The organism is Exiguobacterium sp. SL-9 (assembly GCF_004336985.1).
GTDB lineage: Bacteria > Bacillota > Bacilli > Exiguobacteriales > Exiguobacteriaceae > Exiguobacterium.
Genome location: NZ_SJUO01000003.1, coordinates 1 through 112,438 on the forward strand (window position 1 = coordinate 1; position 112,438 = coordinate 112,438).

General features: G+C 51.1%; 126 protein-coding genes, 8 tRNA genes and 2 riboswitches (1 of these 136 cut by a window edge). Of the genes, 91 read left to right on the plus strand and 43 right to left on the minus strand.

The window, feature by feature from the left end:
- Positions 1–52: 52 nt before the first annotated feature.
- The 26 genes from EVJ34_RS08530 (at position 53) to EVJ34_RS08655 (ending at position 18,793) form a co-directional block, all read left to right on the plus strand.
- Positions 53–127, plus strand: a tRNA-Asn gene (locus EVJ34_RS08530).
- A gap of 5 nt (positions 128–132) precedes the next feature.
- Positions 133–207 (plus strand) — tRNA-Glu (locus EVJ34_RS08535).
- 3 nt (positions 208–210) lie between these two features.
- Positions 211–286, plus strand: a tRNA-Val gene (locus EVJ34_RS08540).
- Positions 287–314: 28 nt separating this feature from the next.
- Positions 315–387, plus strand: a tRNA-Thr gene (locus tag EVJ34_RS08545).
- A gap of 6 nt (positions 388–393) precedes the next feature.
- Positions 394–477, plus strand: a tRNA-Tyr gene (locus tag EVJ34_RS08550).
- A 5-nt stretch (positions 478–482) separates the two neighbouring features.
- Positions 483–555 (plus strand) — tRNA-Lys (locus EVJ34_RS08555).
- Positions 556–563: 8 nt separating this feature from the next.
- Positions 564–638: transfer RNA gene (locus EVJ34_RS08560), tRNA-Gly, on the plus strand.
- 16 nt (positions 639–654) lie between these two features.
- Positions 655–730 (plus strand) — tRNA-Ala (locus EVJ34_RS08565).
- A 199-nt stretch (positions 731–929) separates the two neighbouring features.
- Positions 930–1,832, plus strand: coding sequence for an arginase (gene rocF, locus EVJ34_RS08570; RefSeq protein ID WP_131436168.1), 903 nt, complete (start codon positions 930–932; stop codon positions 1,830–1,832).
- Positions 1,833–1,969: 137 nt separating this feature from the next.
- On the plus strand, positions 1,970–2,545 hold the full coding sequence (gene sigW / locus EVJ34_RS08575) for an RNA polymerase sigma factor SigW (protein WP_034779769.1): 576 nt from the start codon (positions 1,970–1,972) through the stop codon (positions 2,543–2,545).
- Positions 2,542–3,177 carry a bactofilin family protein gene (locus tag EVJ34_RS08580; RefSeq protein WP_131436165.1) on the plus strand — a complete coding sequence of 212 codons (636 nt, stop codon included), beginning with the start codon at positions 2,542–2,544 and terminating at the stop codon, positions 3,175–3,177. Before sigW ends, EVJ34_RS08580 begins: the two co-directional genes overlap by 4 nt.
- A gap of 135 nt (positions 3,178–3,312) precedes the next feature.
- Entirely contained in the window at positions 3,313–4,173 is an 861-nt protein-coding gene (cdaA, locus tag EVJ34_RS08585) for a diadenylate cyclase CdaA (protein ID WP_024372448.1), read from the plus strand.
- Complete coding sequence (locus tag EVJ34_RS08590; protein WP_131436163.1) at positions 4,174–5,454, plus strand: CdaR family protein; 1,281 nt, start codon at positions 4,174–4,176, stop codon at positions 5,452–5,454.
- A gap of 35 nt (positions 5,455–5,489) precedes the next feature.
- Positions 5,490–6,848, plus strand: coding sequence for a phosphoglucosamine mutase (gene glmM, locus EVJ34_RS08595; RefSeq protein ID WP_131436161.1), 1,359 nt, complete (start codon positions 5,490–5,492; stop codon positions 6,846–6,848).
- 359 nt (positions 6,849–7,207) lie between these two features.
- Positions 7,208–9,004: a glutamine--fructose-6-phosphate transaminase (isomerizing) gene (gene glmS / locus EVJ34_RS08600; protein WP_131485309.1), complete on the plus strand. Its 1,797-nt coding sequence runs from the start codon at positions 7,208–7,210 to the stop codon at positions 9,002–9,004.
- 186 nt (positions 9,005–9,190) lie between these two features.
- The gene (locus EVJ34_RS08605; RefSeq protein WP_131436157.1) at positions 9,191–9,670 is read left to right on the plus strand and encodes a DUF2975 domain-containing protein; all 480 of its coding nucleotides are present in this window, start codon (positions 9,191–9,193) and stop codon (positions 9,668–9,670) included.
- Between the two features lie 10 nt (positions 9,671–9,680).
- Positions 9,681–9,887: a helix-turn-helix domain-containing protein gene (locus EVJ34_RS08610; RefSeq protein ID WP_029594441.1), complete on the plus strand. Its 207-nt coding sequence runs from the start codon at positions 9,681–9,683 to the stop codon at positions 9,885–9,887.
- A gap of 96 nt (positions 9,888–9,983) precedes the next feature.
- The gene (locus EVJ34_RS08615) at positions 9,984–10,670 is read left to right on the plus strand and encodes a DUF975 family protein (protein ID WP_131485310.1); all 687 of its coding nucleotides are present in this window, start codon (positions 9,984–9,986) and stop codon (positions 10,668–10,670) included.
- Positions 10,671–10,737: 67 nt separating this feature from the next.
- Positions 10,738–11,667: an NAD(P)/FAD-dependent oxidoreductase gene (locus EVJ34_RS08620; protein WP_236636678.1), complete on the plus strand. Its 930-nt coding sequence runs from the start codon at positions 10,738–10,740 to the stop codon at positions 11,665–11,667.
- Between the two features lie 72 nt (positions 11,668–11,739).
- On the plus strand, positions 11,740–12,213 hold the full coding sequence (locus EVJ34_RS08625; RefSeq protein WP_161568898.1) for a YfbM family protein: 474 nt from the start codon (positions 11,740–11,742) through the stop codon (positions 12,211–12,213).
- A complete protein-coding gene (locus EVJ34_RS08630; RefSeq protein WP_131485312.1) occupies positions 12,201–12,704 on the plus strand; it encodes a GNAT family N-acetyltransferase in 504 nt (167 codons plus the stop codon). The genes EVJ34_RS08625 and EVJ34_RS08630 overlap by 13 nt, the downstream gene beginning before the upstream one ends.
- An 86-nt stretch (positions 12,705–12,790) precedes the next feature.
- Positions 12,791–13,234 (plus strand): MarR family winged helix-turn-helix transcriptional regulator, encoded by a 444-nt coding sequence (locus EVJ34_RS08635; RefSeq protein WP_131485313.1) that lies wholly within the window; start codon positions 12,791–12,793, stop codon positions 13,232–13,234.
- 3 nt (positions 13,235–13,237) lie between these two features.
- The gene (locus EVJ34_RS08640; RefSeq protein WP_131485314.1) at positions 13,238–15,898 is read left to right on the plus strand and encodes an MMPL family transporter; all 2,661 of its coding nucleotides are present in this window, start codon (positions 13,238–13,240) and stop codon (positions 15,896–15,898) included.
- A gap of 151 nt (positions 15,899–16,049) precedes the next feature.
- Complete coding sequence (locus EVJ34_RS08645; protein ID WP_131485315.1) at positions 16,050–17,507, plus strand: methyl-accepting chemotaxis protein; 1,458 nt, start codon at positions 16,050–16,052, stop codon at positions 17,505–17,507.
- Positions 17,508–17,609: 102 nt separating this feature from the next.
- Entirely contained in the window at positions 17,610–17,894 is a 285-nt protein-coding gene (locus tag EVJ34_RS08650) for a putative quinol monooxygenase (RefSeq protein ID WP_131485316.1), read from the plus strand.
- A gap of 14 nt (positions 17,895–17,908) precedes the next feature.
- Positions 17,909–18,793, plus strand: coding sequence for a VOC family protein (locus EVJ34_RS08655; protein ID WP_131485317.1), 885 nt, complete (start codon positions 17,909–17,911; stop codon positions 18,791–18,793).
- Between the two features lie 20 nt (positions 18,794–18,813).
- Here the strand turns inward: EVJ34_RS08655 and EVJ34_RS08660 are convergent, their stop codons facing one another.
- The 7 genes from EVJ34_RS08660 to EVJ34_RS08690 all read right to left on the minus strand — a co-directional run bounded on the left by EVJ34_RS08660 (position 18,814) and on the right by EVJ34_RS08690 (position 24,513).
- The gene (locus EVJ34_RS08660) at positions 18,814–20,643 is read right to left on the minus strand and encodes an LTA synthase family protein (protein ID WP_131485318.1); all 1,830 of its coding nucleotides are present in this window, start codon (positions 20,641–20,643) and stop codon (positions 18,814–18,816) included.
- A 112-nt stretch (positions 20,644–20,755) separates the two neighbouring features.
- Complete coding sequence (locus EVJ34_RS08665) at positions 20,756–21,154, minus strand: VOC family protein (protein ID WP_131436138.1); 399 nt, start codon at positions 21,152–21,154, stop codon at positions 20,756–20,758.
- A gap of 412 nt (positions 21,155–21,566) precedes the next feature.
- Complete coding sequence (locus tag EVJ34_RS08670) at positions 21,567–21,833, minus strand: hypothetical protein (protein ID WP_131485319.1); 267 nt, start codon at positions 21,831–21,833, stop codon at positions 21,567–21,569.
- Between the two features lie 64 nt (positions 21,834–21,897).
- A complete protein-coding gene (gene thiW, locus EVJ34_RS08675) occupies positions 21,898–22,386 on the minus strand; it encodes an energy coupling factor transporter S component ThiW (RefSeq protein ID WP_131485320.1) in 489 nt (162 codons plus the stop codon).
- Between the two features lie 64 nt (positions 22,387–22,450).
- A riboswitch (TPP riboswitch) is annotated at positions 22,451–22,549 on the minus strand.
- Between the two features lie 24 nt (positions 22,550–22,573).
- Positions 22,574–22,894, minus strand: coding sequence for a hypothetical protein (locus EVJ34_RS08680; protein ID WP_131436132.1), 321 nt, complete (start codon positions 22,892–22,894; stop codon positions 22,574–22,576).
- Between the two features lie 87 nt (positions 22,895–22,981).
- Positions 22,982–23,728, minus strand: a complete 747-nt coding sequence (locus EVJ34_RS08685) for a hypothetical protein (RefSeq protein WP_131485321.1) — start codon at positions 23,726–23,728, stop codon at positions 22,982–22,984.
- 92 nt (positions 23,729–23,820) lie between these two features.
- Positions 23,821–24,513: a hypothetical protein gene (locus EVJ34_RS08690; protein ID WP_131436128.1), complete on the minus strand. Its 693-nt coding sequence runs from the start codon at positions 24,511–24,513 to the stop codon at positions 23,821–23,823.
- A gap of 97 nt (positions 24,514–24,610) precedes the next feature.
- Here EVJ34_RS08690 and EVJ34_RS08695 point away from each other — a divergent pair, with 97 nt between their 5' ends.
- The 10 genes from EVJ34_RS08695 to EVJ34_RS08740 all read left to right on the plus strand — a co-directional run bounded on the left by EVJ34_RS08695 (position 24,611) and on the right by EVJ34_RS08740 (position 33,133).
- Positions 24,611–25,531, plus strand: a complete 921-nt coding sequence (locus tag EVJ34_RS08695; protein ID WP_131485322.1) for an AAA family ATPase — start codon at positions 24,611–24,613, stop codon at positions 25,529–25,531.
- A gap of 2 nt (positions 25,532–25,533) precedes the next feature.
- Positions 25,534–26,586, plus strand: coding sequence for a DUF58 domain-containing protein (locus EVJ34_RS08700; RefSeq protein ID WP_131485323.1), 1,053 nt, complete (start codon positions 25,534–25,536; stop codon positions 26,584–26,586).
- Positions 26,587–26,654: 68 nt separating this feature from the next.
- Positions 26,655–27,194: a ribonuclease FAU-1 family protein gene (locus EVJ34_RS08705; RefSeq protein WP_131485324.1), complete on the plus strand. Its 540-nt coding sequence runs from the start codon at positions 26,655–26,657 to the stop codon at positions 27,192–27,194.
- A 49-nt stretch (positions 27,195–27,243) separates the two neighbouring features.
- Positions 27,244–28,371 carry a tetratricopeptide repeat protein gene (locus EVJ34_RS08710; RefSeq protein WP_131485325.1) on the plus strand — a complete coding sequence of 376 codons (1,128 nt, stop codon included), beginning with the start codon at positions 27,244–27,246 and terminating at the stop codon, positions 28,369–28,371.
- A gap of 135 nt (positions 28,372–28,506) precedes the next feature.
- Entirely contained in the window at positions 28,507–28,938 is a 432-nt protein-coding gene (locus tag EVJ34_RS08715; protein WP_131485326.1) for a MarR family winged helix-turn-helix transcriptional regulator, read from the plus strand.
- 40 nt (positions 28,939–28,978) lie between these two features.
- On the plus strand, positions 28,979–29,971 hold the full coding sequence (locus EVJ34_RS08720; protein WP_131485327.1) for a ring-cleaving dioxygenase: 993 nt from the start codon (positions 28,979–28,981) through the stop codon (positions 29,969–29,971).
- A complete protein-coding gene (locus tag EVJ34_RS08725; RefSeq protein WP_131485328.1) occupies positions 29,968–30,597 on the plus strand; it encodes an NADPH-dependent FMN reductase in 630 nt (209 codons plus the stop codon). Before EVJ34_RS08720 ends, EVJ34_RS08725 begins: the two co-directional genes overlap by 4 nt.
- A gap of 88 nt (positions 30,598–30,685) precedes the next feature.
- Positions 30,686–31,132, plus strand: coding sequence for a hypothetical protein (locus tag EVJ34_RS08730; protein WP_131485329.1), 447 nt, complete (start codon positions 30,686–30,688; stop codon positions 31,130–31,132).
- A 69-nt stretch (positions 31,133–31,201) separates the two neighbouring features.
- Positions 31,202–32,269 (plus strand): saccharopine dehydrogenase family protein, encoded by a 1,068-nt coding sequence (locus tag EVJ34_RS08735; protein ID WP_201739933.1) that lies wholly within the window; start codon positions 31,202–31,204, stop codon positions 32,267–32,269.
- A 66-nt stretch (positions 32,270–32,335) separates the two neighbouring features.
- Positions 32,336–33,133 (plus strand): GNAT family N-acetyltransferase, encoded by a 798-nt coding sequence (locus EVJ34_RS08740; protein ID WP_131485331.1) that lies wholly within the window; start codon positions 32,336–32,338, stop codon positions 33,131–33,133.
- Positions 33,134–33,164: 31 nt separating this feature from the next.
- Here the strand turns inward: EVJ34_RS08740 and EVJ34_RS08745 are convergent, their stop codons facing one another.
- Positions 33,165–33,950 (minus strand): SDR family oxidoreductase, encoded by a 786-nt coding sequence (locus EVJ34_RS08745; RefSeq protein WP_131436107.1) that lies wholly within the window; start codon positions 33,948–33,950, stop codon positions 33,165–33,167.
- A gap of 85 nt (positions 33,951–34,035) precedes the next feature.
- Complete coding sequence (locus EVJ34_RS08750; protein WP_131436105.1) at positions 34,036–34,350, minus strand: hypothetical protein; 315 nt, start codon at positions 34,348–34,350, stop codon at positions 34,036–34,038.
- A gap of 147 nt (positions 34,351–34,497) precedes the next feature.
- Between EVJ34_RS08750 and EVJ34_RS08755 the strand changes: the two genes are divergently transcribed.
- The 3 genes from EVJ34_RS08755 to EVJ34_RS08765 all read left to right on the plus strand — a co-directional run bounded on the left by EVJ34_RS08755 (position 34,498) and on the right by EVJ34_RS08765 (position 36,599).
- On the plus strand, positions 34,498–34,803 hold the full coding sequence (locus tag EVJ34_RS08755; RefSeq protein WP_131485332.1) for a hypothetical protein: 306 nt from the start codon (positions 34,498–34,500) through the stop codon (positions 34,801–34,803).
- A gap of 66 nt (positions 34,804–34,869) precedes the next feature.
- On the plus strand, positions 34,870–35,883 hold the full coding sequence (locus EVJ34_RS08760; RefSeq protein WP_236636679.1) for a S66 family peptidase: 1,014 nt from the start codon (positions 34,870–34,872) through the stop codon (positions 35,881–35,883).
- 128 nt (positions 35,884–36,011) lie between these two features.
- Positions 36,012–36,599: a GNAT family N-acetyltransferase gene (locus tag EVJ34_RS08765; RefSeq protein WP_131485334.1), complete on the plus strand. Its 588-nt coding sequence runs from the start codon at positions 36,012–36,014 to the stop codon at positions 36,597–36,599.
- Here EVJ34_RS08765 and EVJ34_RS08770 read toward each other — a convergent pair.
- Complete coding sequence (locus tag EVJ34_RS08770; RefSeq protein WP_131485335.1) at positions 36,580–37,044, minus strand: GNAT family N-acetyltransferase; 465 nt, start codon at positions 37,042–37,044, stop codon at positions 36,580–36,582. The two genes, EVJ34_RS08765 and EVJ34_RS08770, sit on opposite strands and share 20 nt — an antisense overlap.
- A 70-nt stretch (positions 37,045–37,114) precedes the next feature.
- Between EVJ34_RS08770 and EVJ34_RS08775 the strand changes: the two genes are divergently transcribed.
- The 3 genes from EVJ34_RS08775 to EVJ34_RS08785 all read left to right on the plus strand — a co-directional run bounded on the left by EVJ34_RS08775 (position 37,115) and on the right by EVJ34_RS08785 (position 39,267).
- Positions 37,115–37,915, plus strand: a complete 801-nt coding sequence (locus EVJ34_RS08775) for a GNAT family N-acetyltransferase (protein ID WP_131485336.1) — start codon at positions 37,115–37,117, stop codon at positions 37,913–37,915.
- Positions 37,915–38,094 carry a hypothetical protein gene (locus tag EVJ34_RS08780; protein WP_131436091.1) on the plus strand — a complete coding sequence of 60 codons (180 nt, stop codon included), beginning with the start codon at positions 37,915–37,917 and terminating at the stop codon, positions 38,092–38,094. The genes EVJ34_RS08775 and EVJ34_RS08780 overlap by 1 nt, the downstream gene beginning before the upstream one ends.
- 180 nt (positions 38,095–38,274) lie before the next feature.
- Positions 38,275–39,267: a peptidoglycan DD-metalloendopeptidase family protein gene (locus EVJ34_RS08785; protein WP_131485337.1), complete on the plus strand. Its 993-nt coding sequence runs from the start codon at positions 38,275–38,277 to the stop codon at positions 39,265–39,267.
- A gap of 39 nt (positions 39,268–39,306) precedes the next feature.
- Here EVJ34_RS08785 and EVJ34_RS08790 read toward each other — a convergent pair whose 3' ends face one another.
- Both EVJ34_RS08790 and EVJ34_RS08795 read right to left on the minus strand, forming a co-directional pair.
- Positions 39,307–39,774 (minus strand): helix-turn-helix transcriptional regulator, encoded by a 468-nt coding sequence (locus tag EVJ34_RS08790; protein ID WP_131436086.1) that lies wholly within the window; start codon positions 39,772–39,774, stop codon positions 39,307–39,309.
- Between the two features lie 138 nt (positions 39,775–39,912).
- Positions 39,913–40,455: a TraR/DksA C4-type zinc finger protein gene (locus tag EVJ34_RS08795; RefSeq protein ID WP_131436085.1), complete on the minus strand. Its 543-nt coding sequence runs from the start codon at positions 40,453–40,455 to the stop codon at positions 39,913–39,915.
- Positions 40,456–40,609: 154 nt separating this feature from the next.
- On the opposite strand from EVJ34_RS08795, the gene EVJ34_RS08800 reads away from it, so the two are divergent.
- The 4 genes from EVJ34_RS08800 (at position 40,610) to EVJ34_RS08815 (ending at position 42,343) form a co-directional block, all read left to right on the plus strand.
- The gene (locus tag EVJ34_RS08800; RefSeq protein WP_131485338.1) at positions 40,610–41,125 is read left to right on the plus strand and encodes a GrpB family protein; all 516 of its coding nucleotides are present in this window, start codon (positions 40,610–40,612) and stop codon (positions 41,123–41,125) included.
- A gap of 65 nt (positions 41,126–41,190) precedes the next feature.
- The gene (locus tag EVJ34_RS08805; protein WP_131485339.1) at positions 41,191–41,511 is read left to right on the plus strand and encodes a hypothetical protein; all 321 of its coding nucleotides are present in this window, start codon (positions 41,191–41,193) and stop codon (positions 41,509–41,511) included.
- Complete coding sequence (locus EVJ34_RS08810; protein ID WP_131485340.1) at positions 41,508–41,972, plus strand: GNAT family N-acetyltransferase; 465 nt, start codon at positions 41,508–41,510, stop codon at positions 41,970–41,972. Before EVJ34_RS08805 ends, EVJ34_RS08810 begins: the two co-directional genes overlap by 4 nt.
- Positions 41,973–42,040: 68 nt before the next feature.
- On the plus strand, positions 42,041–42,343 hold the full coding sequence (locus tag EVJ34_RS08815; protein ID WP_131436077.1) for a hypothetical protein: 303 nt from the start codon (positions 42,041–42,043) through the stop codon (positions 42,341–42,343).
- A gap of 24 nt (positions 42,344–42,367) precedes the next feature.
- On the opposite strand, the gene EVJ34_RS08820 is transcribed toward EVJ34_RS08815, so the two are convergent.
- The 3 genes from EVJ34_RS08820 to EVJ34_RS08830 all read right to left on the minus strand — a co-directional run bounded on the left by EVJ34_RS08820 (position 42,368) and on the right by EVJ34_RS08830 (position 45,806).
- Entirely contained in the window at positions 42,368–43,225 is an 858-nt protein-coding gene (locus EVJ34_RS08820) for a pirin family protein (protein WP_131485341.1), read from the minus strand.
- Between the two features lie 134 nt (positions 43,226–43,359).
- Positions 43,360–44,622 (minus strand): hypothetical protein, encoded by a 1,263-nt coding sequence (locus EVJ34_RS08825; protein ID WP_236636680.1) that lies wholly within the window; start codon positions 44,620–44,622, stop codon positions 43,360–43,362.
- A gap of 287 nt (positions 44,623–44,909) precedes the next feature.
- Positions 44,910–45,806 (minus strand): aldo/keto reductase, encoded by an 897-nt coding sequence (locus tag EVJ34_RS08830; RefSeq protein ID WP_131436073.1) that lies wholly within the window; start codon positions 45,804–45,806, stop codon positions 44,910–44,912.
- A 153-nt stretch (positions 45,807–45,959) separates the two neighbouring features.
- On the opposite strand from EVJ34_RS08830, the gene EVJ34_RS08835 reads away from it, so the two are divergent.
- From EVJ34_RS08835 to EVJ34_RS08850, 4 genes are all read left to right on the plus strand, one after another.
- The gene (locus EVJ34_RS08835) at positions 45,960–46,571 is read left to right on the plus strand and encodes a protein kinase family protein (RefSeq protein ID WP_131485342.1); all 612 of its coding nucleotides are present in this window, start codon (positions 45,960–45,962) and stop codon (positions 46,569–46,571) included.
- Between the two features lie 83 nt (positions 46,572–46,654).
- Entirely contained in the window at positions 46,655–46,984 is a 330-nt protein-coding gene (locus EVJ34_RS08840) for a four-helix bundle copper-binding protein (RefSeq protein ID WP_131485343.1), read from the plus strand.
- A gap of 115 nt (positions 46,985–47,099) precedes the next feature.
- Entirely contained in the window at positions 47,100–47,612 is a 513-nt protein-coding gene (locus EVJ34_RS08845) for a GNAT family N-acetyltransferase (RefSeq protein WP_131485344.1), read from the plus strand.
- A 66-nt stretch (positions 47,613–47,678) separates the two neighbouring features.
- The gene (locus EVJ34_RS08850; protein WP_131485345.1) at positions 47,679–48,017 is read left to right on the plus strand and encodes a zinc ribbon domain-containing protein YjdM; all 339 of its coding nucleotides are present in this window, start codon (positions 47,679–47,681) and stop codon (positions 48,015–48,017) included.
- A 41-nt stretch (positions 48,018–48,058) separates the two neighbouring features.
- On the opposite strand, the gene EVJ34_RS08855 is transcribed toward EVJ34_RS08850, so the two are convergent.
- Positions 48,059–49,516, minus strand: a complete 1,458-nt coding sequence (locus EVJ34_RS08855; protein WP_131485346.1) for an aldehyde dehydrogenase family protein — start codon at positions 49,514–49,516, stop codon at positions 48,059–48,061.
- A 168-nt stretch (positions 49,517–49,684) separates the two neighbouring features.
- On the opposite strand from EVJ34_RS08855, the gene EVJ34_RS08860 reads away from it, so the two are divergent.
- The 4 genes from EVJ34_RS08860 to EVJ34_RS08875 all read left to right on the plus strand — a co-directional run bounded on the left by EVJ34_RS08860 (position 49,685) and on the right by EVJ34_RS08875 (position 52,722).
- Positions 49,685–50,038 carry a PadR family transcriptional regulator gene (locus EVJ34_RS08860; protein WP_131485347.1) on the plus strand — a complete coding sequence of 118 codons (354 nt, stop codon included), beginning with the start codon at positions 49,685–49,687 and terminating at the stop codon, positions 50,036–50,038.
- On the plus strand, positions 50,013–50,768 hold the full coding sequence (locus EVJ34_RS08865; protein ID WP_131485348.1) for an HAAS domain-containing protein: 756 nt from the start codon (positions 50,013–50,015) through the stop codon (positions 50,766–50,768). The genes EVJ34_RS08860 and EVJ34_RS08865 overlap by 26 nt, the downstream gene beginning before the upstream one ends.
- Positions 50,769–50,940: 172 nt before the next feature.
- Entirely contained in the window at positions 50,941–51,885 is a 945-nt protein-coding gene (locus EVJ34_RS08870; RefSeq protein ID WP_131485349.1) for an alpha/beta hydrolase, read from the plus strand.
- Positions 51,886–52,011: 126 nt separating this feature from the next.
- A complete protein-coding gene (locus tag EVJ34_RS08875) occupies positions 52,012–52,722 on the plus strand; it encodes a YjjG family noncanonical pyrimidine nucleotidase (protein ID WP_131485350.1) in 711 nt (236 codons plus the stop codon).
- Here EVJ34_RS08875 and EVJ34_RS08880 read toward each other — a convergent pair.
- Positions 52,693–53,139, minus strand: a complete 447-nt coding sequence (locus EVJ34_RS08880) for an NUDIX hydrolase (protein ID WP_131485351.1) — start codon at positions 53,137–53,139, stop codon at positions 52,693–52,695. The genes EVJ34_RS08875 and EVJ34_RS08880 overlap by 30 nt on opposite strands.
- A gap of 53 nt (positions 53,140–53,192) precedes the next feature.
- On the opposite strand from EVJ34_RS08880, the gene EVJ34_RS08885 reads away from it, so the two are divergent.
- Genes EVJ34_RS08885 through EVJ34_RS15805 form a run of 3 tightly spaced genes read left to right on the plus strand, consistent with a single transcriptional unit; the run spans position 53,193 to position 54,832 of the window.
- Positions 53,193–53,795: a pentapeptide repeat-containing protein gene (locus EVJ34_RS08885; protein WP_131436049.1), complete on the plus strand. Its 603-nt coding sequence runs from the start codon at positions 53,193–53,195 to the stop codon at positions 53,793–53,795.
- Entirely contained in the window at positions 53,792–54,631 is an 840-nt protein-coding gene (locus tag EVJ34_RS08890; RefSeq protein WP_131485352.1) for an aminoglycoside 6-adenylyltransferase, read from the plus strand. The genes EVJ34_RS08885 and EVJ34_RS08890 overlap by 4 nt, the downstream gene beginning before the upstream one ends.
- Before the next feature lie 48 nt (positions 54,632–54,679).
- Complete coding sequence (locus EVJ34_RS15805) at positions 54,680–54,832, plus strand: hypothetical protein (protein WP_201739680.1); 153 nt, start codon at positions 54,680–54,682, stop codon at positions 54,830–54,832.
- A gap of 14 nt (positions 54,833–54,846) precedes the next feature.
- Here the strand turns inward: EVJ34_RS15805 and EVJ34_RS08895 are convergent, their stop codons facing one another.
- A complete protein-coding gene (locus tag EVJ34_RS08895; RefSeq protein ID WP_131436045.1) occupies positions 54,847–55,248 on the minus strand; it encodes an ion channel in 402 nt (133 codons plus the stop codon).
- A gap of 104 nt (positions 55,249–55,352) precedes the next feature.
- Between EVJ34_RS08895 and EVJ34_RS08900 the strand changes: the two genes are divergently transcribed.
- The 14 genes from EVJ34_RS08900 to EVJ34_RS08965 all read left to right on the plus strand — a co-directional run bounded on the left by EVJ34_RS08900 (position 55,353) and on the right by EVJ34_RS08965 (position 69,663).
- A complete protein-coding gene (locus tag EVJ34_RS08900) occupies positions 55,353–56,180 on the plus strand; it encodes a glycoside hydrolase family 191 protein (RefSeq protein ID WP_131485353.1) in 828 nt (275 codons plus the stop codon).
- A gap of 114 nt (positions 56,181–56,294) precedes the next feature.
- A complete protein-coding gene (locus tag EVJ34_RS08905; protein ID WP_131436041.1) occupies positions 56,295–57,515 on the plus strand; it encodes a GAF domain-containing protein in 1,221 nt (406 codons plus the stop codon).
- Positions 57,516–57,519: 4 nt separating this feature from the next.
- Positions 57,520–58,458 carry a tetratricopeptide repeat protein gene (locus tag EVJ34_RS08910; protein WP_131485354.1) on the plus strand — a complete coding sequence of 313 codons (939 nt, stop codon included), beginning with the start codon at positions 57,520–57,522 and terminating at the stop codon, positions 58,456–58,458.
- Positions 58,440–60,287: a DUF2194 domain-containing protein gene (locus EVJ34_RS08915; protein WP_131485355.1), complete on the plus strand. Its 1,848-nt coding sequence runs from the start codon at positions 58,440–58,442 to the stop codon at positions 60,285–60,287. Before EVJ34_RS08910 ends, EVJ34_RS08915 begins: the two co-directional genes overlap by 19 nt.
- Positions 60,284–61,702 (plus strand): GT4 family glycosyltransferase PelF, encoded by a 1,419-nt coding sequence (gene pelF, locus EVJ34_RS08920; RefSeq protein ID WP_131485356.1) that lies wholly within the window; start codon positions 60,284–60,286, stop codon positions 61,700–61,702. The genes EVJ34_RS08915 and pelF overlap by 4 nt, the downstream gene beginning before the upstream one ends.
- Positions 61,683–63,131, plus strand: a complete 1,449-nt coding sequence (gene pelG / locus EVJ34_RS08925; RefSeq protein WP_131485357.1) for an exopolysaccharide Pel transporter PelG — start codon at positions 61,683–61,685, stop codon at positions 63,129–63,131. The genes pelF and pelG overlap by 20 nt, the downstream gene beginning before the upstream one ends.
- A gap of 61 nt (positions 63,132–63,192) precedes the next feature.
- Positions 63,193–63,297: riboswitch (TPP riboswitch) on the plus strand.
- Between the two features lie 82 nt (positions 63,298–63,379).
- A complete protein-coding gene (gene tenA, locus EVJ34_RS08930; protein ID WP_131436031.1) occupies positions 63,380–64,054 on the plus strand; it encodes a thiaminase II in 675 nt (224 codons plus the stop codon).
- On the plus strand, positions 64,051–64,839 hold the full coding sequence (gene thiM, locus EVJ34_RS08935) for a hydroxyethylthiazole kinase (RefSeq protein WP_131485358.1): 789 nt from the start codon (positions 64,051–64,053) through the stop codon (positions 64,837–64,839). Before tenA ends, thiM begins: the two co-directional genes overlap by 4 nt.
- On the plus strand, positions 64,839–65,675 hold the full coding sequence (gene thiD, locus EVJ34_RS08940) for a bifunctional hydroxymethylpyrimidine kinase/phosphomethylpyrimidine kinase (RefSeq protein ID WP_131485631.1): 837 nt from the start codon (positions 64,839–64,841) through the stop codon (positions 65,673–65,675). Before thiM ends, thiD begins: the two co-directional genes overlap by 1 nt.
- The gene (gene thiE, locus EVJ34_RS08945; protein ID WP_131485359.1) at positions 65,647–66,285 is read left to right on the plus strand and encodes a thiamine phosphate synthase; all 639 of its coding nucleotides are present in this window, start codon (positions 65,647–65,649) and stop codon (positions 66,283–66,285) included. Before thiD ends, thiE begins: the two co-directional genes overlap by 29 nt.
- 23 nt (positions 66,286–66,308) lie before the next feature.
- On the plus strand, positions 66,309–66,944 hold the full coding sequence (locus tag EVJ34_RS08950; RefSeq protein WP_131436025.1) for an SDR family oxidoreductase: 636 nt from the start codon (positions 66,309–66,311) through the stop codon (positions 66,942–66,944).
- Between the two features lie 133 nt (positions 66,945–67,077).
- The gene (locus EVJ34_RS08955; RefSeq protein WP_131485360.1) at positions 67,078–68,643 is read left to right on the plus strand and encodes a GGDEF domain-containing protein; all 1,566 of its coding nucleotides are present in this window, start codon (positions 67,078–67,080) and stop codon (positions 68,641–68,643) included.
- A 45-nt stretch (positions 68,644–68,688) separates the two neighbouring features.
- Positions 68,689–69,138 (plus strand): OsmC family protein, encoded by a 450-nt coding sequence (locus EVJ34_RS08960; protein WP_131485361.1) that lies wholly within the window; start codon positions 68,689–68,691, stop codon positions 69,136–69,138.
- Positions 69,139–69,225: 87 nt separating this feature from the next.
- Positions 69,226–69,663: a GNAT family N-acetyltransferase gene (locus EVJ34_RS08965; RefSeq protein ID WP_131485362.1), complete on the plus strand. Its 438-nt coding sequence runs from the start codon at positions 69,226–69,228 to the stop codon at positions 69,661–69,663.
- On the opposite strand, the gene EVJ34_RS08970 is transcribed toward EVJ34_RS08965, so the two are convergent.
- Complete coding sequence (locus tag EVJ34_RS08970) at positions 69,664–70,110, minus strand: DUF4385 domain-containing protein (RefSeq protein ID WP_131485363.1); 447 nt, start codon at positions 70,108–70,110, stop codon at positions 69,664–69,666. It lies immediately after the preceding gene.
- Between the two features lie 67 nt (positions 70,111–70,177).
- Between EVJ34_RS08970 and EVJ34_RS08975 the strand changes: the two genes are divergently transcribed.
- The 8 genes from EVJ34_RS08975 to EVJ34_RS09010 all read left to right on the plus strand — a co-directional run bounded on the left by EVJ34_RS08975 (position 70,178) and on the right by EVJ34_RS09010 (position 77,702).
- Positions 70,178–70,732 carry a GNAT family N-acetyltransferase gene (locus EVJ34_RS08975; protein ID WP_131485364.1) on the plus strand — a complete coding sequence of 185 codons (555 nt, stop codon included), beginning with the start codon at positions 70,178–70,180 and terminating at the stop codon, positions 70,730–70,732.
- Between the two features lie 97 nt (positions 70,733–70,829).
- Complete coding sequence (locus tag EVJ34_RS08980; RefSeq protein ID WP_131436013.1) at positions 70,830–71,813, plus strand: LacI family DNA-binding transcriptional regulator; 984 nt, start codon at positions 70,830–70,832, stop codon at positions 71,811–71,813.
- On the plus strand, positions 71,810–72,694 hold the full coding sequence (gene rbsK / locus EVJ34_RS08985; RefSeq protein ID WP_131485365.1) for a ribokinase: 885 nt from the start codon (positions 71,810–71,812) through the stop codon (positions 72,692–72,694). Before EVJ34_RS08980 ends, rbsK begins: the two co-directional genes overlap by 4 nt.
- Positions 72,694–73,083 (plus strand): D-ribose pyranase, encoded by a 390-nt coding sequence (gene rbsD, locus EVJ34_RS08990; RefSeq protein ID WP_131436009.1) that lies wholly within the window; start codon positions 72,694–72,696, stop codon positions 73,081–73,083. The genes rbsK and rbsD overlap by 1 nt, the downstream gene beginning before the upstream one ends.
- 11 nt (positions 73,084–73,094) lie before the next feature.
- Positions 73,095–74,573: a sugar ABC transporter ATP-binding protein gene (locus tag EVJ34_RS08995; protein WP_131485366.1), complete on the plus strand. Its 1,479-nt coding sequence runs from the start codon at positions 73,095–73,097 to the stop codon at positions 74,571–74,573.
- Between the two features lies 1 nt (position 74,574).
- The gene (locus tag EVJ34_RS09000; RefSeq protein ID WP_131436005.1) at positions 74,575–75,540 is read left to right on the plus strand and encodes an ABC transporter permease subunit; all 966 of its coding nucleotides are present in this window, start codon (positions 74,575–74,577) and stop codon (positions 75,538–75,540) included.
- A gap of 22 nt (positions 75,541–75,562) precedes the next feature.
- Entirely contained in the window at positions 75,563–76,474 is a 912-nt protein-coding gene (gene rbsB / locus EVJ34_RS09005) for a ribose ABC transporter substrate-binding protein RbsB (RefSeq protein ID WP_131485367.1), read from the plus strand.
- A 187-nt stretch (positions 76,475–76,661) separates the two neighbouring features.
- Positions 76,662–77,702, plus strand: a complete 1,041-nt coding sequence (locus EVJ34_RS09010) for a type I phosphomannose isomerase catalytic subunit (protein WP_131485368.1) — start codon at positions 76,662–76,664, stop codon at positions 77,700–77,702.
- On the opposite strand, the gene EVJ34_RS09015 is transcribed toward EVJ34_RS09010, so the two are convergent.
- On the minus strand, positions 77,623–78,960 hold the full coding sequence (locus EVJ34_RS09015) for a sugar phosphate nucleotidyltransferase (protein ID WP_161566914.1): 1,338 nt from the start codon (positions 78,958–78,960) through the stop codon (positions 77,623–77,625). The genes EVJ34_RS09010 and EVJ34_RS09015 overlap by 80 nt on opposite strands.
- Before the next feature lie 44 nt (positions 78,961–79,004).
- Here EVJ34_RS09015 and EVJ34_RS09020 point away from each other — a divergent pair, with 44 nt between their 5' ends.
- On the plus strand, positions 79,005–79,607 hold the full coding sequence (locus EVJ34_RS09020) for a response regulator (RefSeq protein ID WP_161568899.1): 603 nt from the start codon (positions 79,005–79,007) through the stop codon (positions 79,605–79,607).
- On the opposite strand, the gene EVJ34_RS09025 is transcribed toward EVJ34_RS09020, so the two are convergent.
- The 3 genes from EVJ34_RS09025 to EVJ34_RS09035 are packed head-to-tail and all read right to left on the minus strand — an operon-like array spanning position 79,561 to position 82,765.
- Entirely contained in the window at positions 79,561–80,454 is an 894-nt protein-coding gene (locus EVJ34_RS09025; protein ID WP_131435995.1) for a glycosyltransferase family 2 protein, read from the minus strand. The two genes, EVJ34_RS09020 and EVJ34_RS09025, sit on opposite strands and share 47 nt — an antisense overlap.
- Complete coding sequence (locus EVJ34_RS09030) at positions 80,451–81,590, minus strand: glycosyltransferase family 4 protein (protein ID WP_131435994.1); 1,140 nt, start codon at positions 81,588–81,590, stop codon at positions 80,451–80,453. The genes EVJ34_RS09025 and EVJ34_RS09030 overlap by 4 nt, the downstream gene beginning before the upstream one ends.
- Positions 81,587–82,765 carry a lipopolysaccharide biosynthesis protein gene (locus tag EVJ34_RS09035; RefSeq protein ID WP_330857567.1) on the minus strand — a complete coding sequence of 393 codons (1,179 nt, stop codon included), beginning with the start codon at positions 82,763–82,765 and terminating at the stop codon, positions 81,587–81,589. The genes EVJ34_RS09030 and EVJ34_RS09035 overlap by 4 nt, the downstream gene beginning before the upstream one ends.
- A gap of 57 nt (positions 82,766–82,822) precedes the next feature.
- Between EVJ34_RS09035 and EVJ34_RS09040 the strand changes: the two genes are divergently transcribed.
- Complete coding sequence (locus tag EVJ34_RS09040; protein ID WP_131435990.1) at positions 82,823–83,980, plus strand: glycosyltransferase; 1,158 nt, start codon at positions 82,823–82,825, stop codon at positions 83,978–83,980.
- 115 nt (positions 83,981–84,095) lie between these two features.
- Here EVJ34_RS09040 and EVJ34_RS09045 read toward each other — a convergent pair whose 3' ends face one another.
- From EVJ34_RS09045 to EVJ34_RS09065, 5 genes are all read right to left on the minus strand, one after another.
- On the minus strand, positions 84,096–88,532 hold the full coding sequence (locus EVJ34_RS09045) for a hypothetical protein (RefSeq protein WP_131485370.1): 4,437 nt from the start codon (positions 88,530–88,532) through the stop codon (positions 84,096–84,098).
- A 99-nt stretch (positions 88,533–88,631) separates the two neighbouring features.
- Positions 88,632–89,255 (minus strand): arylformamidase, encoded by a 624-nt coding sequence (gene kynB / locus EVJ34_RS09050; RefSeq protein ID WP_131485371.1) that lies wholly within the window; start codon positions 89,253–89,255, stop codon positions 88,632–88,634.
- A 14-nt stretch (positions 89,256–89,269) separates the two neighbouring features.
- Positions 89,270–90,109 (minus strand): tryptophan 2,3-dioxygenase, encoded by an 840-nt coding sequence (kynA, locus tag EVJ34_RS09055; RefSeq protein ID WP_131435984.1) that lies wholly within the window; start codon positions 90,107–90,109, stop codon positions 89,270–89,272.
- Between the two features lie 11 nt (positions 90,110–90,120).
- Complete coding sequence (kynU, locus tag EVJ34_RS09060; RefSeq protein ID WP_131435982.1) at positions 90,121–91,398, minus strand: kynureninase; 1,278 nt, start codon at positions 91,396–91,398, stop codon at positions 90,121–90,123.
- 121 nt (positions 91,399–91,519) lie between these two features.
- Positions 91,520–93,034, minus strand: a complete 1,515-nt coding sequence (locus tag EVJ34_RS09065; RefSeq protein ID WP_131485372.1) for a glycine betaine uptake BCCT transporter — start codon at positions 93,032–93,034, stop codon at positions 91,520–91,522.
- Positions 93,035–93,196: 162 nt separating this feature from the next.
- Here EVJ34_RS09065 and EVJ34_RS09070 point away from each other — a divergent pair, with 162 nt between their 5' ends.
- Complete coding sequence (locus EVJ34_RS09070) at positions 93,197–94,054, plus strand: HAD family hydrolase (RefSeq protein WP_236634567.1); 858 nt, start codon at positions 93,197–93,199, stop codon at positions 94,052–94,054.
- 553 nt (positions 94,055–94,607) lie between these two features.
- Here the strand turns inward: EVJ34_RS09070 and EVJ34_RS09075 are convergent.
- On the minus strand, positions 94,608–94,940 hold the full coding sequence (locus EVJ34_RS09075) for a hypothetical protein (protein WP_131485373.1): 333 nt from the start codon (positions 94,938–94,940) through the stop codon (positions 94,608–94,610).
- Positions 94,941–95,035: 95 nt separating this feature from the next.
- Between EVJ34_RS09075 and EVJ34_RS15810 the strand changes: the two genes are divergently transcribed.
- On the plus strand, positions 95,036–95,197 hold the full coding sequence (locus tag EVJ34_RS15810) for a hypothetical protein (RefSeq protein WP_201739934.1): 162 nt from the start codon (positions 95,036–95,038) through the stop codon (positions 95,195–95,197).
- An 18-nt stretch (positions 95,198–95,215) separates the two neighbouring features.
- Here the strand turns inward: EVJ34_RS15810 and abc-f are convergent, their stop codons facing one another.
- Positions 95,216–97,063: a ribosomal protection-like ABC-F family protein gene (gene abc-f / locus EVJ34_RS09080; RefSeq protein WP_131485374.1), complete on the minus strand. Its 1,848-nt coding sequence runs from the start codon at positions 97,061–97,063 to the stop codon at positions 95,216–95,218.
- 332 nt (positions 97,064–97,395) lie between these two features.
- On the opposite strand from abc-f, the gene EVJ34_RS09085 reads away from it, so the two are divergent.
- The gene (locus EVJ34_RS09085) at positions 97,396–98,313 is read left to right on the plus strand and encodes a DMT family transporter (RefSeq protein WP_131485375.1); all 918 of its coding nucleotides are present in this window, start codon (positions 97,396–97,398) and stop codon (positions 98,311–98,313) included.
- 37 nt (positions 98,314–98,350) lie between these two features.
- On the opposite strand, the gene EVJ34_RS09090 is transcribed toward EVJ34_RS09085, so the two are convergent.
- The 5 genes from EVJ34_RS09090 to EVJ34_RS15725 all read right to left on the minus strand — a co-directional run bounded on the left by EVJ34_RS09090 (position 98,351) and on the right by EVJ34_RS15725 (position 101,183).
- Entirely contained in the window at positions 98,351–98,536 is a 186-nt protein-coding gene (locus tag EVJ34_RS09090; protein ID WP_131485376.1) for a hypothetical protein, read from the minus strand.
- 15 nt (positions 98,537–98,551) lie between these two features.
- On the minus strand, positions 98,552–99,463 hold the full coding sequence (locus EVJ34_RS09095) for a Gfo/Idh/MocA family protein (protein ID WP_131485377.1): 912 nt from the start codon (positions 99,461–99,463) through the stop codon (positions 98,552–98,554).
- Positions 99,464–99,546: 83 nt separating this feature from the next.
- Positions 99,547–100,260 carry an anti-sigma factor gene (locus EVJ34_RS09100; protein WP_131485378.1) on the minus strand — a complete coding sequence of 238 codons (714 nt, stop codon included), beginning with the start codon at positions 100,258–100,260 and terminating at the stop codon, positions 99,547–99,549.
- Positions 100,257–100,817, minus strand: a complete 561-nt coding sequence (locus EVJ34_RS09105; RefSeq protein WP_131435965.1) for an RNA polymerase sigma factor — start codon at positions 100,815–100,817, stop codon at positions 100,257–100,259. The genes EVJ34_RS09100 and EVJ34_RS09105 overlap by 4 nt, the downstream gene beginning before the upstream one ends.
- A gap of 114 nt (positions 100,818–100,931) precedes the next feature.
- Positions 100,932–101,183: a hypothetical protein gene (locus EVJ34_RS15725; protein WP_161566912.1), complete on the minus strand. Its 252-nt coding sequence runs from the start codon at positions 101,181–101,183 to the stop codon at positions 100,932–100,934.
- A gap of 62 nt (positions 101,184–101,245) precedes the next feature.
- Here EVJ34_RS15725 and EVJ34_RS09110 point away from each other — a divergent pair, with 62 nt between their 5' ends.
- Positions 101,246–102,034, plus strand: a complete 789-nt coding sequence (locus tag EVJ34_RS09110) for an HAD family hydrolase (RefSeq protein WP_161568900.1) — start codon at positions 101,246–101,248, stop codon at positions 102,032–102,034.
- Positions 102,035–102,040: 6 nt separating this feature from the next.
- Here EVJ34_RS09110 and EVJ34_RS09115 read toward each other — a convergent pair whose 3' ends face one another.
- Positions 102,041–102,313, minus strand: coding sequence for an RNA polymerase sigma factor (locus EVJ34_RS09115; protein WP_161568901.1), 273 nt, complete (start codon positions 102,311–102,313; stop codon positions 102,041–102,043).
- Between the two features lie 165 nt (positions 102,314–102,478).
- Positions 102,479–102,694, minus strand: a complete 216-nt coding sequence (locus tag EVJ34_RS09120; RefSeq protein WP_021065960.1) for a hypothetical protein — start codon at positions 102,692–102,694, stop codon at positions 102,479–102,481.
- Positions 102,695–102,823: 129 nt separating this feature from the next.
- Here EVJ34_RS09120 and EVJ34_RS09125 point away from each other — a divergent pair, with 129 nt between their 5' ends.
- The 4 genes from EVJ34_RS09125 to EVJ34_RS09140 all read left to right on the plus strand — a co-directional run bounded on the left by EVJ34_RS09125 (position 102,824) and on the right by EVJ34_RS09140 (position 105,313).
- Complete coding sequence (locus EVJ34_RS09125) at positions 102,824–103,057, plus strand: hypothetical protein (protein WP_131485381.1); 234 nt, start codon at positions 102,824–102,826, stop codon at positions 103,055–103,057.
- Positions 103,054–103,254, plus strand: a complete 201-nt coding sequence (locus tag EVJ34_RS09130; protein ID WP_131485382.1) for a helix-hairpin-helix domain-containing protein — start codon at positions 103,054–103,056, stop codon at positions 103,252–103,254. Before EVJ34_RS09125 ends, EVJ34_RS09130 begins: the two co-directional genes overlap by 4 nt.
- Positions 103,255–103,409: 155 nt before the next feature.
- Positions 103,410–104,870, plus strand: a complete 1,461-nt coding sequence (locus tag EVJ34_RS09135; protein WP_131485383.1) for a UDP-N-acetylmuramoyl-L-alanyl-D-glutamate--2,6-diaminopimelate ligase — start codon at positions 103,410–103,412, stop codon at positions 104,868–104,870.
- Positions 104,871–104,968: 98 nt separating this feature from the next.
- Positions 104,969–105,313 (plus strand): YflT domain-containing protein, encoded by a 345-nt coding sequence (locus EVJ34_RS09140; protein ID WP_131435955.1) that lies wholly within the window; start codon positions 104,969–104,971, stop codon positions 105,311–105,313.
- Between the two features lie 58 nt (positions 105,314–105,371).
- Here EVJ34_RS09140 and EVJ34_RS09145 read toward each other — a convergent pair whose 3' ends face one another.
- Positions 105,372–106,373 (minus strand): MDR family oxidoreductase, encoded by a 1,002-nt coding sequence (locus tag EVJ34_RS09145; RefSeq protein WP_131485384.1) that lies wholly within the window; start codon positions 106,371–106,373, stop codon positions 105,372–105,374.
- 145 nt (positions 106,374–106,518) lie between these two features.
- Between EVJ34_RS09145 and EVJ34_RS09150 the strand changes: the two genes are divergently transcribed.
- Positions 106,519–106,950: a hypothetical protein gene (locus EVJ34_RS09150; RefSeq protein ID WP_034779522.1), complete on the plus strand. Its 432-nt coding sequence runs from the start codon at positions 106,519–106,521 to the stop codon at positions 106,948–106,950.
- A gap of 19 nt (positions 106,951–106,969) precedes the next feature.
- Here EVJ34_RS09150 and EVJ34_RS09155 read toward each other — a convergent pair whose 3' ends face one another.
- The 3 genes from EVJ34_RS09155 to EVJ34_RS09165 all read right to left on the minus strand — a co-directional run bounded on the left by EVJ34_RS09155 (position 106,970) and on the right by EVJ34_RS09165 (position 108,367).
- The gene (locus tag EVJ34_RS09155) at positions 106,970–107,176 is read right to left on the minus strand and encodes a hypothetical protein (RefSeq protein WP_131435951.1); all 207 of its coding nucleotides are present in this window, start codon (positions 107,174–107,176) and stop codon (positions 106,970–106,972) included.
- Between the two features lie 88 nt (positions 107,177–107,264).
- Positions 107,265–107,969, minus strand: coding sequence for an SDR family NAD(P)-dependent oxidoreductase (locus EVJ34_RS09160; RefSeq protein WP_131485385.1), 705 nt, complete (start codon positions 107,967–107,969; stop codon positions 107,265–107,267).
- Between the two features lie 11 nt (positions 107,970–107,980).
- A complete protein-coding gene (locus EVJ34_RS09165) occupies positions 107,981–108,367 on the minus strand; it encodes a GNAT family N-acetyltransferase (protein ID WP_131435948.1) in 387 nt (128 codons plus the stop codon).
- Positions 108,368–108,689: 322 nt separating this feature from the next.
- On the opposite strand from EVJ34_RS09165, the gene EVJ34_RS09170 reads away from it, so the two are divergent.
- On the plus strand, positions 108,690–109,592 hold the full coding sequence (locus EVJ34_RS09170; protein ID WP_131435946.1) for a GGDEF domain-containing protein: 903 nt from the start codon (positions 108,690–108,692) through the stop codon (positions 109,590–109,592).
- Between the two features lie 37 nt (positions 109,593–109,629).
- Here EVJ34_RS09170 and EVJ34_RS09175 read toward each other — a convergent pair whose 3' ends face one another.
- Complete coding sequence (locus tag EVJ34_RS09175; protein ID WP_131485386.1) at positions 109,630–111,411, minus strand: solute:sodium symporter family transporter; 1,782 nt, start codon at positions 111,409–111,411, stop codon at positions 109,630–109,632.
- 143 nt (positions 111,412–111,554) lie between these two features.
- Positions 111,555–112,438, minus strand: partial view of a magnesium transporter gene (mgtE, locus tag EVJ34_RS09180; RefSeq protein WP_131435943.1) — the 3' portion only. 475 nt of this gene lie beyond the right edge of the window; only the last 884 of its 1,359 coding nucleotides appear in the window; its start codon lies beyond the right edge, outside the window — the gene reads right to left on this strand; it ends in the stop codon at positions 111,555–111,557.

The following is a 112,438-nucleotide window of genomic DNA, read 5'->3' on the forward strand; positions in this document are numbered from 1 at the left end:
AGTAGTTGGGGGTCTCCCCCTGTGAGGATAGGACGTTGCCAGGCAAGATCGTTCCGCAATAGCTCAGTGGTAGAGCAACCGGCTGTTAACCGGTAGGTCGTAGGTTCAAATCCTACTTGCGGAGCCAATTAAGGCCCGTTGGTCAAGCGGTTAAGACACCGCCCTTTCACGGCGGTAACACGGGTTCGAATCCCGTACGGGTCACCATTTGGAGGATTAGCTCAGCTGGGAGAGCACCTGCCTTACAAGCAGGGGGTCGGCGGTTCGATCCCGTCATCCTCCACCATTTTATTTTAATTCATCAAACCATATATGCCGGTGTAGCTCAGTTGGTAGAGCATCTGACTTGTAATCAGAGGGTCGAGGGTTCGAATCCTTTCGCCGGCACTCCTTGGGGGGGTAGCGAAGTGGCTAAACGCGGCGGACTGTAAATCCGCTCCCTCGGGTTCGGCGGTTCGAATCCGCCCCCCCCCACCAGGTTTGAGCCATTAGCTCAGTTGGTAGAGCATCTGACTTTTAATCAGAGGGTCGCAGGTTCGAGCCCTGCATGGCTCATTTTTTATGCGGAAGTAGTTCAGTGGTAGAATACGACCTTGCCAAGGTCGGGGTCGCGGGTTCGAATCCCGTCTTCCGCTCCATATTATTCCCTTTAATGGGGCCTTAGCTCAGCTGGGAGAGCGCCTGCCTTGCACGCAGGAGGTCAGCGGTTCGATCCCGCTAGGCTCCACCATTTGTTTTTTTCTTAAGTTACTTACGACTTAAGTTTTTTTTTGCCTAAATCCATGAACCATTCACTTGAGAGTACAGAGAAAGGCAGCCTGCCACCATTCAGGCTGCCTTTTTGTATGTTTATTCATCATTGTGTGAAGTTGAACCACGAGTTTGGTAGCGTTTACAATGAAAGTATAAACGTTCAAGGGGGAATGGGGATGAATTGGTCATATATTGAAGTGCCGCTACGCTATGGACAGGGGAAACATGGTGTAGAGCAAGGTCCATCAAAATTACGGACACTCGGATTGGAAACACTATTGCCAACGGAAACGAAGCAACAGACGATTCGTGTTTTACCTGAATCTGAAATGATTAACAGCGAAGAGCACTTGAAACGGGTGGATGGAGTCTTATACACGGTTCAAGAACTCGCTGAGGTCGTCGATGCAGAAATTCAAGCGAAGCGATTCCCGTTGATTGTTGGGGGCGATCACAGCATGGCGATTGGGACGCTCGCCGGTCTTGCCAAAACAGGTCCATACGGCGTGATTTGGGTCGATGCGCATGCTGATTTAAATACAGGTGAAACATCTCCATCGGGCAATATTCACGGTATGCCGCTTGCCGCCGCTATGGGGATGGGGGATATCCGTTTGACGGAGGTCGGCGGACGTGAACCGAAACTTACGCCTGAGCACTTGGTCTATATGGCACTTCGAGACATCGATGAAGGTGAGATTCGAGAGATCAATCGACTCGGCATTAAAGTGATCACGGTCGAAGAAATTCGAACGCGGGGCGTCGATGTCATGATGAAAGAGGCACTCGCTTATTTGCGCGCACGTGTCGATCGTTTCTACCTCAGCTTCGATATGGACAGTTTGGACGCGCAACTCGTCCCAGGTACCGGCACGCCGGTCGAGCAAGGTCTTACGGCCGCGGAAGGGAAAGCGATTTTGGCCGAAGCGATGAAGGCAGACGATTTGATAGCGATTGAGCTAGTTGAATTGAACCCAGCGCTTGACCATGATGATACGACGGCCCAGTTGGCGTTCGAGTTGTGCGAGACAATTTTGAAATCCAAAGAAAACCTGTTATTGGAAAGTGAAACTGTCTGATGACCTTACAGTTTCCAAGTCCCTTTGTTACAATGGACTTGGAAACTTTTTTTGTTGTCATATTTTTTGAAACCTACATAGAAATTGATTCGTATAGAAAGATGACCGCATAGGTTGCGGAGAGGGGAAGTGGATTGATGGAACGGCTGACCACCCGTTTAGTAGACGAATTGAGGTCGGGGAATCATGATTCGTTTGCTGAGCTGGTAGAACTGTACAAGGATGGTGTCTTTGCTGTCGCTTATAAGATATTGTATGATCGTGGCGAAGCAGAAGATGCTGCCCAGGAGACGTTCATTCGGGCGTATACCAGAATTGATACGTACGATCCGCAGTACAAGTTCAAGACGTGGCTCTATCGCATTGCGACGAACGTCGCAATCGATCGTCTCAGAAAGCGAAAGCCGGAATATTCGATGGATGCCGAGATTGCGGGCACCGACGGCTTGACCTATCAGGACCATTTGGCTGATGAAGCACCCCAACCCGATGCCCAAGTCGTTCATCGCGAAATTCGAGGCGAGATGCATGAAGCGATTAAGCAGTTGCCCGATAAGTATCGGATTCCGCTTCTGCTGAAATACGTGGATGATTTATCGCTGAAAGAAATCAGTGTCATGATCGATATGCCGGTCGCTACGGTTAAAACAAGGATCTTCCGGGGAAGAGAAATGTTAAAGACAATCTTTCAAAACAGGGAGGGGTTCAATTGACTCCTGAAGAAAAAGTACAACAATATTTGGAAGATGGCATCCTGCCCGAAGAATCTGACGAACTACGTCATTTGTTGGAGGACGACGACTTATATGAAGCGTACCTTCAATACGAACGAATAGATGCCGAACTGAAGGCTTTACCACGGCCGAAATTATCCGATGATTTTACAGCCCGTGTGATGGCGTCCTTACCGGAAGCGAAAGCACGGGTAGAGGTCACACCGGTGACTCGATTTGAAGACAAAGTCCGGACGAAACAGAGACCACAATCCAAATGGATGACATGGTTCCGTAAGCATCCAGGACTGATGGCAGCGGCCTTATTCTTCAGTTTGATGTCGAGTGCGACACTCGGCCTATGGAATGAGTCGACAGAGACGATGACGTACACGAAAGTGCCGGGCATCGTTGTCACGTCAAACGAGGTCGTTATCCCAGAAGGCGTTACCGTCGATCGAGATATCACGGTCCAAGGCGGTGACCTTCGAATTGAAGGGACGGTCAATGGAAACGCGACGGCTGTAAATGGCCGGGCTTATCTAGCTAGCGCTGGAGAAGTAACGGGAGAACTCGAGCAGATCGATCGGATGTTTGAGTGGATGTGGTATTCGTTCAAACAAATCTTCTAACGGAGACGCCGGAGACGGCGTCTTTTTGTGTTCGTTTCAATCTGGTTTCGTTTTATCGTCTAGCGATGCGTGGTTTCGGAAATGTGATATAATGTAATTTGCACGAATTGGCTAGGTAGTTGAGGAGGGGAGCATTTGCCGCTACTTGAACAAGTATCATTCTTATCATTTTTTAGTCTTTCAGAGAACGTACATTGGTACGATTATTTGAATGACGTTTTAGATATTGTCGTCGTCACGTATGTCATCTATAAATTGATGATGATTGTACGTGGGACAAAAGCGGTCCAATTGATTAAAGGGATTTCCATTATTCTTGTCAGCTGGTTCCTCAGCGGGTTCTTTGGGTTGAAGACATTACAGTTCTTATTGAATCAAGTCATCACATATGGACTACTCGGAATCATTATCATCTTCCAACCAGAACTTCGACGAGGACTCGAGCATTTAGGACGAACGAGCAATTTATTTGGCCGGACAAGCACGAGCGATGAGGATAAGCAACGTCAAATGATTGAAGCGATCGTCAGTTCAGCGCAATATATGTCAAAACGTCGCATCGGCGCATTAATTGCGATTGAACGCGATACAGGCTTGAATGAGTATGTCGAGACCGGTATTCGCATGGATTCACATATTACATCACAACTGATCATCAACCTGTTCATTCCGAACACCCCCCTGCACGATGGGGCGATGATTATTCAAGATGGGAAAATTGCGGCAGCGGCTTGTTATTTGCCGTTGTCCGAGAGCCCGCACATCGATAAAGCGTTAGGAACACGACACAGGGCTGCGATTGGCGTCAGTGAAGTGACCGATAGCGTGACCCTCACCGTCTCTGAAGAAACAGGTGCCGTGTCGCTCGCGATCGCGGGTCGTCTGTATCGAGAGTTGGATGAGGAGGCACTTCGCAATAAATTGATCCAAGAACTCGTTATTGAAGAAAAAGAGACGACGCTCTCGTTCTTTAATAAAAAAGGGGGGGACAAGTAAGTGATTGATCAGTGGTTACAACATAAATGGTTTCTCCGCATCATCGCACTTGCTTTAGCCATCCTGCTTTATTTCATGGTCGCCGAGACGAGCTCGTCGACGAACTCCACGAATGCCCTCCCGATTGTCGGACAAAGTTCGATGTCGCTCGACGTACCGGTCGAAGTGTTCTTCGATGAGGTGCAGTACGTGGCTTATAACGTTCCGGAAGAAATGAACGTTGAACTTCAAGGACCATCTAGCAGTTTAACGATGACGAAGTTGGTGAAAGATTATCAAGTCTTCGTCGATTTGACGAATCTAGGGACCGGATTCCATCGCGTTCCGGTCGAGGCGCGCGGCTTTGGCGGCGACGTCAACGTCAAGCTTGAGCGGGATACGGTAGAAATCTACATCGACCGCAAACAAACAATTGAAGTGCCGGTATCCGTCAACCTATTGAACAAAGACCAGTTGCCGGACGGGAAAGTTGTCGGTGACGCCGAAATCGAACCGGCGACGGTGAAAGTCTCGGGCGGTGCGAGTCGGATTCAAAACGTCAAAGAGATCACGTTGAACGTCGATGTCACCAATCAAAGTCAAACGTTCACGCGAGAATTGACGCCGACGATTTTAGATGCGAACGGCAATCCGCTCAACGTGACCGTCGAACCGAATATCATCAGTGTGACGGTTCCTGTCTACGAACAGAGCGCGGTCTTCCCGATTGAAGCGGTCACGTCCGGGGATGTGGCTGAAGATTATAGGCTTGTCGATACGTTGCTGGACGAGATGGAAGTCCGTGTCTTTGCGCCACAAGACGTGCTCGATACGATTGAAACCGTTGAGACAGAACCAATCGATGTGGACGGCATCGACAAGACCGGAAAAGTGACCGCCACTCTCGTTTTGCCGGAAGGCGCCTCGTCGCTTGAGACGAAGCAAGTGGAAGTCCAATTGCTCGTCCGGGCTGCAGATGAGTCGAGAGACGATACGAGCGAGTTGACGGAACGGGTTCGTTTGACAATACCTGTGACCGTGCGAGGATATGACCGGACGAACTTTACGCTCCAAGCACCCGAAGTGATTGGAGTGACGCTGTCCGGGAAACGGTCACTCTTAGAGAACATCACGTCGAACAGCGTGAGTGTGACCTTAGATTTGACTGGGCTCCCGAGCGGATTGCATGGGGTCGACGTCGATTATGAAGTACCTAAAGGTGTGACCGTCGTCTCACCGAAGACAATCGACATCGAGTTAACGAGTGTCGATGAACAAACCGAAACGTCCTCGATTCAATGAGGCGTTCAATCATACAAAAGTGAGGAATTGAATTTATGGGTAAATATTTTGGAACTGATGGAGTCCGCGGTGTCGCGAACTCAGAATTGACAGCAGAATTAGCATATCGTTTAGGTCGTGCGGGCGGCTACGTGTTATCGAAACACTTGCCAGCCGGCGAACAGCCGAAAGTCTTGATTGGCCGTGATACACGCATTTCAGGTCATATGCTTGAAGGTGCGCTCATCGCAGGTCTCCTATCAATCGGAGCCGAAGTGATGCGTCTCGGTGTCATTTCAACCCCAGGTGTCGCTTATTTGACGAAGTCGCTCGATGCGACGGCTGGTGTCATGATCTCGGCGTCGCACAACCCGGTCGCAGATAACGGCATCAAGTTCTTCGGTAGCGACGGCTTCAAACTCGACGACGCGACCGAAGCGGAAATCGAAGCGATTTTGGATGCGGCAGAAGACACGTTGCCACGCCCAGTCGGAAAAGACCTCGGCTTCGTCTCGGATTACTATGAAGGTGCTCAAAAATACCTTCAATTATTAAAACAGACGGTCGACGAAGATTTCGATGGTCTCCATATCGCCCTCGACTGCGCACACGGTGCGACGAGTGGATTGGCAGCCCGTTTATTTGCGGACCTCGAAGCGAACGTCTCGACGATCGGAAACTCGCCGAACGGCTTGAACATTAACGAAGGTGTCGGTTCGACTCACCCTGAGCACTTGGCACAATTCGTTCGTGAAAAAGGAGCGGACATGGGTCTCGCCTTTGACGGCGACGGCGACCGCTTGATTGCGATCGATGAGAACGGCGATATCGTCGACGGCGATAAAATCATGTACATCTGCGGGAAGTACTTGAGCGAGAAAGGCCGTCTCAAAGACAACACGATCGTCGCGACGGTCATGAGTAACCTCGGCTTCCATAAAGCGGTTGAAGATGCAGGCATGACGGCGCTTCAGACGGCGGTCGGTGACCGTTATGTCGTCGAAGAGATGAAGAAACACAACTACACACTCGGTGGCGAGCAGTCGGGTCACCTCATCTTCCTCGACCACTCGACGACAGGAGACGGCATGCTATCTGGCGTCCAACTCGCTCAAATCGTGAAGACGACAGGCCGCAAGTTGTCAGAACTCGCAGCTGAGATGCCGGTCTACCCACAAAAACTCGTCAACATCCGTGTCACGGACAAAAACGAGGCGATGAACGGCGACCGTGTCCTCGCGACGATTCAAGAAGCGGAAGCCGAAATGAACGGCAACGGCCGTATCCTCGTCCGCGCTTCTGGTACGGAGCCGCTCGTGCGTGTCATGGCTGAAGCACCGACATCGGAAGAATGTGACCGTTATGTTGAACGAATCGCACAAGTTGTCCGCGAAGATTACGGCGTAGAAGGATAATTCTGTCGAAATAGGGAATAAAACAAGGGAATCCGTCCTCGGGTTCCCTTTTTGTTTCCGTTTTGTCACTGTGAAATTATGTGATTTTCTTGACGAATGGAGGTGTGATTTGTACTATTAAGAGCGTGCCCTTAGAAACGGAAGGACACCCAGTACGAACCAAGCGCCAGAACTCTTCGGAGTTGACGAGGTTGGAGGTTATCGAGTTTTCGGCGGATGCCTCCTAGTCGCCTGTCACGACTACAAGCAAACCCTCAAAACGCCCGGGCGACCGGACGGCCAAAGGGGAGCGCGTTGACAGATCTTAGAAAAAGCCCGTTTCCTTTTTCGAGAAATCGAAGATAAAGGGAGAATTTTGTATGTGTGGAATTGTAGGAATGATTGGGAACACCGGAGCGAAGGAAATCCTTCTCAAAGGTCTTGAAAAACTTGAGTACCGTGGTTATGATTCGGCAGGTCTTGCTTTGATGCACGATAACGTGAACGTGCATAAAGAAGTCGGTCGGATTGCCGCGCTACGCGAAGTCGTCCCGGCAGAAGTAGACGGATTGATTGGAATCGGTCACACACGATGGGCCACACACGGTGTGCCGAGCGTCCCGAACGCCCACCCGCACCAGAGCACGACGGGCCGCTTCACGCTCGTCCACAACGGTGTCATCGAGAACGACGAGCAGATCAAGGCGACGCTAGACGTCCCGTTCCTCTCGGAGACGGACACGGAAGTCATCGTCCAGTTGATGGAGAAGAACTTCGTCGAACTCGGCGACGTCGAGGCGGCGTTCCGCAAGACGTTGTCTGAGCTCCACGGTTCGTATGCGATCGCGATGATCGACTCAGAGGACCAAGAGCGCCTCTATATCGGTAAGAACAAGTCACCACTCCTCGTCGGACTCGGCGATGGCACGTTCAACGTCGTGGCGTCTGACGCGATGGCGATGCTCCAAGTGACGGACCAGTACCTCGAACTCCACGACGGCGAGATCGTCATCTTGACGCGCGAATCGGCGACGATCAAGACACTCGACGGCGAAGTCCTCGAACGTGCACCGTACACGGCCGAGATCGATGCGTCAGACATCGAGAAGGGCACGTACGCGCACTACATGTTGAAGGAGATGGACGAGCAACCGGCCGTCATCCGTAACATCATCCAACATTACCAGAACGAAGCCGGTGACATCGAGCTCACAGAAGGCGTGCGCTCGCTCGTCTCGGAAGCCGACCGCATCTATATCGTCGCTTGCGGTACGAGCTACCACGCCGGTCTCGTCGGCAAGCAATTGATTGAGCGCGTCGCAGGTGTGCCGACAGAAGTGCACGTCGCGTCAGAATTCGGTTACAACATGCCGCTCCTCACTGAGAAGCCGTTGTTCCTCTTCATCTCACAATCAGGTGAGACAGCGGACAGCCGTGCCGTCCTCGTCGAAGTGAAGAAGCGCGGTTACAAGGCGCTCACACTCACGAACGTTGCCGGTTCGACACTCTCGCGTGAAGCGAACGAGACGATGCTCCTCCACGCCGGCCCAGAAATCGCGGTCGCGTCGACGAAAGCATACACGGCCCAAATCGCCGTGCTCGCGATCCTCGCGTATGATATCGCCCGCGCGAACGGCAAAAAGCTTCCGTTTGACCTTATGACAGAACTCGCGCGTATCGCGACGATCATGGATTCGGTCATGGCTCAAAAAGAAATCTTTGAGCAATTGGCAGACAAGTTCTTGAAAGAGTCACGCAACGCGTTCTTCCTCGGTCGTGGAATGGATTCATACGTTGGTCTCGAAGGTGCCCTCAAGCTCAAAGAGATTTCGTATATCCAAGCAGAAGGCTACCCAGGTGGAGAACTCAAGCACGGACCGATCGCCTTGATTGAAGACGGCACACCGGTCATCACGCTCGTCTCGCAACCGAACACGCACCTCAACATCCGCGGAAACATCAAGGAAGTTGTCGCCCGTGGCGCTGTTGCCTGCACGATCTCGATGGAAGGGATGGAACACGAGAGTGATGCATTCGTCTTGCCACGTGTCGAGCCACTCCTCACACCGCTCGTGACGGTATTACCACTTCAACTCATCTCGTATTACGCGGCACTTGCGCGTGATTGCGATGTCGACAAGCCACGTAATTTGGCGAAGTCAGTCACAGTAGAATAAATAATGGGCCAAGATCTTTCGGGATCTTGGCTTTTTGTATCAAACGGATAACAAATCATCGCAGGGATTTCAAGGATAAACCTCAGAATATCCTGAGGTTTTTATTTATTAACGATGATTATTTATTGATAAACAATAAAAAGAGGATTATGATGAAGGCATCAAACGAGGTGAGGTGTCTGCATCATGAAACGAGAGACGGTTTTTTTACGGTTGGCCGTATTCGTTCTGGCTGTTCCGATTGTGGCAGCCTGCTTGTTTTTGCTTCCGTACATTTGGCGCGAGGCGGTCGAGAGTGGGAGTTGGATTGAAGACTCGATTCGTCCAATCGTGATCGGCATGTATGGATCGGCCATCCCGTTCTTTATCGCCCTGTTCCAAACGTTCAGGCTGCTCCGGTTGATTGACCGCGACGAAGGGTTCTCCTATCGGGCTGTTCAATCACTCCGCGCGATCAAGTTTTGTGCGTTGGCGATCACCGCCGTCTACATTGGGACGCTCCCGTTTTTCTACTGGTTCGCCGAACGAGATGACGCGCCGGGGTTCCTCCTGATCGGGCTCGTCCTCGTGTTTGCCGCGTTTGTCGTCGCCGTGTTTGCGGAGCTGTTACAGAAGCTATTGAAGCGAGCCATCGATTTGAAGCAAGAAAATGATTTGACGGTCTGAGGTGAGATAGATGGCGATTATCGTAAATCTTGATGTGATGTTGGCAAAACGAAAAATGAGTGTGACCGAGCTGTCTGAAAAAGTGGGCATTACGATGGCGAACTTATCGATTTTGAAGACCGGCAAAGCGAAAGCAATCCGCTTCTCAACGCTTGAAGCAATCTGTCAGGCGCTAGACTGTCAGCCAGGCGACATTTTAGAATATCGGGAAGACTGATGGACAGGGCGCTTGCCCTGTTTTTTCATTGGACTTGAAACATTTTCCATCGTGTTGCGTATAAGACAAGAAAGACGAATGAAAAGAGGAAGCGATATGGTGCATACATGGAATGAACGGGCGCATGAAGCGTTAAAAGGAAAGACAGGATTGTTACTCATTTGGTCGTTTGCCTGCTCCGTGATGTTAGAGCTGGGGTTGATGGTAGACCCGACTTATTACGGTTTGACGGTGGAGTCAGTGCCGTTGGCTATCCTCAGCCTAGGTGGGATCTTATTTTATATCGCCCTCTATCCAATTAATGTCGGATACAACTGGCTCATCTTAAAAACGGTACGAGAGCAACCGGTTCGCTGGAGTGATGTGTTGGATCCGTTTCGTCACCGCTATGGAAAGCATTTGCTCGCGACAATTCTCATCTTATTTTTCCAAGTGTTGTGGACATTGTTGCTCGTCATACCAGGAATCATGAAGTATTTCTCGTATGCGTTCACATACTTCATCTTACGCGACGAACCAGAACTGTCTGCTACAGAGGCGATCACAAAATCGAGAACGATGATGCGTGGACAAAAGTGGGATGCGTTCAAACTCATTTTGCCATTCGTCCCGATGTATCTAGTCGGTTTGATTTTTTATATGCAACTTGATTTAGTCATCCTCGGGTCATGGATTTTCCTCGTCGCACTAGCACTCATCCGCCCGTTCATCGTCAGTCGTTTCGCTGTCATGTATGAAGATGCGCGCCACGAATATGACGAGCAGTGGAATCGCTCGGCTTGAAGCGCATCGGTTCCGGCGACGAGTGCTCGGTCATGATACAATCTTCCTGACAGAAGGGGGAATGAACATGAACATCGGCATTATCGGAGCGGGATTGAGTGGGATTGTCGCAGCACGCGACCTTGCCCGTCACGGTCATACGGTTGAACTGATTGAAAAGAGTCGGAGCGTCGGGGGACGCTTGGCGACGAGACGGATCGGTGACGGCAAAGCCGATCACGGGGCGGTCTATTTCACCGTACGCGGGGAAGCGCTCAAACAAGATGTCGCCGACTGGCAGACGAAAGGGTGGGTTAACGTGTGGTACACCGACCCGTATCCACGCTACGTCGCCGTCGACGGGATGAACGCCTTGGCCAAACGATTGGCCGACGGCTTGACTGTCCAGTTGAACGAGCGGGCCGAGACAATCACAATAGGAGATGACCAGGTCCGCGTCCAGACGGATGTGACGACGCGGCAGTATGACCGTCTCCTCATCACATCACCATTGCCGCAGACGCTCGACTTACTCGCAGATTTGCCGGTCGATACGGCGTTGCATGGATTGACCTACGCCCCGACGTTCGTCGGCTTGTTCGAGTTCGCTAACGAGGCTTCCATCGGTCCGGACGGGATACGCGATACGGACTTGGTGCCGGGACTGCTGAAAGTCATCAACAACCGCCAAAAAGGCATCTCAGCGACCGAACTCGTCAGCATCTATATGGACGAGTCGTGGAGCGAGGAGTGGTATGACCGAACGGACGAGGACACGCTTCGTGAGATTGAGCGGCTGTTACAAACGGTGACAGGGTCGGCCGTGATTCAATCGAGACAGTTGAAACGGTGGCGTTATGCTCAGGCGACCGACGTCTGGCACGAGCCGTTCTATCAAGTGAACGACCACATCTACTTGGCCGGTGACGTCTTTCTCGAACCGGACGACGCCTCAGGTCGAACGCGGTTCGAGAGCGCGTACGTCTCAGGACTCCGCGTTGCGGAAGCGATGCGCTAAACCTTCTTCGGAAGGTTTTTTTCATGACCGTGCCGAATAGTCAGACATATGAATTGGAGAGGGGAATCAGGTATGGGGATGATTGGCGCATATATGCGAATATCGGCCGAAGAGTTGACAGGACTGCTCCAAGAGCCGGACCGCTTCGAGCAACTGTTGGAAGATGAGGAACGACAGACTGATATCGATAAGTCGTGGCACGGCCTTTACTTTCTATTGACCGGGGCGACCGATTTGGACGAGATTGACCGCCATTCGCTCGGCAAGGCTGTTTTTGGAGGCGATGTCATCGACAAGGAGACGGGCATCGCCTATTTGACGCCGGGAGAAGTGGAAGACTTGTCGACGCGGCTTCAATACATTGAGTTGGACGCGCTCGAAGCGCGGTACGACGTCACGACGATGAACGAGCAGGAACTGTATCCGTTTGAACGTGAGTGGGGACTTGAGGAGAAACAGTACTTATTTGACCAGTTCGATGAATTGAAACGGGTCTTCGCCCAGGCGGCGCGAGAGCGGGAGGCGCTCATCACATGGATCGGGTAAGCGTAAAGGCGATCCGTCTTCAAGATGAGGCGTTGTTGTACGCGTTCGAATGCGCGAACCGAACATATTTCGAGCGTTCCGTGCCGAGCCGAGGCGACGCCTACTATGAGCCGGAATCGTTTCATCAGGCGTTACAGCAACTCTTGAGCGAACAGGCGAACGGGGACGGATGCTACTACTTGATTTGGCGCGACGACACAATCGTCGGGCGTCTGAACGTGCATCATACCGATACCGACACCGGTTCGGTCGGGTACCGGGTCGGGGCGGAGCATGGGGGACGCGGGTATGCCACGGCGGCCCTGCGACAATTGTTGACGTTCGAGTTGCCTGGCTTCAATCGATTGAGGGCCGAGACGACGAGCGACAATGTGGCATCGCAGCACGTATTATTGCGTGCCGGCTTTAAACGTGACGGCGAGGCACGACAGATGGAATGGGCAGGACGAACGCTGACGTTTTATACATATGTGTATCAAAACGACCGATGAAGGAGCAACTTCATCGGTCGTTTTAGTTGACGTCTATTAGTTTAGGGCATAAACTATCCTTATCTAGTTTAGGGGGTAAACCAATTATGAAAGAATTGATGCGGGAAGCCGTCCAACTGTTCGAGGAAGTCATGTTCCAAGGTGCAGAGCATGTCATCGAGGCGATGGAAGGTGACGTCTGGCATGACTATTCGCGAGAACAACTGCAGCTGCTCAAGTTACTTGAACAGTTCGGACCAATCCCGGCTGGACAGCTGGCACAGAAACAAGGTGTGCATAAGAGCGCCGTTTCGAACCGCTTAAAAAAACTCGTCGACAAAGACCTTGTCGTCAGTCGGCGTGGTCAAGACCAACGCGAGCGATTGATTGAATTGACGGAGGCCGGACATCGCGTTGTCAAAGAAGCGGATGCTGCCGTCTACCGTTACGTCGAGTCGCTACTCGACGGGAAAATAGATGAGACAGAAATCGAACAGTTCGTCCGGACGTTCCGGAAAATTAAACAACTGCTTCGAATTGGGGAGGAATAACACGTGCAGAAAATCATTCAATGGCGATGGGGAATCTTAATCGGTCTCATCGTCTTGACGGCCGCCTTATTTGTGGCGGCACCGAATTTGACGAAGCAGGCCGAGCAAGCCGGCAGCTTCCAATTATCCGAGGACATGGACTCGCAGCGGGCGCAGGACATCTTGAACGCCGCTGGAAAGAGCGACAAGACGATTTCGCTCGTCTATGAGTTCGAAACGCTCGGTGACGCCGAACGGGATGATATTTCCCGGGTCATCGATGAGATGAAGCAGGCGAGTCCAATCGTCAAAGATGTGCTCAATCCGTTTGAAAACGAAGAAACGGAAGCGCAACTCGTATCTGAGGACGGACGGATCGTGCTCGTTCCGATCACGGTCGAGGGATCAATGGAAGACATCAATGCTTTCGCGGATGACGTGCGAGCAGACATTCTCCCGGAAGATGAGACAGTTTACATCACCGGTGAAGAAATCATCAACAACGATGTGAACTTGAGTGCACAGGAAGGCTTGAAAAAGACGGAGATCATCACGGTCGTGCTCATTTTTGGCCTGCTTCTACTCGTGTTCCGCTCAATCGTGACGCCGTTCATCCCGCTCATTGCGGTCGGATTCACGTATCTCTTAAGCCAATCATTCGTTGCATTCTTCGTCGATTGGTTCGGCTTCCCGGTCTCGAACTACACGCAAATCTTCCTCGTGGCCATCTTGTTCGGAATCGGGACCGACTATTGTATTCTTCTTCTCAGCCGCTATAAAGAAGAACTCAGTGCCGGTCACGCGATTGAAGATGCCATTGTCAACACGTACAAGACGGCAGGGCGGACGGTTTTGATCAGCGGTCTCGCCGTGTTCGTCGGTTTCGCGGCCATCGGTTTTGCCGATTTCCCAATCTTCAAATCGGCCGTCGCCGTCGCGGTCGGGATTGCCGTCCTTTTGCTCATCTTGTTCACGGTTGTGCCGTTCTTTATGGCGACGCTCAAGCATCGCTTGTTCTGGCCATCGAAGAAGGCGGGCGAGCACCACGACAGCCGCCTTTGGGCCGGATTCAGCCGCATCTCGGTCAATCGACCGTTCGTCTCAATCCTCGTCGTCGCATTGATTACCGTACCGGTGCTGTTCACATATGATGACGCCCGTTCGTTCAATACGGTCGATGAGATTGGTGACGATTACGATTCAGTGCGCGGCCTCAACTTGATTTCGGAAGGGTTCGGACAAGGCGAGTCACTTCCGGTCCAAGTCATTTTGAAACAAGAGAGTGCGCTGTCTGAAGCCGATATTCCGTACATCGAGAAGTTCTCGAATGAACTTGAACAGATCGATGGGGTGAGCGGTGTTCGTTCCGTGACGCGTCCGACCGGTGACGTCATCGATGACTTTTACGTCGATACACAGCTCGAACAGGTGAGTGCTGGGCTGACAGAGGCTGAGACTGGTCTCGGTGACGTCCAGGACGGACTCGCGCAAGTCGAATCTGGGCTTGAGGCGGTCGTCGGACAATTGCCGGCCGGTTCAACAAACGCCGGCGCCCCGCTCGCGGAAGCGGCAGCAGGACTCGGCCAGTTGAACGCGCAACTCGGGTTGATTAGTCAAGGTCTCACGTCTTCGCAAAACATCCCTGCGGCCGTGGCGGGACTCGGACAAGTGTCTGCCGGTCTCGGTCAAATCGAGGCGGGCATCAATGAAGCTGCTGCGGCGTTGACGGCACAAGGCGCCCAAGCCGGAGAACTCGGGACAGGACTCGGACAACTCGCTGCGGGTGTCGGAGAAGCAAACGCGGGGCTCGCTCAAATTGAGGCGGGTATCAATGACGCGGCGGCATTCCTATCAGACTTGAGTAGTTCTGATAGTCTGCGCGACACAGGCGTTTACCTACCGGAAGGGACGCTTACGTCAGAGGAGTTCGCCCCGGCGGTCGAGCGCTACGTGTTTGCCGACGGGACGGCGACACAGCTCGAGGTGATCCTCGAGATGGACCCTTACTCACCGGAAGCAATCGATACGGTCGAGACCGTGAAAGCGACGATGGACCGGGTCGTCACAGATACGCCGTTCGCGGATGCGACGATTGGATATGCCGGCATCTCGAGTATTAACAGCGACTTGAACGAGACGTCGACGAACGACTTTAATCGGACGGTCGCCATCATGCTCGTGACGCTGTTCATAGTGTTGACGGTATTGTTCCGCTCGATGATCATGCCGCTCTATATGATTGGTTCGCTCTTACTGACGTATTACACGTCAGCAGCCATCACGGAGCTCATCTTCGTGGAAGGACTCGGTTACGACGGTATCAGTTGGGCCGTTCCGTTCTTCGGGTTCGTCATGCTGATTGCCCTCGGCATCGACTATTCAATCTTCTTGCTTGATCGATTCCGCGAAGAATCGATCAATGGGATGACGGTACGTGATGCGCTCGTCCATTCGATGACGAAGATGGGCACAGTCATCATGACCGCCGCCGTCATCCTCGCCGGGACGTTCGGAGCGATGATCCCGTCGGGCGTGCTCAGTCTCGTCCAAATCGCGACGATCGTCATCACTGGACTGTTGCTGTACGGATTGATCGTGTTGCCGTTGCTCATCCCAGCGATCACCGTATCGTTCGGCGACGGTGTCTGGTGGCCGTTCAAACGAAAAGTTAAAGATAGGGAATAGGGTTTAGGATGCACGGACAGCACAACGACGGTTGTGCTGTTTTTTTACGTTTAGTCAATGTCAACAAAACGGAGAAGAGCGAGCTTAAGATTTTAAAAAATGGACCGAAATATAAGATAGACCTTAATTTTATTGAAAGTAGGCAACAAGTATGGTGAATCATTTTGAAAAAATGAGCTCGTTACTCGTATCACGTATGTTGATTGTTTTATTTTTTCTTTCTTATCCGATTATGGGTGCTTTGTACTGGATTGGAGAACTCGCTGGACAAGACACAGTCCGTTTTATTGTGACGGGATGTATCATTCAGCTTGCTTCATGGGTTGGTTATCGTTTCTTTGTCGAACGTACTTGGTTAAAGTACGGACTTGTCACGTTAATGTATATTGCGGCTTCAGCGATCATCTTGACGCTGCCGGGTGACGCGATTCAAAACATCGTCTTTCTGTACATCGTCTTGATGTTGATGTACTTGAACCGCCATCTTGTGTTATACGGTAGCGTTCTCGCTCTAATCGTATCAGTCGTAGCTGTAGGCCTGGGCCGATTTTCATTTACAACGCCAGTTGACCTCGTCATTTGGTTCACGGTGCTCACGATGGCGTTGTTTGGCGCATACTTTGTCTCATTTTTTGGCGCAAAGTTATTGCATGAGACGTTCACACAACAAGAGAAAGCAGAACAACATGCGAGTGAAGTGGAACTCACGATGGCGAAGACGACAGCGAGTGCGACTACACTCCACGGGGCTGTATTCACGATGAGTGATTCCGTCGACTCTGTCACACATGCCTCAGAACAAGTGACCACACAAATCGGTTTGATGACGAACCGGACGTCTGAACAAGCAGGGTTGATTCAAAACGTCGCATCACAAATCCAGTCAACGGTTCAAGCGTTTGAACGCATGCAACAGCAACTTCAAGAGACAACTTCCCAAGTGAACGGCGTCTTACAAGATGCCCAAGTTTCACATGATAATATGGATTCAACGGAACGATCGCTTGCTGAACTGAATGTAAGTATCGGCGAAGTGAATCAAGCGTTTAAAGGATTGACAGAAAGATTTCAAGAAGTACGAAGTATCACCGGTACGATTCAGCAAATTTCGTCTCAAACGAACCTGCTGTCGCTCAACGCATCGATTGAGGCGGCACGAGCAGGTGAACACGGGAAAGGGTTTGCCGTCGTCGCGACCGAGATTCGAAATTTGTCGGCCCAAACCGCGCAAGCTTCGGCTCAAATCAATGACATCATCCAGCTTGTCATGCAAGAAGTACAAGTGACAGAACGGGCGATCGATGGCAGCACAGAGCGTTTATCGGCACAAGAAGAACAAGTCCGTAAGAGTGGGACATCGATTCTTTCGATGATCCAGACGACAGGTACGGTCGCTGGGACAGTAGATGAAACATCGACACAGCTTCAAGTCGTCGCTTCACAACTGAACAAAGTCCATCAAGTGACCGGCCAAATGTCGGCGTTGATGAATGCGCTTGAAGTGAACAGTCAAGATGTTCATGTGTTGACGATGTCGCAACAAGAGGCATTGCTCTCATTAAAACATCAAATTGAAGAATTGAACGAGATTGCGAACGAACTCGTCTAAACGATGGATACGCCTTTACAAATAGGCGTGTCCATTTGCGTATACATCTCTTCTAAAACGGGAAAAGTCTTGCGTCAGTCAGAACATGAGGAGGAACAAGCTATGGAAATTGTCATCACTGCTGTCTTAAAGGCACATCCGGGGAAAGAAGACGAGTTACGGCAAGCGCTCGATGAAGTCATTCCCCCATCGAGAGAAGAGGAAGGGTGCTTGACGTATGTACTCCATGAGTCAATCGATGCACCAGGTACGTTCGTGTTCTATGAAAAATACGAAGACGAGACGGCACTCGACCATCATATCAACTCACCGCACTATCAAGCCTATCGAAAACGAGCCGAGACGTTGCTTGCCGTCCGTGACGTGTACCGCCTACGTGAAGTCTGAAAGGAGAAAATCCGATGATCACGCAACCGATTATCCCGTGTATTTGGTTCGAAGGCGACGTCGAGGCGATTGCGGAGTGGTACGCGTCGACGTTTCCTGATTCATTTGTCGACTATACGACGAAACTTGCAGATACGCCGTCGGGTGAGACGACGGTTGTGACCGTCTCGCTGTCGGGGCAGTTCTTTCAACTGCTCGGCGCTGGTCAGCTGAAAGAACGTAACCCATCCATTTCCTATATGATCACGTTCCCGACGTCGGAAGAAGTGGAGACGCTTTGGAACAAACTTGTGGACGGGGCAGACGTGCTCATGCCACTCGACACGTATGATTTCAGCGAGCGCTATGGCTGGTTGACAGACAAACACGGTGTCTCCTGGCAAATCATGCATAGCGGCGGGATGGACATCCAGACGGTGACCCCGTGCTTCTTGTTCGTTGGGGACGTGTTCGGACGCGCCGAGGCGGCGATGAATGACTGGATCTCCATCTTCCCGGATTCATACGTCCTGGAAGACCATATGATCCGTTACGAGGCGGCAGACGGTCCGGAGTTGGAAGGGAAGCTCAATTATGCCCGCTTCGTCTTATCCGGACGCGAGTTTGTCACGATGGACAGCGCGGAGAACCATCAATTCGCGTTCAACGAGATGCAATCGCTCATTGCATTTTGTGAGTCGCAAGATGAAATTGATGAGTATTGGGCCAAGCTGTCGGCCGTTCCGGAAGCGGAACAGTGCGGCTGGCTCCAGGACCGTTATGGCGTCTCCTGGCAAATCGTGCCGTGGGAGATGGAAGAGATGTTGACGACCGGTACAAAGGAGCAGTTGGCGCGAGTGACCGAGGCATTCTTGCCGATGAAAAAGATCGATATCGCCGCGTTACGAAACGTCTACTGACAAAAAACAAGCCGTCCCGATTACTTCGGAGCGGCTTGTTTGTCGTTTTGTTGGAAGTTGGACAGTGCGTCCTTCTCGATGATCGTATCGGATAAACGGAGCTGTTCGACGGCCTCGTCAATATACGGTTCGCATGCTTGAAGCGGCAAGTCATCGCCGGTCTCGACCGAATAACACATACCGCTGCCGACCGACTCCGTCAAATCCGGTACGAAATAGAGGTCTTCGTAGCGGAACGAGCCGTTTCGGAACACGGTCAAATTCGGATCATCGTCGAGGAGTGAACTTCCGAGCATATAGGTCGGTGTCATCCCGAGCAAATCGAGGATGGTCGGGGCCAGGTCGACTTGACCGCCGTTCGCCTCCACTGTCTGCCCTTGTTCGAGCCCAGACGGTTTAACGAATAACGGGACGGAGCGATCGAGCTGAAACAAGTCGACCGTGGAGTCGGCGTCCGCTTTCACGGCCATCTCGTCTCCTGCCATGGTCAGGCCGCTATCGTGATCACCGTAAAAGACGACCAAGGCGTCATCCCATATTCCGTTGGCTTTCAGTCGTTCGACCATGAGACCGACGGCGGCATCGGTGTAGTGGACGGTGTGGTAATAGCCTTGTAGGAGCGGGTCGTCATATCCCGATAAATCCAACCGTTTCTCCTCGTCTGGTATCTCATACGGTGTGTGGCTCGTCAATGCGACCATGAACGAATAGAACGGTTCGTCCAACGTGTCCAAGTGGTCGACCGACGTCGTCAGAAACTCTTTGTCGCCGACAGCCATCCCGATGACAGGCTCGGACGGATAATCGTCTTGATGGAAAAAGTGGTTGTAGCCGATTTGCTCATAGAAATTAGAGCGATTCCAAAACTCCTTGTCGAACGCATGCATCGCGGCCGTGTCATAGCCAGCTCGTTTTAACTGTGCAGGCAAGGCATCAAACACGTTCGTCGCATACTGCGTATACACCGAACCTGATTTGACAGGATAAAGCGAGGCGTTGACAGTAAATTCCGCATCGGACGTACGTCCTTCATGCGTCTGATGGTAAAAATTCGGGAAGTACAGCATCTCATCGCGAAGCGCGTTCAAATGCGGTGTCAGCTCTTGACCGTTGACCGTCTGGCCGATCACGGACGTTTGGAACGACTCGAGCTGGACGACGATGACGTTCGTATCGGCTGTGGCCTCAACCGGTTTGGTCGCGAACGCTTCGATTTGGTCGCGCTCGCGTTCCGTGAGATTGTCACCGAGGTCAAAGGCATCCTGAATACTGCGAAATGCATCGAGCCCGTGATAACCCCAAAACCCGAGCTGATAATACTCGCGCATGTTCGAGATTGGAGTTTGCCGATTGTCTGTGTCCGCGTAATAAACGGCAGTCGGGACGGTAAAGACGAGGAGGCCGACGAGAAAACCAGTTACTGCCAAGCGACGACCAAGACGTTTCGACTCCGTGACCGGGTGTCGCTTCATATAGAAGAGGACAGCCGCATAGACGAGCAAATCCGTGAACAAGAGGAAGTCGGGTGCTTGAATTAGAGTCAAAAAGCCGCCACCGACGTCTCCCATCTGGCCGATGTCCGAGAGCAAGGCAGCCGACAACAAGTTGCCGAAATAGCGGTAGTACCAGACGTCCGAGATGAGGAGCGTGCTGTGCAAAAATAAAGACGCGAACAAAATCCAGCGACGTGTTTGCGGTTTGACGAGTAGCGCCCAACTCGTCATCATCAAGATGGTCGCGAGGTTGATGAATAGAAAACTGACATCGAACGCGCTCGCGGTCAATAGGCTGAAGAGGAACAGCTTGGCGAGGGAGAGCGATAAGTAACTCCAATAATCGAGATATTTCATAAAAGGCCTCCAAACGGTACGGACAAAGTGTATTCTCTGTCATGTACCTGTTCGAAGGAGGCAAAAAACATGAGGGTGTGCGATTTTGAAAATAAAAAAGCGAGGCAGCGCCTCACTTGATTAAAAAGGTGTCCCGCAGCTCGATGATCGTGCCTTCCGGGGCTTTCAGTTTACTTAAATGGCCATCGACGACGAAGTAGATGTTCCCGCCGTGCTTCGGTAAGAACGTCACACCAAGGTCCTCGAGGCGCTGTACTTCCGCTTCGAGGTCATCGACGTAAAGCGCGAAGTGGACTGGACCAGCCGCGTGTTTCGAGTATGGTGACAACGTCTCGTCGACTTTGGCCGTTTGGAGCTCGATGTAAAAGTCGCCGAGTTTGAGCCAGCTGTTGAACGCGCGCGTATGAAAGTCGGGCGACTCCTGAACGAGTTCGAAGCCGAGTGCTTCATAAAATTGTTTCGACGCCTCATAGTCGGGCGTCTGGATGCAGAGATGGTGGATTTGTTTCATCGTGTCACTCCTTTGTTTCATTTTATCGAATCGACGTTCGGAACGGAACACCGGTTCAACTTACACCATCACTAGCGTATTGAGTAGTAAGAAAAGCAGGAAAATGGATCCTGAAAATATTAATACGCCCAATAATATGTTCCCTTTTTCGTCTTTAAATTTTTTGATATAAAAAATGGAAAAAATAAGTAGTACAGCCAACAGAATGGTCAAAGAAAGAAAGAGCAATGTAATCGAGTAATTCGATATGATTCCAAAATTGAAAAAGAATTCAGATATGAAAATGAATAGAAAAACTAAAGTCCCTACTAACAATGAGTAAAAATAAAGATTGCGATTAATGTCCATAACTAAACACTCCTTCTTCACTAGAGTTATAAAACTATAACGTCACGTCAAACAGAGACAGCCGTCATAAGTCGGACGTCCCTGTTTTTTTGGTCGTTGTGTGTTGGACAGCGTTGCCCGCCCTGAAAAAGAGGACGATGGCAGCCACTCCGAAAATCGAGATGAACACGTTTTGGAGCAGCACATCGATGAACATCGGCTCGCTCGAGAACGTACCCGTCGCAATCTGAGCATTCCAGCGGGTGAACGTGGCGATGCGTTCGAGCGTATACAAAAGTCCTGACATGAATAGGCAGGCGGTGGCCGCCAGTAACAGCGTCAATCGATTCAAGAAATGACCTCCTTGGATGTGCTATCCTGATTTTACCATTTTCTTTAGCGGGGGGAACTCCTATTTATCGTTTCACCGTGAGCGGCCGCAATTGCTTGACCCGAGTCAAGACGATCCAGCCGAGCACGGCTCCGGTCACACTTGAGGCGAGGAAAGCCGGGAAGAAGAACAGCGCGCCGAATTCGCTCCCCATCAACACCTTGGCGTACGGGACGGCGATGAGCGAGGCGATGAGGCCGGTCCCGATGACTTCACCGAATGCGGCGAACATGACTCGATTCGTTTTCATGAAAAATACGCCGGCCAGAAGCGCTCCAATCATACCGCCAGGGAACGCCAAGAGAGACCCGGTCCCGGTCATGACACGGACGAGTCCGGTCACGAACGCGACAAGAACGGCGCCGATTGGCCCGACGGTGACGGCGGCGATGACGTTCACCATATGTTGAATCGGATAGGCACGGGCGACACCGGTCGGAATCGAGATGAACAGGGAACCGATGACGGCGATGGCGATGAGCATCGCCATCCAAGTGAGTTGTTGAATACGCATAGATAGTCTCCTTTCAAAATGAAAACGCCACTTCTCCAAGTGGAGAAGTGGCGTGGAAAGACAGACGAATCCCACACCACTTCCCTACGCTGGTATGAGCCAGATCAGGTTCGAAGGGTCCGGCGCGTGCCGTCTCAGCCCGAAGGCTCCCCTAGTAGTCGTTTATTAACATGAGTATAGCATACCGTCATTTGATGCGGTCGAGCTTTCGCGGTCGGAACGTGACATAGATGATGCCGACGAACAGGCCGTACAGCAAAAGGGAGAAGACGAGATTGATCAACCATGGCAGTGTCCCCATGAACACGGCGACGGAAGCGTTTTGAAACCAGACGAGCGAGAGCGACAGCCCGACAAAGCTGAGAACGAGCGTTATCCAAAAGCCGACATCCCGGCGCTTGAACAGACGCCAAACGAGCAGCCCGATGATGAGACTGACGACGGCGGTCGCCCCTAAATACATATATAAGATGGCATCGACCGGGTATGAGTAATACACAACGTCCATATCGTTTCCTCCTAGAATCAATAAATGAAAGAGAGCGTGCCTGATATGAGACACGCGGTCCGATGGTGTGACTGAGTGTCCCGTGAGTCATTCATTCTTCTCGAGCAGGTTTTCATAATCCGTCTCGCTCCAAAACAGTGGGGCAATCGACTCTGGCCCTTTGAAAATCTCCCCGTCTTGGTCGTAGACGATGGCGTAGCCGTCCTCGACTTCAAAGACAATCAAGTCGGCTTTCACTTCCTTGACTCCGTTTCCAGCGATGATCACATTCTCGAGCGGGTCGCGTGCGACTTGCACGCCCCATTCGTCGAGCTCGACGATGAGCGCGGACGTGTAGGCGTGGCGGTTATAGACCGCCTGAAACTCGTCTTCGGTCAGGACGACGTCCGTCGGTGGGGCACTCGTTCCATATTTTCGTTTCTCGATTTCTTCGACGAATTGCAGGAACGATGCTTCTTGCCAAAATAGTGGCGCGACCGACTCGGGGCCGTTGGCGATATCCCCATTCTCACTTTCATAGACGGTGGCGTACGTACCGTCGTCGAGTTTGAACGGATGAATGTCGGCGTATGTATGATGGATGCCATCGCCGGCGATGACGACGTGCTCGAACGTCTCGCGGAACGGGGTGAGTCCATCGTTCTCGAGTGCCGTCAAGAGCGGCGTTACTTTTTCATATTGGTCGAAGACGTCCTTGAAATCTTCTCGCGTCCATGTGGTGATGTCTTCATACGATGGCTCATTTGTATCGGCCGGGACAATCGGTTTCTCGACTGGATCCGTGCATCCGGTAAGCAAGAACACAGTGAACCCGAGCAAGACTAGGCGTTTCATCAATCAAACCTCCTAAAAAAGTTACAGTTTTTTCCTATTACCAATAAGCGTAGCATGTATGCCGGCTATTGAGAACCCGGGTACTTTCTCGCTCAGGGTTGCCGCTTCAAGTAACGGTCGAGTGCCGCGTGAAAGCGTTGTTGTTGCGCCAACGGGATATCATGATTGGAGGCTGGACCATATCGAATCAGATGATAAAGCGAGGCGTCGATATCCGTCAGCTCGATGCGTTCGAACCAGTCGACGACCGTCTCATTCGTCCGAAGCTTTAGCTCAGGGGCGAGCGACGCGTTGAACGTGATCAGCCAATCCCTCAGTTCGATATTCGTGAGCATCGGGAACGTCTGTGCCTTAATCGATGTGTCCGCGTTGAGCGACAGTGGCGCAAAGGCATTCTGTCTACTAGAGAACGTGAATCCTTTTCCCCGTTGACGACGCAGCCATCTACGCACGCCATAGACGGTCAACCCGACAGCAGCGAGGAGAGCGAACAACGTGCCGAGTCCGCCGGGGTCATTGCCATTCCCGCGACCGAACTTGAATTTGAGCATCTTTTCCTTCGGGCGAGGGTCTCCCTCAAATTTGGGCCCTGTCGTTTTCCCCATATCGATGCCGCCTGTTTGCCGCTTATCCTCTTCTTCTCTGTTCACTTCCGTCACGTTAATTGGAGCAGGTGTATTGATCGTTTGAAACCAACTGAACGTCGTCTTGCTGACAAAGACGAACGTCACAACGAGACAAGCTGTCACAACAAGAAATCCTATAAATCGAGACGACCACTTCATCTTTTCCCTCCTTATCGGAATGTTCAGACTATTTATTGTCTATATTACCATAAACAGGTAAACTGCGAGTAAGACACATGTAACGGAGGGGAACGAAATGGGAATCGAAGCGGTCATCAAACAATTGAACGAAGTGTACTTAGGAAAAAGTGAGGTCGTCCGGCTCTGCTGCACGGCGCTTCTCGCCGAAGGACATATTTTGCTCGAGGACGTACCTGGGACGGGGAAGACGTTGCTTGCCAAAGCGATTGCTGGAAGCTTTGACGGGTCGTTCTCACGCATTCAGTTTACGGCCGATTTGCTCCCGTCCGACGTCATCGGGACCGACTACTTCAACATGAAGACGCAAGGATTTGATCATCGGAAAGGTCCGATTTTCGCGAACATCGTCCTGATTGATGAAATCAACCGGGCCGTCCCGCGCACCCAGTCGGCGCTACTCGAAGCGATGGAAGAACGACAAGTGTCAATCGGCGGAAAGACGTATCCGATGCCGAAGCCTTTTTTCGTCATCGCGACGCAAAACCCGATTGAATCGGCCGGGACGTTCCCACTGCCGGACGCACAACTCGACCGGTTCCTCATCTCGATTCCGGTAGGGTATCCGGACGCCGCCGAAGAGCGAGAACTGTTGCTGCAAGTGCTGACCGAGACCCGCAAACACATCGAGGCGGTGACGTCACTTACCTCGCTCCAAGAAGCGCAGGCCGAGACGAGACAAGTCGCGATTCAAGACGATGTCCTCGACTATATGCTCGGTCTCGTCCATGCGACCCGGGCCCACGCGTCCGTCGAGGTCGGGGTCAGTCCACGCGGGGCGATTGCACTGCTCCGCGCTTGTCAAAGCTATGCCTATTTGGCCGGCCGACTGTACGTCATCCCGGAAGACGTCAAAGCCGTGGCGCCGTACGTGCTCGCCCATCGGATCAGCTTGACGCTCGAAGGCGGCATCAAGTCGACGAAAGCGAACGTCATCGCACACATTTTAGACACCGTGCCCGTGCCGGTCGAGGGCTGACGATGATCCTCTCCACGCACGCTTGGTTGCAGCGCCGGCTCCTCCCTATATATCTCGTGAGCGGAGCCATGCTCGTGTTCTTGCCGTACGTCTATGGGTTCGGCTATCTATGTTTCATTGTAGCGAGTGCGATTTGGATGCTCGAGCGGACGCGGCAACAACTTGAGCGGCACATCGATCTCCGGTTCACGCAATACGAAGAATTGCTGTTTGTCGGAGATGAGAGTCGGCTCGTGTTGGTGGTTGACGGGGTGGACGAGTTGGACCGGCTCGGACTACCGCTACGCATTCGTTTGAAGGTGAGCTCAGGAATCAGCTTTCCGGCGCATGAGCGCCTTCCGAACGTGCTCGACTATGAGGTCGATGTCGGTCGAGCCCGCCACGAATTGGTCGTGCGCGCCGAGTATCGCGGTCCCGCCGCATTTGAGGAATGCGTCATCGCCGTCACGCTCCCGTTTCGACTCGGAACGTATTTATATGAGCGACCGGTCGATACAGCGTGGACCGTCCTCCCATCACTCATTCTTCATCCACCGGTCGGGACGAAACGGCTCGCGCTCGGGGACCGGCCGCTCTTGGCGTCACCACTCCAAAATCCGTTACAGCTGATTGGGTCGAAACCGTATGAAGGGGAACCGGTAAAGGAGATCGATTGGTATGCGACGGCGAAACTTGGACGATTGCAGTCGAAAGTGTTTCAACAGACGACGCTCGATACGTTCACGTTCGCCTTGGATTTGAACGGTCCTTCCGGTTATACGCTCCATCACGACTTCGAATCGCTCATCAGTCAAACCGCTTTCGTCACGTCGCGTCTGTTAAAAGAGGACTGTAAGATTGAGTTATTCTTGAATCGATTTGACGAGGATGGGACGATGCTCCATGTCCCGCTTCAGGAAGGCGAGCGCGGCATTCGATTCATCTTGCTGCAGTTGGCGACCATTCACCCAGGCAATCGCTTCATCTCGACCGACGCCTTTACACGGATGGTTGAGCGAAAACGATTGAAGCAAAGCCATCTCGTCTGGTTCAATCAACACAATCTGTACGATTGAACAGGGAAATGTCGGATTTTGGCGAACTCTTTCTTTATGTATGAATTGGGACAAAAGGAGAGAGACATATGCCAAAACGGAAATTTGCCAACCGCCGGGATTGGGAACGAATCTTGCAACATCGCTACGCGCAAATGGAGGTACATGATGACCGTTTCTCCGGGACCGTCGCCTTGTTTCAAATCGATGCGGTCCGCGCACCTCAATATAAGATGCACAAAGGAGAAGAGTTCATCGTCGCCGATGCCGGTTACAGCTGGCTCCAATATTTCCCGGACGACGAGCCGTTCGGTGTGACCGTCATGTTTAATGATGAAGGGAACATCGTTCAATGGTACATCGATATCGTCGAAGCGATCGGATATGAGGACGGAATCCCGTATATGGACGACTTGTTGCTCGACATCCTCATCTTCCCGAACGGCGACGTCGTCCGCAAAGACGAGGACGAGTTCGAGGCAGCGACGGAAGCCGGGGAATTGACGCCGGAACTCGTCGAGAGAGGATGGCGTGATTTCAAAGCGACACTCGATCGGATTGAACGTCGTGACTTTGTCTACTTCGAGTTGGCGAACGAGCATTACGCCGAGTTGAAACAAAAACTTTGAACGGCCTGTTCCCTTTGGTACAGTGAAAGAAAAAACAGGGGGACGAATTATGAAAACCATCAATACCGAGACGTGGGCGCGCAAGAAACACTACGAGTTCTTCAAGGCGTTCGACGCCCCACATTTCAACGTGACAGCGAGTGTCGATGTGACAAAGTTACATACGCACGCCAAACGGACCGGCCAGTCGTTCTTTAAGCTGTTCTTGTACGGTGCCGTCAAAGCGGCGAACGCCATCCCGGAGCTTCGCTACCGCATCCGCGGCGACGAGGTCATCGAGCATGACGTCGTGCATCCGTCCTTTACTGTCATGATGGACGATGACGTCTTCAATTTTTGTACGGCGACGTATAAAGACGCGTTCCCGGACTTCATGGAAGAAGTGACGGACCGGATGAGCGGGGCGAAACGGGAAGTCGTCGTCGGCGACGATGAGCCGGACAGCCTCCTTTATATCACGAGCGTGCCTTGGGTCACGTTCACGAGCATCAGCCACCCGACACATGAGCAACAGCATGATACGGTGCCGCGCATCGCCTGGGGCAAGTTTACGGAGACGGGTGACCGGATGACGATGCCGCTCTCGGTCCAAGCGCATCATGCCCTCGTCGATGGCGTCCATGTCGGCCGTTATTATGAGTTGTTGCAAACATGGCTCGATGACTTGAGTGACTTGGAAGTCCAAACCCCAGAAGAGAAAGGCCTCGACGAAGCGATTCGTCTCCGTGAGAACGGGGAGCTCGAGCGGGCGAAGCAGCTGTTGCTCATGTTGCTCCGTCAAGACGAGAAGAATCCACGCCTACATGCCCATTGTGCCTGGTGTTATGATTCGCTAGGGGAAGAACGTCAAGCCGTCCCGCATTACGAACGGGCAATCCGGCTCGGACTCTCGGGTGAAGAGCTCCGGGAGACGTATATCGGACTCGGCAGCACGTATCGGGCGCTCGGCCGCTATGAGGACGCTGAGGCGTTGTTCGCCAAGGCGATTGAACAGTTCCCAGACATCGGGGCGCTCAAAGCGTTCCAGGCGATGACCCATTACAATCTCGGACGCCACAGTGAGGCGACCGGTGCGTTGCTCGAATTGCTCGCAAGCCCGGAGCCGGATGACAGCATCAAACGGTATCGTCGCGCCATCGCATTTTATGCGCGGAATCTTGACGAGACGTACGACTGAAATGACGAGACGAGGCAACTCGTCTTTTTTTGAGTTAAATGGATTGACCAACAGAACTTGTCATGTTATATTTATCTCGAATTAAAGATATTTAAATTTAAAGTATTGTTTTCTCTCAGCAAAGGAGGGGAACACATGGAAGAACGGAAAACCTTAAAAGCCATCACAGTGTTGCTTCGAGCCTCGCAGTCGATACAAGACGTGGTCAAGCATGAAGTCGCTGAGTACGGGCTGAACCCGACCGAGTTCTCGGTCCTTGAACTGCTCTACCATAAAGGCGACCAACCGATTCAAATCATCGGGAAGAAGGTCCTTCTGTCGAGCGGGAGTATGACGTATATCGTCGATCGGCTCGAATCGAAAGGTTACTTGATTCGAAAAGCGTGTCCGAGCGACCGTCGTGTCACGTATGCGGCACTGACTGAGGAAGGACAGACACTTATGTCATGTATCTTTCCGGCCCACGAAAAACAAATGGACGAGTTGTTCGATGGACTCGATCTAGACGAAACGATCACTCAATTGAAGACGATTGGCAAACGTGCTGAGGCGTCAAAAATTTTTTAATCAATTATCTCGAAATCAAGATTTTGAAGGAGCGATTTTAATGAACCATGTAAAAGGAATTCACCACGTGACGGCGATTACGAGCAGCGCCGAAAAGAACTACGATTTCTTCACGAACGTCCTTGGAATGCGTCTCGTCAAAAAGACGGTCAACCAAGATGACATTCAGACGTACCACTTATTTTTCGCCGATGACAAAGGCAGCGCCGGGACAGATATGACGTTCTTTGATTTCCCCGGCATCCCAAAAGGCGTGCATGGGACGAACGAGATCGCCAAGACGTCGTTCCGCGTCCCGACCGACGAGGCACTTACGTATTGGGTTCGTCGCTTCGATCGACTCGGTGTGAAGCATGAAGGCATCACCGAGCAGTTCGGCAAGAAGATACTCTCGTTCGTCGACTTCGACGAGCAGGCGTACCAGCTCATCTCAGATGAGTTCAACGTCGGCGTCGCGTCAGGCGAGCCGTGGCAAAAAGGCCCGATCCCGCTCGAGTATGCGATCACGGGCCTCGGTCCGATCTTCATCCGCATCGCGGACTTTACGTATTTCAAACAAGTGATGGAGCAAGTCATGTTGTTCGAAGAGATCGGACAAGAAGGCGACGCACATCTCTTTGAAGGAGGTGAGGGTGGAAACGGGGCGCAAGTCGTCGTCATTCATGATGAGACGTCACCAGTCGCGCGCCAAGGGTTCGGAACGGTGCACCACGTCGCTTTCCGTGTCGATGACCGCAGTGTCCTCGATGAATGGACAGCGCGCTTGCAACAGTTCGGGTTACCGACATCAGGCTATGTCGACCGCTTCTTCTTCGAATCGTCTTATGCACGTGTCGCGCCGCAAATCCTATTCGAATGGGCAACCGACGGACCTGGATTTATGGGTGATGAGCCGTATGAGACGGTCGGTGAAAAATTGTCACTCCCGCCGTTCTTAGAACCGAAACGGGAACAGATTGAAGCGATGGTTCGACCGATTGATACGGTCAGAAGTACAAAAACGTTTGAGAAAGAATATGAGGGAATGAAATGAGCTTATTCAATCGTTTATTTGGTAAACAAGAAGAACCAACCAACTCACAAGGAGGAACTAACATGTTGAAAATTGGAATCGTACTCGGATCGACTCGTGAAGGACGCGTCAGCCCGCAAGTCGGAGAATGGGTGAAAGAACTCGCGAACAAACGCGGTGACGCCAACTATGAAATCATCGATATCGCAGACTACAGCCTTCCGCTTCTCGGCGAGCCAGGCGGCGACGCATCAGGTGCTGGCGCCTGGTCTGAGAAAATCGCTGAGATGGACGGCTTCGTCTTCATCGTTCAAGAATACAACCACTCGATCACAGGCGCGCTCAAAAACGCCCTCGACTACTTACGCAACGAATGGCATAACAAAGCAGCCGGAATCGTCTCATATGGTTCGGTCGGCGGCGCGCGTGCGACGGAACACTTGCGCGGCGTGTTGAGCGAGCTCTTGATCGCCCACGTCCGTGTCCACCCAGCGCTCTCGCTCTTCACAGACTTCGAGAACGGCACACACTTCGCACCGAAAGACGTCCAAGTCCAATCGGTCAACGACATGCTCGACCAGCTCGTCCCATGGACAGAAGCGATGCAGACGGTCCGTACGAAAGCAGCTGAAGCTACGAACAACTGAGCATTCGACCAGCCTTTAACCAGGCTGGTTTTTTTGTGCGCTTTTTTGTGTAGTCGTGTAGAGTGGGAGGAGAAGAGGGGGAATGAACATGTGGACTCGGAAAATCGTCGCGGCGTCGCTTACTGCGCCGATTTATGCGTTCTTGTTGGCGTGTTGGATCGTCATCCCGCAAGGTCCGGACAGCAGTGAGATCGGTGACACGGTGAACGGGCTTCTCATGTTGACGGCCACTTATTTGGTGGTCAGTTTCCCCGTGATCGTCACATATGGCGTCTTTATGTCGATGTTCAGCGATTGGATGGCACGCCGAATGTCGAGGCGGTTCGAGCCGCTCGTCTCGTTTGGCTTACATATTGGATTCGGACTCGTCTTGCTCTGGCTCAGTGTAGGGGCGGCGGTTCTATATTGGATGATTGACCGCTACTTGACGTATAAAGATCGTCGATTTGCAACGAGACAGGCGTGGTCCAGTCTGGTCATACCCGTTGGCGTCGTCTATTTGATTGGGGTGATGCAAGACGTGATGCATCGCTGATACGGGTGAAAGTTGGTAGGATAGGGAACAAAGAAAAGACATGTTTGCAGAGTTGAAGGAGGAATCGTGATGAAATGGATGATTTATGGGGCGAACGGTTACACGGGTGAATTGATTGCCCGCCAAGCGGTGAAACAAGGGATGACACCGGTGCTCGCGGGTCGGCGTGCGGACGCGATTGCCAAGCTTGGGGAAGAAATCGCGTGTGAGACGCGCGTTTTCAACTTGTCATTCGATAAGGCGACACGCCAATTGGAAGACATCGACCTCGTATTACATTGTGCCGGACCGTTCGCCGATACGAGTCGGCCTATGGTCGAGGCGTGTCTCGCCACGAAGACACATTATTTAGATATTACCGGGGAAATCGAGGTGTTCGAATACATTCACTCGAAGAAACGGGCCAAGCTCGCGCAGGAAGCGGGCGTGTTGCTCTGTTCGGGTGTCGGCTTCGACGTTATCCCGACCGACTGTGTGGGCCGAAAGCTGAAAGAGTTGATGCCGGACGCGACGAATCTTGCCCTCGGCTTCTCGGCTGCAGCGGGTATCTCACGCGGGACGCTGAAGACGGCCATCCGTGGGCTAGGATCGAGTAGTGTCGAACGGAAAGATGGCGAACTGACACCGTTCTCGCTCGGAGCGAAACGTCGTCGTATCGATTTTGGTCGTGGTAAAAAAATGGCACTTGCGATTCCGTGGGGGGATGTCTCGACTGCCTATTATACGACGGGCATCCCGAACATTACGACGTGGGTCCCCGTCCCGACGGCTTACGCTTACGGAGCACGTCTCTTGTCTTGGTTCGGTCCGATTCTTGGTAGCGACGTGGTGCAAGGAAAGCTGCTCCGTTATGTCGATGAACATGTGAGCGGACCGGATGAGTCGGAGCGAGAGCGTTCATCAACATATGTCTGGGGTGAGGCGACGAACGCCTCAGGACGTAAAGTGATCGTCCGTATCAAGACGGCTAGCACGTATGCCTTCACTGTGTACGGGGCGCTTGAAGTCGTGTCACGACTTGTCAGTGCAGGCCGCGTCATCCCTGGCAGCTTCACACCGGCGATGCTGTTTGGGTCACACTTCATCGAAGAAATCGAAGGATCATCGTCCTTTGTCGTCGATGAGGTCCGGCTGTAACGGAATCACAATCTGTTCGCAATCGAAGTGTGGTAAACTCAGGGAAGATTAGAGGGAGGGAATGAGATGAGACGCTTAGAACTAGCCAGGCGGATCGAACGCATCAAAGCGGAAGGGACGTCTGCCTATATTCGGCATCGTAAGCAGAACCCTCCCTATGAAGGTTCGGAATTGATTGTTGAAAACAAGGGCCATGTCTTCCGAATGGGGAATACGAGTTTCGCGGTCGGATTCGGATTGAATCGTCCGACCAGCTTTTACGATTTGCACCAGATGGAGAAGTGGGTGCGCGGGAAGAACGTGTCCCGACTACATATCGAGGTCTGTCCGCTCGCGGACATGTCACTCCTTCGGTTGCTCCAAGAACGCAACTATACGCTCGATCACTTTTTGGATGTCTGGTTGCTTGACGTCAACGCGTTCGTGTTCCCGTCAGACGAACCGGATGCGGTCGAACGCGTGCACGCCGATAACGTGAACGAATGGGCCCGGGCCATCGCGGCTGGCTTCGCCGAAACAGGGACAATCATGCAAGAGACGATCGATACCGCGAAAGGCTTCTACGCACTTCCCGAAAACCAGGCGTTTCTCGTCCGCGAAGGCGAGACGGCTGTCGCTGGAGGGATTCTTGCCATCCAGGACGGGATGGGTGAACTGTTTTTGACGAGCACGATTCCGGCTTATCGGGGGAAAGGCTATCAGACGCAGCTCATCTTGGAGCGGGTCGCGGCCGCGAAAGCAGCCGGATGTGAGTACGTGACCGTGACGACGAAAGTCGATACAGCCTCGGGGCGGAATATGGAGCGTTTAGGATTCATTCCGTTTTACCAGAAAGCCGTCATGAAAAGCCCGATTCTTAAATAAACAGGTCGCCCCGCGGGGCGACCTGTTGTCGTTAAAGTAAAGATTCGGCGCCGTCGACGTACACCTCGGAACCGGTGACGTGGCTCGACATGTTGCTCGCGAAGAACAACACGACGTCCGCGACTTGTTTGGCCGTGCCAGACTTGCCGGCGAGCGGTTGATTCCCTTCCGGATACTCGATCGGAATAACGACTTCCTCAAGCAAGGCGTCGTCTCGGTTCGTCGAGTCATCGATGTTCGTATCGATGGCCCCGGGACAAATCGAGTTGACGCGAATGCCGAACTGGGCGAGCTCGGCTGCAGCCATTTTGGCGAATCCGGTCTGTCCGGCTTTCGTCGTCGCATAGCCGCTGAAACCGAAGTTTTTGAAATAACGGTTCCCGTTGATGGATGACGTGATGATGATGCTGCCGCCTCGTTCCTTTAAGTAAGGGATGGCATGTTTCACCGTCAAGAATGTGCCCGTTAAGTTCGTCTCGACGACACCGTTCCAATCCTCGAGCGACAAGTGCTCGATCGGCGTGATTGTCCCGTTACGACCCGCGTTCGCGAAGACGATATCGACGTGACCGAAACGTTCGACGGTCTGTTCATACGCTCGTTTCATCTCGTCTTCCTTCCCGACGTCGGCACTGATGCCGATGGCTCGTTCGTCTCCGATCAGGCTCGCGAGTTGCTGGGCATCCTCCAATTTTAAGTCGACGATGGCGACTTTTGCCCCCGCTTGGACGAACCGGATGACGGCGGCGCGCCCGATTCCGGATGCCGCGCCTGTGATGAATGCGACTTTCCCCGACAACAATGTATTTGAAATCATTCAATTCGCTCCTTTCAGCTTCCTGTTCTCATATTCCACCGTTCCCTAAAAACTATGCTCGTTTTCTGAAAAAAAGCCGTGTCGCTTAATCCGGCGTTACATGGATTGACACGGCAATTTTGAGTTTGGCGTCACGGTCGAGCTCCACCGTGACGACTTGACCGACCCGAAGTTCTTGCACGTCGTTCGCACCCCCGGTCACTTCGGTCTGATCATTGATTAAAATCGTATACAACTTGACTTCATTGCCCGAGACGTCACTTGGACCAATCATCAATTGGGGGATATCGATTTGCTCAATCCGTCCTTCGATTTGATGGTCGTCCCACGTACTAATCCAATACACCGCCACTAAACAAAGACCGATAAACGCGAGGGCAAAGATGAGTCGTGTCCTCATGACGTTCCTCCTCTGCGGTATTCCGGTACGATGGTTTCCATTAGTTATTTACCCGTATTACAGGAATTGTACAGGATTCTTTTGACAGGAATTTGAATCAATGTTGCGGAATATAACAAGACAATTTGATGAGTGGAGGTGCTGACGATGATGCTAGTTGGGCTGGTCGGTTTAATCATTTTAGGATTGGTGGTGTTCGGATGGTGGACAATCGGGTTCCCACGGCGACGCATATGGGGCGGACTGATCATGTTAGGTGTCGCGTTCACCTGCTTCCCTTTCCTCCTTGTCTTGAGCGGGGAACGCTTTGGGTTCCATGGCATCATCGCGGGATTGGTCGGATTATTTTGTATCGTTGCGGGCGGATTCTTCTTTCTTGTGCTCGGTTGGATGGGCCGTCCGCAGAAAATTCGAAAGGTACGGACACTCTCGGAAGACCCTGATTTGTTTTAGGATAGGTTGTCAGCCGGCTCTTGGAACCCGTATGGTGAATGAAACAAACATGAGGGAGCGATGAGGTTGGGGACAAGTAAACAACCGCCGACGTTACGGCCAGGGGATATGATTGGAATCATCACGCCGTCGTTTCCGGCACCGGTCCGGTTTCCGGAACGGTATGCGCGAGGAATTGAACAGCTCAAGCGGATGGGTTTTCTCGTTCGAGAGGGACGGTGCACGCACCGATCAGAAGGATACCGTTCGGCCTCGATCCGCGAACGGGCCGAGGAGTTCAATGAGTTGCTGCGCGACCGCGACGTGAAAGCGATCATTAGCACCATCAGGGGGACGAACTCGAATTCGCTCTTACCGTATATCGATTACGAGGCGTTGCGACACCATCCGAAAATCATAATGGGGTATAGCGATGTCACAGCACTCCTCCTCGCCTGCTATACAAAGACAGGTGTGACGACGTTCTATGGTCCAGCCATCGTCCCGTCGTTCGGCGAATACGAGACGATGTTCGCCGACGGAGAACGTTACGTGCGAGAAGTACTCTGTTTGGAACGGACGGCACCGTATACACTCGATGTGCCCCGAGAGTGGACCGAGGAGATGATTGATTGGTCGACCCAGGACTGGGAGAAGACGTTCCGCCCGAATGATGGCTGGCTTACCCTTCGAGGTGGGCAGGCTCGTGGCAAGTTGATTGGTGGGAATATGAATACGATGACCGGCTTCTTGAAATCGGACTATTTTCCCGACATGGAAGGGGCCATCCTGTTTTTAGAAGACTCCTTCAAAACGATGGCGGACGAGGAACGTTCCCTCAGTATGCTCAAACTGGCCGGTGTGTTCAATCAAATCAATGGACTCATCATCGGGAAACATGAACATTTCGATGCGGGCGGCGCGCCGTTCTCGTTTGAGGACTTGTTGCTCGAAGTGCTTGGAGACGTCGACTTCCCGATTTTGACGAACGTCGATATCGGGCATACGTTCCCGTCTCACGTGTTCCCGATTGGTATCAATGTCGAGCTCGATGCGACGACAGGAACGATCATGTTTTTAGAGGATGGGGTAAAACGATAGCAAAGATGGAGTCAATCTTTGGGGGACACGGGCTGTGACGTAGCAAAATTACGTGCCACATCCGGTAAGCTACTGGGAGAAAGTCTGTTGGTTTCGTATGTTTGCAATGAAAGAGGGGGAATGACGAGATGGACGTTACACATACAGATACACCGCTCCAGATTGAGACCGGACGGTTATACTTGCGGGCACCTCGAGCCGGGGAAGATGCCCGTGTCGTCAACGAGGCGATTCGGGCGTCGCATGATGAACTGAAGCGCTGGCTTCCGTTCGCACAAGAAGTACCCACGTTGTCCGAGACCGAGGAAAACTTGAAGCAGGCACAGGAATTATACGTGACAGGCGAGAATTTTCGGTATCTCATCTTTTTACGGGAGACGGGGACGTTCGTCGGGACGGTCAGCCTGTTTGGAATCGACTGGGACGTCCGGAAGGCTGCAGTCGGCTATTGGCTTCACACGGCACATACTGGCCATGGTTATATGAGTGAGGCGGTCGAGGCGGTCGTCCGTTTCGGATTCTCTCACTTCGGCTTTCAGCGGATTGAAATCCAATGCGAGTCGACCAATGAAGGAAGTCGAATGATTCCAGAACGACTCGGCTTTCAGTTGGAAGGCATGCTCCGAAACGAGGATTTGTCTGCGGACGGAACACACTTAACGGACACGGCTGTCTACGGCATCTTGCCAGGGGAACTTACACTTGTAACGACATGATGCGTTGTGGCCCGATTGGTCCGTCAATCAACCGGCCGGTGTCGACGAAGCCGACAGTCCGATAGAGCGAGAAGGCCGGTTCATTTTTGAGATTGACCGACAGGACGACTTCATGTTTGTCGGTGAAATGCTCCCGGACATAACTCGGCAAATGACGGAGCGCCGCTTTGGCGTGGCCATTTCCTTGAGCCGGATGATTGATGGAGAACATGGAGAGTAATAACGCATCTTTAGCCTCCGTATAAGAGGCGACTCGTTCCGTATCGTGTAGCAAAAAGAAGCCAACGGGCTCATTCGTCGTGATGACGACTGGATACACCCCGTCGGGTAACGTCGAATCGAGATCTTTTGGGAGCGTCGTATACTTCTCTTGTTCGAGCGGTAGGGTAAATGTCTCCAAGGCAGTCCAATGGGCGTCATGGAGTGGTTCGAGTCTGATTGACATGTGGATTCCTCCTCGGTGTAACTGGTCTCTTCTAGTATATTGAACTCTAAATCGAAAGGAACTGAGCAAGATGGCAACACCCTTGATTTCCTACGTTCAAAATCTGCCGCTCGCGGATCTTTACCGTGCCTTTATGGACGGATTTTCTGATTATATGATTCACTTTGACATGGATGAGGCCCGCTTCGAGGAAGTATTCCTCGTCCGCGATCAAAACCAGCCATCCCGTTCCATCGTCGCTTATGCGGACGAGCGACCCGTTGCCGTCATGCTGAGCGGCGTGGCGCATCTCGATTCGGGGTGGGTCACTCGTTGCGGGGGGTTAGCGGTCACGCCAGATTATCGACACTTCGGTATCGCGAACGAGTTGATGCGCCGCTTCGATGAACAAGCGATGGGCACACGCCTGCTTGAAGTCATCCAAGGGAACGAACCAGCGCTCACGCTTTATGAACGGCTCGGCTATGAAACAGTTCGAGAAATCATGTACTTTCAATCTGTACCGACCGAGACGAAGGCGTCGCTCGAACCGGAACCAATCACCGAACTATTCGAGACGTATTATCCGTCTGCGACCCACCGACCGATTTGGCAAGTCGACGTCCGTACGACCCAACAACAGACCGAGCTCATTCGAGTCGAGGAAGGCGAGACGACAGGCGCTCTTCTTTTCCGAGGCGACCTGCTCCTTGATGTGTTTGGTCGGGATGAGGATGCGGAATGGTTGTTGCGAGCGGCAGGCGCGGCCGGTCCGATTAAACTGACGCTCACTTCGGATCGTCCGGCCTTGATCGAGGCAGCCCGGAAGCTCGGATTCATGCAGGGTGAAATCGCCCAATTCGAGATGGTCAAACCGGGGAGGACCGTGTGATGCACCGATTTTTGCCTGTTTTGATGGTACTGTTGATTGTGGGCAATTTGTTCACGATTCTCGGGCTGACGACGAACTTGTCGTCAGGCAGCACTCGATTCTTTTTAGTCGGTGGCCCGACGTTGACCGTCTTCGCCGCCATCAGCATTATCGTCATCGTATTGAAACGAAAACGGTGATGGGGGATTGATGTATGAAGTTTGAATGAAGTTTGTGGAGAGCGTACTCATCGTTTTGACATGTTCGACATCTAAATGAAATGCTTCATATATTGAACTTTTCAAATATGGATGCTATATTCGCACTTGTAGCTTTTTATATAGCTAGCGAATCATCCTATTTGGAGGTTTTATCAATATATGTGGAAACAACTACTCGTAACCGTCGGTACAGGCGCCTTGATTTTAGCAGGGACTTCAGCCGTATCAGCGGATCAACTTACCCCGCAAGACCTCGTCAAGACGACGAAATCGCTTCAACAGACCGAACAACGGCTTCATACCTCGAAACAATCGGTCGCACAAGCCAAACACCGCGCTGAAGCGGTTGAAGAAAAAGTGAACGCGATTCAAAAGGAAATTGATCACGCCAACGCACAACTTGCGTCTTACGACACAGCGTTGAATTCAGAGACAGACAACCCATCCCTGTTCAAACAAGTGTTATCGACTGTACTTCCGAGCGCGCAAGCGGAAGCGGCGACATCTGAAAAAAACGAGAGCGACTTGAAAGCGAAACAAGCGGCGACGACTCGATCGCTAGAACAACTAGAGAACGAACAGGCCAAAGTCGAAGCGGAGCACAAGAAGGCCCGCTCGTCCCATTCAGCCGCCTACAAGCAACTGAAAGGGCAAGCCGCACAGCTGAAAGATTTGAAACGACAAACGGCAGCGATGGCACCTGAGAAGTTCATGATGCCGGCGACCGGTCGTCTATCACAAGGTTATGGACCGGCGAGCGGCCAGTTCGGATATACGTTCCATAACGGGCTCGATCTCGCAGCGAACGTCGGCACACCGATTTATGCGGCGGCAGCCGGGACGGTCACTACCGTTAAATCGGGTGGTCCTTACGGCAAGCACGTCTTCATCGAACATGAAATCGATGGACAGAAATGGACGACGGTCTACGCCCATATGCATAAAATCGAAGTGAAAAAAGGCCAGACGTTGCTCCAAGGCGAAGGCATCGGCCAAATCGGTAACACCGGCAACTCGTCAGGTCCGCACCTCCACTTCGAAGTGCATCAAGGCGAATACGCTTATTCATCAAGTTCGGCCGGTAACACGGTCAACCCGATGGACGTCACTGAAGTGCTCGGTGGCGCGTCGCCCATTCAAGCGACGTATTGACGCAACGAATTTCGTTGCGTCATTTTTTCTGTCTATTTTTCAAGCCTGCTCGTCATGTGTTGTTCGCAGTTCGAACAGTTTTTGGAACGCCTCGTCGCGGTCGAACGTGCTGAACCATCGGAAATCGTCGATATCTAAAATTCGGTAATGCTGACTGATCATATTTTGTTGAATCCGATACTTGCCTTGGTGCTCGATCGTTGTCCACCAGACGTGTCCGCCTAACGTCTTCGTTGCCAACTTTGGGTCTGTATGCGCGACGAGACGGATGAATTCGATTGGGTGATCTCCAATCAATGAGTGGAGATAGGGACTTTGGTTGAACAAGGCACAGATGGCGACCGTCGTCGTCCAGTTCGCGTTCAGTCGTCGTTTCTCGATTTGAATCAACGTCTTTTTTGAGATGCCGACGAGCGTACAAAGTTCTTCTTGAGATAACCCTTGCTCGGTGCGAATCAGTTTGAGTTTACTAGAAATCAGTTCAGAAAACGTCTCTTTTGTATGCATAACTTCTCCTAAGATGTATTTTTACACATCGTATCACGTGGGTTTGCAATATGGAAGATATAGGATAGGGGATTCGGCATAATTGAGCAATTAAAAAACGGAAGGAGATGAACTCCTTCCGCTCACGCGATGCCGATCTTATTCGCGCGTCGGGTCGTGATTGCCTTCACTATCCGCGATTGTATCTGAACTCCCGAAATCCTCGACTTGGCTGAACGCGTCCGTACTTTGACCGGATTCGTCCGTTCCATCGAGCTGTTTGCGGGCAGCTGTTTCGGATGGGTTGAGTACGTCCTCTTCGACCGGACGCTCGCGGTCGGTCTGATGTTCCTCTTCTTCTTGTTCACGCGCATGCTTGATGCAGAGCGTCGCTTCCGGGATGACTTCGAGACGGTCCAACTCGATATCTTCTCCACACACTTCACATTTCCCATACGTGCCTTTTTCGATGGCGAGCAGCGCCTTGTCGACGTCACTCAAAAAATCTTCATCGAGCTCTGTGAGTGCTTGGTCGCGTTCGCGCAAAAAGAGCTCTTCTCCAGAATCGGCCGGGTGATTATCATAATGTGACAGTTCCCCTTCATCGTATACTTCTTCCCGATTTTCCATGTATCCTTCGGTCTTCGCTTTTTCTTTTAATAAACGCTCCTTGAACGTATCGATCTGCTGTTGTGTCAACATACGGTTCACTCTCCAGTTCTGTTTTCATTAATATTAGCTTTTCCCATTTTGAGTCGGGACAAACCTTTCGAGTGGCAAAGGCGATTTCTAAACGCCTCGGAAAACGGGTATGATGAGAGTGACGCAACGATGATCGTGAAGGAGGAAATGGAGCATGAGAAAAGTAGAGGTTGTCCCGTATAATCCGATATGGGAGACGAAATTCGAAGAAGAGGCGGCCAAGCTCCAACGCTTGTTTGAAGGGGAAGTCGTCGCCATCCATCACATCGGAAGCACCTCGGTGCCGGGACTCGACGCAAAACCGATTATTGACATTATGCCGGTCGTACGGGAAATCGGGCGGATTGACGATTGGGTCGGGCACATGGAAGCGCTCGGTTACCGGAGTTTTGGTGAGCATGGGATTCCGAGACGACGCTTCTTCGCCAAAGGGGAAGACGTGCGGACGATTCACGTCCATATGTTCGAGGACGGAGATGAGGGCGTGACGCGCCATCTCGCGTTCCGTGATTACTTGATGACGTTCCCGGATGTACGGGATGAGTATGCGGCTCTCAAACAGCGATTGGCGAGCCAGCATCCGGAGGATATCGAGAGCTACATCCAAGGAAAACAAGACTGGGTGTCCGCGACCGAGCAGGAGGCGACGTTGTGGTATCTGTCTCGCTAACAAATTTGAAACGTTTTGCGGTTTCATCTCGTAAAGGAAACTAATCAGTTGAAGGGGGTTACGAGATGAAACGATTTCTCGGAAAATGTATCGAGTACGCGTTTGTCGCACTTTTATTTGTCGGCTTATTTTTTGGATTGCGCTATGGAGTCAATTACTTCGTCGGCACAGACGAGATGCGTGCATACGCCTATCTGTTTCTAGGTACCGCCTTTATCGTCTTCCCGGCCTCCTTGTTCGGCGGCTATTTTCTGGCCCGTCCGATTCAACACCGTTTGCACGGGAAAGAGCAGGGAACGATGAGTTATACGTTACGTGGACATGAAAAACCACATGGTGTCACGGAGACACGAGATCATGGAAACGAGGGCTCAGGGCCGTTATGATGCAGTTGAAACGAACCGATGATGCGGCATTGATTGCGACGTTGAATCGTCCGATTCATGAACACCATCTTCAGTTGGCGCCGACCTTCTTTGCGGCTTATGATCACAAGGCAATGGAAAGGGCATTTTCGGAAATGATGGCGCGAGACGATTATCATTTCTTCACGGCAGAGGTCGATGCTGCCGTCATCGGCTACGTCTGTTTTCAAGAGCGGGTAAGTGAGGCGAACGCATTTCGGCAAGCGGTGCGAACGCTCTATGTGCATCAAATTAGTATTAACCCGGAGGCGAAGCGACGAGGGTATGGACGCTTGGTTATGGAAGAGGTGGAGCGCTATGCCATCGCGCACGAGTTCCCGTCCATCGAACTGGATTATTGGTCGGTGAATGAAACGGCTGCCGCGTTTTATAACCAAATCGGCTTTCAGGCGAAGCGACAGTTCGTCATCAAGCAACTGTAAAACCGAAGATTGGTCTTGGCGTACCAAACTCACGCCACATATACGTATACGTGATGGAGGAGAAGTTGATGGAAACAGTCATTTTAGTCATCGGTGTCATCGGGACGATTTCGCTCCTGCTATTCATGTCGAACCAATGGTTGGGTTATGGCAAAGGAAACATCGTCATGACGCTCGATGAGCATTACACCAATTTAAATGAGTACGTGCCGGCAATCTTGACGAAGTTATATGAAGACGGGAAATCGGCTCATTATCTCGGCGACCGAAAATTCGAGGTAGAAGGGAAACGATACATCCTCGTCGAGCGGACCGTGCCAATCGATTTTATTCCGACGCAACAGACCGTACTCATGCCAGACAAAAAATAAGCCACGCCTCAGGCGCGGCTTATTTTATTTGACGGCCGGGGGACCAAACGCACCGGCATGATAGTCGCGGAACGCTTGACGAATCTCATCTTCAGTGTTCATGACGAACGGGCCGTGGGCGATATACTCTTCGCGGATCGGTTTGCCCGAATAGACAAGTAATTTCGCGCGTGACGTCGCTTCGATGCGCACTACACTCTCACTTTCTGCCGTCTCGTCGAACGTGAGCGTCGCCACGTGCGTCTTCTCGAGTCTCGTCGCAGACGTTCCGAGCTCGACCGCACCGGCGAGGATGTAGACGAAGCCGTTGTGGTTCGTCGGGATGACGTGTTCATAGACCGTACCTTCTCGTAAGCTGACCTCACTCATCGTGATCGGGACGAGGCTGTCCATCGGTCCTGTCGCGCCGGCGACCTCTCCTGAATAGACACGGACTTGTCCACCCTCGATTGGAACGACCGGGGCGTCTTCAACATAAACGTTTTGATAAGACGTCGTCGTCGTTTTGAGTGCTTTCGGTAAATTGAGCCATAATTGCAGCGTGTGGATCAAGTCATCGGCGACGGCCTCCTCGGCGTGTCGGGCCGCCCAGCCCGCGTTCATGTATTGGACGTCTCCGGCGTCCAAAATCGAATGTCCGCCATGATTGTCGATATGTTCGAGTCGTCCGTCAATGACGTAGGTGATCGTTTGGAAACCGCGATGCGGGTGGTCAGAGAACGTGCCGCGTTTGAACCAGTCCTCGGCCATCAAGATGAACGGATCGAACTCGTTTTTTCGTTCAGGGGGCAGGACCCATCCGTGTTGCACGTGTGGATATCCAGGTTGTTTATAGGCGACTGGCCAATGGGTGGCGACGTCGCGCTCGAATCGTTTCGTCATCGAATTTTCTCCTTTGCACCGTTTGCTGTCATTGTCGCATAGCGAACGATGGATGCTTCCCGATTTTGCCTAGAAAACGTGCAAAGACAGACCGGTACATACCAGTCTGTCTTTAAAAGTCGTTATTTGTCGTCTTACTTATTGAATAGGTCGTGCCAACGTTCGGCATCGGCGCGGAGCAACTTGAAGTGTGATCCTGTAAACGTATCCGTCAAATAGACATCGTCTTCGTCGTAGCTGACATCGAACGTCTGTGCACAAATCCCTTCGAAGACGGTCAAATAAGGGGTCGGGGCCGGGGTCCCGGCCGAAGCGACAGCTTTTGAACGATCGATCGCTTGAAACACGAACTGGACGGTCTCGGCATTGGCGTGATTCAGGAAGGATTCATCCTTAGACTCCGTGCCGAGTAGCGCCAATTCATGAGTCACGACATGCCGGCGATGGGCGAACTGTTGGCGCATTTTCGTTTTCAACTGATCGCCGCGAAGTAACGTCTCTTCTCGATAGGTGATTGAGACGACTTGCTTATGTGGTTTCCCGTCACGGATGAATGAAAAGCTGAACAAAGGATAACGTTCATTTGGGACGAGTGTCGTCGGGAGCGGGTTTGCTTGACGAGCCCCGAGCATGCGGTCGAAACTCGCATCTTTCGGTCGAAGGACGTCCTCATATAACGTTTGGTCAGGTGACAAATGAAGTCCGTACTGCTTCGCGTCTTGAGACACCTCGGTTCCTAAGCCTAGGGAGAGGAACGCTTGGCGCGAAGATTCGTCAATCGGCAACATGATCGTCTCATTCGTCTCGGGTGATTCGAACGTGAATTCGAACGCGCCGTTGAACGGCATCGTCACGTGAACGAGCGTCTGCTCGAAACCACTTCGTTTTGGATAAGGTTCGTTGCCGACAGGTTTTGCCATTTCTTCTGTGAAATGAACTTGTTCATGCGGTTGCGCGGTCCGAAGGTTGGACGTTTCAGGTGATGAGACGGCTTGTTCGCGATACGGAATGAGACTGTTCGGCAACGTGTCGATTTGTTTCACATACGAGATTGTATCGGCTTCGCACTGGACGTAGGTTTGATTCTCCACTTCAAAAAAAGTAGCGGTCGGAAAGACATCGGCTGAAGATGTCGTGATGAGCGGGCGGCTCAAAGTGACCGTCCCAATCAATTGACGCTCTCCGTTAGGAACACGGGATAGCGCGTCCTCTGGGTAACAGGCATCAAGGACGTTCGTCCGATCGGACTCAGTCATCTCGATTTGTTGTCCCGATGGAAGGATAGCGCGACCTTGATAGTACTCTGGAGCTGTATGTAAACGAAAGGCATATTCCTCTTCACATCCAAAAAGGATGAACAACATGGCGAGTGTACAAAGAATTAAGTACTTTTTCACGGGTGGCACTCCTTTGATGATTAACTTTCATCATTTTAGCACCATTTTTTTGTGACTTTAGTCTTAGGAAAATTAATGTGTTTTTTTAAAAAAAAATCAAAAAACCCGCTCAACTTGAACTGAACGGGCTTGTTTTACACTTATGGATATGAAATGGAATTTCATTCTCTTGAACATGTCGATTTTTGACGAATAAACCTTTGAATGGCCACGTTGTCACAATGTGACGAAACTATTTTTAAAAAAAAGTGTGGAACGAATAAGGGTTTATTTGTTTATTTTTCCCTTCAATCGACGTCGCGGCCGCGAGCTGCCTTCAAAATCTCGAACCATTCTTCACGAGTGAGTTCGATATCGAGCGCGTCAACCGCGGTCTTGACTCGGTCAATTTTCCCAGAACCGACGATTGGCATGATCTTGGCCGGATGCTTCAAAAGCCATGCGTAAACAACCGCATCGATTCCGCCCGCTTCATGACGATCACTGATGTCCCCGAGTTTCTCGCGAAGAGGTGCATACTGTGACTCGGTAAACAGTTGTCCGCCAGCGAGAGGACTCCATGCCATGAGCGGCATCCGTTTTTCGTGACATAGGTCGACAGAACCATCTTCGAAGTGTTTCAATTGCATCGGTGAAAGCTCAAGCTGATTCGTCACGAGTTGGAATGGCAAGCGAGACTGGAGCAACTGCTGGGTCGCCGGCACGTGGTTCGAGATACCGAACGTGCGGACTTTTCCGCTTCGTTGTAACGTGATGAACGCTTCAGCGACTTCGTCTGGGTCCATGAGTGGGTCGGGACGATGAATTAACAGTGTATCGATTTGATCGATGGCGAGCTCTTGAAGTGAACGTTCGGCTTGATGGATGATATGTTCTTTTGTCGTATCGTAATGATTGATCGTTTGGCCTGGGTTAAAAGAGCCTGTCAGTTTGATACCGGTCTTCGTCACAATTTCGATTCGATCGCGAAGCGAAGGATCGAGACGAAGCGCTTCCCCAAATAACCCTTCACACGTATAGCCACCATATATATCGGCGTGATCGAACGTCGTGATACCGAGTTCGATACATTGCTCGATGAACGTGAGACGTTCCTGTGGGCTCATGTCCCATTCGGCGAGACGCCACATGCCGTGGATGATCCTTGAGAATGATAAGTCTTCTGTCAGTTCGATACGTTGCATGGTTGGTTCCTCCTCATTGTCTGTCGCTTTCATTATAGAGATAAACGGGAGATGCGTCACTTATCGGGCGTATGAGAAGGACACGGACCGAGTCAAACGAAAGTGATTTCAGTTATGATAGGAAAGAGATGAACTGAAAAAGAGGAGTGCTTTATGAATCATTATGAACAATATGCGGGCGTCACGTTTGAGCAACATGGGCAAGAAACGCGTGTGACCGCTTATCATCCCGATCTCGAACTGCACGGCATCGGGCGAAGTGCTGCCGTGTTCCGGATCAAAGCTACCCGACTCGTCATTAAGGTGTTTTTTCCGGGCTATACGCATATCGCGGCCGAGGAGGCCGTGATCTATCGGACGCTCGAAGGGTTGCCTCAATTCCCGGATCTGTACGAAGCAGGTCCGACTTATATCGTCATCGACTATATCGAAGGGAAGACATTGTTTGAATGTTTGATTGAAGGTATTTGGATCGACCCCGCGTACATCAAGCAAGTCGACGAGGCGCTCATGGCGGCCCGCCGACTCGGTTTGACCCCGTCCGATGTCCATTTACGTAACCTCATTCTCACGCCGGAAGGTCGCATCTATTTGATTGACTTGGCGCGGTTCCGACAAGGGCAACAAGTCGATCATCAATGGGAGGATTTGAAACGGATGTATCGCGTCTATCGCCTTCGCTTCATGCCGAAACGGTATGCGGAGCGCTGGTTGAATGGTGTCGCCTACTTATATCGTACGTTCGTGAACGACCCGAGACGTTAGTCGACGGTCGTTTTTCTTTTGGAGATTAGGGAACAACAGTAACGTATTGTCGTTGGATCATCATTCAAAAGGAGGAGATTTACATGGCTCATCACATTTATGCGAACGAATTGGAAACGTTACACGATTGCGTGGAGACGTGCAATTACTGTCTCGAATCTTGTCTCGAGGAACATGATGTGAAGATGATGGTCGACTGTATCCGGCTCGACCGGGAGTGTGCCGCAATCTGTTCGTTCCTCGCTGAAGCAATGACACGGGATTCGGCGTTCGTACCGGAACTTGCCCGGGCTTGTGCAGTCGTCTGTAAGGCGTGTGCCCAAGAGTGTGAGAAACATAAGCATGAACATTGTCAGGAATGTGCGCGTGTCTGTTTCGAGTGCGCGTCGATGTGTGATCGTTTGGCAGCCTAAGGTGAAAAAGTCAGTCGACACGGCTGACTTTTTTTATGTGGCAGCGAATCGTAAGGTGTATTTTGAAATCGAGATAAGTATAATAAAGAAAACTTATAGAAAGTATGGTGTCCTCATGATTCGCAACTGCCGTCGAGACGACCTTCAAGCCGTCTTACATATTTATAATGACGCAATCGTCAACAGTACCGCCGTCTACCATTACGAGCCGGTGACGCTCCAAAATCGAATTGCTTGGTACGAAGAGAAAAAAGCGTCCGGACTCCCGATCATCGTGTGGGAAGAAGGCGATGTCGTGATGGGGTTTGCCACGTTCGGCCCGTTCCGCCCATGGCCGGCCTATCATTATACGGTCGAGCACTCGGTGTACGTCCATCCCGGCTACCGGGGGAAAGGCATCGGGAATAAATTGCTACGTGAAATCATCCGCATCGGTGAAGAACGGGAAATGAAGACGATGATCGGTGGTATCGATGCCGCCAATATCGCGAGCGTCAAAGCACATGAAAAGTTAGGGTTCATCCATTCCGGAACGATTAAAAAAGCCGGATACAAGTTCGGAAAATGGCTCGACTTATCGTTTTATCAACTCGATTTGAAAGGCCCCGACTCCCCGCAAGAAGGCTGACCGCTAGCTGTCGAACTTCTGAAATTGCGGTATACTGGGAACAGTGTATCGAATGGAGGAATCAGTATGACAGAACTACCAAATTGCCCGAAATGTGAGTCGTCCTATGTATATGAGGATGGGAATTTGCTCGTTTGTCCGGAGTGTGCCCACGAGTGGTCGCCGAGCGAGGCGGCCGAGGCAGAAGCGGATGCACAAATTAAGGATGCGAACGGGAATGTACTCCAAGACGGAGACACGGTCACGGTCATCAAAGATTTGAAAGTGAAAGGGACGTCGCTCGTCGTCAAACAAGGCACGAAAGTGAAAGGCATCCGTCTCGTCGACGGGGACCATGACATCGACTGCAAGATTGAGGGCTTCGGCGCGATGAAGCTCAAATCGGAGTTCGTGAAGAAAATCTAAAAAAAGCGTGTTGGTCCGCGGACCAACACGCTTTTTGCTGTTTATGAAAAGAATGGTTTGTATTCCCGGCGTTCGTGCATGACGGATACCCATTGGAGCGTCGTGAACTCCTCGAGCACCCACTCGCCGTTGAAGCGGCCAAGACCCGAATCTTTTTCTCCGCCGAACGGCAAGTGCGGCTCATCGTTCACCGATTGGTCGTTGACGTGAATCATCCCGGTCTCGACTTGGCGGGCGAACTCGGTCGCACGGTAAATCGAACCATGGACGGCACCACTCAGTCCGTATGGCAACTCATTCGAGATATGGAGCGCCTCGGCGTCGTCCTTGAACGACAGGATGACGGCGACCGGTCCGAAAATCTCATTTTTCGCAAGCGGCATGTCGTTCGTGACACCACTCACGACGGTCGGCTCGAGCACGTTCCCGTCTGCTTTCCCGCCGACCTGGAGCGTCGCCCCAGCTTCGACCGTCTGATTGATTTGGTCGAGGATGCGGTCGACTTGATCGTGATCGATGAGCGGTCCGACTTGCGTGTCCGCTTCATTCGGGTTGCCGAACTTCAAGGCGCGAACTCGCTCTACAAATTTTTCAAGGAATTCATCGTGAATCGACTCGGCGACGAGGATTCGGTTCGTCGACATACAGATTTGACCTTGATGGTAGAACTTACTGTAGACGGCCGATTCCACGGCACGGTCGATGTCGGCGTCGTCTAAGACGACGAAAACGTTGTTCCCGCCAAGTTCGAGCGCTGTCTTTTTCAACAGGCGTCCGGCTTTCTCGGCGATTCCTTTGCCGACCTCGGTCGAACCGGTGAACGAGATGAGTTTTGGCACCGGGTGCTCGACGATGGCGTCTCCAATCTCCGAACCGCGACCGACGACGATGTTCAAGACGCCTTTCGGAAGACCCGCTTCTTCAAAGAGCGAGGCGAAGAGGAGACCACCTGTGACCGGTGTCGCCGTCGCCGGTTTGACGACGACGGTATTGCCCGTCGCGAGCGCGGAGACAATTGAGCGGACCGCGAGGTGGAACGGGAAGTTCCATGGGCTGATGACGCCGATGACACCGAGCGGTTTCCGATACACCCGGTTCTCTTTGTTCGGGACGATCGAAGGCTTGATGAGGCCGTCCATCCGGAAGGGGAATGTCGCCGCTTCTTTGATGATCGCCATCGAGGCTAAAAATTCGCCTTCTGCTTTGATGCGCGTGCTGCCCGACTCTTTGACGAGCCAATCGATAATCTCATCTTTATGTTGCAACGTCACTTCGGCGAACTTCTCAATCAAAGCACGTCGATTTTGTGGCAGCATCGTCGCCCATTCGGCTTGTGCTTCTTTCGCAACGGCATAAGCCTTGTCGAGATCAGACTCGTCGGCCGAACGAATCGAGAATAACGTCTCGTCCGTGAACGGGTTGGTGTTATCAATTAATTTGTCGCTCGATCCTTCGACCCATTGGCCATCAATGTACATCTTTGTAAAATCGGTATGCATATTCCAACACTCCTTTATTTTTTCTTCACCTTAAGAAGTATTCACCTGTTTTGAAAAAATAAACCTCTCGATGCGCAACTAACTTGTTTTACAAAGTAGTTGCAATTGGAAACGACTTCCATTACTATTATGTATAACAAGTTAGTTTAACGAAAGTGAGGTCACGCCATGGCGATGAGTCAGATGTTGAAAGGATTGCTCGAAGGTTGCCTGTTGGCCATCATCGATAAAGGAGAGACGTACGGCTATGAGATGTCAGAGAAGCTACAAGCGTACGGGTTCACGATGGTGAGCGAGGGCAGTATTTATCCAGTCTTACTCCGGATGAAGAAAGACGGCTGGGTCGAGACGATTCAAAAAACATTGCCTTCCGGAGGGCCGAAGCGAAAGTATTACATTTTGACGGAGGCGGGACAGCACGAGTTGCTGGCCTTCAAACAACGTTGGGCGGACGTGTCAAGCGGCGTCGACCGCGTACTCGGAGAGGGGAATGAAGATGGAACTTTCAAAAAAGAGTCGTGATTTTTTGGATGATTTAGCGGTATATCTCATGTCGAGCGGGAAGTCGGAAGATGAAGTGAAAGACGTCGTCGAGGAGTTGAAAGACCACCTCGAGGAGGCGGAACGAGCGGGGAAAGGGGTGGACGATGTCGTCGGCCAGAGCCCGAAAGCCTACATGCAACACCTCGGGAGCGAGATGGCGTTTGATGTGAAAGGATTCGTCAAAATCATCGCGACGCTCATCCCGAACGTCTTCGCCTACATCATCATTTCCAACTTCATACAGGGAGAGATGACGTTCTCAACAATCCATTTGATCGGATTCCCGCTTGTGGCAATTCTATTTTTACTCGCCGTCTCACAAGCGTTCCGCAACATGTCGGTCCGCACTAAAGCGGGGAAACTCAAAAATGGTGTGACGTACATGGCGCTCGCCGCGATGCCGATGACGTTATTCCTCGGGTTGATGGTACTCGACATCTTCGTCGAGACCCCAACGATTGTGTTCGGTCCAACCGGTCAACTCGTATTATTCGGCCTTGCCGTCGTCACGTTGTTCATCGTCTCGGTGTGGACGAAGACATGGATCAATGTGATTATCCCGATCCTCTTGTTTGGGCCGCAATTTGCGTTCGCCCAAACGAGCTTGCCGCTCGAACAACAATTGATTTTCTCGATGTTGATTTTGTTCGTCGGGATGGGAATCTTTTTGTTCGTCTGGTGGAAAAAGAATCAAAACGAGCAGGTTTGATGTTGGAACGCTTCGGGTTATTTGTCTTCTTGAGCCTTCCTGGGGGCTATCCCATGGTCGCAACCGGCAATCAATGAGACACGTCGTCCGAAAAAGCACCTACGTCTGCTTAGAGTGTAACGCGGCTGGGAATAGGCAAATGTATGCCTAAAAGAGAAAGAAGGGATTCCCATTGCCAGTCAATCCGACGATTCAATTTTACTTGAACCAGTTTCAAAATCAGCTCTCGACCACATATGATCAATTGGATCCGTTCGAGTTAAGACGACAAGAAAATGCAATGATGACCCGGTTTCAACATAAAGAACACGTACATGACGTCGAAGAGCGCGTGATCGTGCTACCGGACCGGTCACTCCCAATCCGTATCTATCGTTCGAGTCGAACGCTTGCCCCGGCCCTCGTCTACTATCATGGGGGCGGATATGTCACGGGGAGTCTCGACACCCATGACGCGATATGTCGGACGATCGCGAACGAGGCCGATTGTACCGTCATCTCGGTCGACTATCGACTTGCGCCTGAACATAAATTCCCGACGGCCGTCTACGATAGTTATGAGGCGCTCATTTGGATTGCGGATCACGCATCGGAACTCCAGATTGACGCCGAACGTCTCGCGGTCGGCGGAGACAGCGCCGGCGGTACACTCGCCACGGTCAGTGCCTTGATGGCGATCGAGCGAGGACGTCCGCTCGCCATGCATCAGCTGCTGTTTTACCCGGTTACCGGGACCGAGGAGAACTTGCCGCTGTCATTGATTGATTACGCGAACGGTTATCTGCTCGATGAAGGGCTCATCCGGTGGTTCCGACAACAATACTTCCATGATGAGTCGGAATTGATGCATCCGTACGCCTCGCCGATTTTTTCGAAACATTTGGGGGAACTTCCGCCGACGACATTGTTGACGGCCGAGTACGATCCGCTCCGCGACCTCGGACGTGCGTACGCCAACAAATTGATCAGCCTCGGTGTTCCGGTGACATATCAAAATTACGATGGCTTGATTCACGGCTTCGTCAACTATTACACGTACGTCCCGGAAGCGAGACGAGCCGTCAAAGAAGCGGCTCATACGCTCAGAACGGCATTCATGAAAAAAACTCGCCCGTGAGGCGAGTTTTTTTCATGCTGTCGATAGGCTTGGGAAACGGCCACCGTTTGGGAAGAGGCTCACTCCCTGTTTTGAACTTCTCGGCCCATTCCTGTACATTAGAGGCAGAGAGGGGTAATACAGATTATGAAACGATATGAAGCGATTTTATTCGATGTCGACGATACGTTGTTAGACTTTAAACAGAGCGAGCACGTCGCCTTGAAGCAGTTGCTCGCTGCGCATAACGTTCGGATGACCGATGAATTGAAACAACAGTATGTGACGATCAATAACGGATTGTGGCGCGCGTTCGAGCGTGGCGAGGTCGGGCGGGAAGACGTCTTGATGGGCCGGCATACGCAACTGTTCGATACGCTCGGCATCACGATTGATGCACATGAAGTCGAACAGCGCTATCGCGACCATTTACACGCCGGTGTGCACATCATCGATGGGGCACTCGAACTCGTCCAAACGCTCAGTGAACAGTATCCGCTCTATATCGTCACGAACGGGGTGACGGAGACGCAGTTCAAGCGACTCGAAGCCTCGGGACTGCTCCCTTACTTCCAGGACGTGTTCGTCTCGGACGCGACCGGTTCGCAAAAGCCGATGAAGCCATTTTTCGACTATGTATTTGACCGGGTGCCGAACGTGGCACCAGAACGTGGACTCATCGTCGGGGACTCGTTGACGGCAGATATCGCCGGCGGGCGCATGTATGGGCTCGACACGTGTTGGTATAATCCGCACGAGGTTGCGGCGTCGGTCGAGACGACGTATGAGATTCAAGACTTGCACGAGTTGAAGTCGATTTTGTCAGGCTCAGCGGTCGATAAAGTGGGGCGGCAGTGATTGCGGTAACGCATAGAGCGTCTCCGGGAAGAGTTTCAAATCACGGAGCGCGTCAAGCGGCTGCCAACGATAGATGAGGTGATCCCCTTCCGGTCCGTGGAAGTCTCCACGCCGGAGCGGGAGGTCACCCGTTACATAAAAGTACATGCCGATCTCATGCACCGTGCGCTCCAAATACGTGAAGAAGTTTTCGGAGACGAAAGCGAACGTCGTTCCCGTCAATGTCGCTTCGAGTTCTTCTTGTAGCTCACGCGTCAAGGCGAGCTCGGCCTCTTCGCCGATGCCGACGCGGCCGCCCGGTAACGCCCAAAAGTCATCGTTCACATTCCGATGAACGAGCAAATGGCCGTCCTGGACCCAGATGCCGGCGACGCGATAATTGAACGTGCCGTGCGCGGTCGGAAATACGATATCCATTTTCATCACTCCATTCCTTAAACTACAACCAGTATACGCCAAGGAGGCCGATCATGTTTCAATCACATGCAGTCTATGAAGGAGAAGATTTTCGGGACGAGACGCTCCGTGACGTCCAACTCACCCAGACGACGTTCGAGAACTGTCGCTTCACCTATATCGATGCGACCGAGTGCGAGACCGAACAGTGCCGATTCATCAACTGTGACTTCACCGATTCGAAGTGGAACGCCTCACGCCACAGTGGCAGCTCGTTTTTGAATTGTCAATTCAACGGGGCGAATCTGTTTTTGAGCGAATTCGACCAATGCAAGATGACGGGTTCGTCGTTTGAGTCATGCACGTTCGAAGGGGTCGTCGTGCGTGAGGGGGATTGGTCGTTCGTCAATCTGCGTCACGCCCCGCTCCGGAAAATGGATTGGTCCGGTGTCCGATTGACCGAGGCCGATTTATACGGTGCGGATTTGAAAGAATCACGCTGGACGAACGCCGTCTTGTCCCGCGCCGTCTTGCAACACGCCGACTGCACCGGTGCCGATTTTGTAGGGGCCGAGATGGATGGGGTCGATTTCTCGGACGTCATTTTGAAACAAGCGACGCTTGACGTCATGCAGGCCGTCCAAGTCGCCCGCTCGCTCGGGGCGAACGTCATATGACCAATGAGCACGTGCTCGAGTACTTGACGTCCTTAGCCGAGGGGCGAGACGACATCCGTGTTCTTGTTCTAAATGGGTCGCTCGTTAATCCGAACGTGTCGACGGACCGTTTTCAAGACGTCGATGTCACCTGTTTCGTCGACGACGTGACCGCGTTTATCGAGGACCGGTCATGGATGGCGCCGCTTGGGGACGTGTTGATCATGCAGACGCCAGATGAAGTGCCCGCTCAATCCGTATACGAATGTTTCGCGTTCCTCGTGCAGTTTGCAGCCGGACATCGCGTCGATTTGACCGTCCGTCCTATGCGTGACGTGCAGGCGATGATTCATGAAGATTCACTCAGTCTCGTCCTCATCGATAAAGACGAGATTGCCGGTCAACCGATCCCATCTGATGACACGTACCGCATCAGACGACCGAGCCGATTCGACTATGAGCAGTGTTGGAACGAGTTTTGGTGGGTGTCGCTTTACGTCGTCAAAGGTATCAAGCGGGGTCAACGGTTATACGCTTTTGACCATGTGACGATCATGCGGACGATGCTCCGGCAGATGCTCGCGTGGGACGTCGGCTTTGCGACAAACTTTACGGCGAACGGAGGAAAGTCCGGGGATGGTCTGAAGAGGCATTTGGCTCCAGGAGTATGGCAGACTTATCTTGATACATACACTTTGGTCGAAGTGACAGCGATGGAAACGGCACATGCAGCATTGGTGGAACAATTTGAACGTGTCAGTCGTCGCGTGGCTGAACGAGCCGGATATCCGTTTGCGGAGATGGAAGCCCGACGAATTCGTGACGCTTTTTCGACGCTTTGGTACTCAAACGATTAGTTTTTGGTTGAGTCGGGAAAAGCCCTTCTATAGAAGGGGGAATGACGCTTGAATCCGTATACGACGTTCATCGCGCTCCTAGTGGGGAGTTTACTTTTATTTGTCGGCATCCGGACGAAGAAATGGCCAATTGTCGTCGTGGCCTTATTTCCGCTTGGACTCGTCGCATTCAACATGTATTTGCTAATTACTGGACGCTAGAAGACTGTTTTTCCTCAGTCTTCTTTTTTATATATCGATTTCACAAAAAATGCCGTCGGCAATAAGATTCCAATTGCCGCTTCGAGCAAGGCGAATAACCGAGCCGGGCCAATCGGCAGCAAGTCGCCGAATCCAATTGACAGCAACGTGACTCCGCTAAAGTAGAGCAGGTTGCGCCAGCTTGGATCGACCGCGTTCATCGTCTCGAGTGACGTCACCAAGATGACGCCGTCACGTGACAGCGCGTAGTAAATCAAGGCGAACCCAATCATGACGCCGAATAGGCTGACGAACAAATGGCTGAACAAACGCATGTCAAAACCGGTTTGTTTATACGTTTGGCGTCGAAAGAAAGTAAACACGTTCAAGCCGACGAATAACAGGGCAATCGTCAATAAAATGGAATTCACGCTCATTTCTCCCTTCTGTGACAGTCTGTATGTTGTGTTTTCCCTGATTGTTCACCGTCAAACGGACCGAATCACACCAAGACGGATTCATTCAACGAGGAGGTGTCCGAGTGCGACGATGTTTAGTAGGCGGCCTATTGCTCATCTTCTTTTTAGGAGGATGTTCGACGAAAGAGCCGTTTGATTTTGATGAGATCCATTCTTATAAGATTTTTTACAATATGCCGACCGAGGCGATTATCGAAGACATGGCTCGTTATGACCTCGTCATCATCGAACCGATTTGGTATACGCCGGAACAAATTGAGACAATCCGTTCAAACGGGACGAAAGTGCTCGGCTACATTAACGTGATGGAAGCAGACACATGGAATCGGGCGCTCATCGGTCAAATGGACAAAGACGATTTCTTCTATCGGAATGGGGAACGCATTTATTTTCCGAAATGGGATTCGTATTTGACGGATATCAGCTCGGCCGACTTCCGTAAGATTTTAATTCGTGAGATTCAAAAACAAGTCATCAATAAGCACCTGGACGGAATTTTCCTCGACACGGTCGGTGATATCGATGATGTTCACCTCGACTATCCGGAAGACTTAGAAGAACAGCTGGCTGGACTCGAGGCTTTTTTACAAGCGATTGAAAAATCGTACCCGGGCGTCCCTGTCGTCCAAAACTGGGGCATCGAGACGCTTGAACGAACGAGTGCGCCTTATGTGGAAGGCTTCATGTGGGAAGGGTTTAATTACACGGAAATCACGTCCGATTCTTGGTCGATGGAGATGCTCGATCGCATGAACGCGATTCAAGATAAATACGGCATCGCCGTCCTTACCGTCTCTGACCAAGAAGAAGCGACCAGTCGGGATATGGCCGAAACGAACGGCTTTATCCATTATCACGAACCAACATATTACAATACGTGGGATTTTTAGGGGTTGATTGGGGTAAGGGTAAAGTAATGGATTGCGTGAGCCTCGGGAACGGCAGTCGTGAATCCGCATTACATGAAAAACTGAAAAGAGATTATCCATGAGGAGGGGATTATCATGCTGTACGCTCAAGACCGTCCATGGCTCAAATGGGTCGAGATTCTCGTCGTGTTCGCGTTATTGATCGGAATCGATGTATTCTTCAGTCTAGGCACGATTCAAAATGAGCTGAACTTGTTTTATGTGGCCGCTATCTTATTCGCCCTCAGGTACGGCACTATTTTCGGCGTAATCAGTTTCAGTATGTTGCTCCTCTATAAAGTGTTATACACCGGCTTAATAGGAGAGGATATCTTCCTGTTGTTCTACGATACAAACTCACTTCTTACACTGTTTTACTACTTCGCAATCACTGTCATCGTCGGGTTGTTCAGTACCTCATTTCGAGAGCGTTACGAAATCAGCCAGTTCCGCAACGAAGAACTGAAAGATGAAAATACGTATTTGAAAGAGACCGTCGATTTACTCAACACTTCGCAAACCACACTTCGTCAAAAATTACTTCAATCCGAGTATAGCTTGAACCAATTGTATGAACTCGCCGTATCGCTTGATTTACCACATCCAGAATTGATTCGGAGCGAGACGATTCGCCTATTGAAAAAAACGTTCCTAGCGAGCGATGTGGCGATTTACCACGTCGACCGCTCCCAGAAATCGATGCGTCTCTTGATTCGCCAAACGGACAAGAAAGAGTTCCCACAAACGATTTTTCTCGATGAGGCATCAAGTATGTTTAAACGGTTTTTCCAAGTCCAAGAGACGACGCTCCGTCAACTCGACGACGAGGATACGGACCCGATGCTACTCGCACCGATTATCGTGGACGGCACGACCCGTGAAGTCGTCGTCATCAAGCGGTTGCCGCTTCGAAAATTGACGACCGATGATTTGCACGTCCTCAATATCCTCTTCTCGTGGATCGGGACGCGCATTCAAAACGCCGAGAACCTGATTCGTAAAGAGCAGCACGAGAAGATGCATAAAGGCACTTCGTTTTATAAGAAAGAGGCGTTCACAGAACTTGTTGCGATCCAAGAACAGAAAAAAATTCACCATGGGCAGCCTTACATCGTGCTCGACTATCCGCTCGGGTATGAACCGGTCTCGCTCGAAAGTATCGAAGCAATCGTTCACTCCTACTTGCGAGAGATTGATGTCGTCGGGTATGACCCGGACGAGAATAAGTTGTTGCTCTTGCTTCCAGGTACGAATGAGGAGCACCGTCAACGGATCTATGACCGAATCGAAGGGATTTTGATTCAGAAAGGAGTGTGACGGCATGGAATCTACTATTCGTCTCGGATTGATTGGGATTTATGTCGCTCACGCATTGCTCGCCTTCGTCCTGTTGATCGTGTTGAAACGAAAGATGAAAGCACCAGATTATGGCGTCGCAGTCGCGGCCCTCAGTTTTGGTTTGTTCTTGCCGTTTTTGGCTGAACTGGCCGTCTACGCGGTGTATCGGCTCGCTGAACGGTTCGGTCGGAGCGGTCTGATTGAAGACTATGACGACTATATCGATTTCAAGGTCGTCAACTATGAACAAATACGCCACGAAGCGAATAGCAGCACCACTCTGTTACCGCTCACCGACGCCATCAACTCGAAAGACCCGGCCATTCGCAAACATTCGATTTTAACGCACGTCAACCAGTCGATTGACCAGCAAGGGAAGTATTTGCAGATGGGGCTTGAAAGCACGGATAGTGAGACCGTTCACTATGCCGCGGCGACGATGAACATCTTGATTGATCAATATGAACAAGAATTGAAGCTTGCGAAACGCGAATATGATTTGGGGAACCCAGAGACGATTCGCCGGCTTGCGACGATTTATAAACGTATGATTCATAGCGAACTCATCACGGAGGTCATGTTGAAAGACAAGCGAGGTGCCTGGCTCGAAGAATTGTTGAAAGCCAAAACACTTTATCCCCCCTCACCTTGGATTTATGAAGATTTGAACGAGGTTTATTACACATTGGAACGTCCGAAAGAACAACTGAATAGTTTAAAGGAGTACGTCCATTATTTCCCGGAACGAATTGAGGCCCATCTCATGCTCATCAATTACTATTATGAGCGTGAGCGTTGGAACGAAGTGAAGGCGGTCATGTTTATGATGCAGACCCAATTTTCGATTGAGGACGTACCGTACGAGTACCGACTGTTGTTTGAAGAATGGAGTGACACGACATCATGGAAAAGCGAACTGTAATCTCATTCTCACTCTTCATCGTCTTATTTTTAGTGATCGTCGGTGCGATTCAATACTTACGCATTCACTCGCTGCATACGTTATTGCCAAACGTTGCCGAGCAACAGATGAACATCGATCAATTGAAGAGTGATGCCTCAGCAAAAGCAGGTGCGCATCAGATTCAAGTTTATCTCGTCCGGGATGAAGGCGATTTGGCGGTCGAAACGGCGAACAACCTGTTATATGGACTGCAATACGCCAAACTCGATGTTCGTGAAATCAGTCCTCTCGGGGCAAGCTCTATCACCCCATCACCATACACCATCATCATTTTCACAGGTGAAAATACGTCCAGATGGCCGTTCGCGGACATGAAACGCTACGTCGAACAGGGCGGGAATCTCGTATTCGCAAACCGGTTCAAAGACCCATCGTGGAATGAGTTGACCGGGATTGAAGAGATTGGTGACTTTGTGCCCGATGTGTATGGCTTGAGTTTTGAAGAGACGATTTTTCCCGGGTATGTCGACTTGAACCCGCCAGATGATCTCTTTGTCCATAGCGTCGTCGATTTTTCGATTGCAGACGATGCCAACGTCATGTTGTCAGCCGAAGGATTTCCGATTCTTTGGGAATACGGTGTCGGAGACGGGAATGTCCTCTATTGGAACACGACGATCACCGATCAAAAGATGATCCGCGGGTTGTTCGTCCAGACGCTCGGTACGATGCCGCCGGCGTTCGTCACGGCACAAGCAGCCGTTAAACTCATGTACATTGACGATTTCCCGGCACCAGTCATGGATGGGAAGATGAAAGACGTCTCTGCCACCCCCCTCGATAAATCGGTCAAAGATTTCTTCGCCGAGGATTGGTGGGAAGACATGGTTGATTTGGCGGAAGACGATGATTTGATTTACACGGGGGCGATGATCGGGACGTATGAAGAAGAGATGGAGCTCGTCGACGAACAGTTGATTAAACGTGGCGAGTTCCCGATGCTCTACTTCGGTCGAAAATTGATTGCCCACGGTGGGGAGATTGGACTCCATGGTTATAACCACCAGTCGCTCGTCACCGCCGATGAACCGATCGATCCAACGTATGGGTATATTCCTTGGAAGGATAAGGATGAGATGAAACGGTCGTTACTTCAAGCCGAATCCGTGTTTGCAAATTATTTCCCGGACGAGACGCTCAAGTCATACGTCCCGCCGTCGAACGCGCTCAACCGGACAGGGGTCGATGCGATCGCTGAGGCGCTGCCAGAACTTCGCACAATCGCCTCGCTCTATACGGGAGAGCAAGAGAGCGGGGACTTCGTCCAAGAGTTCGAATTTGATGCGACGCATCCGAACTTGTACCATTTCCCGCGCGTGACGAGCGATTACGGGGAAGAACGCGGATCGATTTTCCAAATGGTCGATGCAATCGCCAATTTCGGTGTGTTTTCCCACTTCATTCACCCGGATGATGTCATCGATCCAGACCGGGCCTTCGGTCGGGACTGGGATACGATGTTCGCGAGTCTGCGTAAAATCGTCCACGACGTGAAGAATCAATATCCGCATCTTGAAGCGTACACGCAACACTACGCGACCGAAAAGATGATCACCTACCAACAAGCTGATTTAAACGTCACATTCGATGAGTCGACCGTCTATTTAGCTGGGGAAGGACTCGTCAACCCATCCCATTTCACGATCCGTCTCAAACCAGGCCAGTCACTCGAGACAGGGGAGTTTGATTTCGGAACGGTCGAACAGTGGGACGCCGATCGTCCGCTCTATCTCGTCAAACTGACGTCGGCGAATGCTGAAATCGCCATCAAGGGGGAAGTGCAATGAAAATCGGACTTGTCTTAGAGGGGAGTTATCCGTATGTGAGCGGTGGCGTCTCGAGTTGGACGCAGACGTTGATCGAGGCGATGCCCGAGGTGTCGTTTGAAATCATCTCAATTCAACCGACCGAAAAGCGTCTAGAAGAGATGAAATATGCATTGCCGCCCAACGTCTCAGGAATCACCCATTTGTATTTGAATGACGTGGGCGAGCGGGCGAAGGGGCGGTTGAAGTGGGACGCCGAAGAAGAACAGAAAGTATCCGATTGGCTCATGTTGAAGAGCCCGAACCGGCAAGCACTCCGCCTGCTCGGAAAAGAAGTGCCCTCGAGTCAGGCGTTTTTCGCAAGTGAATTTTTTTGGAAAAATGTCAAATCGGCCTATTCCGAAGAAATGAACGGGGGCTCGTTCATCGACTATTTTTGGATGTGGCAAAGCATGTACACCCCGATTTTGCGGGTACTTCATCAACCGCTCCCGAAAGTCGACCTCGTGCACGCTGTATCCACGGGATATGCTGGCGTGGTCGCCTCGTACATGAAAGAGACGCAAGGGATCCCGTTCATCTTGACTGAGCATGGCATTTATTCGCGCGAGCGGGAAGAGGAGATTTTGCAGTCGTATTGGATTCCGGCACCGTATAAGCCGAGGTGGGTCCGTTTCTTTCACCACTTGTCGCGCGAAGCATACAATGCGGCCGACGAAATTATCACGTTGTTCGAACGGAATCGTGAATATCAAGAATGGATCGGCGCCCCGAGCGAGAAGACGAAAATTATCGCCAACGGCATCGCCGACCGTCAAATTCAAGCGACGGTCAATCGTCCCGAACACGATCTCTTTCAAATCGGGGCCATCGTCCGCTTAGTGCCGATCAAAGACTTGAAGACGATGATTTATGCCGCCAAGATTTTGCAGGAGCGGAATCGACTTTTCAAGCTGACGATTATGGGTCCGCTCGATGAAGATGAGAAATATGCGGAAGAGTGCCGTCTGCTCATCGAACAGAGCGGGCTGACCGATTATGTCGAACTCGCCGGAAAAGTCGACGTCCAAGCCTATTTGCCGAAGTTCGATTTATTGCTGTTGACGAGCATCTCGGAAGGTCAACCGCTCGCGATTCTTGAGGGGATGGCTGCAGGCATTCCTTGGGTCGCGACCGATGTCGGGGCTTGTTCCGAGCTCTTGTACGGCCGAGAAGACGATCCGTTCGGACCAGCAGGGTTCATTGTGCCACCGGTTCATCCGGAAGCGGTCGCGGACAAGGTCGAGTGGATGATGGATTATCCGAAAGAACGGATGCGTTTTGGGAAGAACGGACGGGAGCGGGTCCGCCAATATTATCGTCTCCAACAAGTTGTGGACCGCTACAAGGCCATCTATGAAACGAGGAGGGAACAGTATGGCGGGCATCGGGTTTAAGTTACAGAAGTTGTTTCAAGAAGACTACTACTCGTCCCGGCTGAAGGCGTACACGTTCTCAGGCCTCGTCACATCCGGACCGTGGTTGATCGTGATTTTGGTCGTCGGCACGATTCAATGGCTGGCGTTCCAAATGCCGACGTTGTCACTCGCCGAGCGGACGCTTTTCATGATCTCGGTCTCGTATGCGTTCATTTTCTCGCAAATTTTGTTCAGCTTCCAACAGCTTGTCGTCACACGATACGTGGCGGACTTGTTTTACGAAAAGAAGGCGCACGAGATTTTCCCGGTGTTCACCGGGATGCTCAAAGTGACGATTCTCGCAGCAACAATCCTGTACAGCATCTTTTGGTTATTGTCTCCGCTCGACTTCTTATACAAATTGACGCTGTTCGTCTTGTTCATGATGATCAACGTCATCTGGGTCATGTTCTTGTTTTTAAGTGCCGCGAAGTATTATCAAGCGGTGGCCTATAGTTTCCTACTCGGTGGCCTCATCTCGGTCGGGAGCGTCTATGCGATTAGTCGCCTCATGACCAATCCGTCTAGTCTCGAGCTGTTGCTCGGTTTCACGGCCGGGATGATTGTGACGTTGTTCGGGTTGTTCTTCGCGATGCTCCGGACGTTCCCGCTCCGCTATGCTGTGAAAGAGTTCTCGTACTTTAAGTACTTCGACCGCTATCCGGACCTGTTCGCCATCGGCGTGTTGTACGTGCTCGGGATTTGGGTCACGAACTTTATCATCTGGTTCGGGGAAGGGCGTATCATCATCGCGGACTCGTTCTTGTTCAACCCGTATTACGACACGGCCATTTTTTGGTCGTATTTGACCATTATCCCGACGCAGTTGTTGTTCGTCGTCGCCGTCGAGACAAGATTTTATGAGCGCTATCGCACGTTTTATGGATTGATTAACTACGGCGGAGCGCTCCATCAAATCGAGAAAGCGAAACAGACGATGACGTCCGTGTTAAAGAATGAGTTGATTCGACTCGCGCGCAGCCAAGGCGTCGTGACGCTGTTCGCCATCCTCATGGCAGGCATGTTCGTCGGCTGGATCGGTGTGCCGGACGAGATCGGGCAAATCTTTCGGATGACGACGCTCGCGGCGTTCGCGAACGCGATGATCCTTATTTTGACCCTGTTACTACTCTATTTCGAGGATCGGCGCGGGGCGTTGTTCATCACGCTGTCCTTCTTCACGCTGAACGCGTTGTTCACGCTCTTGCTCTTGCCGCGCGGCATCGATTGGTACGGCGTCGGCTTTGCCGTCAGCACGACCATCACGTTCTTTTTGGCCGGACTGCGCTTGATTTATTACATGGGGAAAGTCGATTATTTCGTGTTCGCGATATCGAATCGTCGCAAACTCGGTACCGAGCGGTTCTCTCAAATGGGAACGTTGTTGAACCGGCGTTTCTCTCGATAAAGGGTTTTCAGTACGAGGAAAGACTGATATGATGTGGTCGTAGACGACCAAATTTCATAATGTTTACCACTAGGGGAGTCGCGTGACGCGGCTGAGATGGACGAGGTCCAGACCCTTTGAACCTGATCTAGTTCACGCTAGCGTAGGGAAGTGGGCGAACCGATTGTTTTCGTACACTTTGTGTAAATCCGACGCCGCTTCCGTTATGGGAGGCGGCGTCTTTTTTGATCACAAAGGAGGAGACATGAATGACATTTACCGCACATCTTCGACAAGAGGCAGATGCTTTGTTTCAAGCCAGTTTTGATCACCCGTTCGTCCGCGAACTCGGAACGGGTGAACTTGATGAGGCGAAATTTCGGCATTACGTCATGCAAGACTCATACTATTTGAACCAGTTCTCAAAAGTGCAGGCGAAAGGGGCGACACTCGCCCCCAACATGGAAGTGGCGAGCCGCTTTTTGACACACGCGCTTCATACCATCGAAGCGGAACATGCATTACATCGTGAGTTTTTCACGTTGCTCGACGTCACGGAGGCAGAGTGGGCGACGTTTGAGCCTGCACCGACAGCTTACGCTTATGCGCTCCATATGCAACAAGCCGGTCCGACGCTCGGTGATGTACTGGCGTCAATTTTGCCGTGTTATTGGGTGTATTACGAGATTGGCGAACGCATGAAAGACGCGACCCCGGATCACCCGATTTATGCGACGTGGATTGCGACGTACGGCTCGGAATGGTTCCGCGACCTCGTCGAAGAGCAGATTGAGCGGCTCGACGTGCTCGCCGGACAAGCGACGGCGGAAGAACGTTTTCGGTATCAACAACTGTTCTTGAAGAGTTGCTATTATGAACATGCATTTTGGGAAATGGCATGGACGCTTGAGTCATGGACGTTACCGACGGGGGTGAGACGATGAAGCGAGATCTATGGGACAACGTTCGGTCCGAACGGCCACTCATCCACAACATCACGAATATCGTCGTCGCCAACTTTTCAGCGAACGGGTTGCTCGCCATCGGTGCGGCCCCGGTCATGGCGTCTGCTGTCGAAGAAGTGGCCGAGATGGCATCTGTGAGCGATGCGCTCGTGCTCAATATCGGTACACTCGATGCGATGACGGAACGTACGATGATTCGAGCCGGTCAGGCGGCGAATCAAGCGGGTCGTCCGGTCGTCTTTGATCCGGTCGGGGTCGGGGCGACCTCATTCCGACGCGACGTCGCCAAGGCGATTCTGCAGCAAGTCCGCGTGACGGTCATTCGTGGGAATGCCGGGGAAATCGCGACATTGATTGGTCTCGACGCGGCATCACGCGGCGTGGATGCGGGCGAGACGCGGGACGATTTGAATCAAATCGCGCGTGAGGCGGCCCGGCGCTACAACTGTGTCATTGCCGTGACGGGAGAGACGGACGTCGTCAGCGACGGGGACGTGACGATTGAAATCAAAGGCGGCACCGAAGCGATGGCTCGGACGACAGGGACCGGTTGCTTACTGAGTGCCGTCGTCGGTGCGTTTCTCGCAGTCGAACGTGATGCGGTCACGGCTACGGCGACAGCACTCGCCGGCTATGCCCGGTGCGGCGAACTAGCAACCGCTTTGGCTGACGGACCGGGCGACTTCCCCGTTCATTTCTTGAACGAACTCGGCAAGATGACAGCCGTCGAGTTGCCGAGTGATCGAATCGAGGTAGTGTCATGATGCGGCCCCAAGTATTGACGATTGCCGGTTCGGATTCAGGCGGTGGCGCAGGAATCCAAGCCGATTTGAAAACGTTCCAAGAGCTCGAGGTGTTCGGAACGAGCGTCTTGACGGCTGTCACGGCACAAAACACATGCGGAGTGCACGGAGTCGAGGCGATATCTCCAGAACTCGTCACACAGCAACTCGATGCAATCGGTTCAGACTTTACGATTGCGGCGTGCAAGACCGGGATGTTGTTCGATGCGGCGCGTATCGAGGTAGTCGCTGCCGGGGTGCGTCGTCACGCGTTGAACCGGCTCGTCGTCGACCCGGTCATGATTGCGAAAGGAGGGGCCTCGCTCCTTCAAGATTCTGCGGTCGAGGCGCTCAAGACGTCTCTTTTGCCGCTCGCGACCGTTGTCACACCGAACGTGCCAGAAGCGGAAGTGTTGACCGGGATGAGGATTCGGACTTTTGAAGACCGTCTTGAGGCAGCGGAGCGAATGTTAACGTACGGCGTGCGCGCTGTCGTTTTAAAGGGTGGTCACATGGAAGGTGAATCTGCGGAAGACTTAGTCATGACGGAGTCGGGGGCGTTCATATTGTCGACTCCGCGCATCCAGACGAACGATACGCACGGCACCGGTTGTACGTTTTCAGCCGCACTCACGGCGGAACTTGCCAAAGGGTATTCCATCTTAGAAGCGACGGTGACCGCCAAGCGCTTTATCCAAAGCGCCATCTCTCACGGACTCGACATCGGCGCCGGGCATGGGCCGACCAACCATTGGGCATATGCGATGTATGGAGAGGAGGATGTGACGATTGAATCCATCACGACGAACCATCGCTGAACAGTTGCGTCTCTACTTTGTTTGTGGGACACCGAATACAAAAGATTTACTTCAGACGGTCGAAACGGCACTCCAATGTGGCGTGACATGTTTTCAATTTCGTGAAAAAGGTAAAGAGGCACTGTATGGGGATAAAAAAGAAACGATGGCGAGAGCGCTGCAGACGCTTTGTCGTTCGTACGACGTCCCGTTCATCATCAATGACGATGTCGCCTTGGCAGAACGCATTGATGCGGACGGCGTGCATATCGGGCAAGACGATGCCGAGGCTGCACGCGTTCGGGAACGGATTGGCCCGGGCAAATGGCTCGGCGTCTCGGTTCATACGATCGAAGAAGCGGCTGCGGCGATTGAATATGCGGATTACGTAGGCATCGGACCGGTTTACCCGACACATTCGAAAGAAGATGCCGGGGCAGTCAATGGTACAGTGCTCATCCGTCAAGTTCGAGACACGTATCGCGAGCTGCCAATCGTGGGGATTGGTGGCATTTTACCGGAACACGTCCCGCTAATTCGGAAAGACGGGGCGGACGGCGTTGCCGTCATCTCGTCCATCGCTTCTGCACCGGATGTGGCTTTAGCCACACGGCGTTTCGCTTGTCTCTGAATTCAAATCGAGGAGGAAGACAGATGAACGTATTTGTAATAGGCGCAAATGGACAAATTGGGAAACAACTTATGGAACGATTGCACGAGGAAGGGAAACATCAAGTCACGGCCATGGTTCGCAAACAAGAGCAACTTGATGACTTCAAGTCAAAAGGTTACCAAGCCGTGTTAGGCGACTTAGAAGGCGACGTCTCGTCACTTGAACAGGCGATGTCTGGCATGGACGTGGTCGTCTTCGCAGCCGGTTCGGGTGGCAGTACCGGGGCTGACAAGACGCTCTTGATCGACCTTGACGGTGCGGCAAAAAGTATCGAGGCGGCTCAGGCGAATGGGAACGTTAAACAGTTCGTCATGGTGAGCGCTTTGAAGGCGGAAGATCGTTCGGCGTGGCCGGAAGAGATGAAGCCATATTACGTCGCGAAACACCATGCCGATCGTCTGCTTGAGGAGAGCGGGCTCACGTATACGATTGTCCGCCCAGGTGCTCTCACCGATGACGCAGGTACCGACAACGTGAAGGTGGGGGACGTCGACACGGGCGAAGTCCCACGTGCGGACGTCGCAGCGTTCCTCGCTCACGTGATTGGGCACGACAACGCGAAAAATAAAGCAATTGATCTCGTCAAAGGCGACACGTCAATTAAAGACACATTATAAACGAGATGACGACAGCGAGTGGACTTGGTCCACTCGCTTTTTGTATGGAATTGTCCGTGAACTCGAGAAAGGAATCGTTTCGACCGATATAGAAAATATAAAGATGGATTTATCAGAAGAAAGGGGTCTATTCGTGACCACATTGTTCCTCTATATGGCCGTGTATTTGTTTCCGGCATTTTTATTGAGCCACCTTGCCCTTGATGTGTTACTCCGCAATCCACGCCGAGTCGAGCATCGGTTGCTCAGCTTGTTTGTGTTTGGCTATGCGATGTTGTTCTTGGCCGAGTTCGGGCGCCATTTATCCCCGATTGAAGCGAGTCCCGCCTTCGTCACCTATTGGTTCGGTAACGCCGGCATTTTGATTTTCGTCTGTTCGGTCCACTTCATCTTCAAAGTGACGGGTGTCGGGGCGAAACTGCCAAAATGGATGTATCCGTATGTCATTTATTTACCACTCGTCCCGGTCGCGTTGACGTTTATCCGCCAAGAGAACATCTTGAACAGTCAGCGCTTCGACCAAGTTGGTGTTTGGATTTACCCTGAGTTCAATGCGTCATATTTGACGACAATGACCGTCGGCAACATCTTTCATTTCTTGATCATCCTGTTGCTCGTCTACGCACTCAAACGCGCTAACCGATTCGAACATCAACGCGTCTTGCGCATGCTCATTTGGACGGCTGTCGCCGTTCTCATCTGGGACATCATCTTCGGTTATTTCCAGTTCCGCGGAAGCATGCCACCGTATGGGTATATGTACGGTGGACTCGTCTGGGCGGTCGTTCTCGTAGTGGCGATGAATCGGCTTGACTTCCTTGCTTCATATGCTAAACGGTATAGCACGCTCTACAACTTGAACCCATCGGCAATCCTGCTCGTCGATGATACCGGTCGCATCGAGAGTGCAAACCCGGCCGCGCGCATGTTGTTCCATACGGTACGCGTCGTCAATGAACGCTTTGTCGACTTGTTACCTGAGAAGAAACGGGAAGAATGGTGTGATCACTACAGCCAACATTTCCAAGCACACAAGAAGTTTCTTGAGTTCGAAACGAAGATTCTGACGAAGTCAGGACAAGAGCGTTACGTTGTCATCGATGGTGATTTCGTCTATATCGACCAGAAAATCCACGGCATGATTTTGATTCGAGACGTCCACACATTCAAAGAAGCCGAACAGTCGATTCGTTTCTTTGCCTATCACGACCCGCTCACGAAACTTGCGAATCGCCGGGCGTTCTATGAACAGGCCGATCAAGCGCTATTGCACGCAGACTCGGTCGCTCTTGTTGTGATTGACCTCGATGGTTTTAAAGGAATCAATGACACATACGGCCACCAAGTCGGCGATGATTTTCTCATTCATATCGGCGCACTGCTCGAGACAGCGACACCGGACACGGGACTGGCCTCGCGCGTCGGTGGAGATGAGTTTTATATTTATTTGACGCACGTTGAGACCGAAGACATCGTCGCGTTCGTCGAGCGCTTGCAGTCGCTGTTGACGGAGCGGCCGTTCCGGCTCGGACGAGAGACGCTTCCGATTCGCGCGAGTATCGGAGTCAGTGTCTCACCGGAGCAAGGGGCTGACTTGGACACACTCATTCATAAAGCCGACCAGGCGATGTATCAAATCAAGCAGCAAGGGAAAAATGATTATGCGATTTATGATGACGTGTTACACGGACCGAGATAACGGGAACGGTAAGGAAGATAGTGTGATGATAGAGGAGGAGACGAGATGACTGAAAAACCGTTAGTGACGATGCGTGCTGAAGGGGAAGCGACGAGTGTGAAGACGACAGTGCACGTGCGTGACCTCGAACCGTTCGTTGTCGATGAGCCGGAACGTCTCGGCGGGACGGACGCCGGTCCGAACCCGCTCGAATACTTACTTGGAGCGTTATCATCGTGTACGACGATCATGATCGCTTACGTGGCTCAAGATCAAGACTTCAACTACGACGGGGTGACGTTCGTGACTGAAGGAACACTCGACCCGCGCGGCTTCCAAGGCGTCGAAGGGGTGCGGACGTATTTTGAAAAAGTACACATCAACATCGTTCTCGACACGACTGAGTCGGATGAACGGATTGCGGCGCTCCAGAAAGGCGTCGAGGCCCGGTGCCCAATCAATAATTTGATGCACGCGGCCGATGTCGATATCACGGCGACGTGGACACGGAAGTGAGGATGGGGCGACCCATCCTTTTTTGATGCATGGAGGAATTTACGCCCCTGAACACGAACAAAAGGAGATGTGAGAAAGGAGGTTGTCATGGACATTCGCCCGATGACGCGACAAGACGCCCACGCGATTCAAGCGTGGACGTACGAGGCACCATATGATTTCTATAACCAAGAAGCCTCAGCAGAAGGGCTCGATGAACTGATGGCGTACCGAGCCGTCCATGACAGGGCGTTGATCGGCTTCTATTGTCTGGGCGTTTACGCTCAAGTGCCGAATGATACATACGTCTACGACGACACCTATACCGATATCGGCCTCGGCATGCATCCTGACCGAACCGGCCAAGGGCATGGCCGCCAATTCGTTCGGATGGTGATGCGAGAAGCGGCGCGTGAAGGCAAACCACTCCGCTTGACAGTGGCCGCGTTCAATCGACGGGCCATCCATCTTTATGAGCAGCTAGGGTTTCGACATGTCGCGTCGTTTGAAAAAAAGCAGACCTGTTTTCTTGTCATGAACCAATAATCAGCCGTACTGTTTCTGATGGGCTTTTTTTCGTTTCAAGTAGTCCGCGTCAGCTCGAATCTCGTCCCATCGCTCTTTGAAGATGCGGGCCGATTCCGCTTTTTCCTCGTCGATTTGTCGGTCGTGGATGTCACCATCGTCTTTATATTTGCGGCCGCCTTTGTAGTTGGCGTAACGTCTCGCCCGGGTATAGCCCATTTGGATGAATTTGCGAGCCATATCCATGCCGACAAAATCATCAGCGGCTCGGTATTTTTCGAACAGTTCCATGATCTCATCGGCAGACTGTCGAGCGATGTCGGGCGTTTTGAAGCGCCAATGTGGCAAAATCTCACTTTTATAAGGTTCGACGAGCAACACACCTTGCTCGCCGCGTCCGACCCGATACAGGCCGGGTTGTTTGCGGAAATCAATCGTGTCAAAATCTAAATCATAATCAAACGGCATCGTGATCCCTCCTCATGGATTCATTCCCGGAACGAATCCGAGGGAAACGACAGAAAGGAAGAACACTATGATTCAACTTGTTACAGATCGACTCCGGCTACGGGCATTTCAACTCGAGGATGCCGAACCGATGTTTGACTATGCGAAAGACGAGCGGGTCGGGCCGAAGGCGGGTTGGGCGCCGCATCAATCGGTCGACGAGACACGCGACGTCATCCGACTATTTCAACAAGACCAAGATGTTTGGGCGATTACGTTAAAAGAGACAGGTGAGGTCATCGGCAGTCTCGGGTTGCATGATCGCCGTCCGGACCCAGAGATTCAGCATGACCGGCAGCGCGAGATTGGCTACGTGTTAAGCCCGACCTACTGGGGAAAAGGCTATATCCCGGAAGCTGTCCGTGAAGTGATGCGACACGGTTTTGAGGACCTCGGCCTCGAACGCATCTGGTGCGGTCACTTTGACTTCAACGACCAGTCACGTCGTGTCGTCGAGAAGACCGGTTTCACGTACGCGTTCACGACACCTCAACAGTTGACGCGCTTAGACGGGCGTACCGTCCAAAGCCTCATCTATGTCGTGACGAAAGAAACGTATGAGGAACGTCTGGCTCAACGATGAGTCAGACGTTTTTTGAATGCAGAAAAATTAATACTTGATATGTAACCGGTTACACATTATGATGTGTTTGTAAGCGTTACCAAAAGGAGGGGCCGAGATGGCGACAATCAAACAAGTGGCCAAACGGGCGAACGTTTCTGTCGCGACCGTGTCCCGTGTCATGAACAATAACGGCTATGTGAGTGCAGAGGCGCGGGAAGCCGTCGAGCGGGCCATCGCCGAGCTCGACTACGCGCCGAACCGGGTCGCTCGTTCCTTATTCACCAAAACATCGGGTTTGATCGGCTTGATTATGCCGGATATCACCAACCCGTTCTTTCCACAGCTGGCCCGAGCCATCGAAGACGTGGCGAATCAACACGGCTATCAAGTCGTTCTGTGCAACACGGACGAGCAACTTGCGAAAGAACAGACGTACTTGATCGCGCTCCAGACGATGCATGTCGATGGGCTGATCATCACGACGAACCATTCGGACAATCCGAACTATGAAAAGTTAGAGTTACCAATGGTCGCGCTCGACCGTATCGTCAAATCCGGGATCGATGCCGTCATCTCGGACGGGTACGAGGGCGGACGGCTCGCAGCCGAGACATTGTTGAGTTGTGGTGCGACAAGGCTCGCTCATATCGGGGGCCCTGAGCATCTTCAAACGGTAAAGCGCCGGACCGACGGCTTTCTTGATGTGGCGGGCGAGCATCTCGTTGGCATGACGCATTCGAGTTTCACGTTCAAAGAGGCACTCACTGCGTCCCAAACGTTGTTTGATGAGCATTGGCCGTTCGATGGGGTGTTTGCCGCCAATGATGTCATCGCCGCCGCCGTGTTGCAGGAAGCATTACGTCGGAACGTACGGGTGCCGGAAGACTTACAAATCATCGGCTACGACGGGATTGAGCTCGGCGAGATGACGTCGCCCCCGCTCACGACGATCGCGCAACCGATTTATGAGATGGGACGTCGCGCGACAGAGCGACTCCTTGATTTGATTGAGAAAAAAGAGACGGCGACGAAAGAAATCTTGTTACCTGTCACGTTGACGGAACGACAGACGACGAAACGAAAGGGGCATGACACATGAACCGGATTGTGGTCATCGGAAGTGTATCGATGGATTTAGTTGTCACGACAGCTAAACGTCCGCATGCAGGAGAGACTGTTATCGGGCAGACGTTCCAGACAGTACCTGGTGGAAAAGGGGCCAACCAAGCAGTGGCTGCCGCCCGACTCGGAGCACAAGTCGAGATGGTCGGTTGTATCGGGTCCGATGAATTCGGACAGCGTATAAACCAAAACTTTGAACAGAACGGAGTCGGAACGAGCCACTTACAGACAATCGATGACGAAGTGACTGGGACGGCGCACATCGTGCTCGCCGAAGGCGATAATTCGATTGTCGTCGTCCAATCGGCGAACAAACAAGTGCGTTTCACAGAGACAGAGCTCGACCAATTGCTTGATGAACACACACTCGTCTTGCTCCAGCTCGAGATTCCGATGGAGACGGTTGAACAAGTGAGTGCATACTGCCGGTCCCGCAACATCCCGGTCCTGTTGAACCCGGCGCCGTCACAAGCGCTCACGGATACATTGTTTGAGAATGTGACATACGTGACACCGAACGAGCATGAGTGCCGTGACTTGTTTGGGGATATGCCGCTTGAAGATCTATTGCGGCGCTATCCGAACAAGCTGATTGTGACGGAAGGCGTCAACGGCGTCCGTTTCTTTGACGGTGAGATGATTCAACACATCCCGGCGATTTCGGCCAACGTCGTCGATACGACCGGGGCTGGGGATACGTTCAACGGTGCTCTCGCAGTTTCCCTCGTGGAAGGGAACCAGTTACAAGAAGCTGCGCGGTTTGCCGTCGTCGCTTCAGGTTTGAGTGTGGAAGGGTTCGGAGCCCAAGGCGGCATGCCGAAACGAGATGATGTCACAAGACGATTGGAGCGAGTGTGATGAAAAAACATGGAATACTCAATAGTCATTTGACGAAAATTTTTGCCGACTTGGGGCATACGGACACGATTGTCATCGCGGACTGCGGATTACCGATTCCTAACGGTGTGGCGCGAGTCGATTTGGCGCTCCGACTAGGCGAACCATCATTTCTCGATGTGCTCGATGCCGTCGAGGCGGACATGGTCATCGAACAGATCACCGTAGCCGATGAAATGTTCACCGAGAACGAACCGATCGCCAAAGCATTGACTGAACGGTTCGACACGGTGAAAACGTGCTCGCACGAGGCGTTCAAACGCGAAGTCGAACAGGCGAAAGTCGTCATTCGAACAGGGGAAGCGACACCGTACGCGAACGTCATTTTGCACGCCGGCGTTTTATTTTAAGGAGGGGTTCGATGCACATCCAGTTGAAGCGCATCCATAAGTCGTTCGGTCCGGTCAGTGTATTGAAAGGCGTCGACTTCGAATTGTTACCCGGCGAAATTCATGCGTTGATGGGCGAAAATGGGGCCGGGAAGTCGACGCTCATGAAAGTCATGACCGGTCTTCACGCACAGGATGAAGGCGAAGTGGTCATCGATGGGGCCATACGTCAGTTTAAACATCCGAAAGAAGCCGAACGAGCAGGTATCGCTTTTATTCATCAGGAGTTGAACATACTACCGGAATTGACGGTGATGGAAAACTTGTTCCTTGGTCGAGAATTGACGGGTCCGTTCGGTGTCATCAAACAGCAAGAGATGAAACGACGGGCACGAGAGTACTTAGCGGAACTGAACGTGTTCATGGAAGTCGATGAGCTCGCCAAGAACTTGTCTGTCGGCCAACAACAGATGATCGAGATCACGAAGGCACTCATGACGGATGCGAAAGTCATCGTCATGGATGAGCCGACTGCCGCCTTGACCGACCGAGAGATTCGCGCGTTATTTTCGGTGTCGCGGGCGTTACGGGACCAAGGTGTATCCATCATCTATATCTCGCACCGGATGGAAGAAATCTTTGAACTGTGCGACCGCATCACCGTCCTCCGCGACGGGGTGTCAATTGGGACACACCGCATCGACGACACATCGTTTGAAGAAATCGTGAAAGAGATGGTCGGACGTGAGATTGGCGAACGGTATCCGGATCGCAACGCGACCATCGGAGACGTTGTCCTTGAAGTGGATGGATTGATAGGTAACCGGTTCCACAATGTCTCGTTCGACGTTCGGGCTGGTGAGATTGTCGGGTTCTCGGGACTCATGGGAGCCGGACGCACCGAGGTGATGCGCGCCTTGTTCGGAGCCGACCGGGCCAAAGCCGGCATCGTCAAATTGAACGGTACAGAAATCCGGATCAAGCAGCCAGTCGACGCCATCCGACACGGCATCGCCTTTTTGACGGAAGACCGGAAAGGCGAGGGGTTGCTCCTCGACTTCTCATTGCGCGAAAACCTATCGCTGCCGACGCTCGACAAACGAGCGAAAGGGACGATCATCTCGCGTCAAGCAGAGGAGCAGTTCGCGGACGGGTATTTGAAAAAACTGCGCGTCAAGCACCATTCGATGGAGCAAAAAGTGAAGTCGCTCTCGGGTGGGAACCAACAAAAAGTCGTCCTTGGTAAATGGCTCGGCGCCGAGCCGGACGTCTTGATTCTCGATGAACCGACGCGCGGTGTCGACGTCGGGGCGAAGAAAGAAATCTATACGATCATGAGTGAACTCGCTGAATCGGGTGTCGCCATCATCATGGTCTCGTCCGATTTACCTGAAGTGCTCGGGATGAGTGACCGGATTGTCGTCATGCGAGAAGGCGTCGTCACGGGGACGTTAACGAAAGACGAGGCGACGCAAGAAAAAGTCATGACATACGCGACAGGGGGACAATGATATGGAATTGAAAGCAGCGACTGCATTAGGGCGACCGCAAAAGCTTGGTTGGGGGCAAAAACTTGGACCGTTGTTCGGTTTGCTCGCCATCATCGTTGTGGTGACCGCGCTCGAGCCAGGTTTTCTCTCATTGAACAACATCTTTAACGTCTTACGCCAAGTCTCGATCAACGCGCTGATTGCGTTCGGGATGACGTTCGTCATTTTGACAGGCGGCATCGACTTGTCGGTCGGTTCGATCCTGGCGCTATCGTCGGCGTTTGTGGCCGGTATGATGGTCGATGGGCAACACGCGATTATGGCGATCGCACTTGGATTGATTGCCGGAGCTGTGCTCGGTGCATTCAACGGTGCCGTCATCACGTACGGAAAAGTCGCACCGTTCATCGCGACACTGGCGACGATGACGATTTACCGAGGCTTGACGCTCGTCTATACGGATGGTCGTCCGATTACCGGTTTAGGCGACTCGACGTGGTTCGAGATGCTCGGCCGTGGCTATTTCTGGATTATCCCGGTACCGGCGATTACGATGTTGATCGCGTTCGGCGTCCTCTATTTCATTTTGAAAAAGACGACGTTCGGTCGCCACACGTACGCGATCGGTGGCAACGAGGAAGCCGCTAAACTGATGGGCATCGGGGTCAATAAAGTCAAAGTCATGATTTACTCGTTGTCGGGTATGCTGGCAGCGCTCGCAGGAATTATCTTGACGTCGCGTCTCAACTCGGCCCAACCGACGGCCGGGACGTCATATGAACTTGACGCCATCGCGGCGGTCGTTCTCGGGGGAACGAGTCTTGCTGGAGGGCGTGGTTGGATTGTCGGGACGCTCATCGGGGCGCTCATTATCGGCACGTTGAACAACGGTTTGAACCTTCTTGGCGTCTCGTCATTTTTCCAACTCGTCGTCAAAGGGGCCGTCATTTTATTCGCGGTATTGCTCGATCGGAAACAAAACGCTTAATCATCGAAAGGGGAAACGGAAGATGAAAAAATGGACAGCTTGGCTACTCGTATTGACAATGGTCGTCATGGCGGCTTGTTCGACGGAACAACCGGGGACAAGTTCGGAGCAAGAGACAAAAGATGGGGACTTCAAAATCGGGCTCTCGATTTCGACACTAAATAACCCGTTCTTCGTCGCATTGAAAGACGGGGCGGAAGAAGAAGCGAAGCAACTCGACGCGACACTCACCGTGGCGGACGCTCAAAATGACGCGGCCAAACAAGTGAGCGACGTCGAAGACATGATTCAAAAAGGGATGGATTTGATTCTCATCAACCCGACCGATTCGGAAGCAGTCGGCGCGGCCGTTCAAAGTGCGAACGATGCGGGCATCCCGGTCATCACGGTCGACCGGAACGCCGAGTCAGGCGATGTCGTCGCACACGTGGCGTCAGATAACGTCGCTGGCGGAAAACTTGCTGGTGAGTACATGGTCGAACTCGTCGGCGAAGGTGGGAAAGTTATTGAACTTGAAGGGATTCCTGGGGCGTCAGCGACACGTGATCGCGGCCAAGGGTTTAACGAAGCAATCGATGGAAAGCTCGATGTCGTTGCCAAACAATCGGCGAACTTTGACCGCGCTCAAGGGTTGACGGTTATGGAGAATATCCTCCAAGACAATAAAGACATCGTCGCCGTATTCGCGCACAACGATGAAATGGCACTCGGTGCCGTGCAGGCGCTCAACAGTGCAGGATTGAAAGACGTGAAAGTCATCGGCTTTGATGCGACGGATGATGCGGTCAAGGCGGTCGAAGACGGAACGATGGCTGCGACGGTCGCTCAAAAACCGACCGAAATCGGAAAGCTCGGTGTCGAAGCCGCTGTGAACCACTTAAAAGGGGAGACAGTGGAAGAGAATATCCCAGTCGATCTCGAGTTAATTAAATAAATAGTCAGCAGACTCGATCTCTTCAGATTTTTTAATCGATTGAGAGCGAGTTTTTTTTATTCATAAATTGTGTAATAAGCATATTGAGTTGGGAAAAAATGAGTAAAAGATGCCTTATTAAGGGTATATTTAGAATAATTATATTCGAAAGGAGGAGTCGTTTCTCTTTTATGGAAACGCAACTTGTATGTATAAACTCAAACCGGTATTCAAGCATCGTATTTGGGGAGGACGTCAATTAGAGACGCTATTTGATTTTGAACTACCGCCAGGCGATATTGGTGAATGTTGGGGCGTTTCAGCTCATCCGAATGGCATGACGGTGTTTGAAGACGGTCCGTATATCGGTCAGACACTTGCACATCTATGGGAAACGGAACGACTTGCCTTATTCGGTCATTACCCGTTTGAGACCTTTCCTCTTCATATCAAACTGTTAGATGCACGCTCATATTTATCGGTACAGGTTCATCCGAATGATGAGCAAGCTCAAAAATTGGAGCAAGAAGAATTTGGAAAAGATGAGTGCTGGTATATAGTGGATGCAGAACCGGGTGCTGAAATCATTATTGGACACACATTCCGAATGAGGCAAGAGGTTTATACGTGCGTTGACAATAAAGAATGGGCGACTCGCTTAAAAAAGCGCTCCGTAAAGAAAGGAGATTTTATTTATATTCCTAGCGGTACGGTTCATGCACTTGGGCCAGGGATTGTACTTCTAGAAATTCAACAAACGAGCGATCGCACATACCGTCTTTATGATTTTGAACGAACGGATGATGCTGGTATGCTTCGCGAACTTCACATCGATAAAGCAATTGAAGTCATGACAATTCCGGAATTACAGACTCGTGATTTAATTCAAACAAATTTACCAGCTGAAAGAATGACAGAGCTCATTTCGAAACCAGCTTTTACGATTCGCCGATATCAAGTTGATGGCGCTTCGTTCGCGTTAGAACAATCTGAGACATTCCAATTATTATCTGTCCTCTCTGGACACGGGTACGTCCACAGTAAAGAGGGTGGGCGAAAAATCCAAGCGGGAGAACATTATTTTATCCCCAAGGGAAAAGGACCTCACTCGATTACTGGCCAGGTGGAAGTAATCACAAGTGAAATCCCCGTTCCAACGACACATCGCGTCACGACCGTCTATCCTGCGGGAGTGGCACAGCGCAAACGTCATCAAGTGTCTGCGTCTCCGAATGTTGCACCTCAATAAGAATAAGGTTTTCATGTGCTTTGAGCGTGTGGGCTGCTCCTTTTTTGATCGTAATGACATCCGTCGGTTTGGCTTCGAACGTTTGTCCATCGATGGTTACTACCGCACTTCCTTGTAAGATTGTCCAAATTGTATCTGTCATTTCGTGATAGTGATAACTCAATTCTTTGTCCGCATGTACAAACATTCGGCGTGTGACGCTGTAGTGACCGGAAGCAAGTGTTTCGTGATGAATCACTTCCGACTGGCCCCAACGTTTCCATTTAAATTTCGGATAATGATCTGAGGCAGCTAAATAATCTTTTAATTGAGGAGTCGATTCCTTGGTTGCTACTAAAATTCCATCGGCGTTCACTGCGACGACAAGATCATTTAAGCCGATTCCAAGCAACGGTAAATTCAATTCATTAATTACATGTGTATTTTCTGAATCAAACAATTCGACTTGACCGTGGCTTGTTTCAGTCATTTCCTCAGTTAATGTATTCCACGTTCCTAAATCTTTCCAATATCCGTTATATCGATGAACAAACACTGATTCAGCGTGTTCGACCACGGCATAATCAAACGAAGTTTTTTCAAGCTGATCATAATGTGGCGATAGTTCGCTATACGTGAGGGGGAGCTGTAATTCATTTAATTGGTCCAATAACGTGTGGAGTTTACAAGCGAACACCCCGCAGTTCCAAAGCGCACCTTGTTGAATAAGTGCTTTGGCGACCTCTACATCAGGTTTTTCTTGAAAGAGTCGTACGGATGAGACTTGTGTTGTTTCGTTCGGAACGATATATCCGTACTTTGAAGTCGGATGGAGTGGGGTAACCCCAATCAAATGAATCGCCCCGTTGCTCTGTTGAACAGCTTTGTCGATTTGCGGAAAATATTTAAAGAAACGTGTATCCACATAGGCGTCCACCGGCATAACTAAAATGGTCTCGTCCGAATCAATCTGTTGTTCATTTAAATAACTGGCGCCTAAAACGATAGCAGGGAACGTGTCGCGTCGACTAGGTTCCGTGATAATGTTTACTTCCGTCCCAATCTGATAAACAATGGCGTCCTGTTGCTGGGCATTCGTCAAAATATACGCGTCTTTTGCAAAATCCATATCGTTTAACTGTTGAAAGACACGTTCGATCATCGATTGCTTTGCACCATTCCCATCGTCTAACAGCCGGATAAATTGTTTGGAGTTGACATCATTTGAAAGTGGCCATAAACGCTTTCCGGATCCACCTGATAATAAGAGGAGTTTCATAGGCGAGACATCCTTTCTCATTTAAAATTATGGAGGTACTGATCATGGCAAACTATCTACTCGTCGAACCGCATGATGATACGAGAAAGACGTTGTCCCGTTTATTGACACAGCAAGGTGAAATTATGTTTGAAGCGACAGAAGCGACAGAAGCAGTAAACATTTTAAAAATGAGCGATATTGATGTTGTCATCACTGAGCTGAGATTGCCACAAACGGATGGAGTCGAGTTGTTGGCGTATATTAAGAAAAATTATCCGCTGATTCATCAGATTGTGTTGACGGATTATACGCATACGCATACGTTGATTGCCTCGGTGAACTATGGGAACGTTAAACGGATTATGACGAAGCCCATCAAAATCGATCAGTTTATGATACGAGTTATTCAAGACATTGGAAAAGAGGCCGTGAACTTAAAAACAAACAAGCATCGGGTCGCAGAACTGTTGACGAAGTTTTTAGATGATTTAGGACATGCATATTGTTTGTTTTATGAAAATGGTGAGGTAATCAGTGCAGAGAGCCTGATGGTTCCTTTCAATGCGCCTGAAACAAACGAAATGAAACGCTTTGCCATTCCGACACAGTATGGAGAATTTATTTTGTACCAGTCGCGGGGGCATTTTTCCCGAACTTATGGGTAATTAATTGATATACACCGACCCAAGTCAAACGAACATACATGTAGGCGACACCGATTGCTAAAATTGGATGTCGTCTATATTTTTTTAAGTTAGCCGAATGATACAAAACCGGCCTGAAAAAATACCAGCGCGAGATTGCTTTACGAAAGCCTCCTTCTTCTGTTTCAAGGGTTTGCGGCATGACCTGGAAGTAATATCTTTTCTTTTCGAGCAAATTGTGAAGTGTTACTTGTTTCTCGTTATGTTTGACAGACGTGAACGTTGCCCGTCGAATCGCCCCGCCGCTCTGGACGTAACGAATCGTGGGCTGTGTCTCTTCGAAACTAATCTGAGTCGGATTAATGCCACCAGATGCTTCATATGCCTCAATTCGCCAAAATCGAGCTGCCTCGATTGAACGCCGATCAATCTGTTCTTCAGGGATTTGGAACAAATTTCGTTCAAACACTTTTACTTTCGTGAAGAAATTATCATACGTGCTATATGCTTGTTCAGGAATGACTAGTGCGCCGACATCTTCGTTGTGTTGAAGATAAAGGACGCAACTGGTCAACAGACCCTCTGATAGCACCATGTCAGAGTCGATGACGTACAAAAAATCGATAGGCAGTGATTTAAGTTTCCCAATCGCTTCTTTACGAGCAATTCCACGTTCACCGTGTGGAAGTGGCAAGATGATAAAGCGGTCGTCGTCTTTGGTCAATTGACGCATGACGTCTACCGTATGATCGGTCGAGCCGTCATCTGCAATCACACAGACAAATGCTGCGGTTTGTCGTTGAATAGATTCAATAGTCTCGTTGATTATTTCTGCGTTACAGTATGTGGACATCGCAATTCCAATCATGAGGTTCTCCCTTCTTGAGTCGAAATATTAAGTTTTCGAGTGAGCCAATGCTCAAAACAAGAACCGGTACGACTCCATTGCAACGTTTTCGCAAATGCATGAGCATCGTGCCTCACACGCTCATAATGGCCTGAATCGTTTAAACAACGTCGCATCTCTAAGGCAAGCGCGTCTGGTGTGTTTTGCATCGTCATATAACCGAGTTTTCCGTATTGGACAGCGTCACGTAAACCAGGAGCATCATAGACGATGGTCGGTGTTCCGACGGCAGCTGCTTCACTTACAGTCAAGCCCCATCCTTCGCGTCGAGATGGAAAGAGTAAGGCCGTCGCTCGACTCATTCGTTCTAGCTTTTCTTCCTCACTGACAAAGCCGAAATAGTGAATGTCACGTTGAACCTCGCTCGGGATGAGCGGGTTGAGATGTTGTTCAACGTATGCCTCATTTTTCTTCCCGATAATCCATAGTTGAGCGGTCGGAAAATCACGTTTGATAGACAAAAAAGCTTTAAACGCGTCATCAATCCCTTTGTAAGCGGACATCCTTCCGACGTACAAAAATGTTGGATTCAATTCTTTCGAGCGCCATTTTGTTTCAGGCCATGGTGTGAAATTCAATCCTTCGGGTAATATTTCGATACGATGCGCGGGAATTCCGACATCAATCAAGTCATCGGCGGTCGATTGGCTTACCGTTAAAACATCGTTATGTTGATAGAGACGCAATCGTGTCGTTTCACTCAAAGCCCCGAGCCATGAGACAGGTGGCGAGAGATTGATTCGCCAAATTTCACGTGTCAATTGGTGGATAAATAACACACGTTTAGACGCTGGGACATAAAGTGGTGTGAAGTAGTGGTGTGTGTTCATTTGGTCAATGACAAGGTCGATTTGCTTTTCGTGTGATTTATAATATCGACGTGCCTCGACGATACTCGTTACATTCGTTCCTTTTCGAATGTAACGTACCCCATCCGTCCATTCCTCATCTTCTCTCCCTTCAATCTGCGGAGACAAATGGATGATATTAAATCGAGATGAAACATACTTCAACATTTCATGGGTGAATACTTCGGCGCCACCGGCATTTGGGTGATGGATATCTCGCCAAGAAAGGCAGAGTAAAGTAGGTTTCATCGTGATTCCTCCTTGAGCAGTTGATGCCGTTCATAGTTAAAGCGTGCACGTAGTAAGAGAGATCCGCCGAGTAAGACGACAGCTTGAGCGAGCAACCAGGTTTCAATGGATTGTCGGAATAAAAAGAGGGCTGTCAGGAAGACAATAAATAAAGCCCAATACCAACGTAAGTAACGATGATTTCGCGAAATGAACTGTAGCATCGCCTCGTACTGAACAATGATAATTCCGATATAAGTGAAAATCATATACCGGACGAAATAGCCGGCCTGGTCATATCCTTGACCGAAAAACAAAGGTACGATTGACGGAATCATGACATAATACGTCACGGTAACAATGACAAGTGCTGCAAGAAGCAACCGGAAAACAGTACGCTCAAAAGACAAAAAAGTAGGTGTTTCAGATGCCCGGCTAAGTCGAGGCAGAATAACTTGGAAAACAGAGAGGCAGACGAATAGGACGAGTTGACTGAAACGAAGACTGACCGAGTAGTCACCAACTAGGTCAGGAAAGAACAACGTGACGAGCAGGCTGTCAACCGAAAAAAATAACGTCATAACGATTTGAACGTGAATGAGCTGAAATAACCCGTGGAACTGTTTTTCACCAGTCGCTTCAGGGAAGTCAGCTTGTCTCGTACTCATGACATAGGTCAAAATCATTCCGATTAAAATCCCGATTAACGCTAACGTGATGTCTAACTGTTCAAGGAAAATCCAAGTGACCATTACTTTCGTGATGGCCTCTACATAGTAGGATAAGGTGAGCGCGTAAAACCGTTCATTCGCCTGTAAGACACCTCGTCGAAATGACACGAGAATGTGGAAAAACACCGTGACGAAAAGGAAAAAAAGGTTAATTCTAGATAAAGGAAGAATATATGGGATAAGTAAGAATAATACAACAGATATCGCTACAGCAAAAAGTAGAAGTGATCGTTGGATGTACCGATAATCGGTGGCAATTTGTTGCCCTAGATTTCTTGTGACAATCCATTGAACCGCGCTACCGATAATAAGTAGTAAGCCGAGGAGTGCGAGATAGGCATTCAATAGGCCATAATCTTGATTTGTCAGACCTCGTGCTAAAAAGAAGTGATAAGAGTAGTTGATAATATTCAGCAATGCGTCTAAAACGGGAAAAATGAGTAATATCGAGTAGCGGCTTATCATCACTTTCAATACAATCGCCTCTCTCTCTTAAATAACTGTTAAGGAGGACAATTCCAGATGGATAAAGGGAAAGTAGTTATTTTTACAGACCGAGAACGGAATATTCCCTATACATCAAGCATCCCACACTACGAATTGGTTCTGTCTGAATTAAATCGTAGTGAAGATCCAGTCATTTCACCCCACATTCGTGCTGTGAAAGATCAAGTGAAGGCTTATATTATTGACGTTACGAATCAGAGTAGAGGCATTGAAATCGTTTCAAAACTACGAAAGTACCATCCGCACGCCTCGATTATGTGGGTTGAAGATGTTATTCGACGTCATCGAGAGTTTCCCTTTAATCAACTGTTAGGTAATGGAATATTTAGAATATTTTATTACAGAAAAGAATATCCAGATGAATTGTTCGCTGAAATACAAAGTATTATCCATCCAGAATATTCAATAAAAAAAGGGACTGTAGCCTTTATATTACCAATTTTTAATGAAGAAAAACGGTTTTCACACATTCATGCTTTTTTGACTTCACTGACGAAGATGATTGAACGAAATTATTTACACAGTTCAATCTATTTTATTGATGATGCTTCTTCCGATCAATCAAAACGTCTATTGAATGAGTACCGGGATATCGTGATGAATGCGACCGATACACTATTTAAAATTGATTATTTGAAAATGTATGAGTTAGAGCAAAATACGAAAAAAGCCGGTCTTTTTATCGAAGGAATGACGCATATCTCGAGCGAATATTATGTGTTCGTCGATGCGGATAACTCCTTTAAAGTGGATGATATCGCGCAACTATTAAGTATTGCCGAGAACGATTATTATGATCTTGTCATCGGAACGAAAGATATGACGATTGAAGATCGAAATTTAATCAGAACGTTTGTCAGTTTTACGAAGCGGCTCATTACCAAACCGTTTTTACCGAAGGGCGTGTCCGATTCACAAACAGGTCTAAAAATCGTTAATCGTCGAGCGATTCCACGCTTGCTGCCTTATTTAAGTGCGACAAGCGGGTTTGCCATCGATTTAGAGATGATGTATGCCGCAAAAAAAGAGCGTTTGCGTGTGTATCAGCAACCGGTAACCTGTATTGAGCGTGAAGGGTCACATGTGGATTTGGTTAAAGATTCAATTGCTTTTCTTAAAACGATGGGATCACTCATCAGACGGCAACGGGCGTTGAATCGAACAAAGCGTTAAAGAGCTGATCGACTGAAAAAGAGGACGACCTTCAACAGTAAATTGTTGAAGGTCGTCCTCTTTTAAATGGACAACCATATACCGGATAAGCTTCATTCACAGTGATTTGGCCCAATTAGTCATTCGCTGAATCGCCTCTGGCTCGGGCGAAGTTTCTTCGGAGACGGCGAATAAATGGCTCTGGTTGACGTGCATTCCAATAAAAGACGAAAGACAGTGGGGTAGCCAACAACAGGAGGATCAAACCGATGAAAAAGACGGGACGTAACACGGCGATTACCTGTACATCGTTTTCAGAAGCTGTGTAAAGTTGCGTCACGCCGTTCAAAGCAATCTCTCCCCGCTGTGAAATCCCGTCCGCCGTCAGTCGAAAGAGCGGCGAGGGGGAATCATTCAATGTGAAGCGACCTAGTGCTTCGTCATGCGTGACTTGTCGTTTCATCAAATTGCGCTTTACATCTAAGGCCACAGGCTTTGTAGAAGAAAAGAGTGGCCGTTCCGTTATTTCCTCGACCATGACTTGATCTGTCAACATGAGATGGTCATAGCGGACGACGTTTAAATTCTTCATTTCGAGCCGTCCCGCTGTCTCGATATTTCCTCGTGCCCAAATATGAAGTTGCATCGAAGTGGTACCTTCTGGTGGAATCAAAATTTGCTCGTATCGATTCCATTCGGATTTACGATTTTCCTCGACCTCACTGATGAAGTCGGTACCGATGACGCGTCGTTGTTCGTCGAGGTAATACATTTTCACGTGACGATTTCGAACCGCTTCACTTCGTGCCTCGAATTCAACTAAGTATTCTCGATTAGGTAAGGCTTCGATTTGTTCAGAGGCAAATATATACCAGTCACAAGAGCATGTCGGTTCATAGGTGGCGACGAACGTGTCATTTTGAAGCGTCGCTTCGTACATGTCTTGTGTAATGGAGACGCACGTTGCACATGTTGCAGCTGCTTCGGGAGTGGCGAGCGGTTCGGTCACAACGATTTCATTCGGATCAAACTTTCGTAGATCTGCCAATTCGATGCGTGTAGGAACGGCGCTATCCACTGAAATTTCGAGCGTATAATGACCTGCCTTGAGCTTCACATCCGAAAGGGTCCAGCGCTTCAACGATTGATGAACGTCGTCGAGTGATTGTAACGCGTAAGGAAAGTCACGACGAAGCGAATCGTAGGTGACGGTTTGTTCGCCGATTTTCGTTTTCACATCAGGCAATTGACGAATTGCTTCAGTATCAACGGTTTGCTCATAAACAATGTCTCTTTCTTTCAAAAGACGTAATCGAACGGTGCCGTCTGCTGACAAAGGTGGCGTCAAGTTGAGATGAAGGCGATACGTACCGTTTTCCGCGAGATCGATGGACCGTTTTAATGTTCCGGACGTCAGCGACACGCCTTTCCCTAAACTGAATGACGGATAATTTCGCTCGGATTGAATGGTTCCAGCATAATCAAAGTCTTGTTCAGCCTCGAGCACCATAAACGTATTCGTCTGTTCGAGCTCGTTCTTCAATGACTGTTGAAGCGATGTCCATTCGTCTTCTGGGACGAGAACGATATTTTGCACGGCATTGAATCCAACCGTATTCTCGACGGTGATGGTTGTCGATTCTGACTCAATATCATATGTGCCGAGTGGAATCCATTCGAGTCGAGCACCACTTTGACGCTTCGTATCGACCACTTTATGCTCTTGATTGATTTGAAAATCAAGTTGTCCACCGCTTTGATTTAGCAATACACGTGCAAATCCGATATAACGGCCGGGTGGTGGATCTTTTGTGATTGAGAAAGTGTTTGGAATCATATGTGACTCAAAGCTCTCGATTTGAATGTCGTGAATCCACCAAAACGTTTTACGCTCGGGTTTTTGGTAACTCAATAAATCAATTCGCATCATTTTCGCCGCTTTTGGTGTCACATATTCGCCTCGTAAATGAATTCCGTCCAAATTCCCGGAGTCACGAGGTGCGACGACATAGGTCTGGTCAATCTCTTCACCGGATTCGTCAAAGAAACGTACTTTGACATGAAGCCGATCAACACCACGACCAGAAGCGACAATATTGAAACGATAGGCATTATTCGGCAAAGCTGGCAATAATCCAGACTTGGCAACTTGCCAAATATAGTTCGGGTCACCTTTGGCGACTTCTGCCTGTAGAAGGGGAAGTGTGTTATCCGACGAGATTGGATTTGGAGACAGTTCGATGACATCTGGATTGTCCGCTTTAAAAAATGTTTCGTCCTCAAGCATGGAGTTGAATGATGCGACTTGTTTTGTCGGCAAATCATTCAATGCGTACGGCGGGGCGTCGATTCGCGCTGAAGCGAACGAAAGTCCGACACCATCCCCGTAATCGAGATCGAATGCGGGATCTTTCACACCCTGTGTCTGTAGGTACCAACGCCAATCATTGTTAGCGAAGAGCGTTTTCCCCCATGTCAAAAACGGATTAGCAGAGTCAATCGCTTCGAATGGCTTCCAATAATACAGATCAGATACTTGGCTCAACAGCATGTCTTTTTGTTCAATCATCTCGATGGCATCTCCGGGACGTAACCATGTAAAGTCATCACTATGTTGTTGGGTCGTGTATAAAATAGATTGCTTCCCTTGTTCGTACTGAGGAAGTGCCGCATACGAGATGGAGCGTTCGAGACCGTATGGCGTAACGATGAGCTGTGGGACAGTTCGGTCCGGGAGCGGAGCAACGACATCAAATAATGTGAACAGTCCGATTTGTTTTGTTTTTAGCAAATTCTGCTGGAGTTCAAGCATCTCCAAATTAAACTGTTGACGCTCGTCCATTCCTAAATATTCATCTCGATACGCAAACTGATCGACGCCGAATACGTTGATTAAATGACTTGCTTCATCGGAACGTCCCGTATCAAGAAGGTACTGTAACAGGGAGAACAAATATCGAATCGCGGGTGTCGAAGCTTCATGATGGAAGACGGTGTTTTGGCGTGAACTGTACACCTGAAAGTCACCGGTCGGTTTTGCTGTCTCACCGAGTGCTGGATTTTGGTTCCATTCGGGTGTCGCGACACCAGTGATTGGCTGAATCATTTCATCTGCAATCGGGAACTGGAGCCACTTCCCTTCAATCTCATTTTGAACGAGCGCATATTCTTTTGGAACGTCCACTGGTTTATAAAATCCCTCCATATAAACGGCACGATACGGATAGATGAACAATGTCAAAGCTAAAAAGCTACCGAATAACAACGCTCCACGATAAAGCGGGCGCGGAATTGTTTTGGACTGACGCGCATCTAGCATGCCGAGCCCGAGCGCAAGCAGTAAACTGTAGCTTACGACAAGTAAGCCGACAAGTTTGTTCGGGTCACGGAACATAGGTCCTATGAGTGGAGTATACGTGACAAGAGCCACGAATCCAGGTGCGACCCATTCATACGTTCCGGTCGCAAACACAATCAAACCGATGGCAAGCAAACCAAAAAACAGATGAATCGGTCGTTTATAGCTTCCGATGAGCCCAATTCCGATAATCAGTAACAAGATGCCACCTGCGATCCAAAACGAGAGAGGTAACGTGTGCAGGTCAAACATCGGCCACCAATAACTAATCGTATACAGAACGTTTTCAACCGATGAATGGCGACTGAACAGCATGAGCGTTTCCGTGACATTAATATTATGTTGGGACGCTTGAGCACCAAAGAGAATCGATCCCACATACATGAAAAACCAGTACCCGTTGAATAAAATAAAGACGATCCCGAGAGCCGTGATGAGTCGAAGATAATAAGATACGAGCGAGCGTACGCGTAATGATTTGCGCTCTGTCCACCACGTTTTTAATAGAATGAGGATGAACATAATGCCCATGTAGAGTGCTGAGAAGAAGAAATAATGAATCCCGGCCGACATGAACATGAAGATCACTGACAAACCGACAGCATCCAACCAAATACGAGGGGATAGGCGCTGCTCGAACGAAAAATTGGTGTCCAATTGTCGTCGGAATTTCGGGTCGAACAAGTTAAAAAATAGCAAAAGAGCAAATGGGAACAACGCGTATCCACACAATAAATAAATGTGCTGAATACGTGTGATGATCCATGGGTTTAACGCATAAAATAATCCGGCGAGTGTGAACGACATGAGTGTCATCAAGTGGAAATGTTTGGTGATATAAATGGAGTGAAGTCGTTTCACAAGCGCATACATGCTCAAGGCGGACAAGACGAGTAGGAGCAGGATGAACGATTTCACTAATAACGGACCTGAGGCGCCGAACAGCAAACTGATGCCATAAAGTGGTGCGATGAAAATCAGTCTGGGTACGTTCAACAAAGTAGTCGTACTCCAACGCTCATTCCATGCCCCGAAGATTTCTTCGATATAGCGCTCGGAAGATAGACCGAAGGCGATGTCACTAAAGACAACCATTCCAGGGGAAAATAATGGATAGGCATAGATGACGATACACCCAATCATGATAGTCAGGGCGATGAGGTCGTAACGATACGTATGCAGTTGACTTCGAATGCTAGATGGGATACGACGCAAATCAGGTTTGCCCCCTTTCAAAAAGCGTATGTCACCTATTTCGCCAAACGTTGTCCTATCCCTCTCTATAAAAAAGAGACAACCGGTTTGGCTGTCTCTTTAGGTGAGGTGACGCAATAGTGCGCGCACCGGACTCCCGTCACCTTTGACAATCGGGAGCGGCACGGCGTTCAATTCGTAATCGCCGGGTGCGATATGGTCGAGGACGAGCCCCTCGAGAATATGGACGCCGTTCCGGGCGAGCGCATGATGCGTCGCCATCTCTTTACTGTCGATCGCGTCGACCGAGGGCAAATCGAGACCGATTAAATAAATCCCAAGTTCACCGAGGCGATCGGCGAGCGATGGCGTGAGTTCAGGGATGCGGCTCGGAAATTCTTGTTTATTCGGCCAGCCGTCGGTCTTTAAAATCAACCGCTCGACGCCGGTCAAGTCAAAACCGTCCAAGTCTGTCGCCTCGATGCGTTCACGGCCGGGCAGATGGATGACTCGGGCCGGGCCGATATAGAGACCGGGATCAAGGTCGATGACGCGCTGTCCGGCGTCGTCGAAATGGAACGGGGCATCGATATGCGTCCCGGTATGCAGGCTCATCGTCACTTTCCCGACGTTGACCGAACCGCTGTCGGCCATCGGCCAAGCGATTTCGTAACGGAACGTCGTGTCACCTGGCCATGTCGTGATTGAATCTTCGAGCGGTTGCGAAACATCAATCCATGTCATCGTGTTCGTCCTCCTCACAGTTTTGTCCGGACGGTCCAAAGTTCAGGGAAGAAGCGGTGGTCGAGGACGCGTCGCAAATAGTTGACGCCGGACGAGCCGCCGGTTCCCATCTTTTGACCGATAATTCGCTCGACCGTGCTCATATGATTGAAGCGCCACATCTGTTGTTGGCTGCCGATATCAAGCAATTTCTCGCCGAGCTCGTACAAGTCCCAATACTTGTCGACGTCACGATACACTTCGGCCCAAGCCGCTTCGACGCTTTCATTCCATTCCCAGTCTGTCGTCACGTCCCGGTTGAGTACGGCGTCATCGATGGCAAGACCACGGCGATGCATTTCGCGGACGGTCATGTCATAGATGCTCGGTGCTTGAAGCGACGTTTCGAGAAGCGGATATAGTTTCTCGTCATGCGCATAGACGCTGAGCGTGCGCGCGTTTTTAAAGCCGAGCGCGAACTCGATTTGGCGGTTTTGGTACGATTGGAAGCCTGACGATGAACCGAGTTTGTCTCGGAACTCCAAATACTCGGCCGGGGTCAATGTCGCGAGGACGCTCCACGACTGGATGAGCTGTTGTTGAATTTTCGAGACGCGGGCGAGCATCTTGAATGAACGCTCGAGCTCGCTAGTCTCGATGGCGGTAACGGCCGCGGTCAGTTCGTGCAAAATCAATTTCATCCATAGTTCACTCGTCTGATGGATGATGATGAACAACATCTCGTCGTGATGGTCCGACAGGCGGTGCTGACTCGATAAGATTGGATCGAGTTGCAAATAGTCCCCATACGACATGTCTTTCGAAAAGTCTGTCTGAATCGATTGCTCGACGTTGTGTTCAATCCGTTCACTCATATTGATTCTCCTTAGGCCACGACTTCGCGGACGTTCTCGAACGCCTCGTATTCTTTGTTTTCCATGATTGTCCGTAACGTCATCACGACGTCATACACATCGGTGAACGTGTTATACAGGGCGACCGGTGCCAAACGGATGATGTTCGGGGCCCGGAAGTCCGGAATGACGCGATGTTGTTTGAGCGCTTTACAGATGCGGGCCGCCTCGGGGTGTTCGAGACTCAAATGGGCACCACGCTGTGTCTCGTTACGTGGACTGCCGATGACGAAGCCGTACGGTGCGAGCACTTCGTCAATCAGTGCGGCCATATACGTCGTCAAAGCGAGCGATTTCTCGCGGATGGCGTCCATCCCGATCTCGTTGAACATCTCGAGCGCACCGAGTTGCGGAGCAAGGCTCAAGACGTGTGGGGTCCCGATTTGGAACGCGCCGGCATCATCGGCCGGTGTCATCGTGTGATCCATATCGAACTGTTTGTCTTTACGTGAACCGAACCAACCAGCCAAGCCCGGCGTCGTCCCGAAATGACGTTCATGGACGAACAGACCGCCGACGCTGCCCGGTCCGCCATTCAAATGCTTATAGTTGCACCAGTAGGCGAAATCGACGCCCCAGTCGTGGAACGCGTGCGGGATGGCGCCGACCGAGTGACAGGCGTCAAAACCAATCAAAATAGCACGTTCATGTGCTGCTTTGGCGAGGCGCGCCATATCGAGAATCTGTCCGCTTCGATAGAGGACGGTCGGTAAGACGATGAGGGCGATATCATCTGTCATCGCCGCGATGATGTCGTCTTCATTTAAATAACGTCCATCTCGGCTCGGTACTTGCACCAAATGTTCGGCCGGGTCGAGTCCGCGGAGCTCGAGTTGACTCTTTAAGGCGTAAATGTCAGATGGGAATGTGAGCGTGTCGGCTAAAATCTTCGTCCGCTTGCCTTCCGGTTTAAAGAACGAAGCGACGAGTTGGTGCAAGTTGACCGTCGTCGACCCGGTGACCATCACTTCTTCGGCTCTCGCTCCGATGAGCGGGGCGTTGAGCGCGGCCAATCGTTCTGACAAGTTGAACCATGGGTGGCGTCCCGACATCCAACCATCAATCCCGAGCTCTTTCCAATCGTTCAGCGATTCAAGGAGCGTCTGCTCGGCCCGTTTTGATAACAGACCGAGCGAGTTCCCGTCCATATAAATTCCGTCTTGCGGCAAATAAAATTCTCCCCGGTATGGTGCGAGCGAATCGCTGGCGTCGCGTGTTTCCGCGTACGCTCGTGTGAAATCTTGAGCCATATCATTTCCCCCTTTGACTTGCGTGTCATGCTGACAAAAGCGTAGCAATCGCCTTTGCACGTGTCAATATGAAGGAACGCATCCTCAAAAGAAAAGGCCGCCTTTGCGGCGACCAGCATCCTTATTTGATTTTACGGACGTTCTCTTTTCGTAACAGGCTGAACAACGTGTACACCATCAAGATGAGGATGACGGTGAACGGGAGGGCCGAGATGAGCGAGGCTGTCTGCAACCCTTCGAGCCCACTCGCAATCAGTAGAACGGCGGCGATCCCACCGAGCAAGATTCCCCAGACAATCCGGACGCTGAGCGGCGGGTTCAAACTTCCGTTCGTTGTCATACTGCTGATGATGTACGTCGCCGAATCGGCCGACGTAATCAAGAAGGTGAGAATCAACAGAATCGACAGGACGGATAAAATGAAGCTAAACGGCAGTTCGGCGAACGTGACGAATAAAGCGCTCGTCACATCTGCGTCGACAGCTTGTGCAATCGATGTCCCTTCGAATAAGTCGAGGTGGAGGGCCGTTCCACCGAACACGGCAATCCACAAGAGCGCGATCAATGGCGGCACGATGAGAACGCCGACGATGAACTCACGAATTGTTCGACCACGTGAGACGCGAGCGACGAACGCACCGACAAACGGCGACCAGGCGATGGCCCATGCCCAGTAGAAGATGGTCCAATCACGCACCCACGTCCCTTGCTGGTATGGTTGCAGGCGGAGACTATAGCGGATAAAGTTCTGTAAGTAATCACCTAATCCGAGCGTGAACGTCTCTAAAATAAAGATGGTCGGTCCGGCGAAGAACACAAACACCATCAACACGAGAGCGGTCCCGAGATTGATGTTACTGAGCCATTTGATGCCGCGGTCGAGACCGGTCGTCGTCGATGTCAAAAACAAGACGGTCAGGACGACGATAATCAACACTTGGACGAGTGCCGTGTTCGGCAACCCGAAGACACTGTTCAATCCGCCGTTGATTTGGAGCACACCGAGACCGAGTGACGTGGCGACACCCATGACGGTCGCAATGACGGCTAAAATATCAATCGTTTGATTGAGCGGCTGTTTGTAAGGTCGGTCTTTGATGAGCGGAGAGAGGCTCGTCGAGATGAGACCGTCCGCATTTCGGCGAAATTGGAAATACGCGATAATCAAGCCGACGATGGCGAAAACGGACCATTGGCTGACACCCCAATGGAAGAAGGAATAGGCCATGGCCAATCGAGCCCCTTCGACGGTCAGCTCGGTCGTATCCGCATATGGAGGGGTGATGAAATGACTCATTGGTTCGGCAACACCCCAAAAGACGAGCCCGACCCCGAAGCCAGCGGAAAATAGCATCCCGATCCAAGTGAAGAACGGATACTGTGGACGGTCCTGGTCTTTCCCGAGTCGAATCTTCCCATACTTGCTGAACGCGAGAAAGATGAGGAAGACGACGAACAAAAAGACGGCAAGTAAATAAAACCAACCGAACGATTGGGTTGTGAAGTTGAAGATGTTTCCGGCGATCGTCGCGAACAACGTCGGTCGAATCGCACCGAAAAGGACGAGGAGAGCGATGAGACTCGCCGAAATGTAGAACACGCGATTCAAGCGTGGTTTTTCAGGTGAAGTGTTCATGAGGACTCCTTTCCAGACGCACAAATTATTATTTAGAGCTAATAAATATTTCCCTATTTGGGTGAAAGGAAAACGCCTATATGCCAGAAGGGTATCTTCTTTGCGTTGAGATGCATGAATTCGGGGAATGGGATGATGAGACGAGCTTGAAAGGAGATTGGAATGATGAAATTGATTGCCATCGATTTAGACGGGACGCTATTGTCTCGAACAGGTATCATCACAGAAGCAAACCAAGAGGCGATTCGACGTCGCCAAGCAAAAGGTGACTTGGTCGCCATCTCGTCAGGACGCTCGATTCACGATATCGAAGAGTTGTTGAAACGGAGCGACTTGACGTGTCCGATTCTTTCTGGGAACGGAGCCATCGCGTTTTATGAAAATGAACGGATTTATTATCACGCGCTCCCGAAAGACGTCGTACAGGAGTTATGGGACGTGGCCCATGAGCACGGGGCGTATGTTGAATTTTATACGAACGCCGGGGTGAAAGTGCTCCGTTCGGGCACCGATTTGTTGAAGGGCGAATTGGATGAGGTGTTACCACACGATCAATCGTTCACGCGGGAGTGGGGCGAGCGAGAGATTGAAATTCAAAACGAACAGTATGGGTTGACGTACGTTGATGCGATCGAGGAAATCGACTTCGAGGCCGACGAAGTGTACAAAGTGTTCGTTTATTCGTTCGACCGACGTAAGTTGCACGAGCTTCGGAAGCTGTATGAACCTCGGACTGATATTTTGATCACGACGGCCGGATGGACGAAAATCGAGATCGGGCATCCGAACGCGAGTAAGGGTATGGCCTTGACGCAGTTGGCGGAGCATCACGGTATTTCGCAATCAGACATCGTGGCCATCGGCGATAATTTGAATGATATCTCGATGTTCGAAGTGGCAGAAACGAGAATCGCGATGGGAAACGCCGTCGATCCGTTAAAAGACATCAGCACTCATATCACGAAAGATGTAGAGGACGACGGGGTCGCTTATGCACTCGACCATTATATCGACAACTGAATTTTGGAGAAATGGTGAACAGGGATTCGACGACACGTAAAACGGTTAATGTATAAGTGTAGTCCTCATTCACGTGTTGAGCTGAAAGGGGGCAACGGATGAAACGAAGATTCAATCGTTGTTTGACTGAGGCCGGCTCGGTGAAACGAGAGACAAGTAGGTAGATAGATCGGCTGACTAGATCGCCCTCCTGATTAACCTGTCGTCCACCTGACCTCGTTCGAGAGGTGAGGGGCAGACAAAGAGGATGTGTGGGAGACGAGACGTCTAGAAAGTCCGATGTGTCAGCAAAGGTGGGCATGATGAGGTTCATAATGGATTTCAACCAGATCCGTCAAAAACGCAGCCAGGTCGTTGTGGAGAAATTTATGTACAGGGCCAGATTGATGTTAAGACGAACGTACGCCTCGAAATCACGTTCTGAACCGAATCCATTTTCTAGACGTATCATTCTATTGCATGGGACGGTCGATCGGGAGATTTCTCGGTCGGGTGAAAGTCCGCTCTACTAGAAACGCTCACCGTTAAGCGCCACGATACGTGGCGCTTTTTCTCATGGAGCGAACGTGGTGACCCGGGCTGGCTGTTCGCCGTCTGCTTGTTCGAACTTTACACGATGGCCGTCCGCAGCCTGTTCGACTTGAAACGTGTAGGCGGCATCGGGCTCGTCTTCGAACGTCAAATCATAGACATAACCGCTTAAGGAGAGGCTGCCGTCAATCGAATAGGTGTCCGCCGAAATGTTATAATGAGTGGCGAGGTACTGCTCTAAGGCACGTTCGCGTTCCTCGATTTCAGTCGAGTAGCGGACGTAGAGGAAGGTGGCAAGCGTGATGGTGACGACGAGAGTGGATCGGAGAATCGTCTCCCAGTTTCGTTTTGGCATGAGCGCATCTCCTTTCGATACAAAATAAGAATTTCAGAATATTTTACGAAATATTCTGACTAATTACAAGGCGAACATAGCAAAGGAGTGATGACATGCCGAAAATATATTGGCTCGGGACGTTCTTAAGCGGATTGATTCTGATGACGATGGGGGAATCAAGTGCTGTCCCGCGCGTCGTTCCCTATTTTTTGATGGCACTCGGCGTGACGGGTTTTCTCGTCCAGTCTTGGTTCGAACAAAAACGACGCCGCTGAGCCGGCGCCGTTTTTTCGTTACATGGATTCGAGCAGTTGGTGCAACAACGTGTCGATCTCTGCTTGGAGTGTATCGCTTTGTTGCTGTAACGTCATCAACGCTTCTAAATCATTCGTCTCATTCATTTGGTGACGCACTGCTTGATAGGCGGCTTCGAGCTCGACCAGACGAGTCTCATCCGCTGATGTGTCTCGAACATGGATCGCTGTCACGGCCGTTTGTGTTGACTTCCTCTTGTTGGGCACAGCGACGATTGTTTCCGTTTCGTGTTGGCGTTTCTCGAGCGCATACGTCACATTTCCCGGGAAACGTGTGGCTGTCCCGTCAAGCCAATACGTGATCGGGAACAGCTTGTTCAAGAAATAGCGGTCGTGCGAGACGGCGACGAGCGTTCCGGTAAAACGATCGAGCGCGTCTTCGAGTGCCTCGCGCGCTTCAATGTCGAGATGGTTCGTTGGTTCGTCTAACACGAGCACGTTCATGTCCTCGTGCATGAGAATGGCGAGCATGAGTCGCATCTTCTCGCCGCCGCTCAAATCTTTGACCGGTTTGAAGACGCTCGCGCCGTAGAAGAGGAATTGGGCCAACAATTGACGAGCTTTCCCTTCATCGACGGCGATGCGGTCGCGGAACGCCTCGATGAGCCGATGGGAATCATCAAAGTCGATATGTTGGGACAAGTAACCGATTTGGGCTCGCTCTGCTCGTCGCACCTCACCTGTCGTTGGTTCGAGGCGACCGAGCAACACTTTCAACAATGTCGACTTGCCGCTCCCGTTTGGGCCGACGATGGCGATGCGTTCGCCATGACCGGCGTAGAACGAGACGTTCTCGAAGACAATCCGGTCGTAAGTGACCGTCACATCTGTCGCCTCGAACACATCGCGACCGGTCCGTCCCTGAGCCATGAACTGAATATCCGGTTGGACGGCCTCGAGTCGTGGTCTTTTGATCGTCTCGATCCGGGCGAGCGCTTTCTCCATCGATTTGGCACGGCGGTAAAACTTTTCGTTCGGTGGGTTGCCTTCGTTCGCCCACTGTCTTAGCTGGCGAATCGTTTCCTTCATCTTCTTGATTTTCTTCTGTTGCTCCGTATAGGCGTGGAACTGATCGAGCAACCGCTTTTCTTTTTGGGCGACGAAGGCGCTGTAGTTGCCATCAAAACTCGTCAACTCCCCGTCTTCACATTCGACGATGCGCGTGGCGACGGCATCAAGAAATACACGGTCGTGTGAGACGAGGAGGAGAGTGGACGGGCTGTCACGCAGAAACGTCTCGAGCCAAGCCATCGCCTCTAAATCGAGATGGTTCGTCGGTTCGTCCAAGATGAGGAGTTCCGGCTCTTGGAGCAGCGCCAAGGCGAGGCCGACTTTTGTCCGTTCGCCGCCGCTGAGCGTATCGAACGGTCGGTCGACGAAGCGGATCAGGCGCAGCCCGTCAATCATCGCGTTCACTTTCGAATCGATGGCGTACCCGCCGCCGTTCTCATAGCGCGTCTGCAAGGCGCCGTACGTCTCGAGCAACGCTTCAATGTCGTCGCTTGAGGCCATACTTGCCTCGAGTCGTCGCATTTCGTCGCCGAGTCGCGTCAACTCAGCGAACGCGGTATAGAGCACGTCTCGACCGGACTTACCGGGGTGGGCCGGGATTTGGGCCAAATAGCCGATGTGTAACCGTTGCTTGCGGTAAATCGTCCCTTCGTCTGGCGAATCGGCGCCGACGATGAGACGCAGAAGCGTCGTCTTGCCGCTCCCGTTCCGTCCGACGAGCCCGATTCGTTCGCCGGCGTTCACATGAAGATTCGCATCGATCAAGACCGCGTGGCCGCCAAATTGTTTTTGGATGTGTTGTAACTCGATTAACATGAGTGATTCCTCCTAAAGTAGAGGCCTATCTATCAAAAAAGCCGAGCGCAAAGAAGCGCTCGGCAAGAGAGAGAGGCGCTTTGTCGGTTTTCAGCAATGTCTAAAAAAGGACAGACGGGTCCTGTGATTATGCGACATCGTGAAAAATCGCACGCAAAATGTACAAATGTTCTGTTGACCAATGCGTACGTCCGACAAAGTTCACCTTTCTCCCTCCTTTCAATACATCGTTACGGTAAGTGTAAGCGATTTCGGTCGGTTCGGCAACTAAGGAAACAGGAATATCAAGCACCGGTGTCGTATTGTTTTAGGAATCAGGAAGGAGGGACGCCATGCGCAAGGAATGGCTCGGTGCCATCAGTTTAACGCTCGCCGCCAGTATTTGGGGCGGGATGTACGTCGTCAGTAAATATGCGCTCGGCTATATCGAGCCGTTCACGCTCGTCTGGATGCGCTACGCCGTCGCCTTTGTCGTTTTGCTGGTGACATGGTTTGCAATCGGGCGCGAGCGCATCGGGCGGCGCGACTGGAAATGGATCGCGCTCATCGGAGTCATCGGCTACGTCGCCTCGATCTCGTTTCAGTTCATCGGCACGAAACTATCCGACGCCCATACGGGATCGCTTGTGACGGCGGCGACGCCAGCGTTCATGTTGCTCTTCGCCCGTTTGCTTTTGAAAGAGAAGTTGACACCGGTGAAAATCGGTTCGCTCATCTTGGCGACGATCGGGGTCATTGTCGTCGTCGGTTGGCATGTCGAAGGGTCGTATTTTATCGGGAGCTTGATTTTGGTCGGGGCGGCCATCACGTGGGCGCTTATGTCGATATACGTCAAAATCGCGTCGGCGACTTTGTCGTCGTTGACGATCACAACGTTCGCCATCGGCATCGCTTTCATATTGATGACACCACTCATGGGAATGGAGGTGGCCGTGTCCGGTTTGCCGAATATGACCATGGTGCTCTGGCTCAGCGTGCTGTACGTCGGCATCATCTCGACAGCCGGCGCGTTCTTCTTTTGGAACAAAGGGCTCGAGCTCATGGATGCGAGCGTCGGGTCGTTATTCTTCTTCTTCCAACCGCTCGTCGGAGGATTCCTCGGCTGGCTCGTCCTCAACGAACGGCTTGACCGGAACTTCTTTATCGGTGCCGCCTGTATTGTCACCGCCGTCACCTGGTCGACCCTCACCGAACGTCGGCAAAAGCGGGTCCGCGAGACACGTCAAGCTGAGACACGTCATATTTTATAAGCGAAGACGGTCGACCCGATGCGGGACGACCGTCTTTTCAAAATCCGTGATGATCGAGTTTGTCTTCGTCGCGCTTCATCTCGAGTTCGAGCCGCTGGATAGCGAGTTTTTCTTGTTCGACTTTTAGCCGCAGCTCCTCGACACGTGCCTTTCGTGTCTTGTTGAAGCTGTCCGCGACGATGGACACGACGACGATAACCATAATGTAGAAAAAGAAATCCATGTGCTTTTCCTCCTCTTAACGTGAGCTGAACAAATCTGTCACCAGTTGTTGTGTAACGAGAGCCTCACGGCCGTCCGTCACGATTGGGGTATCGTCGGTCAACGCTGTGATAAAGTGATCGATCGCACCTTGGAACCCGCGTTGGGTCAAGAGCGTGTCCCATGACCCGAACGTCTTCGTCGAATGGGTGCCGCGCTCGAAACGTTGGAGCGTCACCATCTCGTCGACTGTCAACCGGAGACCGTCCCGGATTGCACTGAGCCCTTCATGATTCGTCCCGGCTTTACGGTGCATCGATGTCGTATGTAGTCCGTGTTCGTTTTGCCAGATGTGGCGGGCGAAATGTAGTCCGTTTGTCTCGGTTGTCGCGATCTGGCCCGTCACTAAGCGCAACTCGCTTCCGCTGAGATACCGGAGCGTGTCGACGACGTGCAGATAGTCATCGAGCAACGTGAATTGATAGTCGTGGCCGCGCAACCCGTCCCCGCGATGCTTGACGAAGTCGAGCGTGTGGAAAGGGGCCGCTTCTTTCACGTGCTGATACATCGGGGCGAAGCGACGATTGAAACCGACCATGAGCTTCCGGTTCGTCTGCTCGGCCAGCTCGACGAGACGTTCCGCCTGTTCGATTGTCGCGGCGAGTGGTTTGTCGACATACACATCAATGCCGTTGGTGAGCAGATAGGAGACGACGTCGAAATGTGTGTCGGTCGAACTATGGACGAACGCCGCGTCGACGGACGCCGCGAGTTCAGGCAGTCCCCTAAATGACTCCATCCGGTGGGCCCGACAGATTGCCTCACGTTTGGAGGCGGTTGGGGAATAGGCACCGACGAGTTCGAACGATGTGCTGTTTGTTAAAATCGGTAAGTACGCTTTCTGAGCAATGCCGCCGAGACCGACGACACCAATTTTAGGCTGACGCATGTGTACCACTCCTTTTCTTCATCATAACGAAAAAAGAACCGAATGACACGTACGCGCGGGGCGTCAGGTCATTCGGTTCTTGCTTATAGGCTGGCACTGAGCACCATTTCGCCTTCAGGTACCGTGTTGCCGCGTTCGGGTTCTTTCGTGACGGCGACGGTATCCCAGTCTGTCTCCGACTCGGTCGAGTCGAGTGTATAGATGACCGTCCCGTTGCCTTTGTCGTCCGTGACGAAGGCGCCGGTCGGAATCGGGGAGCCGTCCTTCAACAGCCACACTTGATACACTTCGTTCGATTCAAGGGCATCGAGTCCGTTCGTCTGAACGATGAGCTGGCGCTGGCCGTCCTGTTCGGCCAGATAAGCCACGCCTTCCGAGTCGCCTTCGAGCGGTACGGTCTCGGTCAAAGCGATGCCGCTCGGGTCATCTTGGTTCAACAACAGATAACCGTTCCCGACCAAGGAGAGCATGAGTGCGGCGGCGAGAGCGAGCGCGCCCCATGACGTCTTCTGGTTCTTCTTCGTGGCAGTGAAGGGTGTGATTGGGGTCAGTTCGTCTGCTTTCGACTCCTTCTCCATATCGTCTTCAGCGAACACGTTGTCGAGGATGCGTGCCTTCATGCCGCTTGGCGGTTCAGCCGGTTCAGAGAGGAACGCGACGCCGCCGACGAGGGCTTCTAGTTGTTCGAGCTCTTCTTGACATGTTGGACATGTCGCGAGATGCGCTTCAAATTGGATGCGTTCGTCTTCCGTTAAATGCTGGTTGAAATAATCAATCAATTGGTCACAGGCGTTCATCGTTCCACCTCCTTATCTATCAAATCATGGGATAAATGTCTTCGTAACTGTTTCAACGCTAATCGAATCCTTCCTTTTACGGTGCCGAGCGGGATCCCGCACGCATCAGCGATCTTTTGTTGGCTGAGCCCTTGGAAATACATGAGACGGACGACTTGTTGTTGTTCGACCGGCAGCTCGGCCATCGCCGTCTCGATTTGCGTTCGCTCTTCTTGCCACTCGACTTCGGTCTCGACGGACGGGGCCGGAGAAGGGATGGCCTCGGCGTAGGACTCATCAAGTTGCAGGTCAGGTTTTCGTTTGCGAATCAAGTCAATCGTGACATGACGGCTCATCGTGAACAGCCACGATTTGAATTTTCCTTTTGAGTCATCATATATGCCGCCACCGCGCCATAGTTTGATGAACACTTCTTGCATCGCTTCTTCAGCGAGGTCACGATCTTTTGTCAACTGCATGACGAAAGCGTAGAGGATACGCTCATAGCGGTCATAAAGTGTTTCGAGCGCTTGTTTGTCTTTTTGCCTGACACGCTCGTACAATTCAATATCAGTCATGGCTTTCTCCTTTACCTATAAGGGGAATCCCTTGTATTGATCTAACGGATGAAACCGTGAAATGGATGCCTATTTGACGTGACTATTTTGTGAACAGTCAAGATTTTCCCGCATCTAACGAGAACAACTGGACGCTATCCCTCCGATACGGCGGAACAGTCGTAAATGTAAAGCGCTGAGCAATCGGTACGTCACATAACTAATGAACGTCGCCGTGAGGATTGTGGCGAGCAAGGCGACTCCGCCCGACAGCCACTGTTGCCAAAATGAATATGTCCGTACTCCGAACAAAAAGGCGAAGACAAGTCCGAACCCAATCACGATTCCGCTATACTGACAGTAATAGCGGCTTAAACGATTTTTCATGTCGCACGTCCTTTCTCCTTTTACTATACGAGAAGGGGTATGGCGACACAAGGAGGATGACGATGAAACGATTTACAAAGGAAGGTCGGACGCTCGTCTGTTTTGACTTTGACGAGACGTATTTCCCACACGCGTGTTCAACTGAGCAGTTGAAACAGTTGCGGCAACTCGAAAATTTTCTCGAAGCTCATTCACAACACTTGTCAACGATGTGGGTGACCGGGAGTTCACTTGAAACGATTCGAGAAAAAATGACACGAGCCGGCATGCGTTATGTCCCTCATCGGATTGCAGCGAGTCTCGGGACAGAGCTGTATCAAGTGACGGCATCTGGGCAACTTGAGCTCGATACCAGTTTTTCGTCACGATTCCCTCATGATTTTTCGGGCCGTGTCCACCAAGCCGTCGAACGACTGAAGCGGGTGCTCACGATTGAACCGCAGATGAATCTCGGTACGTCCGAATGGATGCACAATTATTATTATTTCGGCGAGAGTGAAGCTGAGATCGGACTTATTCGTTCAGCCGCCCGTGACATCGGGATTGCGGTTAACGTGAGTCGCTGCAATCCGCTCGCCGGAGACCCGGAAGAAGCCTACGATATTGATTTCATCCCACAAGGGGCGGGGAAAATTGCTGTGGTCGACTATGTATGTGACCGATATTCGTTTCAGACCGAGTACGCCTACGCGTTCGGTGACAGTGGGAATGATTTAGGGATGTTGCGATATGTCGGCAACGGCTATGTACTTGGCAACGGGACGGAAGAAGCCAAACGAGAACATGGTCGTGTCACCGAGGGCATGTATGCGGATGGGATTCTAGAAGTGTTACATCGAGCGGTGCGGTAGACGGGTTTAAGCGCTCGTAATTAGACGTAGCGCTGCGGTCTCCACACGTTCGAACAAATACGTTTTCAGCCGATGGGTCGTCAAATCGAGCGGGAGACGATGCTTCCAAAGCTCGGTGAACACCTCGGAGAGGACAGCCTCGGCCAAGTCGGCTCGCGTCGTCAAGCGGAGGGCGAGCGAATATAAGATGCGCTCATAGCGGTCGTACAACAGCTCGAACGCGGACGTATCGCGGTTTAACATGCGTGCGTATAAATCGTGATCGGATATGAATGACATGGTGGACTCCTTCGGAATGAGACAATCTCGTGGTTGGGTTACGGGCAAATGACGTAACTTTCTTATTTCACTTATGGGGCAAACGTAAACGGTTACTTTCTGATTCGAGCACATTTAAAAACAGTCAACATTCCGTCGATGAGCGGAGCGTTGACTGTTTTGTAGTTAAAATGACGTATAACAGTGCGGGCATGTCTGTGTGTTCCCACCGGACCGTTTGAACGTTTTCTTGCAGTTCGGACACGTGACGGTCTCGGTGTCTTGACCGAACAGGCTACCGCGATTGAATAACACATTTCGTAAATTCGGTAAGGCTTTTGCCGCATAAATCATAGAAATGAATAAGACGATGGCCAAAACGGCCAACAGCAAATAGGTCATATTGGGTGTACCCCTTTCGCAAAATATTCGTTTCTTCTAGCATACGTGAAATTATTCGAACGCACACCTCTAGACTGGAATTACGAACAAACGTTCTGTATAATAGAGATAACAAAGGAGGGAGATTAGATGAGGCAAGAAGTCATACGTTGGATGCGGAGTGGACAGGTCGTGGAAATGATGTATATTGATCGGAACGGGGTCATTTCGAAGCGACGGGTCAAGCTGATGCGGCTACAAGGTGATCGACTCGTCGCTTGGGACGTGAACAAACGGGCGCGTCGGACGTTTTGTATGGAACGTGTCCTCGCCTGTCTCCCGACGATTGAACGTGTTTCAGGACGAGAGGAGGGCATCGGATGACGCCACTTCCGAAATGTTCGGCACCGGCCGAACGGGCGCTTCAGGCCGCCTATATCGATACGCTCGAACAGCTGGCCACGTATACGAAACGAGAGATTGTAGCCTTGCATGGGGTCGGACCAAGTGTGCTACGAATCTTGGAAACCGCACTTCACAAGCAAGGACTTCGGTTCACCGACAGCGAAACACATTCCTAGTCCCGTCCTGGACTAGGAATTTTTTGGTTGGGCGATTGCATCGCGCGTAAAAAGGGAAGTAATATATTTGTCATCTCCATTACAGCCTAATATCTAGTACCATGACGATAAGGTTTGCGAACCTAGCGACACCCATGAGAAAGGAAGTACACAGCATGAGGACGAAACGTTTATCCGCCATTCTAGAAAATGAGATGGATGACATCGAACGCGATCCATGGGTGACCGGAATTGAGACAGATTCCAGAAAGGTCGGTCCAGGGAATTTATTTATCTGTATCCGCGGTTATACGGTGGACGGACATGAATTCGCTGAGGACGCTGTCTCCAAAGGAGCGGTTGCTGTCATCTCGGAATATCCGCTTGATCTTGAGGTGCCGAACCTTGTCGTCGCGGACACGAAGCGGACGGCCGGCGTGGTGGCCAGTGCTTTTTATGACTACCCCTCGCATCGGATGCGCATTTACGGTGTCACTGGTACGAATGGGAAGACGACGACCGCGACGTTGACATATGATTTATTTCGTCTGTCCGGCCGACCAGTCGGGATTGTCAGCACGATTGGAGCACGTTACAAAGATCAAACATTAAAAACACCAAACACGACGCCGGAAGCCGTCGTTTTACATCGAATTTTGGCTGAAATGGCCGATGCCGGCGTGACCGACTGTGTCGTCGAGGTCTCCTCGCATGCGATGATGGAAGGACGTGTCGAAGGCGTCCGCTTTCATGCGGCGGCGTTCACGAACTTGACGCATGACCACTTGGATTACCATCGCTCAATGGATGAGTATGCCCGGGCCAAAGCCCGACTATTCGAGCAAGTCGAGACAACAGACGGGGACGCCATTATCTTAAACGCCGAAGACTCGGCCAGTAAGACGATGGCTGCCTTTGCGCCGACTCGTCGGCGCATCATGTACAGCACGCATGCTGACGTACCGGCTGACATCCAAGTTATTTGGCATGGCCAGACCGTAGTCGTCAAAATGAACGCACTGACGATTGAGGCACCGGTCCGTTTCATGGGGGCGTTCAACGCCGCCAACCTAGCCGCGGCCATCGGTCTCGTCTCGACATCGGAGTTGATGTTGCGCTCGATTATCGCCAACGTGCCGGGACTCACGCTTCCAAAGGGTCGCCTCGAGCGGCTCGATACGGAAGATGCCGAGATTTATATCGACTACGCCCACACACCTGATGGGCTCGAGAAGTGTTTGTCGACGCTCCAGCAAGGCGAACGGGAGCTCGTTGTCGTCTTAAGCGCAGCCGGCGACCGCGACCCGACCAAACGGGCAGAGATGGGTCGCATCGCGAGTCGGTATTCGGATGATTTAATTGTGACGGTACATGACGTACGGACAGAAGATCCGAGGCATATTATCGACGGATTGCTCGCCGGAGTCGATACGAACACGCAATACGTGACGTTTGAGGAACGGCGCGACGCCTTGCGCCACGCTGCGCAACAAGCGCTTGTCGGGAAACGGATCGTCGTCGTCGGAAAAGGGCATGACCACGTCGAACGTGTCGGTCAAGATTCGATTCCGTTCAACGAATCAGACATCCTGCTCGATGAATTAAAAAAATTCAAAGGCCAAGAACCGGCCGTTTAACGAAACGATGACACTGTTGTCATCGTTTTTTAATGTGTAAATTTTGCAAAAGAAGGTAATAACTACTCATGTAACGCTATCGAAGGAGGAGAACAGACATGTCAGTATTGTACAAAGAGTTTACAAATGATGAAGAAGTCGTGACCGCCATTCAATCGATGAAAGCGAAAGGGATTGAGGACAAGCACATTTATGTCATCACCCATGATGATGATCGGACCGACCGCGTTGCCGATAACGCCGACGCGAATACGGTATCGGCATCAGATGTCGGCCTGGGGACGGCCGTGAAAAATGTGTTCCGTAAAAAAGGCGATGAGCTTCGGGCTCAGTTTGAACAACTTGGCTTCTCATCGACAGAAGCGGACCAACTCGAGAAAAAATTAGACCAAGGCAAGGTGATTGTCGTTGTCAAAGACGCACCAGCCGGATTCACTTTATAATTCCACCACCATGGAGAATACAGAGACAGGGCTGAATCGATCGATTCAGCCCTGTTTGTTAGTTATGCAAGCGGACGACGGTTCGACCGCTGAGTTCACCTCGCATCATCGCCTCGGCTTGGCGAGGGACGTCGTGAAGCGGGATTTCATGAATCATATGGTCGAGCACGTTAGAATCGAGCAATTCACCCAGTCTCTCCCAGGCTTTCAGGCGTCGTTCGATTGGCTGCATGACTGAGTCGATTCCGATTAATTTGACTCCTCGTAAAATAAACGGATAAACAGTTGTTGGAAGATCGGAGCCGCCAACAAGTCCACAAGCCGCCACGGCTCCTTCATAACGAATTTGACTCAAAATATTCGCAAGGGTGGTCCCGCCAATTGAATCAATCGCCGCGTCAAAGCGTTGTCTGGCTAGCGGGCGAATGGGTCCTTCCAGCTCATGTCGAGGAATGACTGTGTCGGCCCCGAGTTCATGCAAATAAGGGGAGTCTGTTTTTCCTGTCGATGCAATGACGTGATACCCGAGTTTGCGAAGTAAGATAACCGAAAAACTGCCTACGCCGCCAGTCGCCCCGGTCACGAGCACTTCTTCACCCGGACGGACGCCTGCGTGCTCGAGTGCATCGATTGATAGCATAGCTGTCAGTCCAGGTGTTCCGATTGCAATCGCGTCTCGCATGTTCATACCTTTAGGCAGTTTCACAAGCCAATTTCCGGGAACTTGTGCAACTTGGCTGAAACCGCCGAAATGTCGTTCACCGATGCCGAAGCCGGTCGCGATGACTTCGTCGCCGGTTTTGAAGTCGAGGTGATCGGATTCGACGACTTTGCCGACGAATTCACATCCAGGAATGAACGGGTATTGATTAACGATTTTTCCGGGCTCGGTAAGACCGAGGGCATCCTTGTAATTGAGTGCGGAATAATGAACCTCGATGAGGACGTTACCGTCTTCTTCTTTTGGAAGTGCGTCGAGTTTGAGTTTGACATCTGTCACTGTGGAGTGGAGACCGTCATCTTTTTTGTCGAGGACGAGCGCTTGAAATGAATCTTTCATAGGATTGAACCTCTTTTCTAGATTAGCAATTTTTTACTCTATCACTTTACCCTTCATAAATAAATATATGCACGAATGTTTCGTTCTAACAGGGTGTGGAATGGTACAATGAAAGAGATTCAACTAGAGTGAGGAGGAATGAAGCATGCGGCACGACGACTATGAGTTTGATGAAGAAGTAGAAGAAGGCGAATTGTTTAACGTATACGACATTCTACCACCGGATGGTACCATTCTTGAGATGGCAACGGCCGAAGAGATGGTACGTGCGGCGGAACTCGAGGCGACACATAATGCGCTCGAGCGAATCCAAGACTCAAACTTTCAGTTGTCAGGGGTAACCTTTAAAGAGTTACTGGCAGAGTTCGAACGATACGAGCAAGAATCGATGGAATTCTGGACAGGCGTTTATAGCCGATTGCGCATTCCATGGGCATGGACGATTCGAATCGATGTGGCCAACGGTCCGATTCACGTCGTCAATGACCGCGACATCTTTATCGATGAAGCTGACTTCGAAGAGTATGATTTCGAGGAATATGCGGATGATGATTACGAAGAAGAAGACAATCAATGAATCCAAAAACGTCTTTCCCTCATTCGGGGAAAGACGTTTTTTTGCTGTCGAGGAATGAAGTGCGGATACGTGTCATTTCCGCCGCTCCGAACCAAAGTCCGACGCTACATAAGATCGCGACACCGCTCACCATCGCTCCGACAATCGCCGTGTCCCCAATCATCGTGAACGACAATCCGAGACTGAACAAGCCGAAAAATAATAATCCTCCTGCAATCGTCTTCATGACTTAGCCACCCTTTCTCATTTCATCTGTCTCTAGTGTAGGTGGTTGAGTCTGAAAAGGGTGGCTTAATTTTACACCGGGTGAAAAATTAGTCTAGGTCATACACCGAATACGTCTTGCCATTCTCGAACGGCTCGTCTAGCAAGTGTTTCGCCAAGATGCGGGCGACCGTCTCAGGGGTGCGCAATCGTCCTTCCGTCACATAGGAGCGGAACTGTTCAACGTCACGGAACGCGTCTTCTGACGAGGCCCGAATGCTTTCCTGCATCGCGGTGTCCATGACGCCTGGATTGAACAAGGCGACTTTGTCGTCCGTATCGGTCAATTCAAGGGCGACCGTCTCGGTGAAATGATCGAGACCGGCTTTCGTCGCACAATAGGCACTCCAGCCCGAGATGGGGCGCTTGGCGGCACCAGAGGTCACGTGGATGAGCGAGACGGGCAGGTCGTATGCGAGCACCGCGTTCGTCAAGAGCATCGGGGCGAGCAGGTTGGCTTGGACGTGGGCGATAAGCTGCGCAGCATCCAATTGACCGGCCCGGTGAATCGGTTCAATCAACGCCGCATTTTGGACGACGAGCAAGGACGTCGCCGTCTCGATGAGCGGCTTCATCTGTCCAACCGCGGCCAGTGTGCTTGTCGGATCAGCTAAGTCGACCTTGACGTGACGGAACGAGACATCGGTCGCCTGCGTCCGAGAGAAGTTGACGACGTCGTAATCACGCTTCAACAATTCCTCGGCGACGGCACGGCCGAGGCCGCGCGACGCACCGGTTACAATGGCTAGTTTCATGAATGTTCCTCCTATTCGTGAATCGTCTTCCGATAACCGTAAAACGGACGGAAGTTCAATTTTTCGTAGTACGTGTGTGACGAGGCGCTCGCGAGCATCTCGAGACGCGTTTCAGGGTAGAGCGCATGGGCGTGTGACAGCAATCGCTTGCCAATCCCGAGGCGACGGTGCGAGGCCGCGATGAGCAGTTCGCACACGTACAGGCTCACGGTCGTGTCGGTCAATCCCCGCAGGTAGGCGATCACATGTCCTTCTGACTCGACGACATAGGCGACGTTCGATTGCCGCCATGCCTGTTTCGTCAATTCATGTTGCCGCACGAGTTGACTCCAACCTTCCGCTTCATTCAACGCTTGAATCTGTTCAAAATCGACTTCTTCATAAGGACGAATGACCATCAAGCTTCACCTACTTTCATTTCAATGGCTTTCATGAGGTCGAACGCCCCGTCGGATTCGTTCGAACAGACGACCGAGATTCATTCCGACGCCGGGGTCGTAACCCATCATGTGCCATGTAAATACGTCTTCGTTTTCAAGTTAAACTCATACGCGCTTCCCGTAATATCAGCCTTGGTTATTGACGCTCAAGAGATGTGTACTTGTTCAAAAAAATATACCTTATCGTTAAACATTAACCTAAATAATTGAAAGTGAATAGGTGACATTCTCCCATCATGATACGATAAACAAATAGTTTAAGAGCAAGGAGCGGAGAAACATGCTTGAATTTGGATTTGGCTTGTTACTAGGTCTGATTTTCATGCTGACTATACATAAAATTCGTCAATCTCGAAAAGGAATGGATGAAGAGTTTACGCATTTCGGGAATCGACTCAAGGACGTCATCTATATTTTTGAAGTCAAGCCGGTATTTCGTTTTCGCTACATTAGTCCGTCCTTGGACTTCTATTTAGGAGAAGGAGTAGTAGCGACCAATTATGAGGATCCGTATGATTGTTTTCGTCGCGTTCATCCGGAAGATTATGAACTGCTCGTCAATAAAGTTTTAGGGAAAGTCGATTACGAAAAGGCGATTTTACAAAGATGGAGAACGAACGATGGCCACTATTTGTGGTTCGAGGAATACACGACGCCGATTTACGAGAATGATGAAATCGTGGCGGTGCAAGGAGTGATTCGAAACGTGCATGCTGCCATGACAGAGCGAGAAACATTGGCTTACGAGAGTCGTCACGATAGTTTGACTAGCGTCTTGAATCGTCGAGCGTTTAATGAAGCGGTTCATTGTCTTTCAAATGGCAGTATAGGTTTAATTGTTATCGACTTGAACGATTTGAAACGAATCAATGACAACCATGGACATTCTGCCGGGGACAAGTTGCTCCAAGAAACGGCATTCGAGTTGCTCGAACTGAGTACAAGTGTGTATCGTCTCGGAGGCGATGAGTTTGTCATATTAGCCGAGAATCAAGACGAGGAGGCATTTGTTGCCTTCACTACGACTATCAAATCAAAGCTTGAAACGAAACAAATTTCAGCCGCAGTCGGAGCGGCATGGCATGAGCAGCTGACGGATTTCTCTCAAGTGTATGAGGAAGCCGATCACGATATGTATCGACAGAAACAACGAAACAAAACGAAAAAGCACGTTTCCCACTGATGGATGTCAGCGAGAAATGTGCTTTTTCGATAGATAATCAACTACTCGATTTTTCTTCGAGCTCTGTTTCGGTCGTATTGAGATTGTTCAAGTATGCCTCATAACGCGGCAACCAGTAGCGGTAAGACGCCCAGACGAGCCCGCTCGTCGCCGCGACCAAAGCGAGTGTCGCCGGCCAAAACCAGCTCGACACGATTCCATCTGCGTAGGCGAGACCAATCGGCGAGAATACGAAGTAGACGAACACCATCGACGCGACGAGAATGATTGACGTCGAGATGGCATGGCGCCAAGGTTTGACGCGACCGAGGTCGATGTGAATCGGATTGATGTGTTGCATCGGACGAGCTTTCGCGAACACGAGCATGATGGCCGTCTCGAGAACGAACAAGATGCCATAAATATGAATGAAGTTAATGCCGAGATCGAAGCCGAACCACTGCTCAGTCCCCCAGACGAGGAAGTAATACGTGACGACGTGGAAGCCGATGACGAGTTTCGCGGCAATCGGTGGCACGCGCTTCACGAGCATCCCGATTAAGACGATGACAAGAATCGGGATGTTGAAGAAGCCGGTGAAACGGCGAATCAAGTCCCAAAGACCGTCCGGCGCATACATCAAGTTCGGGGCGACGAAGAATGAGACGAGCGCGACGAACGTGCCGAACCATTTGCTGACCCGAATCAAGTCTTTGTCTGATGCGTCCGGTTTAAACTTCGGCTTGTAAATATCGAGCACGAATAAGGTGGCGATACTATTCAATAGCGAGTTGAACGAGCTGAACACGGCACCGAGCAAGACGGCAAGGAAAAAGCCCATGAGCCACATCGGCAACAAGTCGGCAATCAAGCTCGGATAAGCGAGGTCGGCCTTATCGACGTTCGTGCCATACAAATGGAACGCGATAATCCCCGGAAGCAACATGAAAATCGGGACGAGCAGCTTCAAATAGCCGGTGAAGAGCACGCCTTTTTGTCCCTCGGCCAAGTTCTTCGCCCCGAGCGCCCGTTGGATGACGTACTGGTTGAGCGCCCAATAAAATAAGTTCGCAAAAATCATTCCGGTGAAGATAGATAAGAACGGGACGGAGTCGTTTGACGACCCGATGGCGTTCAGTTTCTCTGGATTCTCGGTCGCGATCGTCTTCATCCCATCGACAAGATTGCCGTCACCGAGCGCGATAAAGCCGAGCGTCGGGACGAGGAATCCGATGATAATCAATCCGATTCCGTTCAATGTGTCAGAGACGGCGACGGCACGGAGTCCACCAAAGATAGCATACACGGCACCGATGATCCCGATGAACCAAATGACCATCCAGAGTGATTGCTCGAAGCTGATCCCGAGCAGGGCTGGTACGTCAAACAGTTGCAGGACGGCTAAACCGCCGGAATAGAGCATCGATGGGATCGTGACGCACATATAGCCAAACAAGAACAACAGGACCGTCAAACGGCGGACGTCCTCGTCATACCGCTGGCTCAAAAACTCGGGAATCGTGGAAATACCGATTCCGAGAAAACGTGGCAGTAAGAAGAGGGCCATGATGATGGCGGCAATGCCAGCCGTGACTTCCCACGCCATGGCGGACATATTGCCGGCAAACGATTGTCCGTTCAAGCCGATCAATTGTTCGGCCGACAAGTTCGTCAATAAGAGTGAACCGGCAATGAACAGACCAGTAAGACCACGTCCGGCCAAGAAATAATCGTCAGCACTCTCGACTTTCCCTTTTGTCATGCGATACGACACGTATGCGACGAGCCCCATGAATAAGGCCCCAGTGATTAATATGTAAACAACTTGTTGAATGGTCAACGACATTCCCTCCCTCAACTGCTTCTTATTTATAAGTACTTTCCATAACTACCCTTCACGAAGTATGATTATTTCCCGTTTTCTCTTTTGTAAAAGAACTGTAATAAACCTCACAACAAAAAAGACACCTGAGATGTCAGGTGTCAAAAAAAGCGAAGCAACGAAGTCGCGACCGTGAAATAAATAATCAAACCAAGGTTGTCGACGACTGTCGTGATGAACGGACCCGACGCGACGGCTGGATCCAGTTTCAATCGATTAATCAGAAGCGGGACGAGTGTCCCGACGATGGTCGCCACGCTGAGCGACGCAAAGATTGATAGACCGACAATCATCCCAATCAAGGCACTGTCATATAAAACGGTGATGACACCGAAGATGACGACCATGCAGGCGAGGCCGAGCAAGACGCCCGTCCCGAATTCGCGGCGAATCATTTTCAACACGTTCTTCCGATTGATCGTCCCGAGTGCAATCGAGCGGACGGCGACGACGAGCGATTGGGTGGCGGCGTTTCCTGCCGAACCCATGACGAGCGGCATGAAGACGGCGAGCAAGACGATCGCTTCAAGCGTATCCTCGAAGCCTCCGATTGTCGACGCGGTGATCATCCCGAGGAACATGAGACTGATGATCCATGGCGCGCGCTTCATCGCCGCTTCGACTGGTCCCATGTTGATGTCAGACGATCCTTTCGTCGCCGACAGTTCCTCAAAGTCCTCAGTCGTCTCCCGCTCGATGACGTCCATGACGTCGTCGACCGTGATAATCCCGAGCAGATGGTCCTCGCTATCGATGACAGGCAGGGCCAGTAAGTCATATTTTTGAACGGTTCGGGCTAAATCTTCCTGGTCGGCGAGAACGTGGGCTGATACGACGCGTCGGCCCATGATGTCCGCGATTTGAAGATCGAGCGGGGAGACGATTAAATCACGTAGCGAGACGACACCGACGAGCCGGCGATCTGTATCGATGACATATAGATAATAAATCGTCTCGGCTTCGGGGCCGAGCTCGCGCAAATCTT

Coding starts and splice junctions, on each gene's coding strand:
- EVJ34_RS08680 (WP_131436132.1), bottom strand. CDS start 22,894: ATGGACGTTGTGTATTACTCATACCCGGTCGATGCCATCTTATATATG.
- EVJ34_RS15810 (WP_201739934.1), top strand. CDS start 95,036: ATGCCGAAAATATATTGGCTCGGGACGTTCTTAAGCGGATTGATTCTG.
- EVJ34_RS08615 (WP_131485310.1), top strand. CDS start 9,984: ATGGTGCATACATGGAATGAACGGGCGCATGAAGCGTTAAAAGGAAAG.
- EVJ34_RS09140 (WP_131435955.1), top strand. CDS start 104,969: ATGTCAGTATTGTACAAAGAGTTTACAAATGATGAAGAAGTCGTGACC.
- EVJ34_RS08735 (WP_201739933.1), top strand. CDS start 31,202: ATGAAATGGATGATTTATGGGGCGAACGGTTACACGGGTGAATTGATT.
- EVJ34_RS08710 (WP_131485325.1), top strand. CDS start 27,244: ATGAAAACCATCAATACCGAGACGTGGGCGCGCAAGAAACACTACGAG.
- tenA (WP_131436031.1), top strand. CDS start 63,380: ATGACATTTACCGCACATCTTCGACAAGAGGCAGATGCTTTGTTTCAA.
- EVJ34_RS09145 (WP_131485384.1), bottom strand. CDS start 106,373: ATGAAAGATTCATTTCAAGCGCTCGTCCTCGACAAAAAAGATGACGGT.
- EVJ34_RS08815 (WP_131436077.1), top strand. CDS start 42,041: ATGGAAACAGTCATTTTAGTCATCGGTGTCATCGGGACGATTTCGCTC.
- EVJ34_RS08950 (WP_131436025.1), top strand. CDS start 66,309: ATGAACGTATTTGTAATAGGCGCAAATGGACAAATTGGGAAACAACTT.
- EVJ34_RS08770 (WP_131485335.1), bottom strand. CDS start 37,044: ATGTCAATCAGACTCGAACCACTCCATGACGCCCATTGGACTGCCTTG.
- EVJ34_RS09130 (WP_131485382.1), top strand. CDS start 103,054: ATGACGCCACTTCCGAAATGTTCGGCACCGGCCGAACGGGCGCTTCAG.
- EVJ34_RS08995 (WP_131485366.1), top strand. CDS start 73,095: ATGCACATCCAGTTGAAGCGCATCCATAAGTCGTTCGGTCCGGTCAGT.
- abc-f (WP_131485374.1), bottom strand. CDS start 97,063: ATGTTAATCGAGTTACAACACATCCAAAAACAATTTGGCGGCCACGCG.
- EVJ34_RS08650 (WP_131485316.1), top strand. CDS start 17,610: ATGGAAATTGTCATCACTGCTGTCTTAAAGGCACATCCGGGGAAAGAA.
- thiM (WP_131485358.1), top strand. CDS start 64,051: ATGAAGCGAGATCTATGGGACAACGTTCGGTCCGAACGGCCACTCATC.
- EVJ34_RS09135 (WP_131485383.1), top strand. CDS start 103,410: ATGAGGACGAAACGTTTATCCGCCATTCTAGAAAATGAGATGGATGAC.
- EVJ34_RS08845 (WP_131485344.1), top strand. CDS start 47,100: ATGATTCGCAACTGCCGTCGAGACGACCTTCAAGCCGTCTTACATATT.
- EVJ34_RS08905 (WP_131436041.1), top strand. CDS start 56,295: ATGCTGTACGCTCAAGACCGTCCATGGCTCAAATGGGTCGAGATTCTC.
- EVJ34_RS08705 (WP_131485324.1), top strand. CDS start 26,655: ATGCCAAAACGGAAATTTGCCAACCGCCGGGATTGGGAACGAATCTTG.
- EVJ34_RS08855 (WP_131485346.1), bottom strand. CDS start 49,516: ATGCATACCGATTTTACAAAGATGTACATTGATGGCCAATGGGTCGAA.
- EVJ34_RS08910 (WP_131485354.1), top strand. CDS start 57,520: ATGGAATCTACTATTCGTCTCGGATTGATTGGGATTTATGTCGCTCAC.
- EVJ34_RS09150 (WP_034779522.1), top strand. CDS start 106,519: ATGCGGCACGACGACTATGAGTTTGATGAAGAAGTAGAAGAAGGCGAA.
- EVJ34_RS09035 (WP_330857567.1), bottom strand. CDS start 82,765: ATGATAAGCCGCTACTCGATATTACTCATTTTTCCCGTTTTAGACGCA.
- EVJ34_RS09115 (WP_161568901.1), bottom strand. CDS start 102,313: ATGTCATTCATATCCGATCACGATTTATACGCACGCATGTTAAACCGC.
- EVJ34_RS09015 (WP_161566914.1), bottom strand. CDS start 78,960: ATGAAACTCCTCTTATTATCAGGTGGATCCGGAAAGCGTTTATGGCCA.
- EVJ34_RS09155 (WP_131435951.1), bottom strand. CDS start 107,176: ATGAAGACGATTGCAGGAGGATTATTATTTTTCGGCTTGTTCAGTCTC.
- glmS (WP_131485309.1), top strand. CDS start 7,208: ATGTGTGGAATTGTAGGAATGATTGGGAACACCGGAGCGAAGGAAATC.
- thiD (WP_131485631.1), top strand. CDS start 64,839: ATGCGGCCCCAAGTATTGACGATTGCCGGTTCGGATTCAGGCGGTGGC.
- EVJ34_RS08605 (WP_131436157.1), top strand. CDS start 9,191: ATGAAACGAGAGACGGTTTTTTTACGGTTGGCCGTATTCGTTCTGGCT.
- EVJ34_RS08885 (WP_131436049.1), top strand. CDS start 53,193: ATGTTTCAATCACATGCAGTCTATGAAGGAGAAGATTTTCGGGACGAG.
- EVJ34_RS09100 (WP_131485378.1), bottom strand. CDS start 100,260: ATGAACGCCTGTGACCAATTGATTGATTATTTCAACCAGCATTTAACG.
- rbsB (WP_131485367.1), top strand. CDS start 75,563: ATGAAAAAATGGACAGCTTGGCTACTCGTATTGACAATGGTCGTCATG.
- kynB (WP_131485371.1), bottom strand. CDS start 89,255: ATGACATGGATTGATGTTTCGCAACCGCTCGAAGATTCAATCACGACA.
- EVJ34_RS08830 (WP_131436073.1), bottom strand. CDS start 45,806: ATGCAACGTATCGAACTGACAGAAGACTTATCATTCTCAAGGATCATC.
- EVJ34_RS08970 (WP_131485363.1), bottom strand. CDS start 70,110: ATGCCGTTTGATTATGATTTAGATTTTGACACGATTGATTTCCGCAAA.
- EVJ34_RS08895 (WP_131436045.1), bottom strand. CDS start 55,248: ATGAGCGTGAATTCCATTTTATTGACGATTGCCCTGTTATTCGTCGGC.
- EVJ34_RS08800 (WP_131485338.1), top strand. CDS start 40,610: ATGAGAAAAGTAGAGGTTGTCCCGTATAATCCGATATGGGAGACGAAA.
- EVJ34_RS09070 (WP_236634567.1), top strand. CDS start 93,197: ATGATGAAATTGATTGCCATCGATTTAGACGGGACGCTATTGTCTCGA.
- rocF (WP_131436168.1), top strand. CDS start 930: ATGAATTGGTCATATATTGAAGTGCCGCTACGCTATGGACAGGGGAAA.
- kynA (WP_131435984.1), bottom strand. CDS start 90,109: ATGAGTGAACGGATTGAACACAACGTCGAGCAATCGATTCAGACAGAC.
- EVJ34_RS08805 (WP_131485339.1), top strand. CDS start 41,191: ATGAAACGATTTCTCGGAAAATGTATCGAGTACGCGTTTGTCGCACTT.
- EVJ34_RS08690 (WP_131436128.1), bottom strand. CDS start 24,513: ATGAAGTGGTCGTCTCGATTTATAGGATTTCTTGTTGTGACAGCTTGT.
- EVJ34_RS08980 (WP_131436013.1), top strand. CDS start 70,830: ATGGCGACAATCAAACAAGTGGCCAAACGGGCGAACGTTTCTGTCGCG.
- EVJ34_RS08810 (WP_131485340.1), top strand. CDS start 41,508: ATGATGCAGTTGAAACGAACCGATGATGCGGCATTGATTGCGACGTTG.
- EVJ34_RS08840 (WP_131485343.1), top strand. CDS start 46,655: ATGGCTCATCACATTTATGCGAACGAATTGGAAACGTTACACGATTGC.
- EVJ34_RS08715 (WP_131485326.1), top strand. CDS start 28,507: ATGGAAGAACGGAAAACCTTAAAAGCCATCACAGTGTTGCTTCGAGCC.
- EVJ34_RS08890 (WP_131485352.1), top strand. CDS start 53,792: ATGACCAATGAGCACGTGCTCGAGTACTTGACGTCCTTAGCCGAGGGG.
- EVJ34_RS09095 (WP_131485377.1), bottom strand. CDS start 99,463: ATGCGTCAGCCTAAAATTGGTGTCGTCGGTCTCGGCGGCATTGCTCAG.
- rbsD (WP_131436009.1), top strand. CDS start 72,694: ATGAAAAAACATGGAATACTCAATAGTCATTTGACGAAAATTTTTGCC.
- EVJ34_RS08655 (WP_131485317.1), top strand. CDS start 17,909: ATGATCACGCAACCGATTATCCCGTGTATTTGGTTCGAAGGCGACGTC.
- EVJ34_RS09075 (WP_131485373.1), bottom strand. CDS start 94,940: ATGCCAAAACGAAACTGGGAGACGATTCTCCGATCCACTCTCGTCGTC.
- EVJ34_RS08915 (WP_131485355.1), top strand. CDS start 58,440: ATGGAAAAGCGAACTGTAATCTCATTCTCACTCTTCATCGTCTTATTT.
- EVJ34_RS08635 (WP_131485313.1), top strand. CDS start 12,791: ATGAAAGAATTGATGCGGGAAGCCGTCCAACTGTTCGAGGAAGTCATG.
- EVJ34_RS09120 (WP_021065960.1), bottom strand. CDS start 102,694: ATGACCTATTTGCTGTTGGCCGTTTTGGCCATCGTCTTATTCATTTCT.
- EVJ34_RS08645 (WP_131485315.1), top strand. CDS start 16,050: ATGGTGAATCATTTTGAAAAAATGAGCTCGTTACTCGTATCACGTATG.
- rbsK (WP_131485365.1), top strand. CDS start 71,810: ATGAACCGGATTGTGGTCATCGGAAGTGTATCGATGGATTTAGTTGTC.
- EVJ34_RS08960 (WP_131485361.1), top strand. CDS start 68,689: ATGACTGAAAAACCGTTAGTGACGATGCGTGCTGAAGGGGAAGCGACG.
- EVJ34_RS08795 (WP_131436085.1), bottom strand. CDS start 40,455: ATGTTGACACAACAGCAGATCGATACGTTCAAGGAGCGTTTATTAAAA.
- EVJ34_RS08620 (WP_236636678.1), top strand. CDS start 10,738: ATGAACATCGGCATTATCGGAGCGGGATTGAGTGGGATTGTCGCAGCA.
- EVJ34_RS08745 (WP_131436107.1), bottom strand. CDS start 33,950: ATGATTTCAAATACATTGTTGTCGGGGAAAGTCGCATTCATCACAGGC.
- EVJ34_RS08610 (WP_029594441.1), top strand. CDS start 9,681: ATGGCGATTATCGTAAATCTTGATGTGATGTTGGCAAAACGAAAAATG.
- pelG (WP_131485357.1), top strand. CDS start 61,683: ATGGCGGGCATCGGGTTTAAGTTACAGAAGTTGTTTCAAGAAGACTAC.
- EVJ34_RS09030 (WP_131435994.1), bottom strand. CDS start 81,590: ATGAAACCTACTTTACTCTGCCTTTCTTGGCGAGATATCCATCACCCA.
- EVJ34_RS09065 (WP_131485372.1), bottom strand. CDS start 93,034: ATGAACACTTCACCTGAAAAACCACGCTTGAATCGCGTGTTCTACATT.
- EVJ34_RS08625 (WP_161568898.1), top strand. CDS start 11,740: ATGGGGATGATTGGCGCATATATGCGAATATCGGCCGAAGAGTTGACA.
- EVJ34_RS08775 (WP_131485336.1), top strand. CDS start 37,115: ATGGCAACACCCTTGATTTCCTACGTTCAAAATCTGCCGCTCGCGGAT.
- EVJ34_RS08975 (WP_131485364.1), top strand. CDS start 70,178: ATGATTCAACTTGTTACAGATCGACTCCGGCTACGGGCATTTCAACTC.
- EVJ34_RS08875 (WP_131485350.1), top strand. CDS start 52,012: ATGAAACGATATGAAGCGATTTTATTCGATGTCGACGATACGTTGTTA.
- EVJ34_RS08820 (WP_131485341.1), bottom strand. CDS start 43,225: ATGACGAAACGATTCGAGCGCGACGTCGCCACCCATTGGCCAGTCGCC.
- EVJ34_RS08720 (WP_131485327.1), top strand. CDS start 28,979: ATGAACCATGTAAAAGGAATTCACCACGTGACGGCGATTACGAGCAGC.
- EVJ34_RS08765 (WP_131485334.1), top strand. CDS start 36,012: ATGGACGTTACACATACAGATACACCGCTCCAGATTGAGACCGGACGG.
- EVJ34_RS08865 (WP_131485348.1), top strand. CDS start 50,013: ATGGAACTTTCAAAAAAGAGTCGTGATTTTTTGGATGATTTAGCGGTA.
- sigW (WP_034779769.1), top strand. CDS start 1,970: ATGGAACGGCTGACCACCCGTTTAGTAGACGAATTGAGGTCGGGGAAT.
- thiW (WP_131485320.1), bottom strand. CDS start 22,386: ATGCGTATTCAACAACTCACTTGGATGGCGATGCTCATCGCCATCGCC.
- EVJ34_RS08780 (WP_131436091.1), top strand. CDS start 37,915: ATGCACCGATTTTTGCCTGTTTTGATGGTACTGTTGATTGTGGGCAAT.
- EVJ34_RS08665 (WP_131436138.1), bottom strand. CDS start 21,154: ATGAAACAAATCCACCATCTCTGCATCCAGACGCCCGACTATGAGGCG.
- EVJ34_RS08660 (WP_131485318.1), bottom strand. CDS start 20,643: ATGAAATATCTCGATTATTGGAGTTACTTATCGCTCTCCCTCGCCAAG.
- glmM (WP_131436161.1), top strand. CDS start 5,490: ATGGGTAAATATTTTGGAACTGATGGAGTCCGCGGTGTCGCGAACTCA.
- EVJ34_RS08750 (WP_131436105.1), bottom strand. CDS start 34,350: ATGAGGACACGACTCATCTTTGCCCTCGCGTTTATCGGTCTTTGTTTA.
- pelF (WP_131485356.1), top strand. CDS start 60,284: ATGAAAATCGGACTTGTCTTAGAGGGGAGTTATCCGTATGTGAGCGGT.
- EVJ34_RS08630 (WP_131485312.1), top strand. CDS start 12,201: ATGGATCGGGTAAGCGTAAAGGCGATCCGTCTTCAAGATGAGGCGTTG.
- EVJ34_RS08695 (WP_131485322.1), top strand. CDS start 24,611: ATGGGAATCGAAGCGGTCATCAAACAATTGAACGAAGTGTACTTAGGA.
- EVJ34_RS09000 (WP_131436005.1), top strand. CDS start 74,575: ATGGAATTGAAAGCAGCGACTGCATTAGGGCGACCGCAAAAGCTTGGT.
- EVJ34_RS08790 (WP_131436086.1), bottom strand. CDS start 39,774: ATGCATACAAAAGAGACGTTTTCTGAACTGATTTCTAGTAAACTCAAA.
- EVJ34_RS09090 (WP_131485376.1), bottom strand. CDS start 98,536: ATGGATTTCTTTTTCTACATTATGGTTATCGTCGTCGTGTCCATCGTC.
- EVJ34_RS08835 (WP_131485342.1), top strand. CDS start 45,960: ATGAATCATTATGAACAATATGCGGGCGTCACGTTTGAGCAACATGGG.
- EVJ34_RS09160 (WP_131485385.1), bottom strand. CDS start 107,969: ATGAAACTAGCCATTGTAACCGGTGCGTCGCGCGGCCTCGGCCGTGCC.
- EVJ34_RS09125 (WP_131485381.1), top strand. CDS start 102,824: ATGAGGCAAGAAGTCATACGTTGGATGCGGAGTGGACAGGTCGTGGAA.
- EVJ34_RS08785 (WP_131485337.1), top strand. CDS start 38,275: ATGTGGAAACAACTACTCGTAACCGTCGGTACAGGCGCCTTGATTTTA.
- EVJ34_RS09105 (WP_131435965.1), bottom strand. CDS start 100,817: ATGACTGATATTGAATTGTACGAGCGTGTCAGGCAAAAAGACAAACAA.
- EVJ34_RS09040 (WP_131435990.1), top strand. CDS start 82,823: ATGGATAAAGGGAAAGTAGTTATTTTTACAGACCGAGAACGGAATATT.
- EVJ34_RS09010 (WP_131485368.1), top strand. CDS start 76,662: ATGTATAAACTCAAACCGGTATTCAAGCATCGTATTTGGGGAGGACGT.
- EVJ34_RS08730 (WP_131485329.1), top strand. CDS start 30,686: ATGTGGACTCGGAAAATCGTCGCGGCGTCGCTTACTGCGCCGATTTAT.
- EVJ34_RS09020 (WP_161568899.1), top strand. CDS start 79,005: ATGGCAAACTATCTACTCGTCGAACCGCATGATGATACGAGAAAGACG.
- EVJ34_RS08965 (WP_131485362.1), top strand. CDS start 69,226: ATGGACATTCGCCCGATGACGCGACAAGACGCCCACGCGATTCAAGCG.
- EVJ34_RS09085 (WP_131485375.1), top strand. CDS start 97,396: ATGCGCAAGGAATGGCTCGGTGCCATCAGTTTAACGCTCGCCGCCAGT.
- EVJ34_RS08755 (WP_131485332.1), top strand. CDS start 34,498: ATGATGCTAGTTGGGCTGGTCGGTTTAATCATTTTAGGATTGGTGGTG.
- EVJ34_RS08880 (WP_131485351.1), bottom strand. CDS start 53,139: ATGGATATCGTATTTCCGACCGCGCACGGCACGTTCAATTATCGCGTC.
- EVJ34_RS08740 (WP_131485331.1), top strand. CDS start 32,336: ATGAGACGCTTAGAACTAGCCAGGCGGATCGAACGCATCAAAGCGGAA.
- EVJ34_RS08700 (WP_131485323.1), top strand. CDS start 25,534: ATGATCCTCTCCACGCACGCTTGGTTGCAGCGCCGGCTCCTCCCTATA.
- EVJ34_RS09165 (WP_131435948.1), bottom strand. CDS start 108,367: ATGGTCATTCGTCCTTATGAAGAAGTCGATTTTGAACAGATTCAAGCG.
- EVJ34_RS15725 (WP_161566912.1), bottom strand. CDS start 101,183: ATGAAAAATCGTTTAAGCCGCTATTACTGTCAGTATAGCGGAATCGTG.
- EVJ34_RS09110 (WP_161568900.1), top strand. CDS start 101,246: ATGAAACGATTTACAAAGGAAGGTCGGACGCTCGTCTGTTTTGACTTT.
- EVJ34_RS09170 (WP_131435946.1), top strand. CDS start 108,690: ATGCTTGAATTTGGATTTGGCTTGTTACTAGGTCTGATTTTCATGCTG.
- EVJ34_RS08685 (WP_131485321.1), bottom strand. CDS start 23,728: ATGAAACGCCTAGTCTTGCTCGGGTTCACTGTGTTCTTGCTTACCGGA.
- EVJ34_RS08850 (WP_131485345.1), top strand. CDS start 47,679: ATGACAGAACTACCAAATTGCCCGAAATGTGAGTCGTCCTATGTATAT.
- EVJ34_RS08725 (WP_131485328.1), top strand. CDS start 29,968: ATGAGCTTATTCAATCGTTTATTTGGTAAACAAGAAGAACCAACCAAC.
- EVJ34_RS08860 (WP_131485347.1), top strand. CDS start 49,685: ATGGCGATGAGTCAGATGTTGAAAGGATTGCTCGAAGGTTGCCTGTTG.
- kynU (WP_131435982.1), bottom strand. CDS start 91,398: ATGGCTCAAGATTTCACACGAGCGTACGCGGAAACACGCGACGCCAGC.
- EVJ34_RS09025 (WP_131435995.1), bottom strand. CDS start 80,454: ATGATTGGAATTGCGATGTCCACATACTGTAACGCAGAAATAATCAAC.